The 112496-nt window shown below is 62.9% G+C and carries 113 protein-coding genes (2 of these 113 cut by a window edge); 43 read left to right on the top strand and 70 right to left on the bottom strand.

What is annotated here, in order from left to right; all coding sequences use genetic code 11:
• From NKJ75_RS19495 to NKJ75_RS19440, 12 genes are all read right to left on the bottom strand, one after another.
• Positions 1 to 457, bottom strand: partial view of an ABC transporter ATP-binding protein gene (locus NKJ75_RS19495; RefSeq protein WP_023730147.1) — the start only. 635 nt of this gene lie to the left of the window's left edge; only the first 457 of its 1092 coding nucleotides appear in the window; the start codon lies at positions 455 to 457; its stop codon lies beyond the left edge, outside the window.
• A gap of 11 nt (positions 458 to 468) precedes the next feature.
• Positions 469 to 1548: an ABC transporter ATP-binding protein gene (locus NKJ75_RS19490; protein ID WP_352500054.1), complete on the bottom strand. Its 1080-nt coding sequence runs from the start codon at positions 1546 to 1548 to the stop codon at positions 469 to 471.
• Positions 1549 to 1586: 38 nt separating this feature from the next.
• Positions 1587 to 3107: a glycerol-3-phosphate dehydrogenase gene (gene glpD, locus NKJ75_RS19485; RefSeq protein ID WP_352500053.1), complete on the bottom strand. Its 1521-nt coding sequence runs from the start codon at positions 3105 to 3107 to the stop codon at positions 1587 to 1589.
• Positions 3108 to 3224: 117 nt separating this feature from the next.
• On the bottom strand, positions 3225 to 3992 hold the full coding sequence (locus NKJ75_RS19480; RefSeq protein ID WP_023670971.1) for a DeoR/GlpR family DNA-binding transcription regulator: 768 nt from the start codon (positions 3990 to 3992) through the stop codon (positions 3225 to 3227).
• A 115-nt stretch (positions 3993 to 4107) separates the two neighbouring features.
• Complete coding sequence (locus NKJ75_RS19475) at positions 4108 to 4554, bottom strand: hypothetical protein (RefSeq protein WP_023693406.1); 447 nt, start codon at positions 4552 to 4554, stop codon at positions 4108 to 4110.
• A gap of 14 nt (positions 4555 to 4568) precedes the next feature.
• Positions 4569 to 5984, bottom strand: coding sequence for a pyridoxal phosphate-dependent decarboxylase family protein (locus tag NKJ75_RS19470; RefSeq protein ID WP_023815793.1), 1416 nt, complete (start codon positions 5982 to 5984; stop codon positions 4569 to 4571).
• 89 nt (positions 5985 to 6073) lie between these two features.
• The gene (locus tag NKJ75_RS19465; protein WP_023684646.1) at positions 6074 to 6805 is read right to left on the bottom strand and encodes a proteasome-type protease; all 732 of its coding nucleotides are present in this window, start codon (positions 6803 to 6805) and stop codon (positions 6074 to 6076) included.
• 32 nt (positions 6806 to 6837) lie between these two features.
• Positions 6838 to 7632: a transglutaminase family protein gene (locus tag NKJ75_RS19460; protein WP_023819860.1), complete on the bottom strand. Its 795-nt coding sequence runs from the start codon at positions 7630 to 7632 to the stop codon at positions 6838 to 6840.
• An 85-nt stretch (positions 7633 to 7717) separates the two neighbouring features.
• Positions 7718 to 8659: an alpha-E domain-containing protein gene (locus NKJ75_RS19455; protein WP_023693403.1), complete on the bottom strand. Its 942-nt coding sequence runs from the start codon at positions 8657 to 8659 to the stop codon at positions 7718 to 7720.
• Between the two features lie 166 nt (positions 8660 to 8825).
• Entirely contained in the window at positions 8826 to 10238 is a 1413-nt protein-coding gene (locus tag NKJ75_RS19450; protein ID WP_352500052.1) for a circularly permuted type 2 ATP-grasp protein, read from the bottom strand.
• A gap of 273 nt (positions 10239 to 10511) precedes the next feature.
• A complete protein-coding gene (locus NKJ75_RS19445; RefSeq protein ID WP_023670963.1) occupies positions 10512 to 10748 on the bottom strand; it encodes an Lrp/AsnC family transcriptional regulator in 237 nt (78 codons plus the stop codon).
• Positions 10749 to 10816: 68 nt separating this feature from the next.
• The gene (locus tag NKJ75_RS19440) at positions 10817 to 11428 is read right to left on the bottom strand and encodes a DsbA family protein (RefSeq protein ID WP_023700783.1); all 612 of its coding nucleotides are present in this window, start codon (positions 11426 to 11428) and stop codon (positions 10817 to 10819) included.
• 193 nt (positions 11429 to 11621) lie between these two features.
• On the opposite strand from NKJ75_RS19440, the gene NKJ75_RS19435 reads away from it, so the two are divergent.
• The gene (locus NKJ75_RS19435; RefSeq protein ID WP_023684643.1) at positions 11622 to 12044 is read left to right on the top strand and encodes a DUF4864 domain-containing protein; all 423 of its coding nucleotides are present in this window, start codon (positions 11622 to 11624) and stop codon (positions 12042 to 12044) included.
• 6 nt (positions 12045 to 12050) lie between these two features.
• On the opposite strand, the gene tgt is transcribed toward NKJ75_RS19435, so the two are convergent.
• From tgt to coaD, 7 genes are all read right to left on the bottom strand, one after another.
• The gene (tgt, locus tag NKJ75_RS19430) at positions 12051 to 13181 is read right to left on the bottom strand and encodes a tRNA guanosine(34) transglycosylase Tgt (RefSeq protein ID WP_352500051.1); all 1131 of its coding nucleotides are present in this window, start codon (positions 13179 to 13181) and stop codon (positions 12051 to 12053) included.
• A complete protein-coding gene (locus tag NKJ75_RS19425; RefSeq protein WP_352500050.1) occupies positions 13174 to 13443 on the bottom strand; it encodes a hypothetical protein in 270 nt (89 codons plus the stop codon). Before NKJ75_RS19425 ends, tgt begins: the two co-directional genes overlap by 8 nt.
• Complete coding sequence (gene queA / locus NKJ75_RS19420; protein WP_352500049.1) at positions 13433 to 14521, bottom strand: tRNA preQ1(34) S-adenosylmethionine ribosyltransferase-isomerase QueA; 1089 nt, start codon at positions 14519 to 14521, stop codon at positions 13433 to 13435. Before queA ends, NKJ75_RS19425 begins: the two co-directional genes overlap by 11 nt.
• Positions 14521 to 14970 carry a DMT family transporter gene (locus tag NKJ75_RS19415; RefSeq protein ID WP_023726680.1) on the bottom strand — a complete coding sequence of 150 codons (450 nt, stop codon included), beginning with the start codon at positions 14968 to 14970 and terminating at the stop codon, positions 14521 to 14523. The genes queA and NKJ75_RS19415 overlap by 1 nt, the downstream gene beginning before the upstream one ends.
• Positions 14971 to 14982: 12 nt before the next feature.
• Positions 14983 to 15495 carry a peptidylprolyl isomerase gene (locus NKJ75_RS19410; protein ID WP_023696509.1) on the bottom strand — a complete coding sequence of 171 codons (513 nt, stop codon included), beginning with the start codon at positions 15493 to 15495 and terminating at the stop codon, positions 14983 to 14985.
• Positions 15496 to 15538: 43 nt separating this feature from the next.
• Entirely contained in the window at positions 15539 to 16033 is a 495-nt protein-coding gene (locus NKJ75_RS19405; RefSeq protein ID WP_245260126.1) for a peptidylprolyl isomerase, read from the bottom strand.
• A gap of 169 nt (positions 16034 to 16202) precedes the next feature.
• Positions 16203 to 16703: a pantetheine-phosphate adenylyltransferase gene (gene coaD, locus NKJ75_RS19400; RefSeq protein WP_023670954.1), complete on the bottom strand. Its 501-nt coding sequence runs from the start codon at positions 16701 to 16703 to the stop codon at positions 16203 to 16205.
• 194 nt (positions 16704 to 16897) lie between these two features.
• On the opposite strand from coaD, the gene NKJ75_RS19395 reads away from it, so the two are divergent.
• Positions 16898 to 17044: a hypothetical protein gene (locus tag NKJ75_RS19395; protein ID WP_023670953.1), complete on the top strand. Its 147-nt coding sequence runs from the start codon at positions 16898 to 16900 to the stop codon at positions 17042 to 17044.
• Positions 17045 to 17100: 56 nt separating this feature from the next.
• Here NKJ75_RS19395 and gyrA read toward each other — a convergent pair whose 3' ends face one another.
• Positions 17101 to 19890, bottom strand: coding sequence for a DNA gyrase subunit A (gyrA, locus tag NKJ75_RS19390; RefSeq protein WP_023696506.1), 2790 nt, complete (start codon positions 19888 to 19890; stop codon positions 17101 to 17103).
• A 223-nt stretch (positions 19891 to 20113) separates the two neighbouring features.
• Complete coding sequence (locus NKJ75_RS19385; protein ID WP_352500048.1) at positions 20114 to 20965, bottom strand: helix-turn-helix transcriptional regulator; 852 nt, start codon at positions 20963 to 20965, stop codon at positions 20114 to 20116.
• Positions 20966 to 21052: 87 nt separating this feature from the next.
• On the opposite strand from NKJ75_RS19385, the gene NKJ75_RS19380 reads away from it, so the two are divergent.
• The 3 genes from NKJ75_RS19380 (at position 21053) to NKJ75_RS19370 (ending at position 22736) form a co-directional block, all read left to right on the top strand.
• Positions 21053 to 21589, top strand: coding sequence for a hypothetical protein (locus NKJ75_RS19380; protein WP_352500047.1), 537 nt, complete (start codon positions 21053 to 21055; stop codon positions 21587 to 21589).
• 33 nt (positions 21590 to 21622) lie between these two features.
• The gene (locus tag NKJ75_RS19375) at positions 21623 to 22000 is read left to right on the top strand and encodes a VOC family protein (RefSeq protein ID WP_023700788.1); all 378 of its coding nucleotides are present in this window, start codon (positions 21623 to 21625) and stop codon (positions 21998 to 22000) included.
• A gap of 106 nt (positions 22001 to 22106) precedes the next feature.
• Positions 22107 to 22736 carry a MarC family protein gene (locus NKJ75_RS19370; protein ID WP_023670949.1) on the top strand — a complete coding sequence of 210 codons (630 nt, stop codon included), beginning with the start codon at positions 22107 to 22109 and terminating at the stop codon, positions 22734 to 22736.
• 59 nt (positions 22737 to 22795) lie between these two features.
• Here NKJ75_RS19370 and NKJ75_RS19365 read toward each other — a convergent pair whose 3' ends face one another.
• From NKJ75_RS19365 to NKJ75_RS19350, 4 genes are all read right to left on the bottom strand, one after another.
• Entirely contained in the window at positions 22796 to 23221 is a 426-nt protein-coding gene (locus NKJ75_RS19365; RefSeq protein WP_023693390.1) for an OsmC family protein, read from the bottom strand.
• A 22-nt stretch (positions 23222 to 23243) separates the two neighbouring features.
• Positions 23244 to 23642 carry a DUF2306 domain-containing protein gene (locus NKJ75_RS19360; RefSeq protein ID WP_023752202.1) on the bottom strand — a complete coding sequence of 133 codons (399 nt, stop codon included), beginning with the start codon at positions 23640 to 23642 and terminating at the stop codon, positions 23244 to 23246.
• 37 nt (positions 23643 to 23679) lie between these two features.
• Entirely contained in the window at positions 23680 to 24216 is a 537-nt protein-coding gene (gene ssb / locus NKJ75_RS19355; protein WP_023746156.1) for a single-stranded DNA-binding protein, read from the bottom strand.
• 210 nt (positions 24217 to 24426) lie between these two features.
• On the bottom strand, positions 24427 to 24828 hold the full coding sequence (locus NKJ75_RS19350; protein ID WP_352500046.1) for an ABC transporter ATP-binding protein: 402 nt from the start codon (positions 24826 to 24828) through the stop codon (positions 24427 to 24429).
• 133 nt (positions 24829 to 24961) lie between these two features.
• Here NKJ75_RS19350 and NKJ75_RS19345 point away from each other — a divergent pair, with 133 nt between their 5' ends.
• The 8 genes from NKJ75_RS19345 (at position 24962) to NKJ75_RS19310 (ending at position 33243) form a co-directional block, all read left to right on the top strand.
• Positions 24962 to 25276, top strand: coding sequence for an ArsR/SmtB family transcription factor (locus NKJ75_RS19345; RefSeq protein WP_023670944.1), 315 nt, complete (start codon positions 24962 to 24964; stop codon positions 25274 to 25276).
• A complete protein-coding gene (locus NKJ75_RS19340; protein WP_352500045.1) occupies positions 25273 to 25740 on the top strand; it encodes an SRPBCC family protein in 468 nt (155 codons plus the stop codon). The genes NKJ75_RS19345 and NKJ75_RS19340 overlap by 4 nt, the downstream gene beginning before the upstream one ends.
• A gap of 29 nt (positions 25741 to 25769) precedes the next feature.
• Complete coding sequence (locus tag NKJ75_RS19335; RefSeq protein WP_023693387.1) at positions 25770 to 26378, top strand: ATP-dependent Clp protease proteolytic subunit; 609 nt, start codon at positions 25770 to 25772, stop codon at positions 26376 to 26378.
• A gap of 146 nt (positions 26379 to 26524) precedes the next feature.
• Positions 26525 to 26746, top strand: coding sequence for a hypothetical protein (locus tag NKJ75_RS19330; protein WP_032891865.1), 222 nt, complete (start codon positions 26525 to 26527; stop codon positions 26744 to 26746).
• Positions 26747 to 27529: 783 nt separating this feature from the next.
• Complete coding sequence (uvrA, locus tag NKJ75_RS19325; RefSeq protein WP_352500044.1) at positions 27530 to 30451, top strand: excinuclease ABC subunit UvrA; 2922 nt, start codon at positions 27530 to 27532, stop codon at positions 30449 to 30451.
• A 34-nt stretch (positions 30452 to 30485) separates the two neighbouring features.
• Positions 30486 to 30950: a GNAT family N-acetyltransferase gene (locus NKJ75_RS19320; RefSeq protein ID WP_352500043.1), complete on the top strand. Its 465-nt coding sequence runs from the start codon at positions 30486 to 30488 to the stop codon at positions 30948 to 30950.
• 28 nt (positions 30951 to 30978) lie between these two features.
• The gene (locus NKJ75_RS19315) at positions 30979 to 31782 is read left to right on the top strand and encodes a DUF72 domain-containing protein (RefSeq protein ID WP_023834139.1); all 804 of its coding nucleotides are present in this window, start codon (positions 30979 to 30981) and stop codon (positions 31780 to 31782) included.
• A 315-nt stretch (positions 31783 to 32097) separates the two neighbouring features.
• Complete coding sequence (locus NKJ75_RS19310) at positions 32098 to 33243, top strand: GGDEF domain-containing protein (RefSeq protein WP_023670937.1); 1146 nt, start codon at positions 32098 to 32100, stop codon at positions 33241 to 33243.
• Between the two features lie 92 nt (positions 33244 to 33335).
• Here the strand turns inward: NKJ75_RS19310 and NKJ75_RS19305 are convergent, their stop codons facing one another.
• The 6 genes from NKJ75_RS19305 to urtA all read right to left on the bottom strand — a co-directional run bounded on the left by NKJ75_RS19305 (position 33336) and on the right by urtA (position 39830).
• On the bottom strand, positions 33336 to 33512 hold the full coding sequence (locus NKJ75_RS19305; RefSeq protein ID WP_023670936.1) for a hypothetical protein: 177 nt from the start codon (positions 33510 to 33512) through the stop codon (positions 33336 to 33338).
• A gap of 531 nt (positions 33513 to 34043) precedes the next feature.
• The gene (gene urtE, locus NKJ75_RS19300; protein ID WP_023670935.1) at positions 34044 to 34739 is read right to left on the bottom strand and encodes an urea ABC transporter ATP-binding subunit UrtE; all 696 of its coding nucleotides are present in this window, start codon (positions 34737 to 34739) and stop codon (positions 34044 to 34046) included.
• A gap of 69 nt (positions 34740 to 34808) precedes the next feature.
• Positions 34809 to 35555 carry an urea ABC transporter ATP-binding protein UrtD gene (gene urtD / locus NKJ75_RS19295; protein WP_023684623.1) on the bottom strand — a complete coding sequence of 249 codons (747 nt, stop codon included), beginning with the start codon at positions 35553 to 35555 and terminating at the stop codon, positions 34809 to 34811.
• 4 nt (positions 35556 to 35559) lie between these two features.
• The gene (urtC, locus tag NKJ75_RS19290) at positions 35560 to 36792 is read right to left on the bottom strand and encodes an urea ABC transporter permease subunit UrtC (RefSeq protein WP_023746152.1); all 1233 of its coding nucleotides are present in this window, start codon (positions 36790 to 36792) and stop codon (positions 35560 to 35562) included.
• Entirely contained in the window at positions 36789 to 38405 is a 1617-nt protein-coding gene (gene urtB / locus NKJ75_RS19285) for an urea ABC transporter permease subunit UrtB (RefSeq protein WP_023746151.1), read from the bottom strand. The genes urtC and urtB overlap by 4 nt, the downstream gene beginning before the upstream one ends.
• A 114-nt stretch (positions 38406 to 38519) precedes the next feature.
• Complete coding sequence (urtA, locus tag NKJ75_RS19280) at positions 38520 to 39830, bottom strand: urea ABC transporter substrate-binding protein (RefSeq protein WP_023684621.1); 1311 nt, start codon at positions 39828 to 39830, stop codon at positions 38520 to 38522.
• Between the two features lie 314 nt (positions 39831 to 40144).
• Between urtA and NKJ75_RS19275 the strand changes: the two genes are divergently transcribed.
• A complete protein-coding gene (locus NKJ75_RS19275) occupies positions 40145 to 40540 on the top strand; it encodes a hypothetical protein (protein WP_352500042.1) in 396 nt (131 codons plus the stop codon).
• Between the two features lie 117 nt (positions 40541 to 40657).
• Positions 40658 to 42571 carry a PhoX family protein gene (locus NKJ75_RS19270; RefSeq protein ID WP_023754911.1) on the top strand — a complete coding sequence of 638 codons (1914 nt, stop codon included), beginning with the start codon at positions 40658 to 40660 and terminating at the stop codon, positions 42569 to 42571.
• A 62-nt stretch (positions 42572 to 42633) separates the two neighbouring features.
• Here the strand turns inward: NKJ75_RS19270 and NKJ75_RS19265 are convergent, their stop codons facing one another.
• The 3 genes from NKJ75_RS19265 to NKJ75_RS19255 form a co-directional block, all read right to left on the bottom strand.
• A complete protein-coding gene (locus tag NKJ75_RS19265) occupies positions 42634 to 44205 on the bottom strand; it encodes a GMC family oxidoreductase (protein WP_023688646.1) in 1572 nt (523 codons plus the stop codon).
• Between the two features lie 51 nt (positions 44206 to 44256).
• Entirely contained in the window at positions 44257 to 44781 is a 525-nt protein-coding gene (locus NKJ75_RS19260) for a twin-arginine translocation pathway signal (protein WP_023688647.1), read from the bottom strand.
• Positions 44782 to 44861: 80 nt separating this feature from the next.
• Complete coding sequence (locus NKJ75_RS19255; RefSeq protein ID WP_023684616.1) at positions 44862 to 45257, bottom strand: VOC family protein; 396 nt, start codon at positions 45255 to 45257, stop codon at positions 44862 to 44864.
• 220 nt (positions 45258 to 45477) lie between these two features.
• Between NKJ75_RS19255 and NKJ75_RS19250 the strand changes: the two genes are divergently transcribed.
• Positions 45478 to 45780, top strand: a complete 303-nt coding sequence (locus NKJ75_RS19250; protein WP_023670924.1) for a ribbon-helix-helix domain-containing protein — start codon at positions 45478 to 45480, stop codon at positions 45778 to 45780.
• A 5-nt stretch (positions 45781 to 45785) separates the two neighbouring features.
• On the opposite strand, the gene NKJ75_RS19245 is transcribed toward NKJ75_RS19250, so the two are convergent.
• Both NKJ75_RS19245 and cckA read right to left on the bottom strand, forming a co-directional pair.
• The gene (locus NKJ75_RS19245; protein WP_023712397.1) at positions 45786 to 46496 is read right to left on the bottom strand and encodes a purine-nucleoside phosphorylase; all 711 of its coding nucleotides are present in this window, start codon (positions 46494 to 46496) and stop codon (positions 45786 to 45788) included.
• A gap of 84 nt (positions 46497 to 46580) precedes the next feature.
• Entirely contained in the window at positions 46581 to 49151 is a 2571-nt protein-coding gene (gene cckA, locus NKJ75_RS19240) for a cell cycle histidine kinase CckA (RefSeq protein ID WP_023707485.1), read from the bottom strand.
• Positions 49152 to 49356: 205 nt separating this feature from the next.
• Here cckA and NKJ75_RS19235 point away from each other — a divergent pair, with 205 nt between their 5' ends.
• The gene (locus tag NKJ75_RS19235; RefSeq protein ID WP_023706175.1) at positions 49357 to 50073 is read left to right on the top strand and encodes a flagellar biosynthetic protein FliO; all 717 of its coding nucleotides are present in this window, start codon (positions 49357 to 49359) and stop codon (positions 50071 to 50073) included.
• 174 nt (positions 50074 to 50247) lie between these two features.
• Here the strand turns inward: NKJ75_RS19235 and dksA are convergent, their stop codons facing one another.
• Both dksA and NKJ75_RS19225 read right to left on the bottom strand, forming a co-directional pair.
• Entirely contained in the window at positions 50248 to 50664 is a 417-nt protein-coding gene (dksA, locus tag NKJ75_RS19230; protein ID WP_023673491.1) for an RNA polymerase-binding protein DksA, read from the bottom strand.
• Between the two features lie 5 nt (positions 50665 to 50669).
• Positions 50670 to 50849: a hypothetical protein gene (locus tag NKJ75_RS19225; RefSeq protein WP_023696495.1), complete on the bottom strand. Its 180-nt coding sequence runs from the start codon at positions 50847 to 50849 to the stop codon at positions 50670 to 50672.
• Positions 50850 to 50918: 69 nt separating this feature from the next.
• Between NKJ75_RS19225 and NKJ75_RS19220 the strand changes: the two genes are divergently transcribed.
• The 4 genes from NKJ75_RS19220 to NKJ75_RS19205 all read left to right on the top strand — a co-directional run bounded on the left by NKJ75_RS19220 (position 50919) and on the right by NKJ75_RS19205 (position 54679).
• Positions 50919 to 51422 (top strand): SixA phosphatase family protein, encoded by a 504-nt coding sequence (locus NKJ75_RS19220; protein ID WP_023693370.1) that lies wholly within the window; start codon positions 50919 to 50921, stop codon positions 51420 to 51422.
• Positions 51423 to 51508: 86 nt separating this feature from the next.
• Entirely contained in the window at positions 51509 to 52987 is a 1479-nt protein-coding gene (locus tag NKJ75_RS19215) for a YcjX family GTP-binding protein (protein ID WP_352500041.1), read from the top strand.
• The gene (locus tag NKJ75_RS19210; RefSeq protein ID WP_023700805.1) at positions 52984 to 54048 is read left to right on the top strand and encodes a YcjF family protein; all 1065 of its coding nucleotides are present in this window, start codon (positions 52984 to 52986) and stop codon (positions 54046 to 54048) included. The genes NKJ75_RS19215 and NKJ75_RS19210 overlap by 4 nt, the downstream gene beginning before the upstream one ends.
• Positions 54049 to 54130: 82 nt before the next feature.
• Positions 54131 to 54679: a hypothetical protein gene (locus tag NKJ75_RS19205; protein WP_023673495.1), complete on the top strand. Its 549-nt coding sequence runs from the start codon at positions 54131 to 54133 to the stop codon at positions 54677 to 54679.
• A 344-nt stretch (positions 54680 to 55023) separates the two neighbouring features.
• Here the strand turns inward: NKJ75_RS19205 and NKJ75_RS19200 are convergent, their stop codons facing one another.
• The 3 genes from NKJ75_RS19200 to NKJ75_RS19190 form a co-directional block, all read right to left on the bottom strand.
• Entirely contained in the window at positions 55024 to 55290 is a 267-nt protein-coding gene (locus tag NKJ75_RS19200; RefSeq protein WP_023685989.1) for a hypothetical protein, read from the bottom strand.
• A 183-nt stretch (positions 55291 to 55473) separates the two neighbouring features.
• A complete protein-coding gene (locus NKJ75_RS19195; RefSeq protein WP_023688655.1) occupies positions 55474 to 56682 on the bottom strand; it encodes an MFS transporter in 1209 nt (402 codons plus the stop codon).
• A gap of 59 nt (positions 56683 to 56741) precedes the next feature.
• A complete protein-coding gene (locus NKJ75_RS19190) occupies positions 56742 to 57731 on the bottom strand; it encodes an AraC family transcriptional regulator (RefSeq protein WP_023673498.1) in 990 nt (329 codons plus the stop codon).
• 160 nt (positions 57732 to 57891) lie between these two features.
• Between NKJ75_RS19190 and NKJ75_RS19185 the strand changes: the two genes are divergently transcribed.
• Both NKJ75_RS19185 and NKJ75_RS19180 read left to right on the top strand, forming a co-directional pair.
• A complete protein-coding gene (locus tag NKJ75_RS19185) occupies positions 57892 to 59739 on the top strand; it encodes a monovalent cation:proton antiporter-2 (CPA2) family protein (RefSeq protein WP_352500040.1) in 1848 nt (615 codons plus the stop codon).
• Entirely contained in the window at positions 59739 to 60287 is a 549-nt protein-coding gene (locus tag NKJ75_RS19180; protein WP_031204189.1) for a DUF924 family protein, read from the top strand. The genes NKJ75_RS19185 and NKJ75_RS19180 overlap by 1 nt, the downstream gene beginning before the upstream one ends.
• On the opposite strand, the gene folK is transcribed toward NKJ75_RS19180, so the two are convergent.
• From folK to folP, 3 genes are read right to left on the bottom strand one after another with little or no spacing between them, the layout of a single operon-like run.
• The gene (folK, locus tag NKJ75_RS19175; protein WP_023739998.1) at positions 60284 to 60802 is read right to left on the bottom strand and encodes a 2-amino-4-hydroxy-6-hydroxymethyldihydropteridine diphosphokinase; all 519 of its coding nucleotides are present in this window, start codon (positions 60800 to 60802) and stop codon (positions 60284 to 60286) included. The two genes, NKJ75_RS19180 and folK, sit on opposite strands and share 4 nt — an antisense overlap.
• Complete coding sequence (gene folB / locus NKJ75_RS19170; protein ID WP_023673502.1) at positions 60786 to 61145, bottom strand: dihydroneopterin aldolase; 360 nt, start codon at positions 61143 to 61145, stop codon at positions 60786 to 60788. The genes folK and folB overlap by 17 nt, the downstream gene beginning before the upstream one ends.
• A gap of 17 nt (positions 61146 to 61162) precedes the next feature.
• Positions 61163 to 62008 carry a dihydropteroate synthase gene (folP, locus tag NKJ75_RS19165; protein WP_023739999.1) on the bottom strand — a complete coding sequence of 282 codons (846 nt, stop codon included), beginning with the start codon at positions 62006 to 62008 and terminating at the stop codon, positions 61163 to 61165.
• Between the two features lie 148 nt (positions 62009 to 62156).
• On the opposite strand from folP, the gene NKJ75_RS19160 reads away from it, so the two are divergent.
• Positions 62157 to 62777 carry a DUF922 domain-containing Zn-dependent protease gene (locus NKJ75_RS19160; protein WP_023728091.1) on the top strand — a complete coding sequence of 207 codons (621 nt, stop codon included), beginning with the start codon at positions 62157 to 62159 and terminating at the stop codon, positions 62775 to 62777.
• Between the two features lie 233 nt (positions 62778 to 63010).
• Positions 63011 to 64495, top strand: coding sequence for an MDR family MFS transporter (locus tag NKJ75_RS19155; RefSeq protein WP_023834144.1), 1485 nt, complete (start codon positions 63011 to 63013; stop codon positions 64493 to 64495).
• A 20-nt stretch (positions 64496 to 64515) separates the two neighbouring features.
• Here the strand turns inward: NKJ75_RS19155 and NKJ75_RS19150 are convergent, their stop codons facing one another.
• From NKJ75_RS19150 to NKJ75_RS19140, 3 genes are all read right to left on the bottom strand, one after another.
• Entirely contained in the window at positions 64516 to 65547 is a 1032-nt protein-coding gene (locus NKJ75_RS19150) for an NAD(P)/FAD-dependent oxidoreductase (protein WP_023673506.1), read from the bottom strand.
• Positions 65548 to 65651: 104 nt separating this feature from the next.
• Positions 65652 to 65972 carry a 2Fe-2S iron-sulfur cluster-binding protein gene (locus tag NKJ75_RS19145; RefSeq protein ID WP_023673507.1) on the bottom strand — a complete coding sequence of 107 codons (321 nt, stop codon included), beginning with the start codon at positions 65970 to 65972 and terminating at the stop codon, positions 65652 to 65654.
• Positions 65973 to 66129: 157 nt separating this feature from the next.
• On the bottom strand, positions 66130 to 66468 hold the full coding sequence (locus tag NKJ75_RS19140; protein WP_023688665.1) for an Hpt domain-containing protein: 339 nt from the start codon (positions 66466 to 66468) through the stop codon (positions 66130 to 66132).
• A gap of 313 nt (positions 66469 to 66781) precedes the next feature.
• Here NKJ75_RS19140 and NKJ75_RS19135 point away from each other — a divergent pair, with 313 nt between their 5' ends.
• On the top strand, positions 66782 to 72991 hold the full coding sequence (locus NKJ75_RS19135; RefSeq protein ID WP_352500039.1) for an apolipoprotein A-IV repeat region-like domain-containing protein: 6210 nt from the start codon (positions 66782 to 66784) through the stop codon (positions 72989 to 72991).
• A 6-nt stretch (positions 72992 to 72997) separates the two neighbouring features.
• The gene (locus NKJ75_RS19130; protein WP_245265833.1) at positions 72998 to 73750 is read left to right on the top strand and encodes an RNA ligase family protein; all 753 of its coding nucleotides are present in this window, start codon (positions 72998 to 73000) and stop codon (positions 73748 to 73750) included.
• A 34-nt stretch (positions 73751 to 73784) separates the two neighbouring features.
• Here NKJ75_RS19130 and NKJ75_RS19125 read toward each other — a convergent pair whose 3' ends face one another.
• The 4 genes from NKJ75_RS19125 to NKJ75_RS19110 are packed head-to-tail and all read right to left on the bottom strand — an operon-like array spanning position 73785 to position 77859.
• Positions 73785 to 74426 carry an ABC-type transport auxiliary lipoprotein family protein gene (locus tag NKJ75_RS19125; protein WP_502903884.1) on the bottom strand — a complete coding sequence of 214 codons (642 nt, stop codon included), beginning with the start codon at positions 74424 to 74426 and terminating at the stop codon, positions 73785 to 73787.
• A gap of 37 nt (positions 74427 to 74463) precedes the next feature.
• Positions 74464 to 75837, bottom strand: a complete 1374-nt coding sequence (locus NKJ75_RS19120) for an MlaD family protein (RefSeq protein WP_023834146.1) — start codon at positions 75835 to 75837, stop codon at positions 74464 to 74466.
• 14 nt (positions 75838 to 75851) lie between these two features.
• Complete coding sequence (locus NKJ75_RS19115; RefSeq protein ID WP_023684944.1) at positions 75852 to 76670, bottom strand: ABC transporter ATP-binding protein; 819 nt, start codon at positions 76668 to 76670, stop codon at positions 75852 to 75854.
• A 1-nt stretch (position 76671) separates the two neighbouring features.
• Positions 76672 to 77859 (bottom strand): MlaE family ABC transporter permease, encoded by a 1188-nt coding sequence (locus NKJ75_RS19110; protein WP_023708615.1) that lies wholly within the window; start codon positions 77857 to 77859, stop codon positions 76672 to 76674.
• 77 nt (positions 77860 to 77936) lie between these two features.
• Between NKJ75_RS19110 and dgcA the strand changes: the two genes are divergently transcribed.
• A complete protein-coding gene (gene dgcA, locus NKJ75_RS19105; RefSeq protein WP_352500038.1) occupies positions 77937 to 78920 on the top strand; it encodes an N-acetyl-D-Glu racemase DgcA in 984 nt (327 codons plus the stop codon).
• On the opposite strand, the gene NKJ75_RS19100 is transcribed toward dgcA, so the two are convergent.
• Positions 78891 to 80105, bottom strand: coding sequence for an MFS transporter (locus NKJ75_RS19100; RefSeq protein ID WP_023834149.1), 1215 nt, complete (start codon positions 80103 to 80105; stop codon positions 78891 to 78893). The two genes, dgcA and NKJ75_RS19100, sit on opposite strands and share 30 nt — an antisense overlap.
• Positions 80106 to 80209: 104 nt before the next feature.
• Positions 80210 to 81025: a UDP-2,3-diacylglucosamine diphosphatase gene (locus tag NKJ75_RS19095; RefSeq protein WP_023834150.1), complete on the bottom strand. Its 816-nt coding sequence runs from the start codon at positions 81023 to 81025 to the stop codon at positions 80210 to 80212.
• A 120-nt stretch (positions 81026 to 81145) separates the two neighbouring features.
• On the opposite strand from NKJ75_RS19095, the gene NKJ75_RS19090 reads away from it, so the two are divergent.
• Together NKJ75_RS19090 and NKJ75_RS19085 are read left to right on the top strand one after the other, a co-directional pair.
• Positions 81146 to 81925, top strand: coding sequence for an SDR family oxidoreductase (locus tag NKJ75_RS19090; protein WP_023834151.1), 780 nt, complete (start codon positions 81146 to 81148; stop codon positions 81923 to 81925).
• A gap of 159 nt (positions 81926 to 82084) precedes the next feature.
• Entirely contained in the window at positions 82085 to 84409 is a 2325-nt protein-coding gene (locus tag NKJ75_RS19085) for an NADP-dependent malic enzyme (RefSeq protein ID WP_023745999.1), read from the top strand.
• Positions 84410 to 84414: 5 nt separating this feature from the next.
• Here the strand turns inward: NKJ75_RS19085 and NKJ75_RS19080 are convergent, their stop codons facing one another.
• Positions 84415 to 85035: a DUF1287 domain-containing protein gene (locus tag NKJ75_RS19080; protein ID WP_023745998.1), complete on the bottom strand. Its 621-nt coding sequence runs from the start codon at positions 85033 to 85035 to the stop codon at positions 84415 to 84417.
• Between the two features lie 203 nt (positions 85036 to 85238).
• Between NKJ75_RS19080 and NKJ75_RS19075 the strand changes: the two genes are divergently transcribed.
• The gene (locus NKJ75_RS19075; protein ID WP_023745997.1) at positions 85239 to 86432 is read left to right on the top strand and encodes a DUF2865 domain-containing protein; all 1194 of its coding nucleotides are present in this window, start codon (positions 85239 to 85241) and stop codon (positions 86430 to 86432) included.
• Here NKJ75_RS19075 and gltX read toward each other — a convergent pair.
• Positions 86350 to 87723 carry a glutamate--tRNA ligase gene (gene gltX / locus NKJ75_RS19070; RefSeq protein ID WP_023834153.1) on the bottom strand — a complete coding sequence of 458 codons (1374 nt, stop codon included), beginning with the start codon at positions 87721 to 87723 and terminating at the stop codon, positions 86350 to 86352. The genes NKJ75_RS19075 and gltX overlap by 83 nt on opposite strands.
• A gap of 731 nt (positions 87724 to 88454) precedes the next feature.
• Between gltX and NKJ75_RS19065 the strand changes: the two genes are divergently transcribed.
• The 3 genes from NKJ75_RS19065 to NKJ75_RS19055 are packed head-to-tail and all read left to right on the top strand — an operon-like array spanning position 88455 to position 92637.
• Positions 88455 to 92219, top strand: coding sequence for a vitamin B12-dependent ribonucleotide reductase (locus NKJ75_RS19065; protein ID WP_023745995.1), 3765 nt, complete (start codon positions 88455 to 88457; stop codon positions 92217 to 92219).
• A 6-nt stretch (positions 92220 to 92225) separates the two neighbouring features.
• Positions 92226 to 92426, top strand: a complete 201-nt coding sequence (locus NKJ75_RS19060; protein ID WP_023669047.1) for a type II toxin-antitoxin system HicA family toxin — start codon at positions 92226 to 92228, stop codon at positions 92424 to 92426.
• A 4-nt stretch (positions 92427 to 92430) separates the two neighbouring features.
• Entirely contained in the window at positions 92431 to 92637 is a 207-nt protein-coding gene (locus tag NKJ75_RS19055; protein ID WP_023669048.1) for a type II toxin-antitoxin system HicB family antitoxin, read from the top strand.
• A 23-nt stretch (positions 92638 to 92660) separates the two neighbouring features.
• Here the strand turns inward: NKJ75_RS19055 and NKJ75_RS19050 are convergent, their stop codons facing one another.
• Genes NKJ75_RS19050 through NKJ75_RS19040 form a run of 3 tightly spaced genes read right to left on the bottom strand, consistent with a single transcriptional unit; the run spans position 92661 to position 94793 of the window.
• The gene (locus tag NKJ75_RS19050) at positions 92661 to 93266 is read right to left on the bottom strand and encodes a hypothetical protein (RefSeq protein ID WP_023709748.1); all 606 of its coding nucleotides are present in this window, start codon (positions 93264 to 93266) and stop codon (positions 92661 to 92663) included.
• Between the two features lie 8 nt (positions 93267 to 93274).
• Positions 93275 to 93808 carry a hypothetical protein gene (locus NKJ75_RS19045; RefSeq protein WP_245271257.1) on the bottom strand — a complete coding sequence of 178 codons (534 nt, stop codon included), beginning with the start codon at positions 93806 to 93808 and terminating at the stop codon, positions 93275 to 93277.
• A 13-nt stretch (positions 93809 to 93821) separates the two neighbouring features.
• Positions 93822 to 94793 (bottom strand): DUF3592 domain-containing protein, encoded by a 972-nt coding sequence (locus NKJ75_RS19040; RefSeq protein WP_023750756.1) that lies wholly within the window; start codon positions 94791 to 94793, stop codon positions 93822 to 93824.
• 163 nt (positions 94794 to 94956) lie between these two features.
• Between NKJ75_RS19040 and NKJ75_RS19035 the strand changes: the two genes are divergently transcribed.
• Positions 94957 to 95898 (top strand): phosphoribosylaminoimidazolesuccinocarboxamide synthase, encoded by a 942-nt coding sequence (locus tag NKJ75_RS19035; protein WP_031239324.1) that lies wholly within the window; start codon positions 94957 to 94959, stop codon positions 95896 to 95898.
• A 20-nt stretch (positions 95899 to 95918) separates the two neighbouring features.
• On the opposite strand, the gene NKJ75_RS19030 is transcribed toward NKJ75_RS19035, so the two are convergent.
• The 3 genes from NKJ75_RS19030 to NKJ75_RS19020 are packed head-to-tail and all read right to left on the bottom strand — an operon-like array spanning position 95919 to position 97610.
• Positions 95919 to 96803: a DMT family transporter gene (locus NKJ75_RS19030; RefSeq protein WP_023697600.1), complete on the bottom strand. Its 885-nt coding sequence runs from the start codon at positions 96801 to 96803 to the stop codon at positions 95919 to 95921.
• Positions 96800 to 97408: a class I SAM-dependent DNA methyltransferase gene (locus NKJ75_RS19025; RefSeq protein ID WP_023694158.1), complete on the bottom strand. Its 609-nt coding sequence runs from the start codon at positions 97406 to 97408 to the stop codon at positions 96800 to 96802. Before NKJ75_RS19025 ends, NKJ75_RS19030 begins: the two co-directional genes overlap by 4 nt.
• A 28-nt stretch (positions 97409 to 97436) precedes the next feature.
• Complete coding sequence (locus NKJ75_RS19020) at positions 97437 to 97610, bottom strand: hypothetical protein (RefSeq protein WP_196813891.1); 174 nt, start codon at positions 97608 to 97610, stop codon at positions 97437 to 97439.
• 104 nt (positions 97611 to 97714) lie between these two features.
• Here NKJ75_RS19020 and NKJ75_RS19015 point away from each other — a divergent pair, with 104 nt between their 5' ends.
• The gene (locus tag NKJ75_RS19015; protein WP_023731194.1) at positions 97715 to 98641 is read left to right on the top strand and encodes a LysR family transcriptional regulator; all 927 of its coding nucleotides are present in this window, start codon (positions 97715 to 97717) and stop codon (positions 98639 to 98641) included.
• 21 nt (positions 98642 to 98662) lie between these two features.
• Here NKJ75_RS19015 and NKJ75_RS19010 read toward each other — a convergent pair whose 3' ends face one another.
• Positions 98663 to 99169 carry a DUF2314 domain-containing protein gene (locus NKJ75_RS19010; RefSeq protein WP_023700830.1) on the bottom strand — a complete coding sequence of 169 codons (507 nt, stop codon included), beginning with the start codon at positions 99167 to 99169 and terminating at the stop codon, positions 98663 to 98665.
• Between NKJ75_RS19010 and NKJ75_RS19005 the strand changes: the two genes are divergently transcribed.
• The gene (locus NKJ75_RS19005) at positions 99168 to 99320 is read left to right on the top strand and encodes a hypothetical protein (protein WP_155923882.1); all 153 of its coding nucleotides are present in this window, start codon (positions 99168 to 99170) and stop codon (positions 99318 to 99320) included. The genes NKJ75_RS19010 and NKJ75_RS19005 overlap by 2 nt on opposite strands.
• A 3-nt stretch (positions 99321 to 99323) precedes the next feature.
• Here the strand turns inward: NKJ75_RS19005 and NKJ75_RS19000 are convergent, their stop codons facing one another.
• From NKJ75_RS19000 to NKJ75_RS18980, 5 genes are all read right to left on the bottom strand, one after another.
• Positions 99324 to 100388 (bottom strand): glycoside hydrolase family 25 protein, encoded by a 1065-nt coding sequence (locus NKJ75_RS19000; protein WP_023825095.1) that lies wholly within the window; start codon positions 100386 to 100388, stop codon positions 99324 to 99326.
• 281 nt (positions 100389 to 100669) lie between these two features.
• Positions 100670 to 100861, bottom strand: a complete 192-nt coding sequence (locus NKJ75_RS18995; RefSeq protein ID WP_023669058.1) for a hypothetical protein — start codon at positions 100859 to 100861, stop codon at positions 100670 to 100672.
• A 116-nt stretch (positions 100862 to 100977) separates the two neighbouring features.
• Positions 100978 to 101376 (bottom strand): GFA family protein, encoded by a 399-nt coding sequence (locus NKJ75_RS18990; RefSeq protein ID WP_023684918.1) that lies wholly within the window; start codon positions 101374 to 101376, stop codon positions 100978 to 100980.
• Positions 101377 to 101562: 186 nt separating this feature from the next.
• Positions 101563 to 102519, bottom strand: a complete 957-nt coding sequence (locus NKJ75_RS18985) for an alpha/beta fold hydrolase (protein WP_023756447.1) — start codon at positions 102517 to 102519, stop codon at positions 101563 to 101565.
• Positions 102520 to 102634: 115 nt separating this feature from the next.
• Positions 102635 to 102883 carry a ParB N-terminal domain-containing protein gene (locus tag NKJ75_RS18980; protein ID WP_008875526.1) on the bottom strand — a complete coding sequence of 83 codons (249 nt, stop codon included), beginning with the start codon at positions 102881 to 102883 and terminating at the stop codon, positions 102635 to 102637.
• A 169-nt stretch (positions 102884 to 103052) separates the two neighbouring features.
• On the opposite strand from NKJ75_RS18980, the gene NKJ75_RS18975 reads away from it, so the two are divergent.
• From NKJ75_RS18975 to NKJ75_RS18955, 5 genes are all read left to right on the top strand, one after another.
• Complete coding sequence (locus tag NKJ75_RS18975; protein ID WP_352500037.1) at positions 103053 to 104684, top strand: N,N-dimethylformamidase beta subunit family domain-containing protein; 1632 nt, start codon at positions 103053 to 103055, stop codon at positions 104682 to 104684.
• Position 104685: 1 nt separating this feature from the next.
• Positions 104686 to 106059: an aminotransferase family protein gene (locus NKJ75_RS18970; protein ID WP_023834156.1), complete on the top strand. Its 1374-nt coding sequence runs from the start codon at positions 104686 to 104688 to the stop codon at positions 106057 to 106059.
• A 10-nt stretch (positions 106060 to 106069) separates the two neighbouring features.
• On the top strand, positions 106070 to 106999 hold the full coding sequence (gene kce, locus NKJ75_RS18965; protein ID WP_023739367.1) for a 3,5-dioxohexanoate:acetyl-CoA acetone transferase: 930 nt from the start codon (positions 106070 to 106072) through the stop codon (positions 106997 to 106999).
• A 204-nt stretch (positions 107000 to 107203) separates the two neighbouring features.
• A complete protein-coding gene (locus NKJ75_RS18960) occupies positions 107204 to 107716 on the top strand; it encodes a GNAT family N-acetyltransferase (protein WP_023834157.1) in 513 nt (170 codons plus the stop codon).
• Positions 107713 to 108741 carry a histone deacetylase family protein gene (locus NKJ75_RS18955; protein ID WP_023739369.1) on the top strand — a complete coding sequence of 343 codons (1029 nt, stop codon included), beginning with the start codon at positions 107713 to 107715 and terminating at the stop codon, positions 108739 to 108741. Before NKJ75_RS18960 ends, NKJ75_RS18955 begins: the two co-directional genes overlap by 4 nt.
• A 4-nt stretch (positions 108742 to 108745) precedes the next feature.
• On the opposite strand, the gene NKJ75_RS18950 is transcribed toward NKJ75_RS18955, so the two are convergent.
• From NKJ75_RS18950 to NKJ75_RS18940, 3 genes are all read right to left on the bottom strand, one after another.
• Positions 108746 to 110008: a cysteine desulfurase-like protein gene (locus NKJ75_RS18950; RefSeq protein ID WP_023834158.1), complete on the bottom strand. Its 1263-nt coding sequence runs from the start codon at positions 110006 to 110008 to the stop codon at positions 108746 to 108748.
• Positions 110009 to 110059: 51 nt separating this feature from the next.
• Positions 110060 to 111127 (bottom strand): aldo/keto reductase, encoded by a 1068-nt coding sequence (locus tag NKJ75_RS18945; RefSeq protein WP_023834159.1) that lies wholly within the window; start codon positions 111125 to 111127, stop codon positions 110060 to 110062.
• Between the two features lie 495 nt (positions 111128 to 111622).
• Positions 111623 to 112090, bottom strand: a complete 468-nt coding sequence (locus NKJ75_RS18940; protein WP_023745985.1) for a hypothetical protein — start codon at positions 112088 to 112090, stop codon at positions 111623 to 111625.
• A 400-nt stretch (positions 112091 to 112490) separates the two neighbouring features.
• On the opposite strand from NKJ75_RS18940, the gene NKJ75_RS18935 reads away from it, so the two are divergent.
• Positions 112491 to 112496 carry the 5' portion of a hypothetical protein gene (locus NKJ75_RS18935; RefSeq protein WP_023706483.1) on the top strand. 159 nt of this gene lie beyond the right edge of the window, so 6 of the gene's 165 nt are visible here — the first part of the coding sequence; it begins with the start codon at positions 112491 to 112493; its stop codon lies off the right edge, out of view.

Below are 112496 nucleotides of genomic sequence, written 5' to 3'. Positions count from 1 at the left end.
CGCGGCCGAGCGAGATCTTCTGCTTCTGGTCGGCGGTCAGGCCCCTCGCCTTCTTCTTCGCCCACGACGCCAGGTCGATCATCTCCAGCGTCTCGCGCACCTTGCGGTCGACATCGGCCTCCGGCACGCCGCGGTTGCGCAGCGGGAAGGCAAGATTGTCGTAAACGGTCATGGTGTCGTAGATGACCGGGAACTGGAACACCTGCGCGATGTTGCGCTCCTGCGTCGACAGATTGGTGACGTCCTTGCCGTTGAACAGCAACTCACCGTGCGAGGGGTGCAAAAGTCCCGAAATGATGTTGAGCAGCGTGGTCTTGCCGCAACCCGAAGGCCCAAGCAGCGCGTAGGCGCCGCCATCCTCGAATGTGTGGTGCACTTCCCGCAGCGCAAAATCGGCATCCTTCTGCGGATTGGGCAGGTAGGAGTGCCTGACATGGTTGACGTCGATGCGCGCCATCTCTCCCCCCCTCAGGCCGCAAGCTTCGGCGCGGCGACGGCGCTGCCGTTGCTGTCGAAGACCATGATGTGGCGCGGATCGATAAACACCTCGATCTCGGCGTCGGGCTCGAAATCGCGGATGCCGTGGGTCAGCATGACCCAGCGCGCATCGGCGAAATCGAGATGGATGAAGCTTTCCGAGCCGGTGATCTCGGTGATCGTCACCTTGGCGCGCACCGGCACGGCGGCAGCGTTGGGCCGCTCGAGCGACAGATGATGCGGCTGGAAGCCGATCGTGTAGTTGGCGTCGGAAATGCCGGCGAGTTCGGCCGGTACCGGCAGCTTGACGCCGCCCTCGAGAAGGAAATCGGGACCTTTCTTGGCCAGCAGGATGGTGTTGAGCGGCGGATCGGCAAAGGTTTTCGCCGTCACCAGGTCGATCGGCTTGCGGAAGACGTCGATGGTCGGCCCGAATTGGGTGATCCGCCCCTCGGACAGCGTCGCCGTATTGCCGCCGAGCAGCAAGGCTTCATGCGGCTCGGTCGTGGCGTAGACGAAAATGGTGCCGGCGGCGGCAAATATCTTGGGCAGTTCGGCGCGCAGCTCCTCGCGCAATTTGTAGTCGAGATTGGCGAGCGGCTCGTCGAGCAGCACCAGGCTGGCATTCTTGACGATGGCGCGGGCCAGCGCCGTACGCTGCTGCTGGCCGCCGGACAGGCTGAGCGGCGTGCGGTCGAGATAGGGTGTGAGCTTCAGAAGCCCTGCCGCGTTGCGGACTTCCTTGTCGATCTTGGCCTGGTCGGTGCCGGCGACGCGCAACGGCGAGGCGATGTTCTCGTAGACGGTCATCGCGGGGTAGTTGATGAACTGCTGATAGACCATGGCGATCTTGCGCTGCTGCACCGGCATGCCGGTGACATTCTGGCCGTCGAACCAGACCGAACCGGTGGTCGGCACGTCGAGTCCGGCCATCAGCCGCATCAGACTGGTCTTGCCCGACAGTGTCGGCCCGAGCAAAACGTTGAGCGAGCCGTGCTGAAGCGTCAGCGACACGTCGCGGATATGCTCCACCGCGCCGACCATCTTCGTCACGTTTCTCAGTTCCAGCATGATGCCTCCTCCCAGGCTTTGTGCATCAATCGCCTTCCCTATTCCGCTGCCGCGACATGGCGCCGGCTTATGCCGCGCATGAATTCGTCAAGCGCCGAGGCCTGTTCGCGGCTGAGATGCAGACCGCGCTTGGTGCGACGCCACAATACATCTTCGGCGGTCAGCGCCCATTCGTTTTCGCAGAGGTAGCGTACCTCGGCCTCATAGAGATCGGCGCCGAAATTGCGGCCGAGATCGGCGTTCGACCTGGCGAGGCCGAGCAACACTTGCGCGCGCGTGCCGTAAAGCCTGGTCAACCGACGCGCCAGGCGCTGGTCGAGGAAAGGATAGGCGCTCTTCAGCTTCGCCACCTGGGCGTCGAAACCGGTGGCCGGGAAATCGCCGCCTGGCAAGGGCGCGTTCGCCGTCCACGGCTTGCCGCGCTTGCCGAGAAAACCTTCGATCTTTTCCAGCATCGATTCCGACAGCCGGCGGTAGGTGGTGATCTTGCCGCCGAAAGCGTTGACGATCGGCGCCTTGCCCTCGCCGCCATCGGCTTTCAACACATAGTCGCGGGTCGCTTCCTGCGCCTTCGAAGCGCCGTCGTCGTAGAGCGGGCGCACGGCCGAATAGGTCCAGACGATGTCGGGGCGCGTCACGGCTTCAGCAAAATATTCGCTCGCCGCCGCGCAGAGATAGTCGATCTCGGTGTCGCTGATCTTCACGTCATGCGGATCGCCGGGATAGTCGCGATCGGTGGTGCCGATCAGCGTAAATTCTTCCTCGTAAGGGATGGCGAAGATGATGCGCCCGTCCTTGTTCTGGAAGAAGTAGGCGCGCGGATCATCGAATTTCTTTTTGATGACGATATGACTGCCCTGCACCAGGCGCACATTGTGCACGTCGTTCTGGCCCACGGTGGTCGACAGGACGTGGTCGACCCATGGACCGGCGGCATTGACCAGCAGCCGGGCCTTGACCTCGTCGGCATCTCCCGTCCGCACGTCTTCCACGCGGATCGCCCACAGATCGCCTTCGCGCCGCGCCCCGACGACTTTCGTGCGGGTGCGGATGGTGGCGCCGCGGTCGGCGGCGTCACGCGCGTTCAACACCACCAGCCGGGCATCGTTGACCCAGCCGTCCGAGTACTCGAAGGCCTTGTGAAACAGCGGCTTCAGCGGCTTGCCCGCCGGATCCTTGGACATGTCCAGTGTCCGGGTCGCCGGCAGCAATTTGCGGCCACCAATATGATCGTAGAGGAACAGGCCGAGCCGGATCAGCCAGGCCGGGCGCAGGCCCTTGGCATAGGGCAGCACGAAGCGCATCGGCCAGATGATGTGCGGCGCGTTCTTCCACAGAACCTCGCGCTCCATCAGCGCCTCGCGCACCAGCCGGAACTCGTAGAATTCGAGGTAGCGCAGACCGCCGTGGATCAGCTTGGTCGAGCCGGAGGAGGTTCCGCTGGCAAGATCGTTCATCTCGGCGAGAAATACCGAAAAGCCCCGCCCAACGGCGTCGCGGGCGATGCCGCAGCCATTGATGCCGCCACCGATGACGAAGATGTCACGGACTGCGTCCACAAATCCCTCCCGCGATTTCGCGTTGCAGCATTTTTGAGTTGTTACGAAACCGTATCGGGATTATTTCGAAATAAGAACGAATGTCAAACGAAATGTAACGGGACCGTGATCGATAGCCTAGCCGAGCGACGTTTCGATCAATTGAACCTCCGCTTCCTCGCAGATCTTACGCACCGACGGGATGTCGCAACGGTCGGTGATGAAGGTGTTGACTTGCGAGAGATGGCCGATGCGAACCGGCGCGGTGCGTTCGAACTTGGTCTGGTCGGAGACCAGGATGACATGCCTGGCATTGGCGATGATGGCTTGCGCCACTTTCACTTCGCGAAAGTCGAAATCGAGCAACGCGCCGTCATGGTCGATGGCCGAGGCGCCGATCACCGCATAGTCGACCTTGAACTGCCTGATGAAATCGACCGCGGCCTCGCCGACAACGCCGCCGTCGGAGCCGCGCACGACGCCGCCGGCGATTACCACCTCGATCGAAGGATAGATGCGCATCCTGTTGGCAACATTGATATTATTGGTGATGACCATCAGCCCGGTATGGTCGAGCAGCGCCTTGCTGACCGACTCGGTCGTGGTGCCGATGTTGATGAACAGGGAGGCGTTGTCGGGTATCAGCCTGGCCGCCGCGCGGCCGATGGCCTCCTTCTCGTCGGCGGCAATCTTGCGGCGCGCCTCATACTCCATGTTCTCGATGCCGGACGGGAACAGGGCCCCGCCATGGATGCGCGTCAGCAGCCGCTGGTCGCAGAGATCGTTGAGGTCCTTGCGGATGGTCTGTGGCGTCACGTTGAAATGCGTGGCGAGGTCATCGACCAGCACACGGCCATGGTCCTTCGCCATCTGGATGATCTCGGCATGGCGCGGCGACAAATACACTGAGAACCTCCCGTTTTCGTTTTTCTTGTTTGTAGCTGAAAACGAAAGCAATGAAAAGGGAGACGCCGGCTAATGAAATATCGATGATTGCAAAGGCGAACCGGGCAGATACGGCTCAGACCCGCTCCGCCACCTTGCGGGTGACAGCCGCGACTTTACCTGGCGAGCGGATCATCAGGAAATTGCCGGACCAGTATCCCGGGATCCGCCAAGTGCCTTTGATCTCGGTTGCATCACCGTTGATGATGCCGCTGTAGTGAATCGGGTGCGCCTTCAATTCGGCCTTGTCGTATGTCTTGGTAAAGGAGACGGCGTTGCCCTCTCGCTGCCCCTGCAGGCTTGCGTATCTTGCCGTGCTGGTCGCCGCCGGTTCGTGGGTCATCCCCGTCAAGCTGGTTGCCGTCTCGATCAGCGTTGCAACGAAGGAAACCGGCGGCAGTTCGCGCGGATAGAAATAGCGCCCGCTCCAGACGCCCGTCAGATTCTGGCTAACCCCTTCAGCCCTTCCGGCCATATGCTTGCTCGCAAGTCCTTGCTGGCTTGCCCCGGCGGCGGCAACCACCCGGGCAATCCCTGTCAGTCCTTCGGGGATCTTGCACACTCGCAGATGACAGTGAAGGCGGTATCGACATCGGCCGCGGTTGTCTCGAACTGGCCTGCCTGGAAGCGGATGGCGACCCGCCCATCGACACGCGTCTGCGTCAGGTAGATACGGCCGTCATTGTTGATGGCGTCGACCAGACGCAGATTGTGCTCGTCGCAGTCAGCGCCGGATGTGGCGCGATGCCGGAACGAGAACAGCGACAGCATCGGCTGGCTGGCGAGCTCGAAATCCTCCTCCTCGGCCAGGCGCGCTGCTATGCCTTCGCTCCAGGCGACGTGATTGCGGATCATGGTGCGCAGCGCCTCGAGGCCATGGGCGCGCAGCAGGAACCACAGCTTCAGCGCCCGGAAGCGACGGCCGAGAGGCACCGACCATTCGGAGTAGTTGATGATGCCGTCATGGCCGCGAGTTTTCAGATAGTCCGGCTTGATCGCCAGCGTGCGCACGAGATCCTCCGGCTGGCGGACGAACTGGATCGAGCAGTCGAATTGCGCGCCCAGCCATTTGTGCGGGTTGAAGACGATCGAGTCCGCGCCCTCGACACCGGTCCAGAAATGCCGGTATTCCGGACAGATCATCGCCGATCCGGCCCAGGCGGCGTCGATATGCAGATAGAGCCCCTGGCGTTTGGCCACCGCGGCCACTTCAGCGATGTCGTCGGTGCCGCCGGTGCTGGTGCCGCCGACGCACGCGATGATGCCGGCCGGCAATAGGCCGGCCGCGCGGTCGGCAACAATCGCCGCTTCCAAAGCCGCGGTATCCATGGCGCGGTAGGTGCCGGCGACGGGAATGCGGACGAGGTTTTCCTCGCCAATGCCGGCGACCCAGATGGCGCGGTCGATCGAGGTGTGCACCTGGTCGGAGGAATAGACGCGCAGCCTGCCCTGCCCGGAAAGACCCTTCTTGTTGCCCTGCCAGTCGAGCGTGCGCTCGCGCATGGTCAACACGGCGGCCAGCGTCGCCGATGATGCGGAGTCCTGGATCACGCCGGAAAAGCCTTCGGGCAGGCCGAGCGCCTGGCGCATCCAGTCGACGATGCGCGTCTCAAGCTCTGTCGCCGCCGGCGAAGTCTGCCACAGCATGCACTGCGCGGCCATCGCAGAGACCAGATATTCGGCAACCACCGAGACGGGTGCTGCATTGGCCGGGAAATAAGCAAAGAAACGCGGATGCTGCCAATGCGTCATGCCGGGCACGATCTTGGCTTCGAAATCGGCGAAGATCGTCTCCATCGATTCCGCGGCCTCCGGCGGAGAAGCTTCGATGCTCCTGAAGATCTCGCCCGGCGCTATGGCAGGTCGCACGGGCCGATCGCGAAGGCCGGCGCGGTAATCAGCGCCCCAGTCGGCGGCGCGCCTCGACCAGTCGCGGAATTGCTCGTTGTCCATGGATCCTCCCGACGCGCCGATCAGCCAGCCGTTTGAATTTTGATTAACATGTTAAATAGAGACAGGCAACCGCGACGAAGGTTCCCGCGCTACCCCGGAAAATCCGGCAGGCTGGCAAAGGCCGTCTTCAACGCGTTCGACCAGCCTTCGGAAATAGCACGATAATATCGATCGTCCTGGCCGATGCGCTTTTTCAAACCCACCGTGAACGTGTCCTCCTCCAGGAACAGCAGGTCGAGAGGCAGGCCGACGGACAGGTTCGATTTCAGCGTCGAATCGAACGATACCAGCAAGAGCTTGACCGTTTCAGCCAGGCTCATCGTCCTTTCATAGGCACGGATGATGATCGGCTTGCCGTATTTGGTCTCGCCGATCTGGAAGAACGGCGTGTCGTCGGTCGATTCGATGAAATTGCCCTCGGGATAGATCATGAACAGCCGTGGCGGGCTGCCCTTGATCTGGCCGCCGAGGATGAAGGAGGCGTTGAAATAGGAATCCGCCTTTTCGCCGGCAGGCGACGAGCTGGCGATGACTTCCTTGACGGTGTCGCCGACCAGCCGCACCGTCTGGTACATGGATGGGGTCTCGAGCAGCGTGGCGTGGCGTTCCGCCACCGCCTTGGTGCGCTCGTCGAGCAGGCTGACCACGGCCTGAGTCGTAGCCAGATTGCCGGCCGACATCAGTACGATGACGCGCTCGCCTGGCTCTTCCCAGACATGCATCTTCTTGAAAGTGGAGATCGAATCCATCCCTGCATTGGTGCGCGTGTCCGACATGAACACGAGCCCACGATCGATCTTGAGGCCGACGCAATAAGTCATGGAATCTCTTCAGGCAGCAATCTTGCCGGAGACTACTGCTCTACCGTGACGGTGACTGCAAGCTGTTCCTCCGCCTGTCCCAGTCGAATTCCCGACACCGGCGAGGCGTCGCGATAATCACGGCCGGTGGCTACCCTGACATAGCGTTCATCGGGGGAAATGCCGTTGGCGGCGTCGAAGGCGACCCAGCCGAGACCCTGAACATGGGCTTCGGCCCAGGCATGGCTTGCCGCCTGCTCGATGGCCGCATCCATCATCAGATAGCCACTGACATAGCGGGCCGGAAAACCCATGACGCGGGCTGCGGTGACAAAGATGTGGCTGTGATCCTGGCAAACGCCGGTCTTCAGCGCCAATGCCTCTTCCGCCGGGGTCGTCACGCTGGTGGTGCCCGGCGTGTAGGCGACGCGCTCGACGATCAGCGCCATCAGCCGATGCAGCCTTTCGATGTCGGTACCTTTGCCGACCGCCGCGGCAAGCTCGCTTATGCCCCCGCCGGGGATGGTCAAAGCTGTCTCCTGGCTGAACAGCCACAGCGGCGCAAAGCCGTGATGCGGACCCGAGACGCCCGCTGTGTCGCGCGTGACAACCTCGCCGGAGGCCTCGACGGTGATGAAGTCGCGCTCGCCCTCGACGCTCAACAGCCTGTTATCGTTGCCGAAATGGTCGTTAAAGCGGACTTCCTCGCGCGCGCCCTCGATCTTCAGCGCCCAGGACAGCACGGTCTGCGTCGGGCCACTGACCGGTAACAGGCGTAGCCGCTGCAACAGATAGTGCACCGGCGCGTCGTAGCGGTATTCGGTACGGTGGGTGATCTTGAGCCGCATGCCTATTTTCCGTTTGTAAGCATGATCTTATCCGAAAACCGGGTCCCACTTGTCGCTAGCGCGGCCCTCCGGTTCGCGATCATGCTCAATTGAACCGGTAATCTTGTGCGATCTCTTCGCCAAGCTTGGTGTTGTCTTGAATGAACCTGGCCAGGAATTCGTGCAGGCCGGCGTCGAATATGTCCTTGATCGACCCTGCCTGCAGCATCGCCTGTGTCCTGTCGACGGTGGCGTGGCAGGCATGACGGTCGCCATAGTCGTCGCCCAGGAACTTCAGATGCTCGGCGAGAAAACGATAACAGAAGGTCAGCGAACGCGGCATGCGCACATTGAGGATCAGATAGTCGGCAATATTGGTCGGTTTGTAGTCGGCCTCATAGACCCAGCGATAGGAACGGTGCGCCGACACCGAGCGCAGGATCGATTCCCACTGGTAGTTGTCGAGGCTCGAGCCGACCCAGGAGATCGACGGCAGCAGCACGTAGTATTTCACGTCGAGGATGCGTGCCGTGTTGTCGGCCCGCTCGACATAGGTGCCGAGCTGCGAGAAGTCGAAGATCTCGTTGCGCAGCATCGTGCCGTAGAACGAGCCGCGGATCAGCGCCGTCTCGCGTTTGATGGCGTCGAGCACACTCGGCAGGTCGCGCTCGTCGATCGGCTTTGCCAGCATGCGCTTCAGGGCCATCCAGGCTTCGTTGATGCTCTCCCAGGTCTCGCGCGTCAGCGCGGTGCGCACCATGCGGGCATTGTTGCGAGCGGTCTCGATCGCCGACATCGTGCTCGACGGGTTCGAGGTGTCGCGCAGCAGGAAGTCGGCGACGTTGGCGGCGGTATAGTCCTTGTATTTCTGCGTGAAGGTGACGTCGGAGCCGGCGCTGAGCAGCACCGAATTCCACTCTTCCGACGCGCTCTGGGTGCGGGTCAGAGCCATGCGAAGGCCGGCATCGACCAGACGCGCCATGTTTTCCGCCCGCTCGATATAGCGGTTCATCCAGTAGAGCCCGTTGGCGGTGCGGCCGAGAAGCATGTGAAGTGGCCTTCGGGCTAGTGAGTAGGGAATAGTGAGTAGGGATTAGTAAGCATTTGAATCTCTGTGGAATATGGCATTTCTTGTCCCTCTACTGCCTACTGCCTACTGCCTACTGCCTACTGCCTACTGCCTACTGCCTATTGCCTACTGCCCTATTCCCTACCTAATCGTCCAACACCCACGTATCCTTCGTGCCGCCGCCTTGCGAGGAATTCACGACCAACGACCCCTCCTTCAGCGCCACCCGCGTCAAGCCGCCGGGAACGATCTGGATTCGGTCGGAGACCAGAACATAGGGCCTGAGATCGACATGGCGCGGCGACAGGCCTTTTTCGGTCAGGATCGGGCAAGTCGACAGCGCCAGCGTCGGCTGGGCGATGTAGTTGGAGGGCTTCGCCTGCAGCTTCTTGGCGAAATCCTGGCATTCCTTCTTGGTCGCAGCCGGGCCGACCAGCATGCCGTAGCCGCCGGAGCCGTGCACTTCCTTGATGACCAGCTCATGGATGTGTTCGAGCACGTATTTCAGGCTGTCGGGCTCCGAGCAGCGCCAGGTCGGGATGTTGCCGAGGATGGCCTTGCGGCCGGTGTAGAACTCGACGATGTCGGGCATGTAGGAATAAATCGCCTTGTCGTCGGCGATGCCGGTTCCCGGCGCGTTGGCGATGGTGATGTTGCCGGCGCGGTAGACGTCCATGATGCCGGGCACGCCAAGGGCCGAGTCCGGCCGGAAGGTCAGCGGATCGAGGAAGGAATCGTCGACGCGCCGGTAAAGCACGTCGATCTGCTTGTAGCCTTCGGTCGTGCGCATAGCGACGTGGCCGTCTACAACGCGCAGATCCTGGCCTTCGACCAGTTGCACGCCCATCTGGTCGGCGAGGAAGGCATGTTCGAAATAGGCGGAGTTGAAGCTGCCCGGCGTCAGCACGGCAATGGTCGGTGCGCCCTTGGTGCTTTGCGGCCGCACTGCCGCCAGCGACTTGCGCAGCAATTGCGGATAATTCTCCACCGGCCGCACCTTGATCTGCTGGAACAGCTCGGGAAAGAGCTGCATCATCGTCTCGCGGTTCTCCAGCATGTAGGAGACCCCCGACGGCGTGCGCGCATTGTCCTCCAGCACGTAGAACTCGTTCTCCGAGATCCGGACGATATCGACGCCGATAATGTGGGTGTAGACGCCGGCCGGTGGCCGCACTCCGATCATTTCCGGCAGGAACGCCTCGTTCCTGGCGATCAGCTCCCTCGGCACGCGGCCGGCGCGCAGGATTTCCTGGCGGTGGTAAATGTCGTCGAGGAAAGCGTTCAGCGCCTGCACGCGCTGCTCGATGCCTTGCGTCAGCCTTCGCCATTCATTGCCGGAGATGATGCGCGGCACGATGTCGAAGGGGATCAGCCGCTCGGAGGCTTCCTGCTCGCCATAGACGGCGAAGGTAATGCCGGTCTTGCGGAAGACGCGCTCGGCGTCCTGCATCTTTTCGGTAAGCCTGGCCGGATCCTGCTCCTTCAGCCAGCGGTCGTAAGCCGTATACGGTTGTCTCAGCCCGGAAACTTCCGGAAGCATTTCATCGAACGCTGCCAATCGCATACTCCCCTGTGACGCCATTTCACTGGCGTCGCGGGAGAAAATCAAGCGCAATCGGTGATTTGGAGGATATCGGCGATCAGTATGTTTCGACTGCCCAAAATTCGGGCAGTCGGAACGGGACCTTAATCAGGCTCTGCCTTGTCGCCGGGCAAGTGCCTGATGCGGCCATAGCAGTTCACCGTTTCATGGCAACGGCGACCTGCCATGGCTTTTTGCTTCGACGCAATTCCGGACGGAAAACCGCTTCACACTTTTCCTGGAATTGCTTTAGAAAGCGCGGAAAGTGACGACCGTGAAGGTGTCCTTGATTCCGGGAATAATCTGTACCTTCTCGTTGACGAAGTGACCAACATCTTCCTCGTCGTCGACGTAGAATTTGGCAAGCAGGTCGTAATTGCCGGCGGTCGAGTAGATTTCCGAGGCGATTTCGGCATCGGCGAGCGCGCTGGCGACCTCGTAGGACTTGCCCAGATCGCACTTTATCTGCATGAAAAACGTCTTCATTGCCGGTCCCGATCAAGCTTCAGCACACAAGCGGCCCTTGTGGCAGACTGCCGCCCGGCTTTCAAGCATCAGGCCGAGCGCGCCTTGGCGACGGCTTGTCTCAGTTCGGACACCGGCATGCCGCGCCGATACAAGTTGCCGCCGATGACCAGGGCTGGCGTGCCGCGCAGCTTGAACGCCGTCGCCTGGACTTCGGTGCGGACAAGGGCAGCGTCGATATCGGGTTCACGGATGGCGAGGTCGGCACGCACCATCGCCACATCGACACCGACGGAAGAAAGGATGTCGTTGGTGCGGCGTTCCGAAAGGCCGCGCTGGTTGGTCATCAGCGCATCGACCGCCGCGCCATAGTGTTCGCCGCTCAGCAGCGTCACCCGCGCCGCGTCGCGCGACACGTCGCCGAAGATCGGCCAGTCCTTCATCACAAGCCGAACGCCGCTGTCCTCTTCCATCAACTTCTTCAGTTCGACGAAGACGAGCTTGCAGATCGGGCACTGATAGTCGACGAATTCGGCGATGGTGACGTCGCCATCGGGGTTGCCGAGCGCTGGAATGGCGGGATCAAAGGCGACTTCCGTGACGGTCGGCCCAGTGCTTGCCCAGGCGGGCAAGGGGGCCAAAACTGCGAGGCTTGCCGCGCCCTTCAGCAAAAGGCGCCGGTCGATCGGCTGCTTGAACATGGTCGTCCCCTGGTTGCGCGAACGGGTCCCCACCCGTCCCTACGATGCGCGCCCCGCGTTAAAGGAGGCTTAAGCATGATCATGTGGCACTTGCGTGGCGAATATTGCGGTTGCTGAAACCGTGAGGCTCCGCAAAGCGTATGGTATGATGCGTCCCGGGACAGGTTTTGTTGGGGGACAATGGAGACAGGCCATGCGCCGCACCGCATTCGCAGTTGTTTCATTGCTGTTCGCGTTGTTCGTGTCGGCAGCCCTTGCCGGCGACGCCGAAGTCAAGGCCGGCCAGGCCGTCATCGATGGTCAGTTGAAGGCGCTCATCGCCAATGATGGCGCCAAGGCGTACAGTTTCGCCGCTCCAAATGTGAAGCGCATCTTTCCGACCGTCGACACCTTCATGAACATGGTGACCAACGGCTATCCGCCGGTGCGCCAGCCGCAGAGCTATTCCTTCGGCAAGGTCGAGCAGATGGGGCCAACTTCGCTAATCCAGCAAGTGCTGATCGTTGGGCCCGACGGCAAGGACTATGAGGCGGTCTACACGCTGGAACAGCAGCCCGACGGCAGCTTTCAAATCACCGGCTGCAGCTTGCGCGCAGCGAATTCGCTCAGCACCTAGATGTGCTTATAGCACCGGAATATCGCCCCTCGCCCATCCCTCTGAAATGTCTGATGTGCGCGCCTCAAAGGCCCGGGCCTCGATCGCGGCGCGAATGTCCTGCATCAGCTTCTGATAGTAGGACAGGTTGTTCCAGGTCAGAAGCATCGCCCCCAGCGCCTCTTGCGAGCGCACGAGATGGTGCAGATAGGCGCGTGAGTAGTCGCGCGCGGCTGGGCAGTCGCTCTCCTCATCCAGCGGCCGCGGATCGTCCGCGTGGCGGGCATTCTTGAGATTGACCTTGCCGCGCCTGGTATAAGCCAGGCCATGGCGGCCGGCGCGGGTCGGCATGACGCAGTCGAACATGTCGATGCCGCGCGCCACCGATTTCATGATGTCGTCCGGCGTGCCGACGCCCATGAGATATCGAGGCTTGTCGTCAGGCAATTCCGGACAGGTGATCTCCAGCATATCCAGCATCACCGCTTGCGGTTCGCCGACGGCCAGGCCGCCGACCGCATAGCCCTTCAGCTCCATCGCGCTCAGCGCCTGCGCCGAACGCACCCTGAGAGCTGCGTTGTCGCCACCCTGGACGATGCCGAACATCGCCTTGCCGGGCTGATCGCCGAACGCTGTCTTGCAGCGCTCGGCCCAGCGCAGCGACAGCTCCATCGCGCGCTCGATCTGCTTGAGGTCGGCCGGCAGCGCTGTGCATTCGTCGAGCTGCATCTGGATGTCGGAATCGAGCAGGCCCTGGATCTCGATCGAGCGCTCCGGCGACATCTCGTAGGCAGCGCCGTCAATGTGCGAGCGAAAGGTGACGCCCTTCTCGGTCAATTTTCTGAGCTTCGACAGCGACATGACCTGAAAACCGCCACTGTCGGTCAGGATCGGCTGCGGCCAGCGGGCGAATTCATGCAACCCACCAAGCCGCGCCACGCGCTCGGCGCCGGGGCGCAGCATCAGATGATAGGTATTGCCCAGGATGATGTCGGCGCCGACGCCGCGCACCTGGTCCATATACATGGCCTTGACCGTGCCGCCGGTGCCGACCGGCATGAAGGCCGGCGTGCGGATTTCGCCGCGCGGCATGGTGATGGAACCGCGCCGCGCCTTGCCGTCGGTGGCGAGGATCTTGAAGGTGAATGTCTCAGCCATTGAATTCCCTGTCATGGACAGGCGCGCCCGGCGCCTGTCTGTCGAGCGACTGCCGGTAGTGGATGCAGCCGCGCATGAATCTCGGCCAGGGCGGCACGGCAATCGATGGATCGGTCTTTTCCGGCAACAGATCCCACAGATCGGGGTGATGCCAGCACAAATCGTGGCCGGTGGCATCGCGATGCTGGCGAATGCCGGCACGCAATTTCTTCACTTCGGCGATCAGGCTCTCGCGATCAAAAGCTTGCAGGTCATCGTCCATCGCTCATCTCCGCTCGATAAAGCAGGCTTGCGTCTCCGTAGGAATAGAACCTGTAATCGTTCCCAATGGCATGCGCGTAAGCCGCACGCATCGTATCCAGACCGCTGAAAGCCGAAACCAGCATGAATAGCGTCGAACGCGGCAGGTGGAAATTGGTCATCAGCAGGTCGGCGGTCTTGAACCGATAGCCCGGCGTGATGAAGATGTCGGTCGGGCCGGACCAGGCGGTCAGCGAGCCATCAGGCCGTGCCGCGCTCTCCAGCAGGCGCAGCGAGGTCGTGCCGACAGCGATGATGCGCCCGCCCCGCGCCTTGGCGCCATTCAGAGCGTCGGCTGTTGCTTCGCTGACCGAGCCGGTCTCGGCATGCATCTTGTGGTCAGCGGTGTCGTCCGCCTTGACCGGCAGGAAGGTGCCGGCGCCGACATGCAAGGTGACGAAGCGGCGTTCGATGCCTTTTGCATCCAGCGCGGCAAACAGCTCCGGCGTAAAATGCAGGCCTGCGGTGGGGGCAGCGACTGCGCCCTCCTCCTTGGCATAGATTGTCTGGTAATCCGTCAGGTCGCGTGCGTCGTCGTCGCGCTTGGAGGCGATATAGGGGGGCAGCGGGATGTGGCCGACGGCGCGCAGCGCTTCGTCGAGAAATGGGCCGGAGAGGTCGAAGCCGAGCAACGCCTCGCCGGCGTCGCCCTTCTCGATCACCGTGGCGTCGAGTTGGTCGAGAAAACAGGAATTGCCGTCATGGCCGAAATGGATGCGGTCGCCGGCGGCGACGCGCTTGCCCGGCCGCATGAAGGCCAGCCAGCGGTCAGGCGCCATGCGCATATGCAGCGTGGCGTCGACCTGCGCCTGCGCTTCGCCGCGCCGCCTGATGCCTCTTAACTGGGCAGGAATGACCTTGGTGTCGTTGAAGACCAGAACATCGCCAGCCCTGAGCAAGGACGGCAGGTCGCCAACCGTGCGATCCGAAAGACCCTCGCCCGGCCTGACCACCAGCATTCTGGCGCTGTCGCGCGGCTCGGCCGGGCGAAGCGCGATGCGCTCCTCAGGCAGGTCGAAGTCGAAGAGGTCGACGCGCATCAGTAGAGCCGGACGAGCAGCGCTCCGGCCAACAGCAGCACCGCGCCGGCGATGCGGCCGAGCGAAATCTCGCGCACCGCCACGCCGAGGAAGCCGACGCGGTCGATCAGCATGCCGGCGAAGAGCTGGCCGGCAACCAGGAACGCCATCAACGCGGCTGCACCGATGCGCGGCGTAAGAATGGTCGACAGGGTGACATAGAAACCGCCGAGCATGCCGCCGGCGATGAACAGCCAAGGTGCCGGCGCCTTCCAGTCGAGCGAGATGTCCTGCAGCCGCACAACGGCAATGGAGATGATACCAAGCACGATCGCGCCCGACAGGAACGAGAAGGCAGCAGCCGCGACCGGGAGTCCCAGGCCGCGCGCCAGCTGCGAGTTGATCGGCGCCTGGACGGCGATGAAGGCGCCTGACAGGATGCCGAGCAGCGACCAGACCACGCCCATCATCGTCCTTTGTCCTTACTTGACGTCGGCCGCGACCTTCAGCGACACGATCTTGTCGGGATCGACCACCGGCTCGCCGCGCTTGATCTTGTCGACATTGTCCATGCCTTCGATGACCTGGCCCCAGACCGTGTACTGGCGGTTGAGGAAGGCGGCATCGTCGAAGCAGATGAAGAACTGCGAATTGGCCGAGTTCGGGTTCTGCGAACGGGCCATCGAGCAGGTGCCGCGGCCATGGTTGGCGTTGGAGAACTCAGCCTTCAGGTCCGGCTTTTCCGAGCCGCCCATGCCCGCACGCGACGGCGCGAAGGTCGGCTTCGACGAATTGCCGAACTTCACGTCGCCGGTCTGCGCCATGAAGCCTTCGATGACGCGGTGGAAGACCACGCCGTCATAGGCGCCTTCGCGGGCCAGTTCCTTGATGCGGGCGACGTGGCCGGGAGCCAAATCGGGGAACAGTTCGATGACGACCTTGCCCTTGGTCGTTTCCAGGATGAGCGCGTTCTCGCGGTCCTTGATCTCAGCCATGTCGTATATCCTTTATCTCAGAAAACAGATTGATTTGATTGGTTTACTTGTCGGCGGCGATGCGTACCTTGATCATGCGGTCGGGCTCGCTGACCGTGCCGTTGTCGGCCTCGTCGCCCTTCTTGATCTTGTCCACCAGCTCCATGCCGCTGACGACACTGCCAACGATGGTGTACTGGCCATCGAGGTTCGGCGCCGGCGCGAACATGATGAAGAACTGCGAGTTGGCGGAGTTCGGGTCCTGCGAGCGGGCCATGCCGAGCGTGCCGCGCTTGAAATGTTCGCTCTGCGAGAATTCGGCCGGCAGGTCGGGCAGGTCTGAACCGCCGGTGCCGACGGCCTCGGGGCTGAACCCCTTCTTCATGTTGCCGAACTTGACGTCGCCGGTCTGCGCCATAAAGCCGTTGATGACCCGGTGGAATGCGACATCGTTATAAGCGCCTTCACGCACCAGCTTCTTGATCTGCGCGACATGCTTGGGTGCCAGGTCGGGGCGTAGCGCGATGGTGACGTCGCCGTTCTTCAAGGTGATGACCATGGTGTTTTCCGGTTCGGCGGCGAAGGCCGAAACGGATGCGGTCACGAGACCGGCAAGCACGACGAGGAACGAGGCGAGCTTTTTCAGCTGCATAAGGGATCTCCGAAGGTCTTTGTTAGGGTGCATGTCGTTGCCCCAAAAACCGGCATCCACTTTGGGGCGACATGCACTATTTCGCGAATTTGGCGGTGAGCGCACCGGCAACGGCGGCCGGTACGAAGGGACGGATGTCTCCGCCCATCGAGGCTATCTGGCGCACAAGTGTGGCGGTAATGGTGCGTACCGATGGGCTGGCGGGCAGAAAAACCGTCTGCAGTTCCGGCGCCATGGTCTCGTTCATGCCGGCCATCTGCATCTCGTAATCGAGATCGGTGCCGTCGCGCAGGCCGCGGATCATGATCGAGGCGCCATGCTTGCGGGCCGCGTCGATGACCAGCCCGTCAAAGGCGACGACCTTGATACGGTCGCCGTCGCGGCCGAATTCGGCCTTGGTCGCGGCCTCGATCAGCTTCACCCGTTCGTCGAAGGAAAACAGCGGCGTCTTGCCGGGGTGAGTGCCGATCGCCGCATAAACCGTGTCGGCGACAGCCAGCGATGCCTTCAGGACATCGAGATGGCCGTTGGTCAGCGGGTCGAAGGAGCCGGCATAAAGGGCGATGCGATCGGTCATGGGAGGTGCTTCTAGCGGGGCATTGGGCGGAAGGCAAATGCGATTGGGAACATCTGTGTGAACCTTTTCGCAGACATGAACGACAGATGAATGCCTTGATCACGAAGACTTCACGCCGCGTTCGCTAGTTTGCACTTCGGAAGATGAAACCAAAACCCGATCTAACCGTTGGATAGGCGCAGGAGAACACGCACATGCTGATCTACATGCTCGCCACCGCAATGACCGTCGCCATGCTGATCGCCACCGCATTCGGATTGCATAGCGAGGCAGAGCGCGTCCGTGTCCGCACAAAGCGGTTCGAAGGTTTCGGCGCTCGCTGGCCCCACCGTCGCCCCTGATTTATTGCTAGTTTCTTGTTTGCGCCGGCCCATCGGGCCGGCGTTGTTGCTCAAACCTATTCGGTGCTGTCCGGTACGGCATCTCCGGCGCCGGCCTCAATGACACCCTCTTCGACATCCTCGTCGGCCTGCGGCTCCGAAATCCGTTCGACCGAAACCACCTTCTCGCCTTCGGCGGTGTTGAAGATGGTCACGCCCTTGGTGGCGCGGCTGGCGAAACGGATACCGTTGACCGGCACCCGGATGACCGTGCCGCCATCCGAAACCAGCATGATCTGGTCGTCATTGCCGACCGGGAAAGTCGCCACCAGCTGGCCGATCTCGGCCACCTTCGACACGTCGGTGGCGCGGATGCCTTTGCCGCCGCGTCCGGTCAGGCGGAAATCGTAGGATGACGAGCGCTTGCCGTAGCCATATTCGGTCACCGTCAGCACATACTGCTCATGCGCCTTGAGCTCTTCGTAACGGCTGTCGGAAAGCTCGGTCTCCTCGCCAATCTCCTCATTGGTGAGTGCAATCTCTTCTTCCTCGCCGGTCACCTCGGCGGCAAGCCGCCGCTCCAGTGCTGCCCGCTTGAGGTAGGCGGAGCGTTCCGCCGGTGAAGCATCGACATGCTCGATCACCGACATGGAGATGATGCGGTCGGTCTCGGCCATGCTTATGCCGCGCACGCCGACCGAATTGCGGCTCTGGAAGACGCGCACATCGCCAACGCGGAAGCGGATGCACTGGCCGGAGCTGGCGGTCAAAAGCACATCGTCATTGTCTGTGCAGGTCTCGACGCCGAGAATCTCGTCGCCCTCCTCCTCCAGCTTCATGGCGATCTTGCCATTGCGGTTGACCTGGACGAATTCGGACAGCTTGTTGCGGCGCACGGTGCCGCGCGTGGTGGCGAACATGACGTCGAGTTCGCCCCAGCTGGTCTCGTCCTCGGGCAGCGGCATGATGGTGGTGATGCGCTCGCCCTGCTCCAGCGGCAGCATGTTGATCAGCGCCTTGCCGCGCGACTGCGGATTGCCGATTGGCAGCCGCCAGACCTTTTCCTTGTAGACGATGCCGCGCGAGGAGAAGAACAGCACCGGCGTATGCGTGTTGGCCACAAACAGCCGGGTGACGAAATCCTCTTCCTTGGTCGACATACCGGAGCGGCCCTTGCCGCCGCGGCGTTGCGCCCGGTAGAGCGACAGCGGCACGCGCTTGATGTAGCCGGAATGGCTGACGGTGACGACCATGTCCTCGCGCTGGATCAGGTCCTCGTCTTCCATGTCGGCGCCGCCGTCGGTGAGCTCGGTGCGGCGCGGCGTGCCGAACTCGTCGCGCACGGCGGCAAGCTCGTCCTTGACGATCTGCTGGATGCGGGCGCGGGACGACAGAATGTCGAGGTAATCCTTGATCTCGTCGCCGATCGTGTTCAGCTCGTCGGCGATTTCGTCACGGCCGAGCGCGGTCAGGCGCTGCAGGCGCAGTTCGAGGATTGCGCGCGCCTGTTCCTCGGAGAGGTTGTAGGTGCCATCCTCATTGATGCGATGGCGCGGATCGTCGATAAGCAGAATCAATGACTCCACGTCCCCGGAGGGCCAGCGCCGCTCCATCAACTGCTCGCGCGCCGTCTGCGGATCGGGCGCGGTGCGGATCAGCTTGATCACTTCGTCGATGTTGGCGACGGCGATGGCGAGGCCGACCAGCACGTGGGCGCGGTCGCGCGCCTTGCGCAGCAGGAATTTCGTGCGCCGGCTAATCACCTCTTCGCGGAAGCTGACAAACGCCTTCAGCATGTCGGTCAGGTTCATCACTTCCGGCTTGCCGCCGTTCAGCGCCACCATATTGGCGCCGAAGGAGGTCTGCAGCGGCGTGAACCGGTAAAGCTGGTTGAGAATGACGTCGGCGACAGCGTCGCGCTTCAGCTCGATGACGACGCGGTAGCCCTGGCGGTCGCTTTCGTCGCGAATGTCGGAAATGCCTTCGATGCGCTTGTCGCGCACCAGCTCGGCCATTTTCTCGATCATCGAGGCCTTGTTCACCTGGTACGGGACTTCCGTGATGATGATCGATTCACGGTCGTTTCCGCGCTGTTCGACATTGACCTTGCCGCGCATGACGATGGAGCCACGGCCAGTCGCATAGGCGCTGTAGATGCCGGAACGGCCGAGCACGATGCCGCCGGTCGGGAAATCGGGACCCGGAATGATCTCCATCAGCGCCGGCAAATCGATCGCCGGATTGTCGATGATGGCGATGGCGCCGTTGCAGATCTCGGCCAGATTGTGCGGCGGAATGTTGGTGGCCATGCCGACGGCAATGCCGCCGGAACCGTTGACCAGAAGGTTGGGGAAGCGGGCCGGCAGCACCTTCGGTTCGGTGTCGGATGCGTCATAAGTCTCCTGGAAATCGACGGTTTCCTTGTCGATGTCCTCCAAGAGTTCATGCGCGACCTTGGTCAGCCGGGATTCGGTGTAGCGCATCGCCGCCGGCGGATCGCCGTCGATGGAGCCGAAATTACCCTGCCCGTCGATCAGCGGCACGCGCAGCGACCAGTCCTGCGCCATGCGCACCAAGGCGTCGTAGATCGAGGCGTCGCCATGCGGATGGTATTTACCCATCACGTCGGCGACCGGGCGGGCCGACTTCACATATTTGCGGTTCCAGTGATAGCCGCTCTCATGCGCCGCATAGAGAATGCGGCGGTGCACCGGCTTCAGGCCGTCGCGCACATCGGGCAGCGCACGGCTGACGATGACGCTCATGGCGTAAGAGAGGTAGGAGCTCTGCATCTCCTCGATGATGGAGATGGGCTCGATGCCGGTAGGGCCGCCGTCGGCGCCGCGCGGGGGTTTTTGGTCGGTCAAATCGGATCACAATCTAATCAGGAATCACTGACCGCTTATATAGGAAGCACGGCCGAAACTCCAATATTCGTGGTGCTTTTCCAATGAGGATTTCAGTGGCAAATTCAAATGGATACCTCTGATTGCGACGATTTGGCCATAACGCATTCGCCGCCGCCAGCGGCAAAAGCCTGCGAAGGACAGTTTTCCAAGCCAAGAGCTTATCTGGAGGCAGACAGACGCGTCAGCGGGTAGCCACCCGCCCGGCGCGATAGTGGCCAGGCGTCTCACCCATGACGCGCCGGAAACGGCGGTTGAACGTCGACAAATCGTTGAAACCGGCCCCGAAGGCGATTGCCGAGATGGCATCGCCTGACATGCGTAGCCGCACCGCCGCGCGGTGCAGCCGGGTTCTCAGCAGAAACTGATAGGGCGTCATGCCGGCGACCCGCCGGAATGTGCGCAGGAAATGATACGGGCTGGTCGCCGTCGCGCCGGCAAGCTCGGTGAGCGAGACCGGCCGGTCGGCATTGAGCTCGATCTGCCGCACCGCCTCGGCAACCCGTTTCTGGTCGCGGCGGCTCGGCGGTCGAACGCCAGGCACCGCATCGCTGGCGACGGGCAGTGCTGCGCCGGCAACTGCCAGTACTGCGCCCGCAATTCGCAGGCCAAGCTCCTCGAAGGCGTCGATATCGGCCGTCTCCCGCGCCGCTTCGGCCTCGGCCAGCAGCGATGCGAGCGACGGCAAGGGCGGCAGATGCGGCACGCCGAAGGCGAGCTTGCTCGCGCCGGGCACGTCGCTGGCGATGCGGTCGAGATAGGCCGGAGCGAAGTGGAAGGACAGGCAACGGTCGCCGGCGCCATGCTCATGCCCGCATTCATAGCAGGCGCCGACATTGCCGAGCAGGATCGCGCCCGGCGCCAGCATGGCGGCGCCCTGGCTGGTGCGGTAGCGGAAGGTGCCGCTGGTGACAGCGGCAACGCAGAAGGTGTCGTGCGCCTCCTCGAACGGGCGGTCGCCGGCGCCAGCCGTGCACAGCACGTCGCAGACATGCCAGCCCTGCCCCGATGCCAGCTTTTGTTCGCTCGTCGTCATGGCTTGAAAGATGGCAATTTTTCCCAAGCGCGACACCCGGTCGGGGCCTATCGCTTGCAGCCTCCTGACACAACGAAGGCAGCAAGTATGATCGGTACATCCTCCTTTGCCGAAGCGCTCCACAGCGACGGCCCCAATCCCGGCCTGGCTGAAAAGCTGGATCTCTACGGCCGCTTCGTCGGCGCCTGGACATTCGATGCCACGCGCCATCTCGAGGACGGCACGGTTTTCACCGGACGCGGCGAGGTGCATTTCGGCTGGGTCCTGGAAGGCAGGGCGATCCAGGACGTATGGATCCTGCCCGCACGGGATGCCGGCCCCTCGCCCTCGCTCGGCAAATGGACTTTCCATGGCACAACGCTGCGGGCCTATGATCCCGGCTCGGATGCCTGGCACATCTTCTGGAGCGACCCGCGCAACCAATACTACAGCCGCCAGCTTGGTCGCGCCGAAGGGGACACGATTGTGCAGGTCGGCGCCGACGGCACTGGTTCCTCGGTTCGCTGGAGCTTTTCGCGCATCACCAAGGACGGCTTCCGCTGGCTCGGCGAGCGTTCGCACGACGATGGCAAGACATGGCGTCTCGAAGTCGAGTTCCTGGCGCGCCGCGTCGCCCAGGACTGATGACGCAACATATTGCAAAAAAGGTGAAAAAACATACTTGACCATGTCTCGATCGGTGTCCGCGACACCAACGTTTCGAAGCCCTTCTACGATGCCGCGCTAAAGCCGCTCGGTTATTCTTGCCTCGGCCAGTCGCCAGGCTCACTGGGTTATGGTGCGCAAGCCGTCGCGCTGTGGGTGAACGACGCGGAGCGGCCAGTGCCATCGGACGAGAAGTTCGGTCTGCATTTCTGCTTTAGCGCGCCGACGAGGCAGAGTGTCGTCGCCTTCCATGCCGCCGCCTTGCGTGCAGGCGGCAGCGACAATGGCGCGCCGGGCCTGCGCGCCGACTATGGCGAGGACTATTACGCTGCCTTCATCGTCGATCCCGACGGCTATCGCCTGGAGGCCTATTGCAACGCTGCCGCCTAACATAGCCGGCGTCTCCGGTATCGGCATCTCAGACGGTTCCCACCGGGCAGGCTTTGCTCTACCACTATCGTGGCGCAGGGGTCCGGCCCGGCGGGAGGGGTCAGCGATGCCGAGTTTCGACAGCCTGTTCAACGCCTTCGTCACCATTCTGGTGACCATCGACCCGCCAGGTCTCGCGCCGCTCTTCCTCGCGGTGACACGCGGCATGAACCGCGAGGAACGTCAGCAGGTTTCGGTGCGCGCCTCGATCATCGGCTTCCTGGTGATGGCGCTGTTTGCGGTGGCCGGGGCGTCCATCCTGTCGGTGTTCGGCATCACGCTGCCGGCTTTCCGCGTCGCCGGCGGGTTTTTGCTGTTCTTCATCGCGTTCGAAATGGTGTTTGAGCGCCGCCAGGACCGCAAGGAGAAGATCGGCGACGTTGCCATCACCAAGGACATGATCCACAACATCGCGGCCTTCCCGCTGGCGATCCCGCTGATCGCCGGCCCCGGTGCGATTTCGGCGACCGTGCTACTGTCGGGCTCGTTTCAGGGTTTTGCAGCACAAGCGGCGCTGGTCGGCATCATCTTCGTCTGCCTTGCCATCACCTATCTGGTGTTCGTGCTGTCGGAGCGCATCGACCGCATCCTCGGCCAGACCGGCCGCTCGATCCTCACCCGCCTGCTCGGCGTCATCCTGGCCGCGCTTGCGGTTCAGTTCGTCGCGGATGGGATCAAGGCGCTGATGGCGGGGTGAACGGCAGCCCCTGCTCCCTGCTCCCTGCTCCCTGCTCCCTGCTCCCTGCTCCCTGCTCCCTACTCCACCGCCGTATCGACGACCTCGAAATCGTGGGTGATGACAGCCGTCTTGGCCAGCATGGCCGAGGCCGAGCAGTATTTCTCGATCGACAGGTTGATGGCGCGCTGGACCTTGTCGCGCGACAGCGCGTGGCCCGTGACGATGAAATGCATGTGGATGCGGGTGAAGACTTTGGGGTCGGTTTCGGCCCGGTCGGCGTCGAGTTCGACAACACAGTCCTCGATCGCCTCGCGGCCTTTTTCGAGGATGTGGACGACATCATAGGCCGAGCAGCCGCCGGTGCCGATCAGCACCAGTTCCATCGGGCTCGGACCCGGCGTCTTGCCTTCCGGCCCGGAGGCGGTTCCCAGCACAACCTTGTGGCCGCTGCCGGACTCGCCGACGAAGGTGCGCTCCTCGACCCATTTGATCCGTGCTTTCACGGCAATCTTCCTTCAGAAAGCGTCACTGGCCGAAGACGACCGTGTGCATGATCCGCCCCGGCAGCAGCGTGAACACGCCGGCGCCGATCAGGGCGAAAACATACAGCGATATCATGACCCTGCGATGTTTGGCGACCCGATGCATATGCGCGTGCCAGACCGCCAGCGGCACGGCGATCAACACTAAAATCGACAAGAGATGGATCGGGCTGAACGGACCGACGAGGCGTATCTGCTGGATCCAGAAACTGGAGATGGCGACGACCAGCATCAGCGCCGCCCAGGTATAGCCGACGACACGATGACGCGTCGTGCCTTTCGGCAGCGCCAGTTGCGTAGCGCCAATGGCCAGCGCGGCAAGGGCCGCGAAGGCGTGCCATGGAATGGGAGGGCGCGCCGATAGAAGCGGTCCGAGCGACATCGCGCCCTCTCCTCAGATATCGCTGACTACCGTCAGCTCAGAACGGGATTTCGTCGTCCAGTTCGCGCGACGAGCCGCCGCCACCGCCGCCCTTGGAACCGCCGCCACCGCTGTTGCCGCCGCGGTTGAAGCTCTCATTGGGGCCAGACTGGCCGAAATCCGAGCCACGGCTCGCGCTGCCGCCGCCGGCGGCATAGTTGCCGACCTGACCGCCGCCCTCGCCGCGAGAATCGAGCATCTGCAGCTCGCCGCGGAATTTCTGCAACACGACTTCGGTCGTATACTTGTCGGCGCCGGTCTGATCCTGCCATTTGCGTGTCTGCAGCTGGCCTTCGACGTAAACCTTCATGCCCTTCTTCAGGTACTGCTCGGCGACCTTGGCGATCTGGTCATTGAAAATGACCACGTTGTGCCATTCGGTCTTTTCCTTGCGCTCGCCGGAGTTCTTGTCGCGCCAGCTTTCCGACGTGGCGATGCGGATGTTGACGACCGGGTCACCAGAATTCAGGCGGCGGATTTCAGGGTCCGCGCCGAGGTTGCCGACCAGAATGACCTTGTTGACGCTACCCGCCATGACAATTCTCCGCGCTCATCCGAAACAAATATCAAGTCGTTCACCTTACAGGCCGCGGACAATCCTGGCTTGCCGCGGCTGGCTTTTCCCACAAGGTTTTTGTTCCCTTTTCGTTCCTATACTGTTATCCACGGATTGTCAAGGAATGGCAGCAATCGCCGACGCGGGCGCGTGGATTTAGCTGACACGCAGGGGCGAGAAGCGGTGTCGTCAGCGCCGTTTTTTAACTGGTCGCAACGGACCGAAAAAGCCGCTCCACTCCATGCCCATGCCATGGGCGCGCTGTGCGATCACGGTTGGCGCCGACATCAGCCCGACTGCAGGTTCAGATTTCAGAGCCGGGTCATTCAGCAATTTCCCGATCGCGCGCCCGTGCCACCACACCTGAGCGACGAGCGCCGCTACCACCGCGATCAGGCCCCAGGTCCCCAATCCTTCGCCGAAGATGTAAATCCCGTATGGCGGCGATAGCGCCGTACCCAGCTTGGCCAACAAGGTCACGGCCACGAAACCGATGACGGCGATCGCTCCTATACCGAGTACGAGGCGGCGATAGAGCCTCAGAGCCTCGTTGAGGTTCTCGGCGGACGAAAGATCGACGTTGGAATTCATAAATACTACTCCTGCCTCGCGATGATCGGCCCATCTTGTTCCCCACGGCTTAGAGGCCCGGCAGGATCCAATCAATACGCGGCATTCAAAACACCCCTTGCCAAATCGATAAGTATCGACTTATGCTTTTGCCATGATCGAAGCAGAGATTTTTCGCGCCCTGGCCGACCCGACGCGACGCGCCGTCTACGAGCGGCTGACTTCCGGCGAGATGAGCGTGTCGGAGTTGCGCACCGGCATGAGCGTGTCGCAGCCGGCGGTGTCGCAGCACCTTGCCGTGCTGCGCGGCGCAGGCCTGGTCAGCGAAAGACGCGCCGGCCGCAACGCCTACTATCGCGCCGATCCGCAAGGGCTCGAGCCGCTGCTCGGCTGGATCGAACGCTACCGCGCATTTTGGCCGGAGCGCATCGAAAGACTGAAGGCCGTTTTGAAGGACATGGACCAATGACCGACGAAAAGCAGACGCAGACCGCCAAAGATGCCCTCGCCTTCGAATGCGATCTGCCGGACGCACCGGAAAAAGTGTGGCGGGCACTGACCGTGCCGGACCTCTTGGCGGAATGGATGATGCCGAACGACATCAATCCGGAAACCGGCAGCCGCTTTGCCTTTGCCGGGCCTGAGAAGCCGATCGAGTGCGAAGTGCTCGATGCCGAACCGGGGCGCCTGCTGCGCTATTCCTGGCGCGAGCGTTCCGGCGACGCCGACCGCGAGGAGCTGGAGAGCATCGTCACCTTCACACTCGCCCGCACCGTTTCCGGCGGCACGCATCTGCGCATCGTCCATGACGGGCTTGTCCTGACGCCTGCGGTCGCGATGGCCGGCGCCGGCTGCCGGCTCTGGCTGCGCGCATACAAGCCCAAACCGCCTGTCGCCGCCAACGCGCCACGCCTGTTGCTGCGCGCTGCCTGAACCGGAAAAATCAAAACGGAGACAATGAGATGAGCGGCTTTGCCAATCTGGTGCCGATGGTGATCGAGCAATCGAGCCGCGGCGAACGCGCCTTCGACATTTTCTCGCGGCTGCTGCGCGAGCGCATCATCTTCGTCAATGGCGAGATCAATGACGGCATGTCGGCGCTGGTCTGCGCCCAGCTCCTGTCGCTGGAATCCGAAAACCCCGACAAGGAGATCTCGCTTTACATCAACTCGCCGGGCGGCGTGGTTACCAGCGGCTTCGCCATCTACGACACGATGCAATTTGTCAGTTGCCCGGTATCGACGGTGTGCATGGGCTTTGCCGCCTCGATGGCCTCGTTCCTGCTGATGGCGGGAACGCCGGGCCGGCGCATCGCGCTCCCCAACGCCAGCATCGTGCTGCACCAGCCTCTGGGCGGCTTCCAGGGCCAGGCCTCCGACATCCAGCGCCATGCCGAAGGCATTTTGCGCACCAAACGGCACATGACGGAACTGTATGCGCAACATTGCGGCCGCACCTATGAAGAGGTCGAACGCACGCTCGACCGCGATTTCTTCATGACCGCCAAGGAGGCCAAGGAGTGGGGCCTCGTCGACCATGTGTTCGACACCCGCAAAAAGGAGGCGGCCTGATCGGCGGATTGAATGCAGGCCGGTGTTCCCTCAATTTCAACGCCGCTGGTCTGGCCTCGCCTTGAGCGCGGCACTATAGTCTTGCCATGCGCTACCACCTGAACAGACTGACCATAGCCATTGCCATCACGGCGGCGACATCGAGCATGGCCTTTGCCGGGGGCAGCACCAGCACGTCGCGGAAAGGCGCCCTGCCCGGCGTGACCGGCGACTACCGCATCGCCAAGCCCGCGCCGCAGCCGGAGCCGGACGACGCGCTGCCTGCCGGCGAGAACGGCACGTTCAAGATCGGCGACACCGATGTCAGGATTTCCGGCAGCATCACTGTCGATGTCGGCACGGGTGGGATCAAGCCGCCGCGCCGGTAGCCCCTTCTCCCAGCTACTATACGGGAGAGAAAGCCTGCGCCGACGACTTCCTCGCAAAAGAACAGCCCCGCCGTTGCTTCCGCTAACGGTCGGGGCTTTTTTTGGATTCCAAATCCAAACTGCCGGTAGTGTTATACCGACTTTGATTTCGGATGCTTCGCGGCATTCAGCCGACGATCCGACTAGCCGTCTCTGATTTTTGTGGGATTCGGCAGGTCACGGTTTGTCGGGTGGTTTGTTGGACTGACGCGATGCGTTCGTTTGGACGCATACACTCCAATGCCTTGAAACTACCTGGCACTTATGCCCGCCGCGGCTCCACCAGCAGGTGGAGCCTCAAGGGACTATCCGGTGGCGTCATGCTCCGCTCCTATGTCCGTTGCGACAGGTGTCAATCCGAAGCACAAATCGCAAAAACCTGCGGCGTCTCGCAGGCCGCTATGGGCGGCGAGGCCATCAAAGACGGCCGGCTCCGTTGACTCCGGCAGAGTGCGCCCCCGATTCGACGACGTCAACCTTGAATAGCCGGTTACGGAAAATGTGATCGTCGGGAGCTTACGTCAGGGTCAGTTTCTGAAACACCCTTGTCAGTTTCTGCACAGCTTTGTCAGGAGCGTGTTCGGTCTTTGTTCTTTCCGCTTGCCCCTTCGCGCGAAAGACGGTTAAACGGCTTTGGTCGAGAAGTGTGGCGTCTCTCGACGTGGCGGCAAAAATACCTACATAGGGAATGGCCGGGAAAACCCGCCGATCCCACTGACACCAGACCTGAGGCGGCGACCGGCGATGGCCGACCATAAATACCTTTCCATTCGCGGGGCACGCGAACACAACCTGAAGAATGTCGATCTCGACCTGCCGCGTGACAGCCTGATCGTCATGACCGGCCTGTCGGGCTCCGGCAAATCGTCGCTTGCTTTCGACACCATCTATGCCGAGGGCCAGCGCCGTTACGTCGAGAGCCTGTCGGCTTATGCGCGCCAGTTCCTCGAAATGATGCAGAAGCCGGATGTCGACCAGATCGACGGCCTGTCGCCGGCCATCTCGATCGAGCAGAAGACCACGTCGAAGAACCCGCGTTCGACGGTCGGCACCGTCACCGAGATCTACGACTACATGCGCTTGCTGTTCGCGCGCGTCGGCATCCCCTATTCGCCGGCGACCGGCCTGCCGATCGAGAGCCAGACGGTTTCACAGATGGTCGACCGGGTGCTGTCGGTCGAGGAAGGCACGCGCCTTTTCCTGCTGGCGCCGATCGTGCGCGGCCGCAAGGGTGAGTATCGCAAGGAACTGCTGGAGCTGCAGAAGAAGGGCTTTCAGCGCGTCAAGGTCGACGGCGTCTTCTATGAGATCGCCGATGTGCCGGCGTTGGACAAGAAGTACAAGCACGACATCGATGTCGTCGTCGACCGCATCGTCGTGCGCGGCGACCTGGCGACACGGCTTGCCGATTCCATCGAAACGGCGCTCAAGCTGGCGGAAGGGCTGGCGGTGGCCGAGTTCGCCGACCGGCCGCTCGACGCCAGCCAGACCGGCGAGGACTCGGTCAACAAATCGAAGAACGAGACGCATGAGCGCATCCTGTTCTCGGAAAAATTCGCCTGCCCGGTTTCCGGCTTCACCATTCCGGAGATCGAGCCCAGGCTGTTCTCGTTCAACAACCCGTTCGGCGCCTGCCCGACCTGCGACGGCCTCGGCAACCAGCGCGCCATCGACGCCAGCCTGATCGTGCCGGACGAAAACGTCTCGCTGCGCGACGGCGCCGTCAGCCCGTGGGCGAAGTCGACCTCACCCTATTACGCCCAGACGCTGGAAGCGCTGGGCAAAGCCTATGGCTTCAAGCTCGGCGACAAGTTCAAAGACCTGACCGAAGAGGCAAAGGATGCCGTCCTGCGTGGCACCGGCGAGCGCGAGGTCACCTTCCAATATGATGACGGCCTGCGCTCCTACAAGACCACCAAGACGTTCGAGGGCGTCATTCCCAATCTCGAACGGCGGTGGAAGGAAACCGAATCCGCCTGGATGCGCGAGGAGATCGAGCGCTTCATGTCGGCGACGCCCTGCCCGGTCTGCAAGGGATACCGGCTGAAGCCGGAAGCGCTGGCGGTGAAGATCGCCGGCAAGCATATCGGCGAAGTCACAGAGCTGTCGATCCGCAAGGCCGACCAGTGGTTCACCGAACTGCCGCCACATCTCAACGACCAGCAGAACGAGATCGCGGTGCGCGTTCTCAAGGAAATCCGTGACCGCCTGCGCTTCCTCAACGATGTCGGCCTCGACTATCTGACGCTGTCGCGCAATTCCGGCACGCTGTCGGGCGGCGAGAGCCAGCGCATTCGTCTGGCGTCGCAGATCGGCTCCGGCCTCACTGGCGTGCTCTATGTGCTGGATGAGCCGTCGATCGGCCTGCACCAGCGCGATAATGCCCGCCTGCTCGACACGCTCAAGCATCTGCGCGACATCGGCAACACGGTGATCGTCGTCGAGCATGACGAGGACGCCATCCTGCATGCCGATTACGTCGTCGACATGGGTCCGGCCGCCGGCATTCATGGCGGCGAGATCATCGCCCAGGGCACGCCGCAGCAGGTGATGGCCAATCCCAACTCGATCACCGGTAAATATCTGTCGGGCGCGCTCGAAGTCGCCACGCCCGGTGTCAGGCGCGAGGCCAAGAAAAACCGCCGGCTGAAGATCGTCGGCGCGCGCGGCAACAATCTCAAGAACGTCACTGCCGAAATCCCGCTCGGCACCTTCACCGCCGTCACCGGCGTGTCTGGCGGCGGCAAATCGACCTTCCTGATCGAGACGCTGTTCAAGGCGGCGTCGCGCCGCATCATGGGCTCGCGCGAGCATCCGGCCGATCACGACCGCATCGAGGGCCTCGAATTCCTCGACAAGGTCATCGACATCGACCAGTCGCCGATCGGCCGCACACCGCGTTCGAACCCGGCCACCTACACCGGCGCCTTCACACCGATCCGCGACTGGTTTGCCGGGTTGCCCGAGGCCAAGGCCCGCGGCTATCAGCCGGGCCGCTTCTCCTTCAACGTGAAGGGCGGCCGCTGCGAGGCCTGCCAGGGCGATGGCGTCATCAAGATCGAGATGCACTTCCTGCCCGACGTCTACGTCACGTGCGACGTCTGCCACGGCAAGCGCTACAACCGCGAGACGCTCGACGTCCTGTTCAAGGGCAAGTCGATCGCCGACGTCCTGGACATGACGGTCGAGGAAGGCGTCGATTTCTTTGCCGCCGTGCCCGGGGTGCGCGACAAGTTGGAGACGCTGAAGCAGGTCGGCCTCGGCTACATCCATATCGGCCAGCAGGCGACGACGCTGTCGGGCGGCGAGGCGCAGCGCATCAAGCTCGCCAAGGAATTGTCGCGCAAGGCGACCGGCAAGACGCTCTACATCCTCGACGAGCCGACCACCGGCCTGCACTTCCACGACGTCGCCAAGTTGCTGGAAGTGCTTCACGAACTGGTCGACCAGGGCAACACGGTGGTGGTCATCGAGCACAATCTCGAAGTCATCAAGACCGCCGACTGGGTGCTCGACCTCGGCCCCGAAGGCGGCGATGGCGGTGGCGAACTGGTGGCACAAGGCACACCGGAAGCGATCGTGCGCGAAAAGCGCAGCTACACCGGCCAGTTCCTGAAGGAGCTTTTGGAGCGGCGGCCCGGAGGCAAGCGCGAAGCGGCGGAGTAACTGACAGACCGGTCGGGCGCCTGGAGAGCTTTGAATGACAGTCCGACAGGCGCTTGCCGGTGATCTCGACGGAGTCGTCTCGCTGACGCAGACCGCCTATGAGCACTACACGCCCTTGTTCGGCGCGCCGCCGATCCCAGTCACCGAGGACTATGCGCCACGCATCGAGCGTGGCGAGGTCTGGCTCTTGGAGAGCGGCGCGGAACTCGCCGGGCTGATCGTTATTGAGCGCCACCCCGATCATGCGATGATCTTCAGCGTCGCGGTCTCCCCCCCTTTTCAGGGGAGGAAACTCGGTACCGCGCTGCTCGACTTCGCCCAGGAACAGGCGGGGCTATGGGGTGTGCCGGAGGTGCGGCTCTACACCAATTCGCGCATGGAGCGGAACATCGAGATCTATACGGCCTATGGCTTCCACGAAACGGGCCGCCGAGCCAATCCCCACCGTCCCGGATGGATCGTGGTCGACATGATCAAACCGGTTGGAAAAATAGCCTGACCGCATTTTTAGAACTGGGAGGAAGACGATGATCAGCCAAGGAACGATCCGCGCCGGGATGGGCGGCTGGACTTTCGAACCCTGGGATACGTCCTTCTACCCGGACAAGCTTTCCAAGGCCAAACAGCTGAGTTACGCCACCCGCCAGGTACCGAGCATCGAGGTCAACGGCACCTACTATTCCAGCTTCAAGGAGCCGACCTTCGTCAAATGGGCGAGCGAGGCGCCGGACGGTTTCGTCTATTCGCTGAAGGGCAATCGCTTCGTCACCAACCGCCGCGTGCTTGGCGAAGCCGGCGAGTCCATGACGCGCTTCCTCGGCTCCGGCGTTGCCGCGCTGGGCGACAAGCTGGGCCCGATCCTGTGGCAGTTCGCGCCGACGAAAAAGTTCGACGCCGACGATTTCGAGGCCTTCCTGAAGCTGCTGCCGGAAAAGCAGGATGGCGTGGCGCTGCGCCATGCGCTGGAAGTGCGCAACGACAGTTTCAGCGTGCCGGAATTTGTGGGCCTGGCGCGCAAATACAAGGCGGCAATCGTCTATGCCGACCATGCCAAATATCCTGGTATCGCCGACATCACCGGCGATTTTATCTATGCGCGGCTGCAGACCGGCAGCGACGACAATCCGGATTGCTATACGCCGAATGGCCTGGACGAATGGGCAGCGCGGGTGAAGACCTGGGCGCAAGGCAAGCAGCCGGCCGATCTGCGGCGCGCCGATCCGACTTTCGACGCGCCGGTGAAACCGCGCGATGTGTTCGTCTACTTCATCACCGAGGGCAAGGTGCGCGCGCCGTTCGGCGCCATGGCGCTGATGAAGCGGGTGAGCTGATCGGTTAAAGCGCGTCGCGCTGAAACGGATTCATACGACGCGATTTAAGTCTTTGTCTTGATGCATGCCGTTGTCCCAGAACCGCGGCACACTTCTGGGCGACATGCATTAGGAGCAATTCCAGGAAAAGTGTGGAACGGTTTTCCCGGGAAAGCGGTCAGCGCTTTCCCTTGAAAACGGTTTCAACCCAGAATTGCTACGATGAACCGAAGCGTGATAGCTTATGCGCATCGTAACCTTATCGATACCTCCATCCTGCATAAATCCGGTGCGGGTCCTTTCTAGAGGCCGGCCGCCGCGCGCAAGGACGAGGGCATGTCGCTCGACTACAGTTCCCTTCTGTTGGCTGTCGGGTTTTCCGCCGCTTGCCTCGGCCTGACGCTGTTCGGCATTTGGCTTACCGCGCGCTCGGAAAAATTCCTGCTGACCTGGGCGGTCAGCGTGCTTCTGATCGTCGCCGACGTCTTCGCCTACCAGGCCTATATCGACGCGCCCGGACGCCTGCTCGGCCTCGCCAGCTTCACGTTCCTGCTGCTCGGCTTCGCGACCATGCTGGGCGCGGCCCATCAGTTCACGACCGGCCGCTCGCCATTGCCGCGCATCGCTGTCGGCGCCGGCGTCTCGCTGGCAGTCGCCTTGCCGCCGATGGCGCTTGGCTATGACGGGCTGGGCTTCATGCTGGAGAATGCCTTCGCCGCGCTGCTTTTGTTTGCGACGGCCTATGAATACTGGAAGGGTCGTACGGAATTCCCGGCCCCGATCCTCGGCATTGCAGGGCTCTACACCGCCACCGCAATTTCCTTCGTGCTGTGCTCCGGTGCACTTGTCTGGGATGGCAGGCTGGTGCTTGGCCATGCGCCGAGCAACTGGGCCGAGGATTTCAGCCTCATCGTCGTCATCGCCTGCATGACCGGCATCGGCGCGCTCTCGCTGGCGCTCAACCAGGGACGCCTGGCGCAGCATCATCGCCGCGAAGCGCTGACCGATCCGCTGACCGGACTGCTCAACCGGCGCGCTTTGTTCGACCTGCACGGCAAAACACCGGTCCGGTCCTTCACCGCCGTGATCGTGTTCGATCTCGACGGCTTCAAGGCCATAAATGACGAGTTCGGCCATGCCACCGGCGACGAGGTGCTGAAACTATTCGCCAAGGATTTGACCGCCAATCTCCAGCCAGGCGATGTCGCCGCGCGCATGGGCGGAGAGGAATTTGCATTGGTGCTCGATCGCACCTTGCCTGAAAAGGTGGAATTCATAGCCGAGCGCATCCGGGCCAGTTTTGCCATGCGCCGGATCGATACCGAGACCCGCCTGCTCTCCTGCACGGTCAGCGCCGGCTACGCCTTCGGCAGCGAGGGCGGCACCAAATTCGACAAGGTGCTCAGCGCCGCCGACAAGGCGCTTTACGGCGCCAAGCGCGGCGGCCGCAACCGTGTGCTCGCCTTCCGGCGCGCCGGGTAGGCTGGGCTGATATTCAGCCGGCCTGAACCTCACCACACGTAAAACAACACTCCAAAGCGCGTCGCATGAGGCCGTTCAGGCGCGACGCGCTTTTAGGCCGCTATGACGATCTCGTTGTAAGTGTCGAGGTCGACGTAGAAAACCTTGGTGATTTCGCCGATCAGCTCATCCTGCTGGTAGCCTTGCGAGCGCAGAATGTTGATGGCGGTGATGATGTCGACACGCTCTGTCAGCCGTCGTTTCTGGTGGTCCTCGACGAACCGTTCCATAGCCCTATTCTCCTGGCAAGATTATCTGAACGCATTGACCGACAATCAGAACTGCGAGGGAAGCTAGGGTGGCTTGCTTGCGTGGAACTTGCAGGCTGAGCCAGCATATTCCCTCGATCTGCTACAGAACCAGACTGATACGGAAGCGGCCGACTCACCGAGGCCTAGGAAAGACTAGCATGCAGTATTCGGCGTGCCAGAGGTGGCGACCTCGGACGAAAGTCCGACGCAACGGGCGCGGACCTTCGCGACTTCATCATCCTTGGGCGTAGCGACGCGAAGCGGAGCGAAGACCCAGGGATCCATGCCGGGACGAAGAAGCGTCATTAACGGTGCAGAATGTGGAATGGCCAATGTGCCGCAGAAGCGATCTTGTTCTGCATCGCGGCACTCTTTGGCTGATGTCGCGGCATGGATTCTGGGGTCTGCGCGCGTCGCTCCGCTCCTTGGCTCCGCCCTAGAATGACGAAGTGATTGTGGGCATTTCAGCCAATCTTCGACGTGTACGATCCGTGCAGCCGTCGACCTGCGTTAAACCGTCAGAAACTTCCTGACGTCCGCCCGGTCGAGATCTTCGGCCGGGCCGGTGTGGACGATCTGGCCGCGGTCCATGATGTTGACCTCGTCAGCGAGCTCGCGGCAGAAATCCAGATATTGCTCGACCAGCAGAACGGCGATACCGGCCTGGTCGCGCAGATAGCGGATGGCGCGGCCGATGTCCTTGATGATCGAGGGCTGGATGCCTTCGGTCGGCTCGTCGAGCACCAGCAGTTTCGGCCGCATGACGAGCGCCCGGCCGATGGCGAGCTGCTGCTGCTGGCCGCCTGAGAGATCGCCGCCGCGGCGCCCCACCATCTGCTTCAGCACCGGAAACAGTTCGAAGACATGCGCCGGCACGTTGCGGTCGGCGCGCTTCAAGGGCGCAAAGCCGGACTCCAGGTTTTCGCGCACCGTCAGCAGCGGAAAGATCTCCCTGCCCTGCGGTACGAATGCGATGCCCGACCGGGCGCGATCATACGCCGCGCTCCGGTCGAGCGCCTTCCCCTCGAAGGCAACGCTTCCGCTCGTCAGCCGGTGGTGGCCGACGATCGATCTCATCAAACTGGTCTTGCCGACGCCGTTGCGGCCGAGCACGCAGGTGATCTTGCCGGCACCCGCCGTCAGCGACACACCGCGCAACGCCTGAGCAGCGCCGTAATGGAGCGTGGCGTTGGAAACTTCGAGCATGTCAGCGCCTTCTCCAGAAGCGGAGGAACGAAAAGTCGAAGCGATGGAATTGCACCCGCCAGACCATGCTCATCTCCCGAGATAAACTTCGACGACCCGCTCGTCGGCCGAGACGAAATCGAGCGAGCCTTCCGACAGCACCGAGCCCTCATGCAGGCAGGTGACCTTGACGCCGAGTTCGCGCACGAAATGCATGTCGTGCTCGACGACGATGACCGAATGCTCGCGCGCTATGTCCTTGAGCAGCCGCGCGGTTTCCTCGGTCTCGGCATCGGTCATCCCTGCGACCGGCTCGTCAACCAAAAGCAGCTTCGGGTCCTGCGCCAGCAGCATGCCGATCTCCAGCCACTGTTTCTGGCCATGGCTGAGATTGGCTGCCAGATCGTGGCGCTTGTCGCCCAGCCGGATGATGCCGAGGATGTCGTCGATCTGTCTGGCTTCGCCGGCCGAGCGGCGATGGAACAGCGCCGGAAAGATCGAGCGCGGGCCCTTCAGCGCCAGCATCAGATTGTCTTCGACGCTGTGGCTTTCGAAGACGGTCGGCTTCTGGAATTTGCGGCCGATGCCCATCATGGCGATCTCCGCCTCGTCGTGCCGGGTCAGATCGACCTGGCCGTCGAAGAACACTTCGCCCTCGTCGGGCCGGGTCTTGCCGGTGACGATGTCCATCATCGTCGTCTTGCCGGCGCCGTTGGGACCGATGACGGCGCGCATCTCGCCCTTGTCGAGCACCAGCGACAGATTGTTGATGGCGCGGAAACCGTCGAAGGAGACCGAGACGCCGTCGAGATAGAGGATGGTGTTGGACTTCGACATCGCTCTATTCCGCCGGCTGCGGTTCGGGCCCGGACGCGGACCAGGCACCGGGCGTTGTTGCTGCGCTGCGCACGATCTTCGATGGCGGCGGGGCATCAGGGTCTGTGCCCGCTTCCTCTGCAATCGCTGCAGCCCGCATCGCCCGAGCGTTACCGCGCCAGGAATCCCACATGCCGACGATGCCCTTGGGCAGGAACAGGGTTACGGCGACGAACAGGCCGCCGAGCGCAAACAGCCAGAACTCCGGCAGCAGGCCGGTGAACCAGGATTTGCCGGCGTTGACCAGCAGCGCGCCGACGATCGGGCCGACAATGGTGCCGCGCCCACCGACGGCTGCCCAGATCACGACTTCGATGGAATTGGACGGCTCGAATTCGCCGGGATTGATGATACCGACCTGCGGCACATAGAGCGCGCCGGCGATGCCGGCCATGACAGCCGAGACGCTGAAGGCAAACAGCTTCACGTTCTCCGCCCGCCAGCCGAGGAAGCGGGTGCGGCTCTCGGCGTCGCGCACCGCCATCAGCAGCTTGCCGTATTTGGAGCCGACGATCGCCCAGGTGATGAAGACGGCGAGCGCGAGTATGATGGCGCTGGCGGCAAACAGGGCCGAGCGGGTGGCGTCGGCCTGCACGTTGAAGCCCAGAATATCCTTGAAATCGGTCAAGCCGTTGTTGCCGCCGAAACCCATGTCGTTGCGGAAGAAGGCGAGCAGCAGCGCGTAGGTCATCGCCTGGGTGATGATGGAGAGATAGACGCCGGTGACGCGGCTGCGGAAGGCGAACCAGCCGAAGACGAAGGCGAGCAGGCCGGGCACCGCCAGCACCATGATGGCGGCGAACCAGAAGTGGTCGAAACCGGTCCAGAACCAGGGCAATTCCTTGTAGTTCAGGAACACCATGAAATCGGGCAGGATCGGATTGCCGTAAACGCCGCGCGAGCCGATCTGGCGCATGAGGTACATGCCCATCGCATAGCCGCCGAGGGCGAAGAAGGCGCCATGGCCGAGCGAGAGGATGCCGCAATAGCCCCAGACGAGATCGAGCGCCAAGGCAAGCAATGCATAGCAGAGGTACTTGCCCGTCAACGCGACGATGTAGGACGGAATATAGAACGCGCTTTGCGGCGACACTGCGAGGTTGAGCAGCGGCACGATAATGGCGGCCGTCAGCAGGATGAAAATAGTGATGGCGATGCGACGGTCGGCACCCGCGGCGAAGAAGCGTCCCGTGATCATGTTTCCACCGCCCTGCCCTTGAGCGCGAACAGGCCGCGCGGGCGCTTCTGGATGAACAGGATGATCAGCACCAGTACGACGATCTTGCCGAGCACCGCGCCAGCATAGGGTTCGAGAACCTTGTTGACGATGCCGAGCGAGAAGGCGCCGACCAGCGTGCCCCAGAGATTGCCGACGCCGCCGAAGACCACGACCATGAAGCTGTCGATGATGTAGCCGCGGCCGAGATTGGGCGAGACATTGTCGATCTGGCTGAGCGCGACGCCGGCAATGCCGGCAATGCCGGAGCCGAGCGCAAAGGTCAGCGCATCGACCCAAGGCGTCCTGATGCCCATCGAGGCGGCCATGCGGCGGTTGGCGGTGACGGCGCGCATCTGCAGGCCCCAGGGCGTGCGCTTCATAACAAAGAGCAGCACGCCGAAGACGGTGAGCGCGAAGACCAGGATCCAGAGGCGGTTCCAGGTGACGGCGAGTTGGCCGACATCGAACGATCCCGACATCCAGGAGGGGTTGCCGACCTCCTGGTTGGTCGGTCCGAAGATCGAGCGCACCGCCTGCTGCATGACAAGCGAGACGCCCCAGGTTGCGAGCAGCGTTTCCAGCGGCCGGCCGTAGAGGAAACGGATGACGCCGCGCTCGATGATCAGGCCGACGGAAGCGGCAACCAGGAAGGCGAGCGGCAGCGCGATCACCAGCGACCAGTCGAACAGGCCGGGGAATGAGGTTCGGATCACCTGCTGGACGACGAAGGTGGTGTAGGCGCCGAGCATCACCATCTCGCCATGCGCCATGTTGATGACGCCCATGACGCCGAAGGTGATGGCGAGGCCGATGGCGGCCAGCAGCAGCACCGAGCCAAGCGAGATGCCGTACCATATGTTCTGGCCGGCATCCCACAGCGCCAGGCTCGAATTGATGCTGGCGATTGCCGCCGTCGCGGCATCCTTGACCGCGCCTTGCGCATTGGCCTCGACCGCGGTGAGCAGCGAGACCGCGTCGCGGTCGCCGCGCGCGCCGATCAGGGCAATGGCGGCAAGCTTGTCGGCCTCCGGCTTGTCGGAGACCAGCACCGATGCCGCGCGCGCCTGTTCGAACAATGCCTTGACCTTGGCGTCGGTCTCGGCGGCAATGGCTGCATCGAGCGGCTCGATATTGGCGGCATCGGGGGTCTTGAACATGGTGTCGGCGGCGGCGATGCGAACAGAAGGATCTTTCGCGCGCAACGTCAGCGTTCCCAGCGCATCGCGGATGACGCGGCGCAGCGTGTTGTTGACCTTGATCTTCGTGATGTCGGCCTTGGCGGCATCGCCGGCTTTCTCGCCGCTCAGCGGGTCGAGCAGGGTGACGCTGTCGCCGGCCTCAGCGCCGACGAAAACCATGGAATCGGCTTTGCGGATGTAGAGGTTGCCCTCGGCAAGCGCGGCAAGCGGTCGTTCGACCAGCGGATCGCCGGTGGCGGCAAGCTCGCGCACCACGGCCTCCGTGGCGGAAAAGCCGGTGCCGGTGGCGAATTTGGCGACGATGGCGCGCAGATCGGCTTCGGCTGCGTTCGACGGCAAAAGACTTGCCACCAGGAACACCAGCATGAGGCCGAGAGTGCGCGACAGGATCATCCGTTCAGATACTTTCCGAGAGGGTGGAATTTGGCGTCCGGGCGGGCTGAAGCGCCCGGACGCTTGGCGGTACCGATCGTGGACGCGTCCACGATCGGTCAGTCCCGGGAGGGATCAGTTCGTGCCCTTGCCGCCGCATTTGCCGGTGGCAACGTTGAAGTTGCCGCAGGACAGAGGCGCGCGCCAATCCGAAATCAGGTCCTTGGAATCGGGCAGATAGTCGGACCATTCGTCGCCCATCACGAGGCCGGGCGTCTGCGACACGGTCTCGAACTGGCCGTCGGCCTGGATCTCGCCGATCAGCACCGGCTTGGTGATGTGATGGTTCGGCATCATGGTCGAATAGCCGCCGGTGAGGTTCGGCACGGACACGCCGACCATGGCGTCGATGACCTTGTCGGGATCGGTAGTGCCAGCCTTTTCGACCGCCTTCACCCACATGTTGAAGCCGATATAGTGAGCTTCCATCGGGTCGTTGGTGGTGCGCTTGTCATTCTTGATGAACTTGTGCCAGTCGGCGATGAACTTCTTGTTTTCGGGTGTGTCGACGCTCTCGAAATAGTTCCAGGCAGCGAGATGGCCGACCAGCGGCGCGGTATCGAGACCGGCCAGTTCTTCCTCACCGACCGAAAAGGCCATGACCGGGATGTCCTCGGCCTTGATGCCCTGGTTGCCGAGTTCCTTGTAGAACGGAACGTTGGCGTCGCCATTGACGGTCGAGACGACGGCGGTCTTCTTGCCGGCCGAGCCGAATTTCTTGATTGCGGAGACTTCGGTCTGCCAGTCGGAGAAGCCGAACGGCGTGTAGTTGACCATGATGTCTTCGGCGGCGACGCCCTTGGCCTTCAGATAGGCCTCGAGGATTTTGTTGGTGGTTCGGGGATAGACGTAGTCGGTGCCTTCCAGCACCCAGCGCTTCACCGAGCCACCGTCCTCGCTCATGAGATAATCGACGGCAGGAATCGCCTGCTGGTTCGGGGCGGCGCCGGTGTAGAACACGTTGCGCTCGCTTTCCTCGCCCTCATACTGGACGGGGTAGAACAGGATGTTGTCGAGTTCCGAGAACACCGGCAACACCGATTTGCGCGACACCGAGGTCCAGCAGCCGAACACGGCGGCGACCTTGTCCTTCGAGATCAGCTCGCGCGCCTTTTCGGCGAAGAGCGGCCAGTTGGAGGCCGGATCGACAACGACCGCCTCGAGCTTCTTGCCGAGCAGACCGCCCTTGGCATTCTGCTCTTCGATGAGCATCAGCATGGCGTCTTTCAGCGTCGTCTCCGAAATCGCCATGGTCCCCGACAGCGAATGCAGAATGCCGACCTTGATCGTGTCTTCGGCGGCCTTGGCCGGAGACGACATCGACAGGCCGGCGGCGATCACGCCCGCCGAAAACATTTTTGTTATTGTGGAGAAATTACCCCTCATACCGAAGACTCCCAAGCTGTTTGATTGCACCGCGACAATGCAAAGCAACTGCCGTGCCAAACGCGAAGGCGCCGCTCATAAAGATGGAATAGCCGAGCGTTATCAGCCGGTTGGTATATTAGCCTGGAGAAACAACAAAGGCAGCCGGTAAAAATTGATTGAGGCAAATTTGCGCAGCGCACACGACTTTTGCCTAATTTTCGCCCAATTGAGACAAATGCCTAGTTTTTGATCTCCGGCCGTGGTTTCCGGGCGAACAATGTTGCGGCACCGCGCAAAAATAGGGCAAGCTCGCCCTTCAAAAGAGAGACGTCATGACATCTCGCATCTCACGCATTTCCTGCATCCTGCTGCTGATGGCAACGAGCGGCGCCGCGCGCGCCGATTTCAGCGAGGGCAAGCTTCCGGACGGCACCTATCATTGCGAGGTCTACCTGCTCGGCGCCTTCCTCAACCTCGGCGACATCACTATCAAGGGCAATGTCTATAGTGGTCCGGTGACATTCGGCACCGCGACGCAAGGCTACAACTATCAGATGAATGCCAATGGCGAGATCACCTGGCTCGGGCCGCTGGGCGGCTATACCACCGGTGGCAACTCCGTCTCCATGACACAGGCAACACTGGACGGCGAGACCGCCCCGTCATTCGACATCATTCTGAAGCAGCCCGACGGCGCCTTCACCGCCTCGACCTGCACCAAGGGCTGAGCGATGCGTAGTGCCGCGCCCAGTTGCGGCAAAACCTTCCTCTTATGTCATGTGAATGTTGCCTAGGCAGACTAGGGCAACGGTGCGCCGTAACATCCACCCTGAGAGGCAGACACCATGGCCAATGCACCGTCTTCATCCTCCCCCGTCATCCGCGAAATCATTGCCGAGCGCGTCTCGCGCCGGTCTCTTTTGAAAGGCAGCCTCGCCTCCGGCGCGCTGATTGCCGGCGGCAGCTTTGTCGGCTCCTTGTTTGCCGGCGAAACGCATGCCGCCACAGCGCAGTCGACGCTCGGCTTTCCCGAGCTGAAACGGGTCTACGGCAAGACCCATGCCGCCGCCGAAGGCTATGAGACGACCATCGTCGCGCGCTGGGGCGACCCGCTTGCAGCCGGCCTCGCCGAATTCGACGGCAACAAGGTCGCGGCGGAGGAACAGGAAAAGCGCTTCGGCTACAATTGCGACTACATCGCCTTCATGCCGCTGCCCAAGGGCACGGTGAATTCCGATCATGGCCTGCTCTGCGTCAACAACGAATACATCTCGCCCAATGTGATGTTTCCGGGGATGACCGAGGGCGATGCCGGCAAGACGATGACCAGGGAACAGGTCGATCTCGGCATGGCCGCGATGGGCCATTCGATCGTCGAGGTGCAATTGAAGGACGGCAAGTGGGCAAGCGTGGCGGACAGCCCGCTCAACCGCCGCATCACCGCCAACACCGAAATGACCGTTTCCGGACCGGTTGCCGGCCATGCGCTGATGAAAACTTCGGCCGACCCGACTGGCACGAAAGTGCTCGGCACCAGCTATAATTGCAGCGGCGGTTTCACCCCCTGGGGTACGGTGCTGACCTGCGAGGAAGGCGTGTCCGACATTTTCGGCGGCGACCCGAAAAAGGCGCCGACTGCCGACCTGCTCGACCGTTACGGCTTCGACGGCTCCGACATCTATGGCCGCGGCCGCTTCCATGACCGCTTCAACCTCGACAAGGAACCGAACGAGGCCAACCGCTTCGACTGGGTGGTCGAGATCGACCCTTACGATCCTCAGTCCAGGCCGGTGAAGCGCACGGCACTTGGCCGCATGTCGCATGAGGCCTCGACCGTGGTCCTCAACAAGGACGGCCGCGTTGTCGTCTATATGGGTGACGACGACTATTTCGAATATATGTACCGCTTCGTCTCGGCCAAGGCCTATGACAAGGCCAACCCGGCCTCCGGCGCCGATCTGCTCGACGATGGCGTGCTGTCGGTCGCCCGCTTCGATGCCGATGGCTCGATGACGTGGCTGCCGTTGGTGCACGGCCAGGGCAAGCTTACCGTCGAGAACGGTTTTGCCGACCAGGCCGAGGTGCTGTTGAAGACGCGGTTTGCGGCAGATGCGCTCGGCGCCACGCCGATGGACCGGCCCGAGGACATCGAGACCAATCCGGTGACCGGCCGCGTCTATGCGGTGATGACCAAGAACAAGAAGCGCGACCAGTCAAAGGTCAATCCGGCCAACACGCGGCCGGAAAATCTCTGGGGCCATATTGTCGAACTGATCCCGCCCGGCGGCCGCGGCGCGGACGCCGACCACACGGCCGAAAACTATGCCTGGGACCTGTTCGTGCTCTGCGGCAATCCCAGGGATGCCAAGGTCGGCGCCACCTTCCATCCGGATACGTCGGACAATGGCTGGTTCGTCTGCCCCGACAACATCACCTTCGATCCGGCCGGGCGGCTGTGGGTGGCGACGGACGGCGCCAATGATTTCGACCTGCCGGACGGCGTCTATGGCGTCGACACCGAAGGTGCGGCGCGCGGCCTGCCGAAGCTGCTGTTCACCTGCCCGCACGGCGCCGAAGCGACCGGCCCGTGCTTCACGCCGGACGGCTCGACTTTGTTCCTGTCGGTGCAGCACCCTGCGGAAGATGCAGAGACGCTCGACAAGGCGCAGACGCTGTGGCCCGACTTCAGGGATGGCCAATTGCCGCGGCCGTCCGTCGTCGCCATCCGCCGCAAGGACGGACAGCCGGTCGGCGCATAGTGTCCTAGGGAAAAGGGCGGAACGCGCCATGCGCGTTCCGCGTAGCGATCCGGGAGGACGGCTCAGATCGTCTTGGCCGACATTTGCGAAGCGATGTATTCGGCCTGGCGGATAGCCAGCGACACGATCGTCAGCGTCGGATTTTCAGCCGCACCGGTGGTGAACTGGCTGCCGTCCGACACGAACAGGTTTTTGATGTCGTGCGCCTGGCCGTGCTTGTTGACGACGCCGTCTTCCGCCTTTTCACTCATCCGGTTGGTGCCGAGATTGTGGGTTGAGGGATAGGGCGGCGTCGGGAAGGAGCGCGTCGCGCCGACCGCATCATAAAGCGCTGTGGCCTGCTTGTAGGCATGGTTGCGCATCGCCGTGTCGTTGGGATGATCATCGAAATGCACGTCGGCGATCGGCATGCCGTGCGCGTCCTTCTCGTCCTTGTGCAGCGTGACGCGGTTTTCCGCGCGCGGCATGTCCTCGCCGACGATCCACAGGCCAGCCATGTGATCATAGTGGTCGAGCGCGGTGGTGAAGGAACGGCCCCAGCCGCCGGGATTGAGGAAGGCGGCCATGAAGGGCAAGCCGAGCGACAGCGTCTCGAATTCATAGCCGCCGACAAAGCCGCGTGAGGGATCGTGCCGCGCCTCGTCGCGGATAATGCCGGCCATGGTGGTGCCGCGATACATATGCACCGGTTGGTCGAAGATGGCGTAGACCGAACCGGTGGTGTGGCGCATGTAGTTCTTGCCGACCTGCCCCGACGAATTGGCAAGCCCTTGCGGAAACTTCGCTGACTCGGAGTTTAGCAGCAGGCGCGGGCTTTCGATCGAGTTGCCGGCGACGGCGACAATGCGGGCCTTCTGTTCCTGCAGCTTGCCGTCCTTGTCGGCATAGACGACGCCGGTCACCTTGCCTGAGGCGTCGTGGTTGATCTTGATCGCCATGGCATTCGGCCGGACTTCGAGATGGCCGGAGGCCTCGCCCTTGGGGATCTCGGTATAGAGCGTCGACCATTTGGCGCCCCATTTGCAGCCCTGGAAGCAGAAGCCGGTCTGTTGGCAGGAGTTCCGGTCATCACGCTCGACCGAATTGATTGCCATGTTGCCGGTATGACATTCCTTGTAGCCGAGCTTGTCGGCGCCGGCCTTGAGCACCTTGAAATTGTTGTTGCCGGGCAGCCGCGGCCAGCCATTGGTGCCGGTGACGCCCATCTTGGCTTCCGCCTTGGCGTAGTACGGCTCCATCTCGGCCAATGTGACCGGCCAGTCCAGCAGGTTGGCGCCTTCCAGCTTGCCGTAGGTCGAGAGCGTCTTGAACTCATGCTCCTGGAAGCGCAGCGAGGCGCCGGCCCAGTGCGTGGTCGAGCCGCCGACCGATTTGACTATCCAGGCCGGCAAATTGGGGAAATCCTTCGACACCCGCCAGTCGCCGGACGTCGTGCGCTTGTCCGTCCAGGCGAGTTGGCTGAAGGAACCCCACTCATCATTGATGAAATCCTCGTATTCGTGGCGCGCGCCGGCCTCGAGGATGACGACATCGACGCCTTTCTGGGCGAGTTCGTTGCCGAGCGTGCCGCCGCCGGCGCCGGAGCCGATGATCACGACCACGCCATCGTTGTTGAGATCAAATGAAGCTGCCATGGTTTCCTCCCATGAATTCCTGTTTGCCGGGTTTCAGAACGACGGAAGGGCTCAGAGCCACTCTATGTCGTCGAAACCGCGCGCGATGTAGCCGCCCTTGGAGTAGGATTCGCCCTCGTAGCCGAAGATCGGCCACACCTCCTGCTGGTTGTAGAGGCTGACGACGAGGCCGCCGCGGATGGACTGGAAGAACGGCGTCGCGTCGATCTGCTGCAGCACGGCGACGCGCTGCTCCTCCCAGCCGAGGCCGCGATAGCCGCCCTCGCCCGACTTCTTGTCGAGGTCGGCGATGCCGTCTTCGATCATCGTCTTGTAGGCAGCGTCCTTGCCGGCCTGCTCGTCATGGCCTTTTACGGCGATGGCGTAGTATTTGTCGGGCACCTGATCGTGCGGATAGATGTCGCGCGCCATCTGGATCAGCGTCGCCATGGTTTCGGGCTTGAGCGCTGATGTCTCGAGCCCCCAGGCATTTTCAGGGCTGATGACGGCGCTGCCGGAAATGACGAGCAACGCGCCGATGCCGCCGCGTTTGAGAAGTTCACGACGTGAGAGCCTCGCGTCATAGATCGTGACCATTTGTTCCTCCCTGCTTGCTGTTTGCGCCCTTGAACAGCGCCGTTGCTGGCGCCGCGCGGCTGAATGCGGCTGATAATCCCCTACTGGAAGCGCCCTCCACGCTGCAGAACCTCGATCTTGTAGCCGTCGGGGTCCTCGATGAAGAAAAAGCGGGCGATCAGCGATCCGTCGCGGTTGAATTCGACGATCTTCTTGGGGTTGAGGCCGAGCGCGCCGATCCGGTCGTGTTCGCTGTCGAGATCGGACACCGAGACCGCCAGATGGCCGTAACCGTCGCCAAGCCCATAAGGCTCGGTGCGGCCCTTGTTCACGGTGAGTTCGAGCTCGAACCCCGTTTCGGCGTTGGCAAGGTAAATCAGCGTGAATGTCTCGAAATCCAGCCTGTCGGCGACGTCGAGCCCGAAAGCGTTTCTGTAGAAATCGACGGATCTGGCCTCTTGGAGAACCCGGATCATGGAATGGATTGCCTTCGCCAAATCAGTCTCCGCCGCTGCATGTTGGAGGCGATTATGGGCGGCACGCGCGAAAGGTGGTGGCAGCCGGTTACCACGGTTAAATTTGCAATCGCTGCTATGCCAGCGCCTAAAGACGAAAGTCCGATTGCCGATTCGGCCCACAAGGCCGAACATGCAGGGACAACCACAACTTGAAGGCGCGACACGCTGCGCCCAAAACCAACAATATCGGGAGGTAAGGATGTGCAGGGTTTTTGCCGGGCAGGATCCGGAAGGCTATCGACAGATCAACCGGTCGATCCGCATCGACGGTCACTCTACGAGTATCCAGCTTGAAGGAACGTTCTGGGCGCTGCTTGACGAAATTGCCGACAGCCAGGGCCTGACGACGCCGAAGTTCATCTCAAAACTCTATGACGAGGCGATCGAGATCAACGGCGCCATTCCCAACTTCGCGTCGATGCTGCGTACCACCTGCGCGCTCTATCTGCGCGGTCACCGGCCAGACATGGATGAGCTGACGCCGAAGCGCGAAGCGGCCTGAGGAAGCTAGCCTTCCGCCGCAACGTCGAGCCCGAGCCGCGCCATATCGGTGAACAGCGCCTGACGTTCGGAATAGGCAGTCTGTTCGCCGGTCACGATGTTGTCGACGACGGTCAGCAGCGACAGCGCGCGGGCGCCGAAATGCGCCGCGATTCGGTAGAGTGCGCTGGTTTCCATATCGACAGCGAGAGCGCCAAGCGCCTGCGCTTCGGCAAAGCGGTCGCGCCCTACAGGGTGGTAGAAGACGTCGCTGCAGATGGTCAGCCCGGCCTGGTGGTCGATGCCGAGCTGGGCGGCGCAGGCCAAAGCGTGGGCGAACAGGCCGGGATCGGGCCCGGCGGCAGCATCGTAGAGGCCGAAGACCTGGCCGCTTTGGTCGCTTTCGGCGCGCACCGACTGCGAGATCACCAAGGAGCGCAGCGGCACGCGGGGTGTCAGGCCGCCGCAGGTACCTGTGCGGATCAGCGTTTTGACGCCGTGAACATCCAGGAGTTCATGCACATAGACCAGGAAGGACGGGACACCGATGCCGGTGGCCTGGATGCTGATGGGACGGCCGCGATAGAGACCAGTGAAGCCGAGTGCGCCCCGGCGGCGGTTGACGCAGCGCGGTGCCTCAAGAAATGTCTTTGCCATCCACTCGGCGCGTTGCGGATCGCCCGGTAACAGCACCGTTGCGGCATAGTCGCCCCTGGCAGCCTCGTTGTGCGGCGTCACGACATGCTCCCCAATACCCGCCGCCCGTTTCGCCTGCAATCATGGCAGCGTCACGTCATTGCGCAAGCTTTGAATTAGGGCGCCCTAAGACTCCAACACATCCTTGACCACGGTGGCCAGCTGCTTGAGGGAGAACGGCTTCGGCAGGAAGCCGAATTGCGCGTCCGGCGGCAGGTTTCTGGCGAAAGCGTCTTCGGCATAGCCGGACACGAAGACGAACTTGATGTCGGGCTGGCGCTTGCGCAGTTCGCCGAGCAGCGTCGGTCCGTCCATTTCCGGCATCACCACGTCGGACACGACGATATCGACCTTGCCGCCGAGCGCTTCGAAGACTTCCAGCGCCTCGACGCCCGAGGAGGCCTCATGGACGGTATAGCCGCGCGAGGTCAGCGCCCGCGAGCCGCCCATGCGCACGGCGTCTTCGTCCTCGACGAGGAGCACAGTGGCCGAGCCCGACAGGTCCTTGGCGCTGTCGGCGGCTTTCACCGGCGCAGCCGGCGCCTCGCTGACGTCGCCGGGCTTCTTCGCCTCCACGATATGGCGCGGCAAGAAGATGCGGAAGGTCGAGCCCTTGCCGACTTCGGAATCGCAGAAGATGAAACCGCCGGTCTGCTTGATGATGCCATAGACCATCGACAGGCCAAGGCCGGTGCCTTTGCCGACTTCCTTGGTGGTGAAGAACGGCTCAAAAATCTTCTTCAGCACGTCCGGGGCAATGCCCGAGCCGCTATCCTCGACCTCGACCACGACATAGTCGGCAGGCGTGAGCTCGCGGTAGGAGAAGCTCTTGCATTGTTCGGCGGTGACGTTGCGGGTGCGCACGGTGAGGTCGCCGCCGGCCGGCATGGCGTCGCGCGCGTTGACGGCGAGGTTGACCACCACCTGCTCGAACTGGCCGATATCGACCTTGACCGGCCACAAATCGCGGCCGTGGTCGACCTTCAGCTTGATCTCGTTGCCGACCAGGCGGGCAAGCAGCATCCGGAGATCGGCAAGCACGTCGGTCAGGTTCAGCACTTCCGGCCGCAAAGTCTGCTTGCGCGAGAAGGCGAGCAACTGCCGCACCAGCGAGGCCGCCCGGTTGGCATTCTGCTTGATGTTCATGATGTCGGGGAAGGATGGGTCCGACGGACGGTGATTGGTCAGCAAAAGATCCGACGCCATGATGATGGCGGTCAGCACATTGTTGAAGTCGTGGGCGATGCCGCCGGCAAGCTGTCCGACAGCCTGCATCTTCTGGCTCTGCGCCATCTGGCCCTCGAGCGCCTTCTGCTCGGTGGTCTCGACGGCATAGACGATGGCCGATTCGTCGGCGCCCTCGCCGGTGCCGTCGGCGACGGCGTTGACGTAGAAGCGGATGTGACGCTCCTCATTGCCGGGCAGCAGCGTGTCGATCGGCTCGATGTCGGCCTGCCTCAGCCGCGCCTTCTCGAAGGCGGCGGCAAAGGCCGGCCGGTCGCGCTCATGGATCACGGTGTCCAGCCGCACGCGGCGGTCAACCGCGTCGCCGTCGACGACGGAGGAAAACAGCGACAGGAACGGCGCGTTGGTGCGCAGGATGCGGCCGCCATTGTCGACGGCAGCAATGGCCATCGGCGTCGAATTGAAGAAACGGGTGAAGCGCACTTCCGAAGCACGAAGGTCGGCCGATGCGTCCTCGCCCTGGGTGCGGTTGAGCACAATGGTGCGGGTCGGACCGTTGGTCCCCTCTCGGCTGGCCGAGACCCGATGCATGAAGCGCACCGGCACCGCCTCGCCGGTTGTCGTCGTCAGATCGAGATCGATGACGGCGTTGCGGGTGGTGCCGGGATCGGCCTTGACCGAGCGCACCAGCGCCATGCCGTCGCCGGCGACGATTTCCGGGAGTGTCACGGCGCCAGGGGTGAAGCTCGCCAGATCGATGCCCAGCCATTCGGCGAGCGTGGCGTTGATGTAGGTGACACGGCCTTCCTGGTCGGCCGAGAAGAAACCGGCCGGCGCATGGTCGAGATGGTCGATGGCCTTCTGCAAGTCGAGGAAGAAACGCTCCTGCTCGGCCCGTTCCTGCGAGATATCGGCAAGCTGCCAGGCAAGCATCGGCAGGCGCTGACCGGGAACGCTGAAGGTCCGGGCCCGCGCCCGGTACCAGCGCGCGCCGGGTTCGGCGCCCGGCCGGATCGACTGTGCTAGCCGGAACTCACCGTCGCCGGCCTGGCCATCGCGCAAGCCCGAGGCCAGCCGGTATATGGTCACCGAAGCTTCGGGGACATCGGAAAGCAGGCCTTCGACCGTCTTCAGATCGGCGGCCGACGCGGCACCGGTCATCTCGGCGTAGGCCCGGTTGGCGTAGACGACGCGGCCCTTGGTGTCGGTGACGATCAGGCCCTGCGACATCGAATCGACGAAGGCCTTCGACAGTTCGTCCCCGGTCGAACGCGGCGCGATCTGCACGAAGCCGATGGCCGTGGCGAACAGGAAGCCGACGCCGATCATGGCAAGCACGCCCAGCATGCCGAGCAGGAACGGATCGCCAAGACGCTCGCGGAAAATGCCGAAAACGATCGCGGCCCCAGTCAGGACGATGATGAACACGATGAGCCGGGTAACCGCGCCTGGCCGCGTGTTCTGATCGACGATCGGTACCGGATAGAAATCGCCGCGCGTTTCCCTGGCCATATGCCCCCTGCTCGTGAGTTGTCCGACACCGCCCCCGGCCGGTTGAATCACATTCTCCTAATCCGGAAAAGGCCTTGGCGGCAAATGTCGGATAAAAATGACGCGTCGGTGTTTTCAAGCTGTTCACGAAGCGTGAAGGCAACTTGCGGTGGCTGGCCGCAACGGTCTAGTGTCCCTCCACTTCAAAAGCCGATTGGGGGCACCGATGCAGTGGCTGGATAATGTGGCGGGTCCCGGATATGCCGCAGCGCTGCTGTGGACGTTTGCTGCCCTTGTCCTGCTGGTCATCGTGCTCATCATCATCAGGCTGATCCGCAACCTGACCTTCGGCACCTTCGTTGCCGGCGGCAGGAACCGCAAGACACGGCTGGCGGTCATGGACGCCACGGCAGTCGACAGCCACCGCCGGCTGGTGCTCATCCGTCGCGACGACATCGAACACCTGCTTTTGATCGGCGGCCCAACCGACGTTGTCGTCGAGCGCGATATCAGGCTTGCAGCGCCACGCCGTCCGGCATTGACCGGCGATGGCGGTGTTGGCCAGCAGCAACAGGCGCCGCGTCCGCGCGCAGCACAACCCGCTCCGGCCACGCCCGCAAGGCAGGCGCCGCCGCCGCAACCGGTAAGGGCTGCTCCGGCCGCCGTTCCGCCGCGCCAGGCCGCGCCGGCGCCGAAACCGGCTCAAATCTACCAGGCGAGCAATGTGACACCGCTGCCGGCCTATGGCTCCGCCGCCAATACTGCCCGGCAGGCCCCGCCACCGAAGCATGAGTCCATCGACGATACCCTGATGCGGGAGCTCGAGGTCTCGCTCGACGATTCGCACCCCAAACCGGCAAGCAAGCCGGCTGCGAAGGCACCGCAGTCTCTCGACGACGAGATGACCAAGCTGCTCGGCGAACTCGCCAGCCAGAAACGATAAAGCCCGGCGAACCGTCACATCTTGCCGATTCCCGATCGAACGCCGCTTAAGCGTGTCGTCCGTTTCAGCGCGACGCGCTTTAACTTGGGGGCGGACTAAACCCTTCGGCCAAAAACAGAAATGGCCGGGAAACCCGGCCATTCTGATGAAACAGTCCTGCCTGACGGCAGCGGCTCAATCGTCGCGATAGACCTTCTCGCGGCGTTCGTGGCGCTCCTGCGCTTCGATCGACAAGGTCGCGATCGGACGCGCATCCAGCCGCTTCAGCGCGATCGGCTCGCCGGTTTCCTCGCAATAGCCGTATGTGCCTTCATCGATGCGCTGCAGCGCCGAATCGATCTTTGAAATGAGCTTGCGCTGGCGGTCGCGGGCCCGAAGCTCGATGGCGCGGTCGGTTTCCGAGGAAGCGCGATCGGCGAGATCGGGATGGTTGGCGTTTTCCTGCTGCAGGATTTCGAGGGTTTCGCGCGCTTCGCGCAGTATGTCGGTCTTCCAGGTGACGAGCTTCAGGCGAAAGTAGGATTTCTGCCGTTCGTTCATGAACGGCTCGTCTTCAGAGGGTACGTAATTGGCTGTAACGATATCGTTCATTCGACTCACCCAACAACCCCAAATTTGGCGCCTATATATTCGCGCAGAGAAGGCTGCACAAGCGTAATCCGCGCGCGTTTCACGCAATTGTTAATGCCGCGCGGGCGATCCTCAGCAAAGCCTTCCATAGCAAGGGCGCGGGCGAATTCGCACATGATTCGCTGCGCTTGGGCGTCGCCGCCCATTGTGCCTCAGGCCTTTCTCGTGGCTAATCCAGTTGTGTCATTGGTGGGCAGCACACCATTGGGGGTCCGGTGAGCAGACTGTATCTGTTGAGGCATGCGAAGGCTGGCTGGGCCCTTCCCGGCGTGCGCGACTTCGATCGCCCGCTCGACGCATCCGGCATTGCCGATGCCGAAATGATGGGGACTGCGATGCGTGCCCGCAACTACATCCCCGATATCACGCTCTGCTCCAACGCCAAGCGGGCGCGCCAGACGCTGGAAGGCATCGCCGGCCACACCGATACCGGCCGGGTGCTGTTCTTCGACACGCTCTACAGCGAGGATGCCGCCGGCTACCTCGCCATCATCCGCAGCAATGGCGGCCCCGGCTCGCTGCTGGTCATCGGCCACAATCCGATGACGGAAGACCTTGCCATGGCGGTCTCGGGCGACGGCGACGAGGCTGCTCGGGCCATCATGAACCATGGTTTCCCGACCTCCGGCCTTGCGGTCGTGCGCTTCGACGGCACCCTCACCGAGGCTGCGCAAGGCGCGGGCTACCTCGAAGCCTTCCTGACGCCCGTCGATCTCTGAGCCGAGCCGGCCGAGGCCGGGCGCCATTTCAAACTTGAACCGCAAAGCCTATATCGGGCGCAAGAGCACGCCTGAGAGAACAGATTTTGGCATCATCGCTGACCACTTTCACCGACGAAGCGAGAATTGCCCTGGATACGCTGTCGGGGCGTGCGAGCGGGCTTTTTTCGCCGTCGCTTCGGCTGGGCGTCACCGGACTGTCCCGGGCCGGCAAGACGGTGTTCATCTCGGCTCTCGTCCACAATCTCATCCATGGCGGGCGCCTGCCGCTGTTCGAGGCGCAGAAGTCGGGACGGATCGCTCGCGCCTTCCTCGAGGAACAGCCGGACGATGCCGTGCCGCGTTTTCAGTACGAGGACCATATCTCCGCCCTGGTCAACGACCGTGTCTGGCCGGACTCGACGCGCGCCATTTCGGAACTCAGGCTCACCATCGAATATGAGTCTGCCTCCGGTTGGAACCGGATGTTTTCCAGCGGCCGATTGTCGGTCGACATCGTCGACTACCCCGGCGAATGGCTGCTCGACCTGCCGCTGCTCGGCAAATCCTTCGCCGATTTTTCGCATGAAGCTTTTGAGATGGCTATGCTGCCGGTGCGGGCCGACCTGTCGCAGGACTGGCGGGCGCTGTCGGCGAGGATCGACCCCAATGCCGACGCCGACGAGATGACGGCGCGGCGCCTCGCCGAGAGTTTTGCCGCCTACCTCAAGGCCTGCAAGCTCGACGAGCGGGCGTTTTCGACCTTGCCGCCCGGCCGTTTCCTGATGCCTGGTGACCTCGAGGGATCGCCGGCGCTGACCTTCGCGCCCTTGCTGCTCAAGGGTGAGAAACGGCCGCGCTCCGGCTCGCTGCAAGCGATGATGGAGCGCCGCTACGAGGCCTACAAGACGCATGTGGTGAAACCGTTCTTCCGCGAACACATCACCCGCCTCGACCGCCAGATCGTGGTGATCGACGCCATGCAGGCGTTGAACGCCGGCCCCGGCGCGATGGCCGACCTGGAACGCGCGGTGACCGAAATCCTCTCCTGTTTCCGTCCTGGCCGAGGCAATTTCCTCACCGACCTGTTTTCACGCCGCATCGACCGCATCCTGGTTGCCGCGACCAAGGCCGACCATTTGCATCACGAAAGCCATGACCGGCTGCAGGCAATCGTGCGGCGGCTTGCCGACCGCGCCGTGGCGCGGGCAAATTTCACCGGCGCCGATGTCGACGTGGTCGCCATGGCGGCGGTGCGCGCGACGCGCGAAGGCACGGTCAAGCAAGGCCGCGAAACCCTGCCGGTGATCATCGGCACGCCGCTGAAGGGCGAGAAGATCAACGGCGAAACCTTTGATGGTAAAGCCGAAACCGCCATATTTCCCGGGGACTTGCCGGAGAAAATTGACGCGGTTTTCGACGTTTCGGAAGCCGACCACCGGCAGAGCAGCGACGATCCGGCGATCCGTTTCGTGCGCTTTCGCCCGCCAAAGCTCGAACGCACCGCTGAAGGCGTCACGCTGTCGCTGCCGCATATCAGGCTAGACCGCGCCTTGCAGTTCCTGATCGGAGACCATCTGGCATGACCGCGCCCCGCAGACCGGCAGCTTTCCGCATCGAGCCGGAGGCCGAACCGAAGCAGGAAACGCGCCGCCCCCATGCCGAGCCGCCGCGCAAGCCGCGCACCGTCGTCGTGCCGGCCGAGATCGATGTCTTCGATGAGCCGGACATTGTCGCCGCCGAACCGCCGCCGGCGACCGCGCCGCGCAGGCGCTCGCTGTTTGCCAGCCTGTTTTTCGGCGCGGTCGGCGTGCTGGTTTCGCTCGCCGTCGGCCTGTGGACCGACCAGCTCATCCGCGACCTGTTCGAGCGCGCAGAGTGGCTGGGGTGGCTGGCAGCGGGAATGGCCGCAATTGCCGTGTTGGCCCTCGCAGTCGTGCTGGTGCGCGAATTCCTGGCTATCGCCCGGCTGGCCGAGGTCGAAAAACTGCAAAAGCGGGCGCTCGATGCCGTGGCGCGCGACGATCCGAAGGCTGCAAGGGCCGTCGTCGAAGAGCTTTCGGCCTTTGTCGCTGCGAAACCCGAAACCGCGGCCGGCAGGCGCTCCCTGGCCGAATTGCGCGGCGAGATCATTGATGGCGGCAATCTGGTGCGACTGGCCGAAGCCGAGATTCTCGGGCCGCTCGATGCGAGAGCCAAGGTGATGATCCTCGAAGCAGCCAAACGCGTGTCGCTGGTCACCGCCGTCAGCCCCCGCGCACTCGTAGACGTTGCCTATGTCGTGTTCGAGGCCGGGCGCCTGATCCGCCGCTTGTCCGAACTCTACGGCGGCAGGCCGGGCACGCTGGGCTTTTTCCGGCTGGCGCGCAGCGTTCTTGCCCATCTGGCGGTAACCGGCTCGATCGCCGTCGGCGACAGCTTCGTCCAGCAGATCGTCGGCCATGGCCTTGCCGCCCGGCTGTCGGCGAAACTCGGCGAAGGCGTGGTAAACGGCATGATGACGGCGCGTATCGGCATTGCTGCCATGGAGACGGCGCGGCCCCTGCCCTTCATTGCCGGCAGGCGGCCGGGTATGGGCGATTTCCTGTCGGCGCTGACCTCGTTTGCGGCCAAAAAAGAGAATGAAGCACCCGCCTCAAGCAAGTGAACGCCCTCTCGCGGTCACCAAGCATTAACCAATCTTGTTCATGGTCGTCCAACAACAGCCTCCTTGTTGCCGGGTGTCGTCTATGAAAAGCGTAATCTTGTCCTGCGTCCTGCCCCTGGTCGCGCTTGCAGCACCTCTGGGCCCGACCGGGAAAGCCTTTGCAGCCGAGCCCGACAAGCAGTTCTTCCGCACCGTCGAAGGCAAATGGGTCGGCCCGGGCGAAATCATCGCCGGCAAATACAAGGGCACGAAGTTCACCTGCAGCTTCGACGGCTCGACGCCGGACAACAAGACCGGCATGACGCTCGATGGCGACTGCCGCGTCGGTGTCTTCACCCAGAAAATGTCGGCGACCGTCGAGCGCAAGGGCCGCGACTACAAGGGCAATTTCATGGGCGGCGCCGCGGGGTCGGGCCTGGACATCATCGGCGGCAACGTGGTCGATGCCCGCAAAGTCGTCTTCACCATCAACCGCAACCAATTGCGCGGCGTCATGCAGGCCCGCATTCCCGACGACAATTCGATGACGGTGACTATCGCCGTGCGCGTCGACCAGCAACTGGTGCCGGTCATCGGCATGAGCCTCAAGCGCGTCGACGCCGTCGAAGTCGGCTCCATCGCCAAAAACTGACTCTCAAGCGGTTCCCCGAAAAAAGCGCGGAACGGGGTTGCACTGCGCGATAGCTGAGCTGTTCCGCTCAGCTCGATGTCGGGAAGTGACACGCCACCTTGCGGCCAGGTTGGCGCTCCTCGAGCACGGGCCGCTCGGGGCGGCACCTTTCTGTCGCGACCGGACATGTGGCGCGCAACCGATGATGTCAGCGTCTCCGATGGCCCAAGCCACAGCAAGGCCAACGTGTCATGGTCCTGTGCGTGCCGGCGGTCCTCCGTGTCAGCGCGATGCGCTTTAAGAACACCAGCAAAAAAGGCGGCGGCTACTCGAGCCACCGCCTTCCTCAATTTCCGAACGAAGAATCAGCCCTTGATGGCGGCCGTCAGATCGTCATAGGCCTTGCAGGCGTCGGCCGGCGTGGTGGCGCCCTGATATTTGGTCGTCACAGCCTGCACCTTGGCGGTCAGGTCGGCGGCCTTGGTCGGATCCTTGGTGATCGCTTCCTGCAGCGCGGCGGTCATTTCCTGCGCCTTCTTGGCCGCGATTTCCTGCGTGCATTCAGGCGCCTTCGAACAGGCCGATGCGGCAAGCATGGCGACACCCACGCCGACGAGCAAAAACTTCTTCATGTCAGTCATTCTCCTCACGAAGGCAGAACTTGATCGTCGCTGCCTTCCAACGGCCGAAGCCTGGCGTCCCATAGCCGCCGATTGCGGCAAAACGCAACGTGTGCGGCGCATAAACCTGTGCAGCGCTGCTGCAACGGCGCGGACGGCCTGATTGAGGCCGCCCGTGTCAGACGAAGCGAGGTTTCAGCCACGAGGCTGCAGCAGCGCCAGTGCGGCCGTCGCCGCGGCAAGGACGGCGGTTAGGGTCAAAGGTCCCGTAGCGCCATAGGTGTCCACGACATAGCCGCCGACAACCGCACCGACGGTGATGGCAACCTGGAAGGAAGTGACCATCAGGCTGCCTGCTGCTTCCAGCGCATCAGGTGCCGCGCGAGACATATTGGTCGGCAGCACCACCGGCGCCATGCCGAAGGCGAAGCCCCACAGCGTAACAAAGCCGAAGGCAACGCCGGTTTGCGCGCCCCAAAGCACCAAAGCGAGTGCCGCAAACGCCATCAACGCGGCGGTAACTGCGAGGGCCATGTGGATGTTGGTGTCGGCCAGGCGGCCACCGGCAATATTGCCGATCACAGCGGCGATGCCGAACCCGAGCAGCGCCAGGGCAATCGGCCCGGTTGTGAGGAGCGTCACCTGTTCGAGGAACGGGCGCACATAGACCGAGCCGGCAAAATGCCCGGTCATCAGCAGAACAATGGCAAGCATGCCGAGTTGGATGCCACGCCGCCGTGTCAGCCGAAAGACGTCTGCAAGGCTGTTGCTTGCCGCCGCAGGCAAGGTCGGCAGGCTGAGAAGCTGCAGCAGCATGGCAAGCGCGGCCAGCCCCGCCGTCATGGCCATCGCGCTGCGCCATCCCAGCCAGTCACTGATCAACGCACCCATCGACGGCGCGGCAATGGTCGCGAGCGAGACGCCGAGGGTCACGATCGCCATGCCGCGACCTGTCGCATTGGCGCCGACCAGCCGCGCCACGACGGCAACGGAAAGTGCCCAGAAAGCGCTAAGAGCGATCCCCAACCCGGCCCGGCCCAGCAACAGCAGCCAGAAATTGGGCGCCAGCGCCGCAAGAATATTGGAACCGACCGCCAGGGCCATGAGGCCAACCAGCACCGCCTTGCGGTTCAATCGGCCGATGAGAACATTGCTCAACATGGCCGTCACGGCGCCAACGGAAGCGGTGGCGGTGACGACCTGTCCGGCAGTTCCCTCGCTGATGCCGAGATCGCGCGCCATCGGCGTCAACAGACCTGCCGGCAAGAACTCGGCTGACACCAGGGCAAAGCTGGTGGCCGCCAATGATAGGACCGCAAACCATGTGGCCGCGCTCCACGCGGCTGGTGCATCGGCATCAAGGCCGATTGCGGCGTCTTCAAGCTGTAATGTTGTGTCCGTCACGGAAAGATCTCCACAGTTGGAGATCTTAGATAGGCGAGTCCGCCCGGATGTTATGTACCTTAAAATCCGAAATTCATATCCATTCGTCCGGGAATTGTGCGACGCACAACGCCTGGCGAGACATTGGTGATGCGCTTGAACGCGCGGGCGAAGGACGCCTCGGAATCATAGCCCAAACGGGTAGCGACTTCGGCAACCGACAAGCCGTTTTGGCCCAGCAATTCGCGGGCAAGCTGCATTCGCAGGCGGGCGAGATAATGTGCGGCACCCTCCCCCAATACCGCGCTGAAGCGCTCGGCGAAAATCGAACGCGATTGGCCTGCCACGCCGGCGAGGCTTCCCAGCGTCCAGTTGTGGCCGGGGTCGCGGTGCATGGCCGCCAGAGCGCGGCCTATATGGGGGTCGCGGATGGCTGCGAGCCAACCGGTGGTCGATGCGCCGTTGCAATTGACCCAGCACCGGATGAGCCTGGCTGTCAGCAAATCCGCCATACGCGACAGGATGGTGGCGCTGCCCATCTGCGGTTGCGCGGCCTCCACCGTCATGGCCGCCAGCAAAGGGCCGACCATCGGGTCATTGCCGGCCACGTCGCAACCCTTGATGAGAGGCGGCATCAACGTGATCAACGGATTGAGCGCATAGGAGCCGAGAGACATGGAGCCGCAGAAAAGGGTGCTTGTCGCGCCCGTTCCCTGCCGTATCACTTCGCAAACGTTGCCGCCCAACTTGATCACCTGGCAGCCCTCGAGCGAATCGCCCACCACGTCCGGCGCACTCGCCAGCCGATGGGCGATGCCTTGCGGCAGCAGCACCAGATCGCCATCGCGCAACTCCTGCCAGCCTTGCGCTTCGGTGTGAATCCAGCATGGACCCTGGCCGACAAAGTGAAAACGAAGCAGTTGTTGTTGCGGAAAGTCTATGCTCCATGGGTGCCGGAGTTCGCAGCGGCCATAGTTGACGCCACTCAAGCGAAAGTCTTGCAGAACTTCGCTGAGCGCATCCATCGGGATATGTGGCAGCGGCGACGGCCGGGACGAATAATCAGGCATTTGTCAGATATAGATACCGGCCGTCCGACAGGCAAGCGCAGACTGTTGTTCCACCGGGGAATCGCTGCCACGGCACCCTACCCATCCTGGCAGGCTTCCCGCCCTTGCCTCCCGCTCCCAGTGCATGCAAGGAGTGCTGTCGGACACAGGGACAAGAGGCATGGCAGCGGAAGCATCGGGCAGCGATCTCATTCAGGTGGTGGCGCTGCTTGCCGCAGGCGTCGTCGCCGTTCCGATCTTCAAACGCATGGGGCTGGGCTCGATCCTAGGCTATCTCGCCGCGGGCGTGGTCATCGGCCCGTTCGGTATTGGCATTTTTTCCGAATCGGAAGCCATCCTGCATGTCGCCGAACTCGGCGTGGTCATGTTCCTGTTCATCATCGGGCTGGAGATGCAGCCGTCGCGGCTATGGGGCCTGCGCCGCGAGATTTTCGGCCTCGGCGCGCTGCAGGTCGGCGTCTGCGCCTTGCTGCTCACCGGTGTTGGTCTCGCCGGCGGCTTTCCGATCGCGCAATCCTTCGTTGCCGGCGCCGGCTTTGTCCTGACCTCGACGGCGATCGTCATGCAGCTTCTGGAAGAGCGTGGCGAGATGGCCAGCCCCAAGGGCCAGCGCATCGTGTCCATCCTGCTGCTCGAGGATCTGGCAATCGTGCCGCTTCTGGCGCTGGTCGCCTTCCTGGCGCCGGGCGGCAGCGAGATGACCCTGCAGCAAAGGCTGACCGAAATCGGCATCGGTCTTGGCGCCATCGTCGGGCTGGTGGTGGCCGGCCGCTATCTGCTCAACCCGTTCTTCCGCATCCTGGCCGACGCCAAGGCGCGCGAAGTCATGACGGCGGCAGCCCTTCTGGTCGTGCTGGGGTCGGCGCTGGTCATGCAGCTTTCCGGCCTCTCGATGGCGATGGGCGCCTTCCTCGCCGGCGTGCTGTTGTCGGAATCGACCTTCCGCCACCAGCTGGAGGCCGACGTCGAGCCATTCCGCGGCATCCTGCTTGGCCTTTTCTTCCTCGCCGTCGGCATGTCGCTCGACCTGCATGTGGTGGCCGACAACTGGCGGCTGATCGCCGTCTATGTCGTCGCCTACATGGCGATGAATGCGCTCGGCATCTACCTCGTCGCCCGCTTGCTGAAGAGCGGTCATCGTGAAGCGCTGGAACGCGCCGTGATCATGGCGCAAGGCGGCGAATTCGCCTTCGTCCTCTATTCGGCCGCAGCGGCGGTTGGCATCATCGACAGCCGGGCCAACGCAACGCTGACCGCGATCATCATCATCTCCATGGTGCTGACGCCGCTGGCCATCATTGCGCTCAAATATGTGACGCCGCGCGAAGAGCAGTCGCTTGAAGGCGTCGACATCGCCGACGGCCTTACCGGCAGTGTGCTGGTCATCGGCTTCGGCCGTTTCGGCCAGATCGCCAGCCAGCCGCTTTTGTTGCGCGGCATCGATGTGTCGATCATCGACAATGATGTCGAAATGATCCAGGCGGCCGCCGATTTCGGCTTCAAGGTCTATTATGGCGACGGCACGCGGCTCGACATTCTGCGCGCCGCAGGTGCAGGCCGCGCGCGCGCCGTGCTGATCTGCGTCGACAAGCCGGACGCCGCCGTGCGCATGGCGGAACTGATCAAGGCGGAGTTCCCGCTGCTGACCGTCCTGGCACGCGCGTACGATCGCGGCACCGCGCTCTCGCTCATCCGCGCCGGCGTCGACTTCCAACTGCGCGAGACCTTCGAATCGGCCCTCGTCTTCAGCGGTTCCGCGCTCGAGGTTTTGGGCGTCGAGCCGGAAGATGTCGCCGATGTCATCGAGGATGTGCGACGGCGCGACAATGCCCGACTGGAGACGCAGCTGGCCGAAGGCGTCCGCGCCGGGCAACGTTTCCTCAGGGGCAATACCGGCACGCCGATCCCGACGCCGCTGACGCAACCGCGCCGGCCCGGCCAGGCGCTGAACGAAGAGACGGCCGGCGTGCTGCACAAGCCGGAGCCCGCCGATCAGGGGGAAAGCTGATGACCGCATTGGATGAGCGCGCGCTCGCCGTCACAAAATTCTGGCGCGAGGCCGGCGAAGACGCGTGGTTCGAGAAGAACGACGCCTTCGACGCGAATTTCCGCAGCAGGTTTCTCGACCTGCACTTTGCCGCCGCCCGGCGCGAGTGCGACGCATGGTCGGAGCATGCCGAGGGTTCGCTGGCGCTGATGATCCTGCTCGACCAGTTTCCGCGCAACTGCTTTCGCGGCTCAGGCCATATGTACGCCACCGATCCGCTGGCGCGGTATTTTGCCGCCAAGGCGATCGCTGCCGGCCACGACCTTGCGCTGGAAGAAAACCTGCGCGTCTTCCTGTACCTGCCCTACGAACATTCGGAACTGCCCGCCGACCAGGACAGATCGGTCGAGCTCACCACCGCCAGGGCGCCGGAGTATGTGAAATACGCCATCGAGCATCGCGACATCATCGAGCGTTTCGGCCGCTTTCCGCACAGGAACAAGATGCTTGGCCGCGAGACGACGGCGGACGAACAGGCATTTCTCGATGGCGGCGGCTTCTCCGGTTAACCCAGCCACCAATCACGGCCGGATGCCAGTCGCTCTATGCCTGATGTATCGACGGCGCTGAGCCGCGCGCTCACGCTCCTGCCGCCCACCGCCAGATCCGGCGCGATCTCGGCCAGGGGCGCCAGCACGAAGGCGCGCTCCAGCATCCTGGGATGCGGCACTTCCAACCCGGTTTCGTGGATTGTGCGGTCGCCGAACACCAATATGTCGATGTCGATCAGGCGCGGACCCCAGCGCTCCTCGCGCACCCGCTTCAGCTTGCGCTCGGCCTCGAGGCAGAGGTCGAGCAGCGCCCTTGGCGCCAGCGAGGTCGAGATTTCGGCAGCGGCGTTGAGGAAATCCGGCTGGTCGAGCTTGCCCCAGGGCGGCGTGCGATAGAGCGAGGAGACGGCGATTACACGCGTGTTCTCGTCGGCGTCCAGCAGGCGCAGCGCCGTGGCCATCGAGGCCGAGGGATCGCCGAGATTGCCGCCAAGGCTGAGATAGACCGTGTTATTGCTACTCTGGCCAGACAACGGTCACCTCGACGTAATCGAGCACGCCGGGCACCGGTGCGTTGGGCTTGCGCACGGTGATCTCGGCCTTCCTGATCTGCGGAAACCGTGAAGTCAGCGCCTTCGCTACTTCGAGCGCCAGCGCCTCGATCAGGAAACGGCGATGTCCAGTGACGATCTTTTCAATCACCGTGAAGGCGATGCCGTAATTGACGGTATCCTCGATGGAATCATCCTCCAGCGGGCGGCTGGGCTCGACCGTCAACTCGGCATCGACATAAAAACGCTGGCCAAGCGCCTCTTCCTCATCCAGCACGCCGTGCCGGGCAAAGAAGGCGCAGTTCTTCATGCGGATGACGTACATTTCTTAGTGTCCTGGGCTCAGCGTCCTGGCTTTTCGCGCGCCAGCATAGCATCGGCGACGGCCAGTGCGTCCATGTTGATTGCGACATCGTGAACGCGAAACAGATCGGCGCCCTTCAGCCTCAGGATGACACTGGTGGCTGCCGTCCCGGCGGCGCGCGCGCCGGCTTCGCGGCCGGTGACGGTGCCGATGAAGCGTTTTCTGGAGGTGCCGGCCATCAAGGGAAAACCGAGCTCCTTAAGCTCGAAAAACCGCGCCATCAGGTCGAGGTTTTCCTCAGCCGTCTCCTTGGCGAAGCCGAAGCCGGCATCGAGTACGATATGATCGTCCGCAACGCCGCTGCGCCGGGCGATTTCCAGCGAAGCCTTGAGGAACAAAAACTGGTCGGCGATGACGTCGGGCAGTTTTTGCCGCTCGCGCCCGGTATGCATGATGACCAGTCCGGCGCCGGTCTCGGCGGCGACGCGGGCGATGCCGGGTTCACGCTGCAAGCCCCAGACATCGTTGACGATATGCGCGCCGGCGGCGACGGCGAGGCGCGCGGTTTCCTCGCGATAGGTGTCGACCGAAATCAGGGCTTCGCCTGAACCGGCGAGTGCTGCGATCACCGGCAGGATGCGGGTCTGCTCTTCTTCAGGCGTCACGGGCGAGGCGCCGGGGCGCGTCGATTCCCCGCCGATATCGACGACGGCGGCGCCTTCTTCCACCATGCGGTGCGCCTGCGCCACCGCCTGGTCAGGCGTGATGAACAGTCCGCCATCCGAAAAACTGTCCGGCGTGACGTTGAGAATGCCGACCACAATGGCTTTCTCGCCAAGGTCGAGATGGCACTTATGCGCCAGTTGCCATCGCCTTGTCGTCATTGTCCTTCAACCATGTGTCTCATTGGCATGTGGCTCATTGGCATGTGGCTCATCGAGCGCTTGCAATCCATCAACGATGCGTGATCGGTGGAAGATCAATTCCGTTGCGCCGGCAACGGCCGTAAAGCAAGGTGAGTGAAGAGGCAACATGATGAAACGACCCCTGCTCTGCGCCCTGATGCTGGCTTTGACCGTCCTGCCGGCGAATGCTGCCAATCTGGTGAAGACTTACAGCTATTTTGCCATCGGCGGCAGCACGCTCGATGACATCGAGACGCAATTGTCGAAGCATGGACCCGAGGTGAAAAGCACCGGGATGCGGCATCCAGGCGCCACCCAGATGGCGTTCACCACCCGCATCAGCTACGCGCAAACCGCTGACACCTGCCGCATCGCCAAGGCTGCCGTCACCGTCAAGGTCAAGGTCATCCTTCCGGAGTGGCGCAGGCCGCGCAAGGCCGATCCCGATGTCAGGCTGTTCTGGGACACGCTGTCGGCCGACATCAAGCGCCATGAGGAGCGTCATGTCGAGATCGCCAAGAACCACGGCCGTCTGCTCGAAGACGCGCTGAACGCGAGCTTTGCGCAAAAGACCTGCGCCGGGGCAAAGGCGAAGGCGGCGCAGATCACCGCGGCCGAACTCGCCAGGCATGACCAGGACCAATTGCGCTTCGACCGCGTGGAAGGCGTGAATTTCGAAAGCCGCATCCTGCGGCTGCTGCGCTACCGCATGCAGCGCGTCGAGAACGGCCAGCTTCCGCCCGGCTGAAACACGGACTGATACCAAGCCAATTCTGCCGAAACATGAGGCCAGCCCCAGAAAATTTTCGGGCATAGGTCGAAATCGGCCTATACGGGACGACATATGTCAGGCTCGCAAGATATGTCAGGCTGGCAAGGCGCGACCTTCGAAACACCAGATCAAGACCAATTGAGGCGGCGCGTAGCGGAGCGGCCATTTGGCGCCGCGCAATCGCTCTCAAACTTTATGGATGAACTGACATGGACCAAGCTGTCGACAAGCCGGCTAGGCTGCCTCCCGCCGCGCCGCTGACGGAAAGCGAGAAGAACGTCATCATCGCCGGCATCCTTTTGTCGATGCTGCTGGCGGCGCTCGACCAGACAATCGTCGCGCCGGCCATGCCGACCATCGGCCGTTCGCTCGGCCATGCCGACTACCTGCCGTGGATCGTGACCGGCTATCTCCTGACGGCGACCGCCATGGCGCCGCTCTACGGCAAGATTTCCGACGTCTATGGCCGCCGGCCGACCGTCTATGCGGCGATCCTGATCTTCCTTCTGGGATCGCTGGTCAGCGCCATGGCCCCCAACATGTTCGTGCTGGTCATCGGCCGGGCGATCCAGGGTGCGGGCGGCGGCGGCCTGTTCGCCCTGGCGCAGATCGTCATCGGCGACCTGGTGCCGCCGCGCGAACGCGCGCGTTATGCAGCCTGGATTTCGGGCACCTGGGCGGTCGCCAGCATCGCCGGGCCTTTGCTCGGCGGCGGATTTGCCGAACATCTGCATTGGTCGCTGATCTTCTGGATCAATATCCCGCTCGGCATCTTGGCCATGGCCATCATCAACAAGCCGCTGCGCAAACTGCCGGTCGCCGCAAAGCGGCATCGCATCGACGCGCCGGGCGCGCTGCTTCTGGTGGTGGCGACGGCATTGCTGCTTTTGGCCCTCAACTGGGGCGGCAGCGCCTATCCATGGGCCTCGCGCGAGATCGTCGGCCTGCTCGCCTGTTCGGCGGTCTTCTGGGGTGCGTTCGCGCTCAGGCTGATGCGTGCGGCCGAGCCGCTGATTTCGCTTGAAGTGCTGAGCAATCCGATCGTGCTTGCCGGCACGGCGTCGATGTTCCTGCTGCAGGCCGCCAATATCGGCCTGTCGGTGTACCTGCCGGTCTATCTGCAGTCGATCATCGGCCTGTCGGTCAGCCAGTCGGGCCTTGCCATGCTCGGCCTGCTGCTCGGAACGGTCGCCGGCGCGACCTTCAGCGGCCGCACGATACCGCGCTTCTTCCACTACAAGCGTATAGCCATGGTCGGCGTTCTCTTCGCCATTATCTGCCTTGGCGTGCTCAGCCTGGTCGCCGGCCGCGCCTCGCTGCTGGTGGTCGAGCTCTTGACCATCTGCATCGGCCTTGGAAGCGGCACCACCTTCCCGGTCGCCACCGTATCGGTGCAGAACGCCGTCGACCGCGCGCATCTCGGTGTTGCCACCGGCGTGCTGACCTTCCTGCGTTCGCTGGGCAGCGCGCTCGGCGTCGCCATGCTCGGCGCCGTCGCGCTCGGCTATGGCCTGCCGCTTGCCGGCGAAGGCGCGCCGGCTGCCGGACAGATCGTCTCGGCGACGCCCTTCATGATGATCTTCCTTGCCGCGGCCGTCACGCTCGTGCTGGCGCTGATGACGCTGGCGCTGATGCCGGAGAAGTCACTGCGCGGCCGCGACGAGGCCGAGGCGCCGGTCGTTCTGGTGGAGTGATCCGGAAAGCGCTGTAGGACCTACTCCACGACGCCGAGCTTCTTCTGCAGGCTGGTCGACGACGTCGTGTACTGGAAGACGATGCGCTCACCGGGGCTGATGATGCGCTTGGCGGCCTGCGCCATCAGCGCCACCTCGTGAAAACCCGACAGGATCAGCTTCAGCTTGCCTGGGTACCAGTTGATGTCGCCGACGGCAAAGATGCCTGGCACCGAAGTCTGGAATTTCTCGGTATCGACCGGGATGAGGTTCTCATGAAGGTTGAGCCCCCATTCGGCGATCGGGCCGAGCTTCATGGTCAGGCCGAAGAACGGCAGCATGCGCGTGCACGGCACCTCGATGTCGCCGTCAGGCCCGCCCTTGATGGTAGCAGAGGCCAGCTCGCCGTCGGCGCCGGTCAGGCCGCTCACCTGGCCGACCCGGAACTCCAGCTGCTTCATCTCCTGCATGGCATACATCTTGTTGACGCTGTCGGGCGCCGCCCTGAATTCCGCGCGCCGGTGGACCAGTGTCACGCTTTTTGCCACCGGCTGCAGGTTCAGCGTCCAGTCGAGTGCGGAATCGCCGCCGCCGACGATGACGAGGTCGTGGCCGCGGAATTCCTCCATACGGCGCACCGAATAGAAGACGCTCCTGCCCTCATAGGCCTCGATGCCGGGAATGGGCGGCCGTTTGGGCTGGAACGAGCCGCCACCGGCGGCGATCACCACCACCTTGGCTTCGAACACCTCGTTCTCGTCGGTGGTGACCCGAAATGAGCCGTCGTCAAGCTTTTCCAGGCTGGAGACCATGCGGTTGAAGGTAAAATCCGGCTTGAACGGGTGAATCTGCTCGAGCAGTCTGTCGACCAGGCCTTGCGCCGAGATCGATGGCCAGCCTGGAATGTCGTAGATCGGCTTTTCCGGATAGAGTTCGGCGCATTGGCCGCCCGGTCGGTCGAGGATGTCGATCAGATGGCACTTCATGTCGAAGAGGCCAAGTTCGAACACGGCGAACAGGCCGACCGGACCCGCCCCGACGATGAGTGCGTCCGTCTTGATTACATCGGTCATGCCAGGCGAGCCTCATTGTCAGACTGGGGCGAAACTGGCGCGAGACTGCATGAGCATTGGCCCGCTGCCAAGCGGCGGCGGGAAAAATCAGATGGTACGGGAGATCAACCCTGGCGAGCCGGCACGCGCACGACCAGGCCGTCAAGCGCGTCGCGCACCTTGATCTGGCAGGACAGCCGCGAGTTCGGCTGGACGTCATAGGCGAAGTCCAGCATGTCCTCTTCCATCGCCTCCGGCTCGCCGACCTCGGCCGTCCAGGCTTCGTCGACATAGACATGGCAGGTCGCGCAGGCGCAGGCGCCGCCGCATTCTGCCTCGATGCCCGGCACCGCGCTACGGATCGCATTCTCCATGACGGTCGAGCCGTTTTCGGCCTCGACATCGAAAGGAGTGCCGTCATGGGCAATGAAGGTCAGCTTGGTCATTTATCACCTGAAGGGAGTCCCAGCCGAGATAATCACTCCACCGGACAAGTCAACTGCGGCGCGAAAGCGCCGCTTTGTGACGTTTTTTCGGAAAGCTGGCCAAAGCACGCCCTGGCCCCGTCGATTCATCCCGGTGGCCGCTGCCGAGCGGCAGCCATTACCGGCTGATGGCGGCGATGAAATCGCGCACTTCCTCGATCAGGGTGCCGAGGCGCTTGAGGATGCGCGCATCTTCCGGCTGCTGTTCGATCGAGGTGGCGCAGTCGGCGATGGCAAAGGCGCCGACCCCGCGCGCCGAACCTTTCAGCCCATGCGCCAGAAGCAGTCGCTCCCTGACGTCGGCATCGACAATTCTGTCGCGGACGGAAAGCGCCTGCTGTACGAACAGTGCCAATACCTCCTGTTCGAGGGCGCGATCGCCCATTGTCTGACGGGCCAGATGGGCCAGATCCACTGGGCGCGAACGGGCCGGTCCCGACGCATCGCCGCCCGGCATTGAGAAGGCAATGCCGCTTTCACCGCGTACCAATTTGAAACTCCTTGTGCCGATCGCCGAAAAAACTAGGCGATTTCCGTCGCCAACGCGTTAATGACTGGGCTGGAAAATTGTTGCCGTTGAGACGGTTAGATCACGTTGTCGTTAACCTTATATTTAAAGTTTTACGTATCTCGCGGAATGCATGTTTTCTTTACCCCTGTGTGTCATTACGATACGAAGGTCCATTTTCAGCCTCCTGCGTGGGATAAGAGGAGCCAGAATCAGGCAAAAATAAGAAGTCCCTCGGCAGCTAGTACAGGGTAGCGAAGGCATGGCGAAGAAACCAACGACGACCAGAACTCTCGACAGCGACGTAGCCAGGGAACTCGAAAAGGCACTAGACCTCGATCTCAGCGGAGACGGCAGCGGCGATCTCGATATTGCGGCGTCGATGGAAGATCTGGAAGCGCAGATATCGCAGGCCGCGGACGAACTGGCGCGCGAAGGCCGCCCCCAGAAGCCCGCCCCCGCTCAAAACGCGCCCGTCCAACAAAACCAGAGTGCGAAGCCGGCAGCCAAGCCCGCCGAGCTGCGGCCGGTCGAATCGCGCAACAGCGCTCAGCCAGCCGGCTTCAAGCCGGCAAACGATGACCGCCAAAAAGATTACAAGACGCTGCTGCACAGCCTCAACCGGCGCGCGTCGAGCACGATCTATTGGGTCGTGGCGTTCGTGTCGCTGGCCTGGATCGCCGGCGCCGGCGGCCTCGCCAATCTGCTGTTTGGCCCCAGCATCTGGAAAATTCGTACGTTCGATCAAATCCTGGCCCGCCCTGAACTGATCGGCCTGGCGATCGCGGCAATCATACCGGTCGTCCTGTTTTGGGCCTTCGCGGCGATGATCCGCCGCGCGCAGGAAATGCGCATTGCCGCGCAGTCGATGACGGAGGTGGCCTTCCGCTTGGCGGAGCCGGAAAACCTCGCCCAGGATCGCGTGATGATGATCGGCCAGGCCGTTCGCCGTGAAGTGGCGGCGATGGGCGAAGGCATTGAGCGCACGCTGGCGCGCGCCGTCGAGCTCGAAACGCTGGTCCACAGCGAGGTCAACCAGATCGAACGCTCCTATTCGGAGAATGAATCGCGCATCCGGTCGCTGGTCGACGGGCTGGGCAGCGAGCGCGAAGCCGTCGTCACTCATGCCGAGCGCGTGCGCGCCTCGATCACCGGCGCGCATGAAACGCTGAAGGACGAGATCGGCGCCGCCTCCGACATTATTCGCGACTCTATCCTCAACGCGTCGACCAAGCTGTCGATGACGATCACGAATTCCGGCGACACGCTGATCGACCGCATCAATGAAAGCTCGATGTCGATCTTCGATTCCGTCGAAACCCGGCTGGATTCAATCACCGACAGGCTGTCGACATCGGGCGAAGCCTTTGCTTCGCTGCTCGACACCCGCATCGCCAAGCTGACGGACACCACAGACGGCCTGACCCGGTCGCTGACCGACCTGCTCGACGACCGCACCACCGGTATGGTGTCGCTGCTCGGCGGCGCCGCCCGCACCCTGAGCTCGGAATTCGAGTCCAGCCTGAACGGCATCGAGCGGACGCTGGCCGAGCGCGGCCAGGCGCTGATCAGCGAATTCCAGACCCGCGCCGAAGCACTCGATACCGGCACGCAGAAGCTCAACGCCGCGCTCGAGGCGCGCGCCCGCCAGATCAACGAAACGCTGGTCGAGCGCGCCCGCGAGATCGCCCACACCTTTGCCGAGAGCAAGGATCATTTGACTGCGATGATCGATCAGGGCAAGACCCAGATCGGCGCCGACATGGCCGACATCGTCTCGTCGACCTCGTCGATGCTCGAAGCCCGCGCCAGCGATTTCGCCGGCCGCATGGAAGCCGCCCGCCATGTCGTGTCGCGCTCCTTCGACACCGACATCCAGCGTCTTGCCGATGCCCGTGTCGGCATCGAGGACGCCGTCGAAAACCACAGCCGCAAGCTGTCCGAAAGCCGCGAACGCATGGCGGCTGCCATGCAGGCGGACCTGGCGAAGTTCGCCGAGGGCCGTGCCGGCATCGATGCGGCCGTAACCAACCAGGTGCAGAAGCTGGCCGAAGGCCGCAACCTGATCTCGCGCGCCCTGGAAGAGGATCTGCGCAAGGTCAACGAGTCGCGCGCCGCCATTGACGCGTCGCTGGGCAGCCATCTCGAGCGGCTTGAAGAAGGCCGCAACCGGCTCAACCAGGCTTTGCATGAAGACTCCGGAAAACTTGTGCAAGCCCGTACGATCATTGACGAAATGGTCGCCGGACATGTCGGTAAACTGGCCGAAGGCCGCAACATTCTGTCGCGCGCCCTGGAAGCCGATCTCGGCAAGCTCGCCGACAGCCGCGCCTCGATTGACGGGCTGGTCGCCGGCCAGGTTGAAAAGATCGCCGAAGGCCGCGCCATCCTGACCAAGGCGCTCGAAAACGACATTATCGGCATCAAGGGCGTGATCGAGAACCACTCGGCGAAACTGGCCGAGGACCGCACCGAACTCAGCAAGGCGCTGGAGAACGACCTATCCGGCATCAGGGGCCTGCTCTCCGACCATTCGAGCCGGCTTGCCGACGATCGTGGCCTGTTGTCACAGACGCTCGAGGCCGACCTCGCCAAGCTCGCCGAGAGCCGGTCGAGCATCGACGGGCTGGTCGCCGGCCAGGTCGAAAAGCTGGCCGAGGGGCGCGATATCCTTAAGCGCGCGCTCGAAGCCGACCTCAACACCATCAAGGGCGCCATCGCGGGTCATTCCGACAAGGTGGCGGAAGAGCGCGGTCAGCTTTCCAGGGCACTGGAGGCCGATCTGCAGAATGTGAACAGCCTGATCGCCGACCACTCGAACCGGCTTGTTCAGGATCGTTCGACGCTATCCCAGGCGCTTAAGGATGACCTTCAGAATGTGAACAGCCTGATCACCGACCACTCGAGCCGGCTTGTCCAGGATCGTTCGACGCTATCTCAGGCGCTTCAGGACGATTTGCACAATGTCAGCGGCATCATGGCCGATCATCAAAACAGGCTCGTCCAGGACCGTTCGGCGCTCTCAAAGGCATTGGAAGACGACATCGCCAAGCTGGCGGAGAGCCGCTCCAACATCGATGGGCTGGTCGCCGGACAGGTCGAGAAGCTCGCCGAGGGCCGCGACATCCTCACACGGGCGCTCGAAGCCGATCTCAATGCGATTAGGAGCGCCATTGCCGACCAGTCGCAGAAGCTGAGCGAAAACCGTGGCGAGTTCGCGCGGGTGCTGGAAGCGGATTTGGAAAATGTCAACAGCCTGATCGAGGGTCACAGCGACAAGCTCGTCCGGGATCGCGCGACGCTGTCGAAGGCTCTCGAGGACGACCTCGCCAAGCTGGCCGAGAGCCGGTCGAGCATCGACGGACTGGTCGCAGGCCAGGTCGAGAAGCTGGCCGAGGGCCGAGACATCTTGAAGCGTGCGCTGGAAGCCGACCTGCAGAAGCTGTCGGCAAGCCGCGGTGAGGTTGACGACATCATCGCCGGCCATGTCGGCAAGCTGGCCGAAGGCCGCAACATGTTGACCCAGGCGCTGGAAGACGATCTGGCAAAGCTCGCCGACATACGTAAGGATGTCGACCGCTCGCTGTCGGGCCATATCGACCAGATTGCCGGCAGAAGCACCGATATCTCGGCGGCAATCGCTGCCGATGTCGAGAAGATCGAGCAGGCCTTCAGCAAGCAGACCGGCATCATCGAAGAGCGCGCCGGAACCATGGAGCGCGCGTTGTCGGTGGGTGTCGACAATGTCCGCAGCGTGCTCGAAAAGAGCGCCGTCTTCGTTGCCGGCGCGCTGCGCGAGAAGGTGATGGAAGTCACCAGCGCGCTGCACGAACAGGCCGGTGCTGCCTTCAGTGACGCCGACCGCAAGATCGCCGAGCGTGCCGAGCAGACTTCGGCCGCCCTTTTGGCCCGGGCCGAGGACATCGCCCGCACCTTCGAGGACGCGGATCGCCGTCTGCACGCCCGTGCCGAGGACACATCGAGCGCCCTGATTGCTCGCGCCGAGGATACGACGAATGCCTTGCTTGCTCGCGCCGAAGACACAACGAGCGTGCTGCTTGCCCGGCATGACGAGACGTCGAACTCGCTGCTCGCCCGCGCCGAAGAAACGGCCGGACGGCTGGCTGCCCGCGCCGGCGAGATCGCCGGCACGTTCGACGCCGCCGACCAGAAGCTGGTCGCCCGCGCGGTCGAGACGGCGCAGTCGCTGGCCGACCGCGCCGGCGACATCCTGCGTAACTTCGAGGGCGCCGACCAGCGGCTGAGCATGCGCATCGGCGAATCCGCCGAAGCGCTGGCCGCCCGCGCCTCCGACCTTGGCCGCATCTTCGACGCCGCCGACCAGCAGCTGATCTCGCGCATCGCCGAGGGTTCGGACGCGCTGTCAGCCCGCGCCACCGAGATCAGCCGCATCTTCGACGAGGCCGATCACCGCCTGGTGTCGCGCATCGCCGACTCCACTTCGACGATCGGCGAGCATGCCGACAACATCGTTGGCGCCTTCGCCAGCACCGAGCAGCGTGTTGCCGAACGTGCACGCCAGACCGGCCAGGAACTTGCCGTCCACGCCCGCGAGATGGAGCAGGCTCTTGCCGGGGCCGACGAGCGGCTGGCCGCGAGCGTTGCGTCCGCAGCTTCGCGCGTCGAGGAACAGGTCGCCAGCGTCGAGAACCGCCTTCTTTATACGACGGAGACAATGGGCCAGAAGCTCAACGAGCAGGTTTCCAGCGCAGAAGCTCAGCTGATCTCGCGCGCCAACACGATTGCGGAGACTTTTACCGCGGTCGGCCAGCACATCGGCCAGAGCACCAACGACGCTGCCAAGACCATCGGCACCAATACCCGCGAGCTCAACACGATGCTGGCGGCGCGTTCGGCCGAGATGGCGAAGATCCTGGACGAAACCGCGCGGCCGCTGGTCGAGCGCTTCGCCCAGGGCGGCTCGGAACTGCAAAAGAGCATGGAAGAGGTCACCGAACGCGCGACCGAGAAGCTGCGCAGCGAAAATGCCGCCCTCGTCAACGCGCTCGCCAGCCGCACCGCCGAAACGCTGTCGGCCGTCGAAGGCGCGCGCTCGTCGCTCGCCGATAGCGTCGCCGACCTCATCGGCCGCATGAGCGTCTCCAGCTCGCAGCTTGGTGAGCTGATCGAACAGGCGGCGATCAACCTCGGCCAGGTTGACGAACGTCTGAGCGGCAGCACGCAAAGCTTCGCGGCAACCACCGAAAAGGCCGCGCAGACCTTCGCCAGCTCGGCACGCCTGGTCGATTCGAACACGACGCGGCTTACCGAACTGTCGTCGTCGACCCTGCGCGAAGTGGCCTCGATCGCCACCAAGTTCGACGAGCACAGCCGCTTGCTGTCCTCGGCTTCGGATCTGTTGAGCTCGGCGCAGAGCAATCTGGAGCACACGCTTGAGCGGCAATCGTCGCTCGAAGATCTCGCCGTCGGCCTTGTCAAGAAGTCGGAAGACCTCGAGAAGGTGATGCGTTCGTTCGAAAACCTTGTCGGCCAGACGATGCAGAATGCCGAAGGCAAGACGCTGGCATCAGCCGACAAGATCCGCATCGCCATAACGGAAGTGGTCGATTCGGCAACCAGCCGGTTCGCCGATGCGACCGAGGAGATGCGGCGCACCGCAAGCTCGATCAAGAGCGAGCTCGACCTCACCCGCGCCGAGCTCAAGAAGGGCGTCATCGAGATGCCGGAAGAGGCCAAGGAATCGACCTCGGCGATCCGCCGTGCCGTTGCCGAGCAGATCAACGCGCTCAAGGAACTTTCGGATATCGTTGCGAAATCGGGACGCGGCGGCGACAATGCCGAACCGCGCGCCCTGCGCCCGGCGCCGCAGGCGCCAGTGCAGCGCCCGGCCGAGCCGGTACGCCGCCCGCCGCCGGCGCCACAGCCGGAACGCCCTGCTCCGCAGGCGCCGCTCGGCGGCCTGCGTGGCACGCTCGATATCGAACGCCCCGCCGAAGCACCGCGCCAGCGCGACGCCAACGCCCGCACGCCGCAAGGCGGCTGGGTGCGCGATCTCCTGACCGGGGCATCGCGCGAGGAGGAAGTCGCCAGGCCGGCTGCGCCCGCGGAAGCACCGCGCGCAACTCCCGCCCAGCGTTCGCCGCTGCATGTCATGGAGTCGCTCAACTCGCTCTCGGTCGATATTGCCCGGGCGATCGACCACGACGCCTCGATCGAGCTGTGGAACCGCTACCGGCGCGGCGAGCGTGACGTGTTCACGCGCCGCCTCTACACGCTCAAGGGCCAGCAGACCTTTGACGAAATCCGCCGCAAATATCAGGCCGAGGCGGAGTTCCGCGCCGCCGTCGACCGCTACTGCGACGATTTCGAGAAGCTGCTCAAGGACGTCTCGCGCAACGACCGCGACAACATCATGGCGCAGACCTACCTGACGTCGGACACCGGCAAGGTCTACACCATGCTGGCCCATGCGAGCGGCCGTTTGCACTAGCTACGATTGCTGCATCAAAATGAAAAAGGCGGGAAATTTCCCGCCTTTTTCGTTTGTCATGGATCGAACAATGACGAGCGCAAAGAACTCAGGCTGCCCTTGCTGGCGCGATGGGCTGCAAGCTATGCCTCCAGCATGAGGAAATACGGTCGCACCTTTCATCTGCCGATATCGGTCGGAGCCACCAGCGACGACAAGGTCATGGCGTCGCTTGAAGGACTAAGGGTGGCTGATCTTGTGGTCACCGAGAAGATGGATCGAGAGAACACAACCCTTCATCGCGATGGCTCTCACGCGCGCAGTCCCGATAGCCGTTATCATCCATCCCGAGACTGGCTGAAGGCATTTGCAGCAAATGTTTCACCGCAACTTGCTGACGATGAACGGATTGTCGGCGAGAACCTCTATGCCCGACATTCGGTTGCGTATGATGCGCTGCCGTCATTTTTTCTTGGCTTTGCATGGATCATCGGGACCGAGATTCAACCGTGGGATTTGACCCTGGCCCGGTTTGAGGAACTGGGCATCACTCCTGTTCCCACGCTCTATCGTGGGCCTTTCAGCCCCAACCTCTTCGACAATCTGGCTGCGTCCCTGGATAAGGCCAAGCAAGAAGGCTTTGTGGCTAGGGTTGCCGAAGCATTTGCTGAGGCAGACATGCCCATTCGCATGGGCAAATATGTACGGGCAGGACATGTCCAGAGTGAAACCCACTGGATGAAGGCAGAACTGGTCACCAACCGTCTGGCAGGCGGCTAAGGTTCCTGGGTCTCAAGCGCCTCGCCGGGTTCGCTCAGATCACCGAATCCGTCCAGCCCACGATATCCTTCGCCGCCTCGCCGAAGGCGCTGTCGAGCGCGCTGACATAGGCCGGATTGCCGCTGCCCGAGACGGGAGCGGATGCGGTGAAGCTCTTCGAGGCGCGCACCTCGCCGTTGCGGTCGTTCAGGATGCGCACGAAGAGATTGACCTCGGCATGCTCGCCACCATTGACGCGGACTTCGAAGGAGCGGATCTCGACGATCACCTGGTAGTCGATCGCCAGCCCCTCGCCCGGCTTGCCGACGCCGGCAAAGCTTCCGGAGCGCTGGAAGGTTTCGGCGAGCCTCGCCTGCACGATCAGCGGCAGCCGGTCGGCCCATTGCGCGCCCTTGAGATACTGGATCGAGCGATCTGACGGCTTGATGACGATGTTCTGGCTGTCCAGCGCCTTGAGCGCGGAGGGCTGGGCGATCAGGATCTGGCGGCGGCTGTGGCCACGGGCGTCGATCGACGGGGCGGACAGCTCGAACGTATCGAGCGGCGCCGGCTTGCCTCCCAATGCCGCGCAACCAGCCAGCGTCAAGCCAAGCAAAACGACTGCCGATCTATACCCACCCAATCCGAACGTCACGCGTGATCCCCACTGTCCCCGGATCGTATGATGAATCCGCATCCGCGGTCCATGTAATTGCTGCGGGCAGGCACGGAAGTCAACGCCGTGCCCTGCCATCGAACTGCCGGACCTCGCCGTCGCCGCCCGACAGGATGCGCTGCGGGTTGCGGCTGAGATCGGTCACCGCCTCTTCGATGCGGCTGATCGAACGCCGGCTGTCCTGGACCAGCGCCTCGACATTCGATAGGCCCTGGCCCGAGAAGCGCGCAATATTGTCGGTGATCGTGCCAAGCCGGGCGTTCAGCGTGTCGGCGACCTGCTTGAACGACTTCAGCGTGTCCCTGGCATCGGCCATGACGCCGTCGGCCTGGCCCGAACCGAGCAGCGTATCGACCCTTTTCAGGATGCCGTCGACGCGCACCGAGGCATCGTTGAGGCGCGACGCAAGCTGTTTGGCGTCCTTGATCGTCTCGTCGATGTCGTCGGCCCGGTCGGCGAACTTGTCGGTCACCTGGGCGATGTCGGCGGCGGCCTTGTTGGCATTTTCGCTGGCCTTCTGAATGTTGGCGAGCGCCACGCGCACTTGTGCCGGATCGATGCCGTCGAGCACATTGTCGACCTTTGCCAGCGTGCCTTGCGTGCGCTTGGCGAAATCGTTGACCGAGCCGACCGCGGTATCGACGTTCTTGATCACGCCGTCGAGCTGTCCGCTGGTCTCCTTCAGATTGGCGGTGACGGCGTCCACATTGGCGACGATGCTCTTGATCTTGTCCTTGTCGACGGCATTGAGCAGGCCTTCGGCAGCCTTCAGTGTGCCGTCGAGCTTGCCGGAAACACCCTTCAACTCGTCCGACAGCGCGCTGACGGCGGTCAGGAACTTGTCGATGCCGTCGGCATTCCTGGCCAGCGCATCGGAAAATGTCTGGGCGTTCTTGACGGTCTGAGTCAGCGGCCCGCGCACATCCCTGGTGAACCCTTCTAGGTCGGAAAGCACCTTGTCGGCGCGGGTGAAGATGTTCTGCGCCGTCTGCAGCAGGTTGGTGACCGCTGACGGATTGGCGATGATCTCGGCCGTCCTGCCTTCCTTTGCCGCCTCATCCAGCAGGTTCGGTTCCTTGGGATCGGCGCCCTTCAATTCGATGTTGACCTGGCCGGCAAGGCTGGCGATGCCGATATCGGCCTGCGTCGATTTGGTGAGCGGCGTTGTCTGGTCGATCTCGGTCGTAGCAATGGCGGCATTCGGGTCATTGCGGTCGAAATAGACGCGCTTGACCACCCCGACCTTGACGCCGTTGAACAGCACCAGACTGCCGGGGCCGAGGCCGGAGGCCGAACCCTGAATGCGCACGCGCAGCTCCGCCGTCTCGCCGCGATCACCGATCTGGGCGGTCCAATAGACGAACCCGAACGCCGCCAGGATCGCAGCCAGGGTGAAAATGCCGACAATTACGTAGTTGGCTCTGGTTTCCATTGCCCCACTTATGTCTATGCGCGCGCGGCAAGATCAAGTTGCCGAGCGCGTTTTCCGCGGAAATAGGATTTGACCCACGGTTCTTCGCTTTTCAGCATGTCGTCGATCGTGCCTTCGACCAGGATTTTCTTGTTGCCGAGCACCGCCACGCGGTCGCAAGCGGTAAACAGCGTGTCGAGATCGTGCGTCACCATATAGACCGTCAGATCCATCGTATCGCGCAGCTTGACCACCAGTTCGTCGAATTCGGACGCGCTGATCGGGTCGAGGCCGGAAGTCGGCTCGTCGAGGAAGACGATGTCGGGGTCGAGCGCCAGCGCCCGTGCCAGGGCGGCGCGCTTGATCATGCCGCCCGAAAGCTCCGAGGGAAATTTTTGCGCGGCGTCCGGCGGCAGGCCGACCAGTTCGATCTTGAGCAAGGCCAGCTCGTCCATCAGTTTCTTCGGCAGATCGAGATATTCGCGCATCGGCACCTGCACGTTTTCCTGCACGGTCAACGCCGAAAACAGGGCGCCGTGCTGGAAAAGCACGCCAAGGCGCATGTCGATGCGCAACCGCTCGATGTCGCTGGCCTTTTCGAGGTCGAGACCAAACAGCTTGATCGTGCCGGACTGCTTGTGCAGCAGGCCGAGAATCGTGCGCAGCAGCACCGATTTGCCGGCGCCCGAGGCGCCGACGAAACCGAGGATTTCGCCGCGCTTGATGTCGAGCGCCAGTTTGTCGAGGATCAGCTTGTCATCCAGGGCAACGGTGATATCGCGCACCGACAGCACGATATCGTCTTCTTCCATTCCCTGCACAGCCTTGGTCGCCTTTGAGTTTCTGCGCATCATGTCAAAACTCGATCGATGCGTAGAAGATGGCAAAAAGGCCATCGAGGATGATGACAACGAAGATCGATTTCACAACCGAGGCGGTGACGTGCAGACCCAGCGATTCGGCGCTGCCGCCGACCTTCATGCCTTCTACGGAAGCAATGGTGCCGATGATCATGGCCATGAACGGCGCCTTGATCAGCCCGGCGAAGATGGTGCTGATATCGATTGCCCCGCGCAGCCGGTCGATGAAGGCCGTCGGCGCAATACCGGAATAAAGCCAGGCGGCTAGGATGCCGCCGCCAAGAGCGGCAAAATTGGCGACGATGGTGAGACAGGGCAGCGCGATCACCAGCGCCACCAGGCGCGGAAACACCAGCACGCCGATCGGGTTGAGGCCGATGACCTTCAGCGCGTCGACCTCCTCGCGCATCTTCATCGAGCCGATCTCGGCGGTGATGGCGCTGCCGGAACGGCCGGCGATCATGATGGCGGTCATCAGCACGCCGAGCTCGCGCAGGATCAGCACGCCGACCAGATCGACAACGAAAATGTTGGCGCCGAAATAATTGAGCTGGTAGGCGCCCTGCTGGGCGACGATGGCGCCGACGATCGCCGACATCAGCACCACCACGGGGATGGCGCCGACCCCCATGCGATCGATCTGGTTGAAGATCGCCGCCGGATTGATGGCATGGCCGCGCCCGAGCTTCATCTGGGCGCCGCCGATGGTGGCGCCGAGGATGTTCATCGAGGCGAGGAAATCGTCGCGCATCTCATAGATGCGGCGGCCGACCGCCTCCAGCCCGCGGAGGATGATGTTGGGGCGCCGGACGCCGCGCGATTCGGGCTCGCGCCGGACAGCTTCGCCAACGGCGCCGAGCAGGATCGAGGCGACATCGCTTTGCCCCTGCATCTTGATCTCGACACCCTTCTTTTCGAAGACACTGACCAGGCGATCGATCAGCCAGGCTCCGGCGGTGTCCATCTTCTCGATGTGGGAAAGATCCAAAGCGAGCGTCTGGAAGCCTTTGCGCTGCTCGATCTTGCGCATCTCGGCGTCGATCAGCGCCACTGTCGTCGTCGTCCAGATGCCGGAGAAAGCGCAGCCGAGGACGCCGCCCTCCTCGCCGACCGCAACGCGGGGCTGGTGGTCGGCCTCCTTGGCGGCGTTGCCGCTTGCGTCGCGTTTGCCGATGGTCAACATGGCGTCCTGTTTAGCCTGACGGGTCGTACCTGTCGATTTGCCGACGACGCGTTGTCGCATAGCCGGAGCAGAAAATTATGGCGCGTGTCATTTCGGTTGAGGCCGAGCGTTTTCCTATTGCCGGCACCTTCACCATCTCGCGCGGGTCGAAGACCGAAGCCGAAGTCATTACCTGCACGATCAGCGATGGGGACAATCGAGGTTGGGGCGAATGCGTCCCCTACAAGCGCTATGGCGAGACCATGGAGGGGGTGCGCGACGCCGTCGAGGCCATGCGCCGGCAGATAGAAGGCGGCATCAGCCGCAAGGACCTGCTCGATGCGATGCTGGCGGGTGCTGCCCGCAACGCCATCGATTGCGCGTTGTGGGACCTGGAGGCCAAGATCAGCGGCGTTGCGGTCGCGGACGCCATCCATGCTGTGCCCTTGTCGGCGCTGGAGACGGCCTACACGCTGTCGCTAGGCGAGCCGGAGGCAATGGCGGCGCAAGCCCGCGCCAATGCCGGGCGGCCGCTGCTCAAGGTCAAGATTGGCGGCGACAACGACATGGCCCGCATCCGCGCCGTGACCGAAGCGGCGCCCGACAGCCGCATCATCCTCGACGCCAATGAAGGCTGGACCGATGCCAACATCATCGAGAATCTCGCTTTCGCCGCCGAACATGGCATAGCCCTGATCGAACAGCCGCTTCCCGCCGGCCATGATGCCATCCTGCGCCACATCGCGCATCCGGTGCCGATCTGCGCAGACGAAAGCGTCCACGAGGCGAAGGACCTCGAAGCGCTTGTCGGCCTCTATGACGCCGTCAACATCAAGCTCGACAAATCCGGCGGCCTGACCGCCGCCCTTACCCTTCGCAACCGCGCCCGGGAGCTGGGATTCGGCGTGATGGTCGGCTGCATGGTCGGCACGTCGCTGGCGATGGCGCCGGCAGTGCTTTTGGCGCAAGGCGCCGACTTCGTCGACCTTGACGGTCCGCTGCTGCTTGCCCGCGACCGCCAGCCCGGCCTCGTGTACCAGGGGTCGCTGGTGTCACCGCCTGACAGGATGCTGTGGGGCTGAACGCGCGGCGAGCCCGATCAGCGCCAGGCCGACGATGGCGATCGGGATCATCGCCAGGAAGCCGTCGACGCCGTAGCGCTCGTAAAGCGGGCCGGACGCCAGCGTCACCGCCGCCATGAAGAAGCCGTTGAAGAAATAGGCAATGCCTTGCGCCGCACCCGTGCGTTCTTCCGAAACCGTTTCGCCGATCATCTTCTGCAGGCCGATCAACACCATCGCCACCGACACCGAATGCAGGGTCTGGACGCCGAAGAAACCGGCGACGCCAAGCCCGAGTGGCCAGATCAGCGGAAAGGCGATCCAGCGCACGATGGAGCCGATGCCGGCGATCAGCATCACCTTGACGACCGAGACCGAGGCAAAAATACCGTTGAAAAACAAGAACATGCAGACCTCGGCCACCACGCCCCAGGCCCACAGCAGGCCAACGACGGAATCGCTGATGCCGACCGATTTCCAGTAGATGGAGACAAAGCCGTAGAGGAAGGCATGGCTGGCGGTGATGATGCCGACGCCGAGGGTGAAATACAGGAAATACGGATTGAGAAGGCTCGGCGCCTGATGCTGGATGTCGGCGGCCGAAAGCGGCGAAGCCCGGCGCGGGCGGCCAAGCCGCGGCGCCAGCAATCCGGCGACGAGCGCGGCAGACAATGCCGCAAAGATGATTACCGGCACGGCCTGCGGGCTCGTCCAGGCCAGGATAAAGCCGCCTGCGACGTTGGCGCAGAGATAGGAAATCGAGCCCCATTTGCGCATCGCGGTGTAGTTCGAGCCGAAGCGGCGCACGCCCGACAGCGCGAGCGAATCGGCGATCGGCGAATGCGGCGTCCACACCACCGTCAGCGCCAGCGATACGGCAAGCACCGCCGCATAGGTGGGAGTGAGGAAATAGCCGGCGGAAAGCACCATCGTCGTGGCCACCAGCGCAATATAGACATCGGCCCTGTCCTTCGCCCGGTCCGCCAGCGCGGTCAGCAGCGGCGTCGTCACCACGCGCAGGAACATCGGCGCGGCCAGGATGATGGCGATCTGCTCGGCGTGGAAACCCTGGGCATGCAGCCACAGCGGGAAATAAGGCACATGCGTTCCCAGCGACACGAACAATGTCGCGAAGATCAGGCTCATGCGCAGTTCGAAATGGCGCGGCTTGACGAGTTGTTCAGGCGAGAGCGGCGGCAGCGACATGAATCGATCCAATTACGCTGCACAAAGGGCTGCAACGCAGATCGATCCCTTAACATGCGCGAAAGCGGTCCGAAACTGCCTGGACCAGTCGATTAACAGGAGGGTTATGCCGCTTCGACGACCCTGTCTTCGATCAGCAAGGGGATGAACGGCTCGTCCGGTGCTTCGGGCAGCACCAGCGCCCAGTGGATGATCTCCATCTTGCCGTCGAAATGTTCGACCACCGCCGTGCAGCTCTCCACCCAGTCGCCGGTGTTGATGTACTGCACATCCTCATAAGTCTCGATCGCGGCGTGATGGATGTGGCCGCAGATGACGCCGTCGACATGCGAGCGGCGGGCCTCCTCGGTCAGCACCGTCTGGAACGAGCCGATGAAGTTGACCGCCTTCTTGACCTTGACCTTGGCCCAGGACGAGAACGACCAGTAGGGAAGCCCAAGCAGGTGGCGCAGCCTCGTCACCGCGCGGTTGACCAGCATCGCCGCGTCATAGGCGTAATCGCCGAGATAGGCCAGCCAGCGTGCATTGTGGACGACGGTGTCGAACTGGTCGCCGTGGATGACCAGCAGGCGCCTGCCATCGGCGGTTTCGTGGATGGCGCGGTCGGCAACGACGATGCCGCCGAAATGCACGCCTTGGAACTGGCGCGCGAATTCGTCGTGATTGCCGGCGATATAGGTGATCGAGGTGCCCTTGCGCGCCTTGCGCAGCAGTTTCTGGACGACGTCATTGTGGCTCTGCGGCCAATGCCAGCTGCGCCGCAGACGCCAGCCGTCGACGACGTCTCCGACGAGATAGATGATATCGGCGTCGTGATACCGCAGGAAATCGATCAGGAACTCGGCCTTGGCCGCCTTCGATCCGAGATGCAGGTCGGATATGAACATGCTGCGGAAAGTGCGGGTTTCTGTACCGGACATCAGATCGTCACCGTTGCTTTCGCGCAGGCTATGCCCCGATTCATGCAACAACCGTATGACGGTTGCGATTGGGCCAGCCAAAGGGCTAGCGTGCCGCGCCATTCACAGGAGAAAATCGTCATGGATCTCGGCATCAAGGGCAAGAAAGCCATCGTCTGCGCATCGAGCAAAGGGCTGGGCCGCGGCTGCGCCATGGCGCTGGCCGAGGCCGGCTGCGATCTCGTTGTCAACGGCCGCAATGCCGAGCTGCTGGCAAAAACCGCAGCCGAACTGCGCGAACGCTACGGCGTGAAGGTGACCGAGATCGTCGGCGACGTCTCGAAACCCGAGGTGCAGAAGGCAATCCTGACCGCCTGCCCCGACCCGGATATCCTGGTCAACAACAATGGCGGCCCGCCCTTGCGCGATCTCCGCGAACTCGACCGCGCAAAGATCCTCGAAGGCGTGACGCAGAACATGGTGACGCCGATCGAACTGGTGCAGGCCGTCATCGACGGCATGGCCAAGCGCGGCTTCGGCCGCATCGTCAACATCACCTCGCTGTCGGTCTACGTCCCGATTCCCGGCCTCGATCTGTCGTCCGGCGCGCGCGCCGGCCTGACCTCGTTCCTGGCCGGCGTGGCGCGCACGGTGATCGACCGCAACGTCACCATCAACAGTCTGCTGCCGGGCAAGCTCGACACCGACCGGCTGCGCGGCCCGCATGAGGCCGGCACGATGGAAGACCCGGCAGCGGCCGCAGCGCGCAAGACCCGCATCAGCGCCGACGTTCCGGCCAAGCGACTCGGCACGCCGGAAGAGTTCGGCCAGATCTGCGCCTTTCTGTGCTCGGTCCATGCCGGTTATCTCACCGGCCAGAACATCCCCGTCGATGGCGGCCTCTATGTCAGCGCGTTCTGAAGGGCTCGATGGATAATCGGTAGGATTTCCCCGCAACCAACTGAAATAATTCGATCTTTCCGGACCGGGTTGTTTTAGCAGCTCTTGCGTCATTTGGCGTCGCGAAAAACCATTCTTGCGTGCTAAAAGGCTGCAAAGCAGGTTTGAGGGAGCGGCCGCATGGAAGGCGAGAACAAGAAAACGGCACGTTCGGACCTCGACGAAGCCGCCCTCTACTTCCACAAGCATCCAAGGCCGGGAAAGCTCGAGATCCAGGCGACCAAGCCACTCGGCAACCAGCGCGATCTGGCGCTGGCCTATTCGCCTGGTGTTGCCGCCCCCTGCCTCGAAATCCGCGACAATCCGGCGACCGCCGCCGACTACACGGCGCGCGCCAATCTTGTCGGCGTCGTCTCCAACGGCTCGGCCGTTCTCGGCCTCGGCAATATCGGCCCGCTCGCCTCCAAGCCGGTGATGGAAGGCAAGGCGGTGCTGTTCAAGAAATTCGCCGGCATCGACGTCTTCGACATCGAGATCGACGCGCCGGGCATAGAGCGCATGGTCGAGACGATCTCGGCGCTGGAACCGACATTCGGCGGCATCAATCTCGAGGACATCAAGGCGCCCGAATGCTTCGAGGTCGAGGCGCAGTTGAAGGCCCGCATGGGCATTCCCGTCTTCCATGACGACCAGCATGGCACCGCCATCATCGTCGCCGCCGCGGTGCTCAACGGGCTGGAATTCGCCGGCAAGACCATTTCCGACATCAAGATCGTCACCTCAGGCGCCGGTGCGGCAGCGCTCGCCTGCCTCAACCTGTTGGTCTCGCTTGGCGCCAAGGTAGAGAATATCTGGGTCACCGACCGCTTCGGCGTCGCCTACAAGGGCCGCACCGACGAGATGGATCGCTGGAAAGACCCATATGTGAAGGACACCGAGGCGCGCACGCTGGCCGATGTGATCCTTGGCGCCGACGTTTTTCTCGGCCTGTCGGCCGCCGGCGTGCTGAAGCCGGAATTGCTTGATCATATGGCGCCTAAGCCGTTGATCCTGGCGCTGGCCAACCCCAATCCCGAGATCATGCCGGAGGTCGCGCGCGCCGCCCGTCCCGACGCGATGATCTGCACCGGCCGTTCCGATTTTCCCAATCAGGTCAACAACGTGCTTTGTTTTCCTTACATCTTCCGCGGTGCGCTGGACTGCGGCGCCAGCGCCATCAACGAGGAGATGAAGATGGCCGCGGTCAGGGCAATTGCTGCCCTTGCCCGCGAGGAACCATCCGACGTCGCCGCCCGCGCCTATTCCGGCGAGACGCCGATCTTCGGACCCGACTTCCTGATCCCCTCGCCCTTCGATCCCCGCCTGATCCTGCGCATCGCGCCGGCGGTGGCCAAGGCTGCCTGCGACACCGGCGTCGCGACAAGGCCGATCACCGACTTCGCCGCCTATATCGACCAGCTCAACCGCTTCGTCTTCCGCTCCGGCCTGGTGATGAAGCCGGTGTTTTCGTCGGCCAAGGCGTCGACCGCCAAGCGCGTCATCTATGCCGACGGCGAGGATGAGCGCGTGTTGCGCGCAGCCCAGGTGGTGCTGGAGGAAGGCATTGCCGAGCCGATCCTGATCGGCCGCCCGCACGTCATCGAGGTCAGGCTGAAGCGCTACGGCCTGCGTATCAAGCCGGGCGTCGATTTCGGCCTGATCAACCCGGAAGACGATCCGCGCTACCGCCATTATGTCGACCTGTTGATCGAGCTTGCCGGCCGGCGCGGCGTGACGACGGAGGCCGCGCGCACCATGGTGCGCACCGACAATACGGTGATTGCGGCACTGGCCCTCAAACGCGGCGACGCCGACGCCATGATCTGCGGCCTCGAGGGCCGTTTCGAGCGGCATCTGCGCAATGTGACGCTGGTCATCGGACCACGCGCGGGCGTCAAGGACCGCGACCTGTCGACGCTGTCGATGCTAATCTCGCAGCGCGGCATCATCTTCCTCACCGACACCCATGTCTCGGTCGACCCGACGGCCGAGGAAATCGCCGAAATGACCATATTGGCGGCGGAGGAAATCCAGCGCTTCGGCATCGAGCCGAAGGCGGCGCTGCTGTCGCATTCGGATTTCGGCTCGCGCGATTCTCCCAGCGCGCTGAAGATGCGGCAGGCAGCGGCGATCCTGGCGCGCGTTGCGCCCGACCTGCAATGCGACGGCGAGATGCATGCCGATTCAGCCCTGTCGGAGCATCTGCGCCAGCGCGTCTATCCGCATTCGCGGCTGAAGGGCGAAGCCAATCTCCTGGTGTTCCCCAACCTCGACTCCGCCAACATCACGCTGACCGCGCTGCGCACGATGATGGATGCGCTGCATGTCGGTCCGATCCTGCTTGGCACCGACAAGCCGGCGCATATTTTGACGCCGTCGGTGACGTCGCGCGGCGTCGTCAATATGACGGCGCTGGCGGTGGTCGAGGCGGCGCACAAGGCGCAGGCGGTGGTTCATTTCGGCTGAGTTTCTCACGCAGGCGCGAAGCGGTAATGCCCGGTCTGCTTGAAGGCGAACAGCGTGTCCTCCTCGCGGGCGCCCGACCCGATATTGTGGATGACCAGCGCTCGTTCCGGCACGTCCGCCGTGCGTTCGGATGAGACGATGACGATGTGCGGCAGGTTGCCGGGCAGCATCTGGGTGACGATATCGCCCGGCTGAAAGTCGGGAGGATACTCGCTGGCGGGCAAGGAAACTCCCTTGCGCCCGAAAAATGCGGCAAGATTCCCGACCCGTCGGTGGTCGATGTTTCGATCGGTCGCTTTCAGACCCCAGGTCTTGGGATAGGCGGCGAAATTGGCGGCCATATCCTCATGCACCAGTTTCTGCAGGTCGAGATTGAAGGCGCGGCGATAGGCGCGCACGATGACATCCGTGCACACGCCCCTATCCGGCGCGACGTCGCCACCGGGATAGCCGAGGCGGACATAGGCCGGGTCGTAGAAGGTGGTGACGCCGATCTGCTCACGCGCGGCTTCGACCAATTTGCTGCGCCAGTCCGGAGCGGCTGGATTTTCCTGCGCCCGGGCGGCGGGCGCCGCCAGGCACAGGAGGCCGAACTGCAGTGCGGTTCGACGGGTAATCGCGGTCATGCCAGGTCCCCGGGGCATTGCTGGATCGTGGGATAATTCCGGGGCGATTGCGCCTTTTTCATGCAGCGGTGAGATCGCACAGTTGCCGCCCTATCCAAACGCCTCCTGCAACGCCTCTATGGGCTAAGACCATCTTTGGTTGTAGATTGAGGGAACGGTTAACCGCGAATCCGGTAGACAGGCAGGCAAGCGGGGTTCGGGCAATGACGGGCGGACGATGGAGGCTGAAGCACCTGGCTGCGCTGCTCGGCGCGCTTGTGCTTTCGGCCGTCGCCACCACTGAAACGCAGGCCGCCTCCCGCGTTTGCCGTCAACTGGAAGCCGAGCTTGCTTCTTCATCGAATGGCGGCGGCAATTCCAGCATGGTGCGGAAGTATGACAAGGCCATCTCCCGCCAGTTCGAACAGCTATCAAAGGTGCGCGGTCGTGCGAGCGATGCGAATTGCGGGTTTTCGCTGTTTTCGCGCAATGTCAGCCAATGTGCTGCGCTGAACAGCAGCATCGATCGCATGAACGCCAATCTCGATGCGTTGCAAGCCAAGCGCGCGCAGCTTGCCGGCGGCTCGCGGGGCGACCGCGGCCGCATCCTGGCCGCGCTCGACGCCAATGGCTGCCGCGACGAGCCCGCGCCGCGCCGGGAGCCGCTGCAGGAAGCCAGCCGCGAACCCGACGACGGCAATCTGTTCGACCAGCTTTTCGGCGGCAACCGGCAGATCGACACGCTCGATCAGCCCGATGATCCCGGCGAGGAGCGCAATGTGCGCCGGGTGCTCAATCAGCCCGGCGTGCCGGATTTCCCGACGGTCGGCGGCGAGTTCCATACGAGCTGCGTGCGCACCTGCGACGGCTATTTCTTCCCGATGTCGAACTCGGCTTCGCTCGGCGATTTCGAGCGCGACCAGAAGAATTGCGAATCGAGCTGCCCCGGCACCGAAATGCAGGTGTTCTATTCGCGCGGCATGGAAGACGATTCGGCCAACATGACGTCGTCGGTGACCGGCAGGCCCTACAGCGAGTTGCCGACCGCCTATCTCTACAAACAGCCCAACATGTCGCGGCCGCTGGCTTGTGGCTGCAATGCGCAGGCCGGAAATTTCGAGATCATCGGCGGCAACCCGCCACCGCCCGAGCAATCGCAGCCTGATACCGAGACAACGCCATTCATTCCGGTGCCGGCGGCCAAACCCGATCCGGGCGCGGATCCGGAGACGCTGGCGAACGTACAAGGCGGGCTCGACCGCGCTGCCATCAAGCGCCTTGCCGTCAAACCGGTGGTGTCGCCGGTGTCGCTGATCCCGCCGGACCAGCGCAAGGTCAGGGTCGTCGGGCCAACGTTCCTTCCCGACCCAGCAGCGGCAATAGATCTGCAAGCTCCGGCCCGGAAGCAAGTCCGGTAAGCGCCAGTCTCAGCGGCATGAACAGCGCCTTGCCCTTGCGGCCGCTGGCTTCCCTGATCCTGGCCGTCCAGTCCTTCCACACCGTTCCGGTCCACGGCTCTTCCGGCAACAGGTCGAAGGCCTGCTGCAGGAAGTCGCGATCCTCGTCGGAAAATTCCGGCGCGGGCTGCGGGCCGTCGGCAAGGATACGCCACCAGCCGACCGCGTCGCTCAGCCGGTCGAGATTGCCACGCACCGCCAGCCATAACGGCTCGGCCTTGTCGCCGGAGATGCCGAGCACGATCAGCCGATCCCGCGCCTCGGAAAACGGCATGTGGTGCATGAGCGCACGATTGAGCACGAACAGCTCGTCCGGGTCGAATTTGGCCGCCGATTTCGACGTAGCGGCGGGATCGAAGCGCGCGGCCAGTGCCGGCATGTCATGCACCGCCGCGACATTTTCCGAGGTGCCGACAAGGACGGCCAGCGAAGCCACAGCCATCGGTTCGATGCCCTCCTCGCGCAGGCTTTCGATCGACAGCGCACCGCTGCGCTTCGACAGGCCCTCGCCCGAGGCCGTGGTCAAGAGATTGTGGTGGCCGAAGACAGGCGGCTCGGCGCCCAATGCCTTGAACAGCGCGATCTGCACGCCGGTGTTGGTGACGTGGTCGTCGCCGCGGATAACATGACTGACCCCCATCTCGATGTCGTCGACGACCGAAGGCAGCGTGTAGAGATAAGTGCCGTCCTCGCGCCGCAGCACCGGATCGGACAGTGAGGCCAGATCGACGGTTTCCTCGCCGCGCACCAGATCGTTCCAGTGCACTTCGGTGCGTTCGGGCTGCAGCGGATCGCTGGTGAAATTCGGCAGCAGAAAGCGCCAGTGCGGCCGGCGCCCGTCCGACCGGTATTCGGCGATCTGCTGCTGCGAAAGCGCCAGCGCCTCGCGACCATAGACCGGCGGCAGGCCGCGCGTGCGGCGCACCTTGCGGCGCAGGTCGAGTTCTTCGGGGGTCTCGTAGCAGGGATAGACAACGCCGGCTCTCTGCAGCCGCTCCACCGCCGCGTCGTAAGTTTCGAAGCGCCGCGACTGGTATTCGGTGGCGTCGGGAAAAATCCCCAGCCAGTGCAGGTCGTAGAGGATGGCGTCGGAAAATTCCTGCCTCGAGCGGGCAATGTCTGTGTCGTCGAAGCGCTGGATGAAACGGCCCTTGTTGTTCATGGCAAACAGCCAGTTGAACAAGGCGGTGCGGGCATTGCCGATATGAATGCGGCCGGTTGGTGAGGGGGCAAAACGGACGGTAACTGTCATGGGCGGGGCGTAACGGATGCTCTTGGAATTGACAAGACGCGCCCCCGCGCGACGCCAAAGACATAATGCACGCCAGCTAAAATGAAAAGGCTGTGAGCCAGAATCCGGCCGGGCCTGTCTCGGGTGAACCGCTCACCAGCGGTCCACGCCGGCAGAATCGGGCTTTCCTCAGCCGCTTTTTGTCCCCGTTATCCACATATGTGACACACAAGATGTTGGGGTCACAAAAGCTACGCAAACGAATCCTTGACGACGCAAACCGAGTCGCCTTTTATGTGCCATGTGCTCTTGTTGAGGGCGCGACCGGAGAGTTTCGAGCCCGGTCATTTTCCCGGATTTTGTGCGTTTTGGCCATGATTTCCGCCTGTTTACGAGGCTGGCGGAAGCGTTGGATCGTGGGGGCTTCGGGAGCGAAAAGGGAGATTTGTCGGACTGGAATAAATTGTCTGTTAACACTATATTTAGTGTTTGCAGGCAGGTTCGACGCTAGATAGTGTGAATTTCCCTCGGTCGAGGGAATCGAGGAAAAATTCAGTTTTGAGGGACCCGCAGGGTTCGGCGCAGAGTTGGAACAGCGGCTTCGTAAGAAGCTCGACCAGCAAGGCGACGAAGACTGCCACAAGGAGAGCCGGTGTTTTCGAACGCCGGCAGACGGCGGACATGCGCGTTTCGCATTGGGGGCAGAAATCCCCGGGGAAAAGCGCTATATATAGACAAAAGGGACCGGACCAATGCGCATCGAGCGTCGTTTCACCAAGCCAGGCCAATCAGCTTACGCGGAGATCGAATTCCGCAAGGCGCTTTCGGAGATCAAGAATCCGGACGGCTCGGTGGTGTTCCGCTTGGACAATATCGATGTGCCGGCGCAGTTCTCGCAGGTTGCCGCCGACATCCTGGCGCAGAAGTATTTCCGCAAGGCCGGCGTGCCCGCGCGCCTGAAGAAGGTCGAGGAGAACGACGTCCCCTCCTTCCTGTGGCGCTCCGTCGCCGACGAGGCCGAGCTTGCCAAGCTGCCGGAAGCCGAGCGCTACGGTTCCGAAATCGACGCCCGCCAGGTCTTCGACCGGCTGGCCGGCACCTGGACCTATTGGGGCTACAAGGGCGGCTACTTCAAGTCGGAAGAAGACGCCAGCGCCTTCCGCGACGAACTCGCCTACATGCTCGCCACCCAGCGCGTTGCGCCGAACTCGCCGCAATGGTTCAATACCGGCCTGCACTGGGCCTACGGCATCGATGGCCCGAGCCAGGGCCACTATTATGTCGACCCGTTCACCGGCAAGCTGACCAAGTCGAAGTCCTCCTACGAGCATCCGCAGCCGCATGCCTGCTTCATCCAGGGCGTGCAGGACGATCTCGTCAACGAAGGCGGCATCATGGACCTGTGGGTGCGTGAAGCGCGTCTGTTCAAATATGGCTCGGGCACCGGCTCCAATTTCTCCATGCTGCGCGGCGAAGGCGAAAAGCTGTCGGGCGGCGGCCGTTCGTCCGGCCTGATGAGCTTCCTCAAGATCGGCGACCGCGCGGCGGGCGCAATCAAGTCGGGCGGCACCACGCGTCGTGCGGCCAAGATGGTCATTGTCGACGCCGACCATCCCGATATCGAGGAATTCATCGACTGGAAGGTCAATGAAGAGCAGAAGGTGGCGTCGCTGGTCACCGGCTCCAAGATCGTCAAAAAACATCTCGAAGCGATCATGAAGGCCTGCATCAATTGCGAAGGCCATGATGACGATTGCTTCGACCCGTCGATCAACACCGCGCTGAAGCGCGAGATCAAGGCGGCCAAGAAGTCGGCCGTGCCGGAGAACTACATCTACCGCGTCATCCAGTTCGCCAAGCAGGGCTACACCGCGATGTCGTTCAAGACCTACGACACCGACTGGGATTCCGACGCCTACCTCACCGTTTCCGGCCAGAACTCCAACAATTCGGTGTCGCTGAAGGACAACTTCCTGCGCGCCGTCGAGGACGACGCCGACTGGCATCTGACCGCCCGCAAGGACGGCAAGGTGCTGAAGACGCTGAAGGCACGCGACCTCTGGGAAAAGATCGGCTACGCCGCCTGGGCTTCGGCCGATCCGGGCCTGCATTTCAACACGACGATGAACGACTGGCACACCTGCGCTTCGGCCGGTGCGATCCGGGCCTCCAATCCGTGCTCGGAATACATGTTCCTCGACGACACGGCCTGCAACCTGGCCTCGATCAACCTGCTGCCCTACCGCAATGCCGACGGCACGATCGACATCGCCGCCTACGAGCACACGGTGCGGCTGTGGACCGTCGTCCTCGAAATCTCGGTGATGATGGCGCAGTTCCCGTCGAAGGAGATCGCCAAGCAGTCCTACGAATACCGCACGCTCGGCCTCGGCTATGCCAACATTGGCGGCCTGCTGATGACGTCCGGCATTCCCTATGACTCCGACGAGGGCCGCGCCATCTGCGCAGCGCTCACCGCCATCATGACCGGCACTGCCTATGCCACCTCGGCCGAGATGGCTGGCGAGCTCGGCGCCTTCGCCGATTACGACCGCAATGCGCAGAACATGCTGCGCGTCATGCGCAACCATCGCCGTGCCGCCTATGGCGAGAAACAGGGCTACGAGAAACTCGCCGTCAATCCGGTGCCGCTGGTCGCGTCCGACCTGAAGCAGCAGGAATTGGCCACGCACGCCAAGGCTGCCTGGGACCGCGCCATCGAACTCGGCGAAGAGCATGGCTACCGCAACGCGCAGGCGACCGTGATTGCGCCGACCGGCACGATCGGCCTGGTCATGGATTGCGATACCACCGGCATCGAGCCCGACTTCGCGCTGGTGAAGTTCAAGAAGCTCGCTGGCGGCGGCTACTTCAAGATCATCAACCGCGCCGTGCCGGAAGCGCTGCGCACGCTGGGCTATTCCGAGAGCCAGCTCGCCGAGATCGAGGCTTACGCTGTCGGCCACGGCAACATGAACCAGGCGCCGGCGGTCAACCCCGGCTCGCTCAAGGCGAAGGGTTTTACTGACGACAAGATCGCGGCGCTCAATGCGGCGCTGAAGTCGGCCTTCGACATCAAGTTCGTCTTCAACCAGTGGACGCTGGGCGCCGACTGGGTGAAGGAGACGTTCGGCTTCACCGACGAGCAGCTCAACGACTTCTCGTTCGAGATGCTGCCGGCGCTCGGGTTCTCCAGGAAGGACATCGAAGCCGCCAACATCCATGTCTGCGGTGCGATGACCCTGGAAGGCGCGCCCTTCCTCAAGGCCGAGCATCTCGCGGTGTTCGACTGCGCCAGCCCGTGCGGCAAGATCGGCAAGCGCTCGCTGTCCATCAACAGCCACATCCAGATGATGGCGGCGGCACAGCCTTTCATCTCCGGCGCCATCTCCAAGACCATCAACATGCCCAACGATGCGACGGTGGAAGACGCCAAGGGCGCCTACATGCTGTCGTGGAAGCTGGCGCTGAAGGCCAACGCGCTCTATCGCGACGGCTCGAAGCTGTCGCAGCCGCTCAATTCGTCGCTGCTCGCCGACAGCGAGGACGACGAGGACGACGCGGTCGAGCAGTTGATCGCGGCGCCCGCTTCACAGCGCGCCGTGCAAGTGACCGAGAAGATCGTCGAACGCGTCATCGAACGTCTCTATCGCGATCGTGAAAAACTGCCGAACCGCCGCAAGGGATACACCCAGAAAGCGGTGGTCGGCGGCCATAAGGTCTACCTGCGCACGGGCGAATTCGATGACGGCCGCATCGGCGAGATCTTCATCGACATGCACAAGGAAGGCGCGGCTTTCCGGGCGATGATGAACAACTTCGCCATCGCCATCTCGCTTGGCTTGCAATATGGCGTGCCGCTCGAGGAATTCGTCGAGGCCTTCACCTTCACCAAGTTCGAGCCGGCCGGAATGGTGCAGGGCAACGACGCGATCAAGAATGCGACGTCGATCCTCGACTACGTGTTCCGCGAACTCGCCGTGTCCTACCTCGGCCGCCACGACCTCGCCCATGTCGACCAGTCGGATTTCGACAAGACGGCGCTCGGACGCGGCATCAACGAAGGCAAGGCGACGCCGTTCTCGAAGGGCCTTACCCGCGGCGCCTCGCCGGTCAAGTTGGTGTCTGGCCTAGGTGGCGAACCCAAGGGTTTTGCCGGATCACCTGCCGCGGCCCCTGCCCGGGTCACCCCAACTGCGTTCTCAGGCTCCAATGTGCTGGCGCTTAAACCAGCAAGCGACGAAGCCATCGCCTACAAGCGCGACTATGAGGAGCGAGCCAAGGAATTGGTCGAAGATATTGTTTCCGAGGAGGCTGCCGACCCCACCGGGTTGTTCACCGACGAAGCAGCGAAAGAAGCGGCCGAGGCAAAGGCGCTTGCCTCCACGCGCCGTCAGCAATCCTTGATGCAAGGCTACACCGGCAACGAATGCTCGGAATGCCACAACTTCACCATGGTGCGGAACGGCACCTGCGAGAAGTGCGATACCTGCGGCTCGACGAGCGGGTGCAGCTGAGAACTCATGCCGCCTCGGCTTACAGTCCGCGAAGTCATTCGCCTGCTGGAGACCGACGGTTGGTATCTGGTTGCAACCAAGGGCAGCCATCGCCAATATAAGCACAAAACCAAAGCCGGCCGCGTCACCGTGGCCGGCAAACCGTCTGAAGAGGTTGCGCCAGGAACACTGAACAGCATCCTCAAGCAGTCCGGTTTGAAGGAGTGATTGTATGCGTTACGCGGTGGTGATTGAAAAAGCAGGCAACAATTTCTCTGCCTATGTGCCGGACCTACCCGGCTGCATCGCAACTGGTGCTACCGTGCCAGAAGTAGAAATCGAAATTCGCGACGCTATACGCTTTCACATCGAGGGCTTGCGCGCCGATGGGCTGGAGGTACCCAAAGGAATCAGTCTCGCGGAATATGTAGAGGCATAAGCGGTAGCCTTCAGGACAACATCCTATCCCGGCACCCGCAGCGTCTGCTCGTCAAACAACGGCTCGTCCTGCCCCGCACGCACAAACAGCAGCTTGTGCCCCTCGCCCGCCGGCACCTCGAAGTACTGGATGCCGTCGGGCATTTCGCCCCAGTCGCCGCAGGGTGGTTCGGGAACGTCATCACTCACCACCGCTTTCAGCTCTTTGGCATAGGCAGCATCAGGGCTGAATGTGTAGCGTTTGACGCCGGCGGGCACGGTGCCCTCGGTGTAGGGCGCCAGCACGCAGCGGGCGCTGACTGATTTGTCGGTCTTTTCCAGCAACAGGCGCAGCACCGCGGCCTCGGCGGTTTCGCCCGATTTGATGTCGAACACCTCGACCAGCGGATCGGGCGCGCCGCCATCGCTGTATTTGATGGCGAGTGCGCCGCCGACGAATTCGAAATGGATCTGGCGGAAGCCGAAATCGCATCGCTGCACCCAGGCGGCGAGGCCGACCGTCTTGTCGGTCAGTTTTTCCCAGACGCATTTGTCGATCGGCGGGCGCGACGGCGACGGCTCGTCCGCATATGCAGCGGCTGATATCGCCGCGGCGGCAAACAGCACGCAAATCCAGACAATTGATCTCATGGCGCTATTCATCGCTGCATCCTGTCAATGTGAAGGCGTCCCACGCCGAGCCGTCCGGATTTGGCATTGGCGAAATCGGCAAATTCGGTGAAGCCCGCGCCGAAATCGGGCAGCAACAGCCCTTTCGGCGCCGGTGTCGCTTCGCGCGAATTCAGCTGCTCGGCGCCGCCTCCGGTCAAGGCATAGACCTGGCCCATCCATATCCGGCAGAGACCGCTGCCATCCTCCAGCCCCGCTTCGCGGTCGTCGTCGGTGCAGGCGTGGTGGATGGTGCCGAGCGGAAGCGAATTTTTGCCATTGGTCCAGGTGATGTCGGCCGGCAAGCGCGTGCCGGTGTTGGGCACAGTCACCGAAAACACTTCGGCCGTCAGTGCCGCCGGCTCATTGTTCAGCGGCCGGAATTGCATCACCGCGCCCGAACGCGGCTCGCGGTAGGTGGCATGGCTGAGCAGACATTCTTTTGCGCTCGCTGCCTGCACGGCGCCGAGCAGAGCCAGGGAAACGACAGCCAGCCTGCGGACGATCATTGGATGTCTTGTCATGAAAGTGGGCGCCTCAGATAAAACCGACCAGCCACGCCGCGCCGCCCAGCAACGCGGCCGAACAGACCCACAGCAGCCAAAGCCCGCGCACCCTGCATTCGAGCACTGCCGAGGCGGGGTTGGCTGGGTCGTAATGCACGTCGACCTTGCCGCCCTCGGCATAGCTGCGCCCTTGGCCGCTGACGAGGCCGGGCATTGAAGCGGTGACCGTGGCGCCGAAGGTTACGCGATCGGAGGTGTAGCGCTGGCCGGCGACGCCGTAGCTGTAAACGATGCGGGATTTGAAGACGGTGCTCCAGCGTCGATGGCCGCTGTAGTTTCGTAGCGCCTGCAGACCGGAGGAATCGATGCGGCCGGGCGCGACCGGCCATTTTGCCGCCTGCTCGGCAAGCGACTTCTGGACGAAGGCCATGCGCAGGATCATCAGGCCCATGAACAGCAGCAGCGCTCCGGCGCCGAGGTTCTGCGGCTTGGGCAGGTGCGGCCGGATCGCCTCCAGCACGCCACCGAGCGAAAACACCAACACCACCGTGCCGATCACCAGCCAGGCCGAGAGCTTGACCATGAACTTGAAGGCGCCGTCCGGCAGGGTGCGTTCGATCACGGCCTTGCCCGGATCGGCCGGATTGTAGAAGACGGTCACTTCAGCGCCGGTGGGAAACTGCGCCAGGGTTTCGGTGACTTCGAAATTCCCCAGATTCTCCTTCACGCTGTAGCGCGAGCTTTGATATTTCTTTTTACCGACCTTGTATTCGAAGGTGATCGCCGGAAAATTGCGCATCTCGGTGGTGTCGCTGCTGTCCGAGCCGACGCCCGACCTTCTGACTTCACGCGCCTCGACGCGCGACGAGATGATCTTGCCCGGCGCCGGCAGCCAGTGGCTCATCGCCTGCACCTCGCGCCATTTGACGAAGGTGATGAACGACAGACCACCCGCGATCGCGCAGGCAAATCCGACAATCAGAAATTTGAGCTCTACGTCCACCGCGTCCCCCAGGAGTGCAGGAAGCTGCAAATAGATAGCACGGCGAAGGCAATGTCTTGATTATTCGCAAAGGACGAACCGCCCTTCCTCGGGTATCGAAGCCCCGCCAACTTTGTTAAGAGTCGCCCAAACTGTTAGGAGCCATGAGACCAGGATGACAGCACTGCGCGTTCTCTCGGATGCCTTCATTCCGGAACTCCCGAACCACTACAAAGGCAAGGTCCGCGAGAATTACGATCTGCCGGATGGCCGCCGCATCATCATCGCCACCGACCGGCTGAGCGCCTTCGATGTGATCCTGACCGCTGTCCCGCTCAAGGGCGAACTGCTGACCCAGACGGCGCGCTACTGGTTCGAGGAAACGGCGGACATCTGCCCCAACCATGTGCTCGATTATCCCGACCCCAATGTCGTCGTCGGCACCAGGCTCGACATTCTGCCGGTGGAAATCGTCGTTCGCGACTACCTCGCCGGCACCACCAGCACTTCGGTGCTGACGAAATACAAGAACGGCGAACGCGATATGTACGGCATCCGCCTGCCGGACGGACTGCGCGACAATGAGAAGCTGCCGCAGGCCATCATCACGCCGACCAGCAAGGCGCTCGATGGCGGCCATGACGAGCCCTTGACGCGTGACGAGATCCTGACGCGCGGCCTGTTGTCGGAAGAGCAATGGGACACCGTCTCGCGCTATGCGCTGGCGCTGTTTGCGCGCGGCAAAGCGTTGGCCGCCAAGCGCGGCCTGATCCTAGTCGACACCAAATACGAGTTCGGCACGGACAAGGATGGCGCCATCATCCTTGCCGATGAAATCCATACGCCCGACTCAAGCCGCTACTGGCTTGCGGCAAGCTATGAAGAGCGTTTCAAGGCAGGCGAGCGGCCGCAAAGTTTCGACAAGGACTTTATTCGCGCCTGGGTAACCGCGCGCTGCGATCCCTACAAGGACCGTATTCCGAAAATCCCCGCCGAACTCATCGAGCAGACGTCGCGTGTCTATACGCAGGCCTTTGAGACCATCACAGGCAAGACCTTCACCGCCGATATCTCGGGAAAGACGGTGCTGGACCGCATTCGCGAGAACCTGCGACCTTATTTCTGACGGCGGCTGGCGGCCGCCGGTCAACTTGCCGAGGTCGCGGACACGGACGGTTCTGGCGGAGCGCGCCACGTGCCGAGATATGATCCGCACAGGATGAGCGCGAAGGCCGCGACAATGCCGATATCGAGCGGCTCCGAAAGCACGAGCACGCCGGCTGCCACGGAGACGGCGGGCGCCACATAGGTTATGACGACCGCCCGTTCGGGGCCGATCTCCCGCACCAGCAAGAAGTAGGTGGCGAAGGCAATCGCCGTGCAAAACACGCCAAGACCGAGGATTGCGCCAACCACCGTTGTCGACGGCATGGCCGCCGGCCAGGCCAACGCCGCCGGCACAGCGTAGATCAGCGCGGCCCCTGCCAGACAGACTGCCGTCAGCGAGGTTGCCGGCACATCGTTCAGCCAGCGCGACGCGATGATCGAACCCGAGGCATAGCAGGCCGCGGCCATGAGAATCTCGACGACCGCGAGAAATCCGCCACCCAAGGTCGGCAGCGCCAGCACGAAAACACCGGCAAAACCGAGGAAAAGGCCGGTCCAGCGGCGTATCCCCAGCCGCTCATCCGAGCCCATCAGCTTGGAGAGCGCGACGGTTACGGCCGGCGTCATGGCAATCAGCAGTCCGGCGGTGGAACTGTCGATGCTGACTTCGCCATGGGTGATCAGCCCCCATGGCAGGATCATCTCGACCAGACAGAATGCGGCGACCGCCCGCCAATGTGTCTTCAGCCATCCGAAACTGCGCTGGACAAGGACGAAGGGCAGCAGCGCCAGGGCGCCGACGGCTGTTCGGGCAAAGACCAGGAAGGGCACCGACACCTCGGCAACCGCCAGCTTGATCAACAAATAGGGAATGCCCCACAGGAGGCTGAGCAGCACGAACAAAAACAGTCCGCGGCGCGTCATGACGGCCTCACAGCCAGAAAGGTGGTCCACTCTTCGCGATCGCGGCCGACGTTGAATTCGTCTCCGACAAGAACCAGCCCGGCGTTTTCGAGGCGGGCCGCGAAGTCGTCCCTGCGCCAGTAGACCGTATGATATTCGCCGCTCTTCTCGCCGTCGCCAATGCGCATCGAGACGAGGAAGGCGCCGCCCGGCCGCAGCGACCCGGCAATCTTGGCAAGCACCTGGTCGGCCTGCTCGCGCGGCACGTGGATCAGGACGCACAATGCGAGCACCGCGTCGTAGGGGCCGCCGAGATCGTCGGTGATGAGATCGAGAAACTCACCATGCTTGCCGCGTGCGGCCTGCAACTCGAGAAACCGCTTCGTTGCGTCTGTGCGCCGAACCTGGACACCGAGCCCTTCGACGAAGTCCGCATCGTATCCGGGTCCCGAACCGACTTCAAGAATCCGGCCACCTTTGCCGGCGATCTTCACCAGGCGCTTCAGCCATTTCTGTTCTCTTTGGTTCGGAACGTGCCGCACCAGAGCGTCGTAGCGTTCGGCATAGTCCTCATAGGCGTTGATCGTTTGTCGGCTCTTCGCCAGATCCTCGGATAACACAGTCATCTTTCCCTCCCCTGGTCAAAGAGCTTGCTTAGCCAATGGTGCCGGGAGGCACGCGTCCGTCAAGCATGCCGATATCCCTGAGGAAATGATCCGACAGCGAGCGGCGGTCGAGCAGGCCGTGCTTGCGAGGTCTGAACGGCGCGGTGAAGAGGTCGAGCATCGGCCGGCGAAGCGTGTTGTAGAGAGCGATGGTGGTGGTCATTGCCGTATCCTCCAGGGTTTGATCCGATGAATGCAGCATGCCGTTTTCCGGGCTTGGTTTCCAATCGAACGTCGCGTAGTATGCATCAGCAGGATTGATGCGTCATGAGCTGGGAACTGCCACCATTAGGAGCCATCAGGGTCTTTGAAGCCGCGGCCCGGCTGGGCAGTTTCACCAAGGCAGCCGAAGAACTCGGCATGACCCAATCAGCTGCCAGCTATCAGATAAAGGTGCTGGAAGAACGTGCCGGAACGCCGCTTTTCGTAAGAAAAACAAGGCAGATCGCGCTGACCGAGGCCGGACAGCAGCTGGCGCCGCACGCAACAGGCGCGTTCTCGACCCTGGCCGACGCATGGGTCGCCACCAAGGGTGGAGCGACCGGCGTGCTGTCGGTGACGACGATGGAAACCTTCGCATCGAACTGGCTGGCCGTATGGCTTGGAACATTCCAGCTGATGCATCCCGACCTTGCCGTGAAGGTGAATACATCGCACGGGCTGGTCGATTTCACGCGCGGCGACATGGATGTCGGCATTCGCACCGGCAGTGGAAATTGGCCGGGACTGACGGCTCACTATCTGTTCAAGGCGGACTATACGCCGATGCTCAGCCCGAGACTCGCCGAAAGCGTCGGCGGCATCCACCGCCCCGAGGATCTCTACCAACTGCCGCTATGCTGTGCCGACGATCCCTGGTGGGAAATCTGGTTCAAGGCTGCCGGCGTGCCGTTCGAGCCCGATCGCGTCATCGCTGGCCCGAAACTGGGTACGCAGGCCTATGATGCGATGGCGGCGCTAACCGACAAGGGCGCCGCGATCCTGACCAAAAACCTTTACAGCGCCCTGTTGGAAAAGGGCCAGTTGATACAGCCATTCGGCGTGCTTGGATCGGACGGCGACGGCTATTGGCTGGTGCATCTGGAGAGCCGCCGCAACGCGCCCAAAATCAAGGTGTTTCGCGACTGGGTGCTGGCGCAGACGGCAGAGATACGCGAACGCGAAAAGCGCGACAGCCCTCTAGGCCCGCGATAAAACTCGCCCGCGCCTCAACCCTCAGTCCTTGAAGGTCAACCCGTACTTTGCAACCTGCTCCTTCGGCATATCCGCAAGCGCCTGGCGCGTGGTGTAGCCGCCGTAGATCACCTTGCCGTTCTTGATCATCCAGTCCTCGACGTCGGCCTCGGTTACCGTCATCCTGTCGCCCATCTTGTACTTGTTGCCATTGACCGGCACGTCAGCAAGCAGGCCGATATAGGAGCCTTCGCTGTAGCCCACCAGCTGCAGCCAAATATGCTCGGTGGCGCCGTTCTGGGTCAGCGGGAATTTTACCGTGTAGGTGCCCGGCGTGCCGGCGTCCATCAGTTCGTGGAAGCGCTTGAGGGTCGAGCGGCCGCTGTCCTTGGCGGCCTGCATCGCCTTGTCCTCGGTGGAATAGGACACGACGTTCTGCTTCGACTCCGCCAGCGAAGCGCCACTTCCGCCCGGCATGTGGCCGAGCGAACTGAAAAACCCGTAGCCGACGGCGGCGGCAAGTGCGACAGCCACAACTGGATTGCGCATGGATCCCTCCGAAAACCCGATCACGGGCACGTTACCGGAAGGCTGTTGCGATACCGCTAAAGGACACAGTGAGCGGATCGTTAGCGAGACGCTGAAAATTCAACCCAAGGCGCAGCGGCAGGCAGCGCAGGCGCACCGGCACCGGGCCTGACGTTCAATCGGCGTCGGCGACGGTCGTCTGCCCGCCTGCCCATGCCCGCCAGGCGCGCTCGTCGCCATGGAAGACGTTGAGGTCGATGCGGCCGGTCACGCCGTGCGACAGGCCGGAGCCGGAGTACTGCCAGAATAGCCATTTGCGGCCGGGATAGACTTTTGAGGGATGCCGCGCCACGGCGCGCAGCCAGAACGGATAATCGAGAAACGCACCCTTGAGATTGTCGCGATAGAAATCCGGTGCGGTGTAGATGATGGGCCGCTGGCCGTAATGGCGCTCCAGCTTGTCCATGAACACCTTCATCTTTTCCAGCACGGTGGCCCGCGACGGCCGCCGCTTGCAGGAAGATTCGCCGTTCCACTCGACATCGATTACCGGTGGCAGCGCGCCTTCGACCCTCGGCACATTGCGGATGAACCAGTCGGCCTGCTCGCCCGCAGTGCGGCACCAGTAGAAGAAATGATAGGCGCCGCGCTTCAGCCCGGCGGCGTCGGCATTGCGCCAGTTCTTCATGAACATCGGGTCGAGATGGTCGCCGCCATCGGTCGCCTTGATATAGGCGAAGTTGGCGCCCTGGGTACGCAGCTTGCCCCAGTTGACATTGCCCTGCCAGCGCGAGACGTCGACGCCGTGGACGGCAAGGTAGCGTGGCGAAGCCTTGCCGAAATTGATCGGCTTGGCGTCGCGGAAACCGTAGCGGGTGACCGGCGAGGCCAGCATGGCCGGCGCCGCGCGCGTCAACCGCTTCGGCGCAGACATCAGAGCGGCGGGCTCGAGCTGTGGTCTGGTGCTCCCCTGCGGCGTGCCCGCGACGATGGCCTCTTCTTCCTCGACCATGGAAAAGGGCGGCGCATTGTCGGCCACAGCGTTGTCGGCCACCATGTCGGACCGCATCGGCGCGAGGTCGGCGGTCTCCGCCGGAGCCGCTGCGACCGGCGCGCTCGGACGCACGACCGAACTGGTCGTCTCGTTCGACGGTTGCAAGCCATCGACGCCCGCTGTGGACGAACAGCCGGCAAGCCACAGCGATGCCAACATGAAACTGACGACGGCTGAAATCCGCATCTGGACCTGTACGCAAAACACAACAGACCGAAGGCAAACAGACGCCGCCGGACAAACCGGCCTCGATTACTAACGAGAAATTACCAACAAAGTTTGAATCAAGTTGTTAGGAATTGGCCCTCTTGTCTTCTCCCCCTGTGGGAGAAGGTGGATCGGCGCGTAGCGCCGAGACGGATGAGGGGTGTTCCAGCGGAGTGAGGCGTTGGCGTTCCCTGGAACACCCCTCATCCGACCGAGCTTCGCTCGGCCACCTTCTCCCACAAGGGGAGAAGGGGAAGCCCTTACCTTCCCAGCCATTGCTGCATGCAGCTTTTCGCCACCACATGCGCCGGTGGCACGGCGTCGGCCGCCGGGCGGCGGGCACGTTCGAGCAGCAGGCGAACCTGTTCGGGGCGCACGCGGTCACGCTCCATGACGAGGAGGACCATCGGATCGCTCAAAAGCTCGTCCAGGGTGCTGATTCTGTCGCTCATCGGTCGTCTCCTCGATACCGGCCCGCAGACGATAGATAGGCAGCCAATCATGGCCCGCCAATGACGCTTTGCCGGCTATGTCGTGGTTTCGGGATTAATTTCCGGTAAGGCCGGCGTCAGTTCGGAGGCGGCGCGCCTTCATGGTGCGGCAGGCCGTCATCGAGCTGCAGCCAGGGCTGCTTCGAGGCGGTCCACATATGCATCTCCGGCTTGAACAGCGAGGGATCGTCGAGCGAGCCGGTGGTGATGCCGACGATGCCGGCGGAGTCGCGTCGGGAAAACAGCGTGGTGCCGCAAGCGGCGCAAAAGCCGCGCTTGAGGTCCGGAGAGGTGTTGACCGTCGCCACCTCTCCCTCGACGGTGACATCGTCGATGCGAAACAAAAGGCGGGCGTTGAAGGCCGCGCCGATCACCTTCTGGCAGCGCCGGCAATGGCAGACGCGCTGATTGAGCGGCGCCGCCTCGGTGCCGTAGCGCACTGCCCCGCAATGGCATCCGCCCTGGTATTTCGTCATCATTCGAACCCATCACACTGAAGGTCTCTTGATGATATCGACAGGTACCTTTCGGTCAATTGAAAAGCCCTGATGGCGCCATCGATTGCGCCGATAGGACTAATGGCTGCGCCAGGGCTTCGTGGTTTCGCAGGCACAAAAAAGCCGGCCGCCTCTTCGAGACGGCCGGCATGTATCTCAGGCAAGCTATTTCGTTTCGCTGAGGACTTCGTCCCAGGTCTTCACCTTGGTTTCGCCATTGAGGAAGGGCAGTGCCGCGGCCGTCAGCTCCGGTGCGAAGAAGACGTCGTAGTGGGTGCGATTGGGAATGATGGCCAGCCGGTTCTGCGACAGGTTCTCACGCATCCAGCCGGCATCCTTCAGCCCGCCGCCGATCATCTGGTAGAACCTGATCTCGTGCTCGGGCTTGTACATGTCGCTGTCGCCATAGGCCAGCATAACTGGCATCTTCAGCTTCGCCACATCGGCGGAATAGTCGTAATCCTTGCGCATGAAATTGCCCAGCGCGTCGAGCAGTTTGGGGAAATCGTCGGGACGTGGGGCGACGGCGACGTAGGATTTGTACATCGGCGTGTCCTTCATGAAATCGGCGGCGGCCGCGCTCACCTGCGCCTGCTGGCCGCGCATCTCGTCATAGAAGCCATTGGCGGCGAAGCCGGTCGAGACCAGGACCAGACGTCTCACCGTCTCGGGATGCTGAACGGCCATACGGAAGGCGACGCCGCCGCCCAGCGAATAGCCAAGCACGTCGACCTTGTCATAGCCGAGCGCCTTGACGATACCAGCCATGTCGTCGCCCATCCCCTCCAGGCTGAAGGGTCGCTCGCCGAGCGCGGTGCGGCCATGGCCCTGCAGGTCGACGGCAATGATGGTGCGGTTTTCCGCCAGCTTCGGCAGCAGCGGCGCGAACATGTCCGACGTGCCAAGGCCGCCATGCAGCAGAAGCAGCGGTTCTCCCTTGCCATAGACGGCATAGTAGTAATTCAGGCCGTCGATCGGCAGCAAGCCGGACTTTTCCGGCTTCGGCATGGCTGTTGCTTCGGTGGTCATGGCGGGCTTGGTCTCCTCTGCATTGGCTGGGCCGGGCGCTGCAAACAAGGCAGCGACCGAGGCAAGAATGGCGAAATAGATTCGTCTGGACATGTCGGTCTCCTCAGGTTCCCCCCAAGGACGAGCGAGCACGCCGCGTGCCGACATGCCCTGCGAAAAAATCCGCGGAAGAATGATCGGTTTGGCTGTTGTCGATCGGTCGCGCGCCTCAGTGGCGCTTGGCTTGCACCAGATAGGCGTCGATCTCGGTCTCGCCGAGCCATTTGGCGGCTTCCAGCCGGTGCAGGCCCTCGACCAGGATGTGGCGCTTGCCGTCATGGCGAACCTGGATCGGCGTCTTCATGCCGTTTTCCAGTATGTCTTCGGCCAGGTGCCGGACCGTTTCGGGATGAAGCGTCTTCTTGCGCGCCGTCGGCACGTAGATGTCATCGACCTTGACCTTCTGCACTCTCAGCATACCGGCTCCCGAGGCGGAAAATGCCGCCTCGCCTGAGATAGTCGGTTTGCCAGGTGCGGCCAAGAGCGGCCAAGCAATTGTGTCGTATGCAATTGCTGGCCCGATCGTTTCCATTTGACGCTTGGCCGGCAGATGGCCGAAATGGCGGCCTGTCACTTTTCCGGTGTTCATGACCCAACTGCCGACCGAATTTCCCGATTTCGGACTGACGCCCGACCAGCGCCGCGAGGCAGTGCGCGGCCATTACTATGAATGGCCGGGAATGGACGGCGAGCGCGGCGAGATCTGGTGTTATTCCAACCGCTTTTCCTACCGCGCCGGCGAGACCGTGACGCTGCATGTCAGTTCGACAGTGCCGCGCTTCAGCATTGTCATTGTCCGCGACGGCGGCAGCGAGACAAAAGTCTTCGAGCAAACGGGGCTTTCGGCGCGCTGGCAGGATACGCCCGACCAGTGCTCGGTCGAAGGCTGCGGCTGGGAGGCGTCTTTCGAATTTCGCATCGGCAACGATTGGCCATCCGGCGCCTATCGGCTGACGCTGACGGCGGACGGGCGCGAGCCCATCCATTGCCATCACCTCATCATCGTCGCGCCCCTGCCCGGCAAAAAGCCCGGTCGCGTGCTGCAGGTGGCGGCGACGGGCACCTGGCTGTCCTACAACACCTGGGGCGGCTCCAACGCCTATCAGGGTATCACCGGACCTGGCCGCGACCAATATGCGCGCATGGTGTCGACGCAGCGGCCGTGGTGCCGCGGCTTTGTCGTGCTGCCCAAGGACGCGCCGCGCGTGCCCTTGGAGGTCGCGGTGCCGCCGAAAACCGTGCCGCGCTATCCGCACATGGAATGGGCGTACGCCACCGGACATTCGAAGAAATACACCTCCTCCGGCTGGGCGGGCTATGACTGCCACTTCTTCCGCTTTGCCGAGCGCGCCGGCTACGGCGTCGATCTCGCCAGCCAGCACGATTTGCACTTCTCGCCCGAAATCCTCGATGGCTATGACTGCGTGGTCTTCGTCGGCCATGACGAGTACTGGACCTGGGAAATGCGGGACGCCGTCGACAGCTACGTCGAGCGCGGCGGTCATGCGGCTCGCTTTGCCGGCAATTTCATGTGGCAGACAAGGCTCGAGGACGAAGGCCGCCGGCAGGTCTGCTACAAATACCGGGCGCGGGCCGAAGACCCGGCCTATAGCGGCGACGTCACCCGCGCCACCAATTCCTGGGAAGCGCCTGAGATCGGTCGTCCCGGTGCAATGACCTTCGGCCTCAACGCCACGCGCGGCGTCTATGCCGGTTGGGGCGGGTGCGCACCGCGCGGCGTGCGCGGCTTTCCGGTCTATCGGCCCGAGCATTGGGCCTTTGCCGGCACCGGCATCTATTATGGCGACCTGCTTGGCGCCGACAGCCATGTCTATGGCTATGAGGTCGACGGGCTCGATTTCGAGATCCGCGGCGGCCTGCCCTATCCGACACCGGACAGCGGTGCGCCTGACGGGCTGCAGGTGCTGGCCGTCGGCATGGCGAGCCAGGTCGAGGAAAGCGCCGACATCCCGATCGAGGACCAGTTTCTCACCGACGAGGATGGCCGCTTTACGGCCGAAACGCTGTTTGGCGAGGCGACCGACGCCAATCTGGAAAAGGTCAAACGCGGCAACGGCATGATCGTCAATTTCCCGCGCGGCAAGGGCGAGGTTTTCCACGCCGGAAGCTGCGAATGGGTGGCCGGCCTGCTCAGGCAGGATCCGATGGTCGAGCGCGTGACCAGGAATGTAATCGATCGCTACCTCGGAAAGTCCTGACATGCAGAAGCCCTCATCAACTGGTTCAGAAACGCGCGCGCCATCGCACCTGTTCTACCTCTCCAGCCTGCGCCGGCCGCTGATCGACCGCGCCGAAGGCATCTATATGTGGACGCAGGACGGCCGCCGCTTCATCGACGGATCGAGCGGGCCGATGGTCGCCAATATCGGCCATTCCAACCGCAACGTGCTCGACGCCATGAAGCGGCAGATGGACCGCGCCACCTTCGCCTACCGGCTGCATTTCGAGAACGAACCGGCGGAAGAACTGGCGCGGGAACTCGCCGGCAAACTGCCGGAGGGCATGGACCGAATCTTCTTCGTCTCCGGCGGTTCGGAGGCGACGGAATCCTGCATCAAGCTGGCGCGGCAATGGGCGGTCGCGACCGGCCAGCCGAAGCGCTGGAAGGTTATCACGCGTTTTCCCTCCTATCATGGCGGCACGCTGGGTTCGCTTTCGATAACCGGCGACGATGCGCTGGCCGAAACGTTCACACCGATGATGCGGGTGATGCCGACCGTGCCGGCGCCGACGGCATGGCGCGACCGCGACAATCTTTCGATGGAGCAGCGCGGCGTCCGCTATGCCGACATGCTGGAGGAGAAGATCCAGGCCGAGGGTCCGGACAGCGTGCTCGCCTTCATCATGGAGCCGATCGGCGGTGCGGCGACTTCGGCCCTCGTCGCACCGGACAGCTATTATCCGCGTATAGGCGAGATCTGCGACCGCTACGGCATCCTGCTCATCCATGATGAAGTGATGAGCGGCGCCGGCCGCACCGGAAAATTCCTTGGCGGCGACCATTGGAACTGCAAGCCCGACATCGTCGCGCTGTCGAAGGGGCTTGGCTCCGGCTATGCGCCGCTCGGCGCGCTGGCCGCCCCGATGCGGCTGGTCGAGCCGCTGCTGGCGTCGGGCGGCTTCCAGCATGGCCACACCTATGCTGGCAATCCGCTCGCCTGCGCGGCCGGGCTCGCCGTGCTCGGCGAGATGGACCGCCTCGACCTGATCGCCAATGCCGCCGCGATGGGCGACGTGCTGATGGACGGGCTGAAAGGGCTGGCGAAGCGTTTTCCGTTCATCGCCGATGTCCGAGGCAAAGGCCTGCTCACCGGCGCCGAGATGGTTGCCGATCCCGAAACTCTACGGCCGATCGAACAGGGCAAGAAAGCCACGCAGCGCCTGCTCGACCTCGCCTACGAGCGCGGGCTGATCATCTACGGCCGCAGGGTCAAGGGCGGTGTCGACGGCGACAATTTCATGGTGGCGCCGCCGATGATCGTCACGGCTGAAGAGGTCGGCGAGATCATTTCCATCATCGGCGATTCGCTGGAAGTTCTGGCCGCCGAACTCGACCTGCCGGTCGAAGGCTGAGGGCTAAAGAATGGCGCCGAGGAAAGTCATCATCACCTGCGCGGTCACTGGCTCGGTGCACACCCCGTCCATGTCGCCCTATCTGCCGGTGACGCCGGACCAGATCGCGACCGACGCCATCGCGGCGGCCGAGGCTGGCGCCTCAATCCTGCATCTCCACGCCCGCGATCCCAAAGACGGCCGGCCGACCGCCGATCCTGAGGTGTTCATGCAGTTCCTGCCGCGCATCAAGCAAGCGACCGATGCGGTGATCAACATCACCACCGGCGGTTCGTCGCTGATGACGCTCGACCAGCGGCTGGCGGCACCACTGCGGGCCGAGCCGGAAATGTGCTCGCTCAACATGGGCTCGATGAATTTCGCGCTGTTCCCGATGCTCGACAAGCCAAGGGAGTGGCAGCACGAGTGGGAACCAAAGCTGCTCGAAGCCACGCGCGACACCATCTTCAAGAACACCTTTGCCGATATGGAAGGCGTGCTCGAAAAGCTCGGCAAGGGCTGCGGCACGCGCTTTGAGTTCGAATGCTACGATGTCGGCCATCTCTATTCGCTGGCGCATTTTCGCGACCGCGGGCTGGTGTCGGGGCCGCTGTTCATCCAGTTCGTGATCGGCATTCTCGGCGGCATCGGCGCCGATCCCGACAATCTCATCCATATGAAGCGCATCGCCGACAAGCTGTTCGGCGACAGCTACCAGTTCTCGGTCCTGGCAGCAGGCCGCAACCAGATGCCATTGATCTCGATCGCGGCGGCGATGGGCGGCAATGTCCGCGTCGGGCTGGAGGACAGTCTCTATGATGGCCGCCAGCTGGCGAAATCCAATGCCGATCAGGTGCGCAGGATACGTGGCATTCTCGATGGCCTGTCGCTGGAGGTGGCCACACCGGCGGAGGCGCGGGAGATGCTGGCGCTGAAGGGTGGGGACCGGGTGGCGTTTTGAGATGATTGAGATGGCGGCGCCCAGTCGCACCCCCCTCTGTCCTGCCGGACATCTCCCCCTCAAGGGGGGAGATTGGATGTCGCCACGGCCTTCGCAAACTTCCAAAGTTGCAGGATGGACGGCAGCGCAGAAACTGCTGATCTCCCCCCTTGAGGGGGAGATGGCCGGCAGGCCGGAGGGGGGTGCCTTGGCATCATACCTCCAGTGACTGCCTCGCCTAAAGTCACCCTCCGCTCCGGCACCATCGACGACGTCGACACCATCCACGCCGCGTTGCTCAAGCTTGGCACCCATATCGGCGCGCATCAGGAGATCACGTCCACCGCAGGCGATCTCCGCCGCTACGGCTTTGGCGACAAACCCGCCTTCTCCACCCTGATCGCCGAGATCGGCGGCGATTTTGCGGGGCTCTGCCTGCATTTCCCGATCTTCTCGACATGGATGGGGCGGCCCGGCGTCTATATCCAGGACCTCTATGTCGAGGACCGGTTTCGCGGCCGCAAGATCGGCGAAAGACTGCTGCGCCGGGTCGCGCGCGACTGCCGCCGGGATGGCGGCGCCTATCTCAGGCTGTCCGTCGACACCGACAATGACGGCGCCAAGGCTTTTTATGAGCGGCTGGGCATCGCCTGGTCGAGCTACGAGCAGACGCAGAAGATTGTTGGCGATGCCTTTTTCGCCTTTGCCGATGCAGCGCAGGATGGGGACGCGGAATGAAAGCCTTCTTTGCCGAGGAGCAGAAACGCCACGACCCGAAGGCCTTTCTGTCCAGCGGTGCGCCGCAGCCCAATCCCGAACAGCCGGAGCGGGTAGAGCGATTGTTAGCCGGCGCGAAATCCGCCGGATTGATGATCGAGCGGCCCAGGGAACATGGCCTAGGCCCGGTGGCGGCCGTGCATACGCCGGAGTATCTCGCCTTCCTCGAACACATTTTTGCGCGCTGGCAGCGCATCGAGGGCGCATCCGCGGAAGTCATGCCCAACATCCATCCACTGGCCCGCACAGGGTCCTATCCGGCCTCGGCGGTCGGCCAGGCCGGCTACCACATGGCCGACACCGCTTGCCCGATCTCCGCCGAAACCTGGCAAAGCGCGCTGTGGAGCGCCTGGAGTGCAGTCGAGGCAGCCGAAGCGGTGATATCGGGCGCGCCTGCCGCTTATGCGCTCTGCCGGCCGCCCGGCCACCACGCCTTTGCCGATGTCGCCGGTGGCTTCTGCTTCATCAACAATTCGGCGGTCGCAGCCCAGGTGTTGCGCAAGCAGGCGGCGCGGGTGGCGATCCTCGATGTCGACCTGCATCACGGCAACGGCACGCAAGGCATCTTTTATACGCGTTCCGACGTCCTGACGGTGTCGCTGCACGCCGATCCGGTGCGCTTCTATCCGTTCTTCTGGGGCCATGCCGATGAGCGCGGCGAAGGTCCGGGCCTCGGCTATAATTTCAACCTGCCATTGCCGCGCAAATCAGCCGACGCGGCGTTTCTGGAGGCCCTCGAAGTGGCGTTCCAGCGTATCCGCGCCTTTTCGCCGGACGCGCTGGTCGTGGCGCTCGGTCTCGATCCGTTCGAGGGCGATCCGTTCGGCGGGCTTTCGGTGACCACGCCCGGTTTCTCGCGGATCGGCGAGGCAATTGCCAAGCTTGGCCTGCCGACGGTTATCGTCCAGGAAGGCGGCTATCTCTGCGACGCGCTCGGCGACAATCTCACGGCGTTCCTCACCGGTTTCGGCGGCAAACAGCGATAGCTGACTAGCGCTGCTGCCTCAGCATGGCGATCACCCGGTGCACGCTTTCCAACGTCTCGTCGATCTCTGCCGCCGTGTTGTAGTGCGCAATACCGATGCGCACGACTCCCTGCTCGGCCGGAATGCCGAGATGGTGGACGATCTCCCAGGCGTAGTTGTGACCCGACCATAGAAAAATGTTCTCGGCATTCATCTGCCGCACGATCGTCTCTGGCACGATGCCGTCGACGGTGAAGGACACGGTCGGCACGCGCTCAATGACACGCTTCTGATCTGTGATGCCGCGGATGGTCAGGCCCTCAATGGCGGACAGCCCATCGATCAGCCTCAGCGCCAGCGGGTTTTCGTAGGCGATCGACACTTCGTATGCCTTTGCGATCTTTTGCCTTCGCGAACCGCCCTCGCCGGCCGCAGCACCGAGTTCGGCGAAGTAATCGACCGCTGCGGTAAGTCCGGCCATCAGTTCGATCTGCGGCGTGCCGAGTTCGAAGCGCTCCGGCAGGCCATTGGAAGAGCAACGGCATTTGTAGGGTTGCAGCGCATCGATGATGTCGCGGCGTCCCCACAATATGCCCATATGCGGGCCGAAAAATTTGTAGGCCGAGCAGATCAGGAAGTCGCAGCCGAGATCCTGCACGTCGACCAGCCCGTGCGGCGCGAACTGGACGGCATCGACATAGACCAGCGCCCCGGCCTGTTTGGCAATTCGCGTCAGCGCCTTGACCCGGTTGATCGAGCCGGTGAGGTTCGAGGCATAGTTCAGCGCCACGAGCCGAGTCTTGTCGGTGAGCAGAGCGCTGAGCGCCGCCTCCTCGACCTGCCAGCTCTTTTCGTCGAAGGGCAGGAAGCGCACGACGAGGCCAAGATCTTCGGCCAGCTGCAGCCAGGGCGAGACGTTGCCCTCATGATCCATGCGGGTGACGATGATCTCGTCGCCCGGCTTGAAGCCGCGGCCGAGCGTGCGCGACATGTGATAGGTCAGCGTCGTCATGTTGGCGCCGATGATTATTTCCTCCGCGCTCGCTGCACCCAGGAAATCGGCCATCGCCGCATGGGCGTCGTCGAACACCTTTTGCGCGGCAAGCGTGGTTTCGAAATAGCCGCCGAGATTGGCGTTGGTGGTGAGGAGACAGCGCGCCACCGCGTCGGCAACCGCTTGCGGCACCTGCGTGCCGGCCGGATTGTCGAGATAGATGCGCCGGCGGCCCTTGTCGGTCAGGTCCAGCGCCGGAAATTTTCCCCTGACGGTCTCGATCGGAAAATCCATGGCTGTCCCTTCCCCTTGTCTTTGCTCGGCAATTCCGGCCAAATGGTCTGCTTATGGGCACGGATTGCCGACGCGCTGGTGGATCGCATCCACGCCCTTCTGCATCTCGTCGGTCCAGGTCACGTCGGCTGACGACAGCGCCATCTCAAGCTGGGCAATCGTCGTCGCGCCGATGATGCTGGAAGTGACGAAAGGCCGGCTGGCGACATAGGCGTTGGCAAACAGCGCCGGTTCAAGGCCGAAGGAACGCGCCAGTTTATTGTATGCGAGCTGCGCCTCCGCCGCATTTGGCGTCTCGTAGCGCTGGCCGCGGTTGAACAGCTGCGAGCGCGAACCCTGCGGCCGTGCGCCATGGTCGTATTTGCCGGTGAGATAGCCCTGCGCCAGCGGCGAATACGCGAGAAAGCCGACATCCTCGCGTTCGCAGGCCTCGGCGAGGTTCACCTCGAACGTGCGGTTGACCAGATTGTAGGCGTTCTGCAGCGAAACGACGCGCGGGCCGACGCCCTTGTCGGCCTCGGCGATGAAGCGCATGACGCCCCAGGAGCTTTCGTTCGACAGGCCGAGATGGCGGATCTTTCCCGCCTTCACGAGCTCCTCGAAGACGGCGAGTGTCTCGGCGATCGGCGTCTCGCCGGGCGGCGCGCCAACGGCATCGGCACGGCGCGGCACAGCACCCACGCGGGTCGGGTTGGCGCCCCAGGGGATGTCGCGCTCCGGCCAGTGGATCTGGTAGAGGTCGAGATAGTCGGTGCCGAGCTTGGCCAGCGATTTGTCGATGGCGTCAAAGATGTCGGCGCGCACCAGTTTTGACGGCCGGTCGCCACGAAACCAGCGGTTGGCGGTGCGGCCGACCACTTTCGAGGCCAGGATGACCTTGTCGCGATTGCCCTTGGCCTTCATCCAGCTGCCGATGAACTTCTCCGTCCGCCCCTGCGTCTCCTCCTTGGGCGGTATCGGGTAGAGCTCGGCCGTGTCGATGAAATTGACCCCGCGCTCAAAGGCCAGATCCATCTGCGCATGGCCTTCGGCCTCGGTGTTCTGCTCGCCCCAGGTCATCGACCCCAGGCAGATCTGGGTAACAAGAAGATCGGTCCGACCGAGACGGCGTTTGTGCATGGGGTTTCTCCGGCGGGAGGTTTGCGCGGACGGCGCGGGGAGGAGATTCCAGCATAAAGCAAAGGCTGCGGCTTCTCCAACCCCCTGCCGGCTCCGGGTGGTGCCTCAGTTTGAATTCCTGAGCCACGGGATAGTCGCACGGCATTCACTCTCAGCCGCCTCAGCGGTCTCGTAAAATCCTCCTCCGAAGCTGTTTTCGGAGGGTGCCCAGTAAGCATATCTCTCGTCGAGACCGTGTTCGCCTTCGTACCAAGCGTCCTCACGGAACGTGTAATAAGAAGCTTCACCTACTTCAAATCTGACGATATTGGCCCGTGCAAGCCGATCATCTCGATAGATCGTTTTGAGTACAGTGCTCATCCCAGTCGCTTTTTTTGCAAGGTCCGCGCTTTTCCGGCTTTGGCGCAACGCGCGTCCATCTTCTCGCAACGCTCTTTCATCGACCAGGCTGATACACTACTCGGCTCCAACCTTTGCGTGAATTGTGAGAGTGCTCTAACGGCGTGCCCCAGCCAAAGCCCGCCGCTTGGCTTCGTCGATCAACATGTTGGCCACCTGCATGCGGATCATGGCGCGCTGGCGCAGATGCGGCGCGACACGGTCGGGATGGTTGGCGAAAGCGAAGCTGCGGCGCATGCGGCCGAGATCGGCGTTCTTGACGGGATGATCGAGGCCGAGTTCGACCGCGATTGCGTCAGGATCGATCGGTGGCAGCTTCTCCTCGGGCTTTGCTTCCTCGCCGGCCAGTGCCAGCTTGGCCTGGTCGAGAAGGGCTGCGAATTCGGCGGCAAGATCGGACCCCGCTTCGCGATACTCGGCCGTGAAGGTTTCGCCGGAGACCTTGATGCGGCCGGAATGAAGCTCGTCGGCCACGGAGAGATAGTCGAACGGGATCGACGGCCGCGCGCCTGTCTCCCCGCCAGCCTCGTCCTTGTCGGAGGCGACGAACAGATCGTCGAGCAAGGAAGCGAAATCCCGCTTGGCGCCGATGTCAGCCTCCCCCTCGTTTTGCGCATGCGAACAGAGCCGGTCGCACCATAGAACCGGCTCGTTAAAAATGAATGCCACTGATCTTAACCAGTTTAGGCGTTCGCCGGGCTTGCGCGACCGGTTGATGGTGCAGCTCAACAAAAAGCCGGACTGCATTTGCATGCAGTCCGGAAATTCGCCAGGAGTGGCGAGGAAAAGCCGGCCATGTGCCAGCGTCTATGCATACGGTGGGGATGCGCCACAAGTTTCAGCGCACGCGGCAATTGTGCCGAAAAAAATTCGCTTGGAATGGCTGCCATGCAAATGCTGCACTGCACAATCTTCACAATTTTCCTATACTCGGCGCCGTGGAGGATCAACAAGGGGCCGAATCATGGGG

The sequence above is a fragment of the Mesorhizobium sp. M0058 genome (assembly GCF_040323095.1).
Lineage (GTDB): Bacteria > Pseudomonadota > Alphaproteobacteria > Rhizobiales > Rhizobiaceae > Mesorhizobium.
The sequence above is the reverse complement of the archived record's forward strand: the minus strand, read 5'-3'. Positions and strand labels throughout refer to the sequence as shown.

Coding starts and splice junctions, on each gene's coding strand:
- NKJ75_RS19085 (WP_023745999.1), top strand. CDS start 82,085: ATGGAAGGCGAGAACAAGAAAACGGCACGTTCGGACCTCGACGAAGCC.
- NKJ75_RS19435 (WP_023684643.1), top strand. CDS start 11,622: ATGCGCCGCACCGCATTCGCAGTTGTTTCATTGCTGTTCGCGTTGTTC.
- NKJ75_RS19065 (WP_023745995.1), top strand. CDS start 88,455: ATGCGCATCGAGCGTCGTTTCACCAAGCCAGGCCAATCAGCTTACGCG.
- NKJ75_RS19315 (WP_023834139.1), top strand. CDS start 30,979: ATGATCAGCCAAGGAACGATCCGCGCCGGGATGGGCGGCTGGACTTTC.
- tgt (WP_352500051.1), bottom strand. CDS start 13,181: ATGGCTGAGACATTCACCTTCAAGATCCTCGCCACCGACGGCAAGGCG.
- NKJ75_RS19460 (WP_023819860.1), bottom strand. CDS start 7,632: ATGCGGCTCAAGATCACCCACCGTACCGAATACCGCTACGACGCGCCG.
- urtB (WP_023746151.1), bottom strand. CDS start 38,405: ATGATCCTGTCGCGCACTCTCGGCCTCATGCTGGTGTTCCTGGTGGCA.
- NKJ75_RS18975 (WP_352500037.1), top strand. CDS start 103,053: ATGACCCAACTGCCGACCGAATTTCCCGATTTCGGACTGACGCCCGAC.
- NKJ75_RS19005 (WP_155923882.1), top strand. CDS start 99,168: ATGGATCCCTCCGAAAACCCGATCACGGGCACGTTACCGGAAGGCTGT.
- NKJ75_RS19415 (WP_023726680.1), bottom strand. CDS start 14,970: ATGATGGGCGTGGTCTGGTCGCTGCTCGGCATCCTGTCAGGCGCCTTC.
- NKJ75_RS19275 (WP_352500042.1), top strand. CDS start 40,145: ATGACATCTCGCATCTCACGCATTTCCTGCATCCTGCTGCTGATGGCA.
- NKJ75_RS19380 (WP_352500047.1), top strand. CDS start 21,053: ATGATCGGTACATCCTCCTTTGCCGAAGCGCTCCACAGCGACGGCCCC.
- NKJ75_RS19010 (WP_023700830.1), bottom strand. CDS start 99,169: ATGCGCAATCCAGTTGTGGCTGTCGCACTTGCCGCCGCCGTCGGCTAC.
- NKJ75_RS19120 (WP_023834146.1), bottom strand. CDS start 75,837: ATGGAAACCAGAGCCAACTACGTAATTGTCGGCATTTTCACCCTGGCT.
- NKJ75_RS19465 (WP_023684646.1), bottom strand. CDS start 6,805: ATGACTTATTGCGTCGGCCTCAAGATCGATCGTGGGCTCGTGTTCATG.
- NKJ75_RS19335 (WP_023693387.1), top strand. CDS start 25,770: ATGAGCGGCTTTGCCAATCTGGTGCCGATGGTGATCGAGCAATCGAGC.
- NKJ75_RS19340 (WP_352500045.1), top strand. CDS start 25,273: ATGACCGACGAAAAGCAGACGCAGACCGCCAAAGATGCCCTCGCCTTC.
- urtD (WP_023684623.1), bottom strand. CDS start 35,555: ATGTCGAAGTCCAACACCATCCTCTATCTCGACGGCGTCTCGGTCTCC.
- NKJ75_RS19020 (WP_196813891.1), bottom strand. CDS start 97,610: ATGACCACCACCATCGCTCTCTACAACACGCTTCGCCGGCCGATGCTC.
- NKJ75_RS19045 (WP_245271257.1), bottom strand. CDS start 93,808: ATGACAAGACATCCAATGATCGTCCGCAGGCTGGCTGTCGTTTCCCTG.
- urtC (WP_023746152.1), bottom strand. CDS start 36,792: ATGATCACGGGACGCTTCTTCGCCGCGGGTGCCGACCGTCGCATCGCC.
- NKJ75_RS19305 (WP_023670936.1), bottom strand. CDS start 33,512: ATGGAACGGTTCGTCGAGGACCACCAGAAACGACGGCTGACAGAGCGT.
- NKJ75_RS18990 (WP_023684918.1), bottom strand. CDS start 101,376: ATGACGAAATACCAGGGCGGATGCCATTGCGGGGCAGTGCGCTACGGC.
- NKJ75_RS19080 (WP_023745998.1), bottom strand. CDS start 85,035: ATGACCGCGATTACCCGTCGAACCGCACTGCAGTTCGGCCTCCTGTGC.
- NKJ75_RS19405 (WP_245260126.1), bottom strand. CDS start 16,033: ATGGTCATCACCTTGAAGAACGGCGACGTCACCATCGCGCTACGCCCC.
- NKJ75_RS19235 (WP_023706175.1), top strand. CDS start 49,357: ATGCAGTGGCTGGATAATGTGGCGGGTCCCGGATATGCCGCAGCGCTG.
- NKJ75_RS18970 (WP_023834156.1), top strand. CDS start 104,686: ATGCAGAAGCCCTCATCAACTGGTTCAGAAACGCGCGCGCCATCGCAC.
- NKJ75_RS19050 (WP_023709748.1), bottom strand. CDS start 93,266: ATGAGATCAATTGTCTGGATTTGCGTGCTGTTTGCCGCCGCGGCGATA.
- NKJ75_RS18955 (WP_023739369.1), top strand. CDS start 107,713: ATGAAAGCCTTCTTTGCCGAGGAGCAGAAACGCCACGACCCGAAGGCC.
- NKJ75_RS19155 (WP_023834144.1), top strand. CDS start 63,011: ATGGACCAAGCTGTCGACAAGCCGGCTAGGCTGCCTCCCGCCGCGCCG.
- folP (WP_023739999.1), bottom strand. CDS start 62,008: ATGACGACAAGGCGATGGCAACTGGCGCATAAGTGCCATCTCGACCTT.
- NKJ75_RS19440 (WP_023700783.1), bottom strand. CDS start 11,428: ATGTTCAAGCAGCCGATCGACCGGCGCCTTTTGCTGAAGGGCGCGGCA.
- NKJ75_RS19360 (WP_023752202.1), bottom strand. CDS start 23,642: ATGTCGCTCGGACCGCTTCTATCGGCGCGCCCTCCCATTCCATGGCAC.
- NKJ75_RS19190 (WP_023673498.1), bottom strand. CDS start 57,731: ATGCCTGATTATTCGTCCCGGCCGTCGCCGCTGCCACATATCCCGATG.
- NKJ75_RS19100 (WP_023834149.1), bottom strand. CDS start 80,105: ATGTCGCTGCCGCCGCTCTCGCCTGAACAACTCGTCAAGCCGCGCCAT.
- NKJ75_RS19015 (WP_023731194.1), top strand. CDS start 97,715: ATGAGCTGGGAACTGCCACCATTAGGAGCCATCAGGGTCTTTGAAGCC.
- NKJ75_RS19455 (WP_023693403.1), bottom strand. CDS start 8,659: ATGCTTCTCGGCCGCACCGCCAACGGGCTCTACTGGATGAACCGCTAT.
- NKJ75_RS19090 (WP_023834151.1), top strand. CDS start 81,146: ATGGATCTCGGCATCAAGGGCAAGAAAGCCATCGTCTGCGCATCGAGC.
- gltX (WP_023834153.1), bottom strand. CDS start 87,723: ATGACAGTTACCGTCCGTTTTGCCCCCTCACCAACCGGCCGCATTCAT.
- NKJ75_RS19320 (WP_352500043.1), top strand. CDS start 30,486: ATGACAGTCCGACAGGCGCTTGCCGGTGATCTCGACGGAGTCGTCTCG.
- NKJ75_RS19250 (WP_023670924.1), top strand. CDS start 45,478: ATGTGCAGGGTTTTTGCCGGGCAGGATCCGGAAGGCTATCGACAGATC.
- NKJ75_RS19490 (WP_352500054.1), bottom strand. CDS start 1,548: ATGCTGGAACTGAGAAACGTGACGAAGATGGTCGGCGCGGTGGAGCAT.
- NKJ75_RS19055 (WP_023669048.1), top strand. CDS start 92,431: ATGCGTTACGCGGTGGTGATTGAAAAAGCAGGCAACAATTTCTCTGCC.
- cckA (WP_023707485.1), bottom strand. CDS start 49,151: ATGGCCAGGGAAACGCGCGGCGATTTCTATCCGGTACCGATCGTCGAT.
- NKJ75_RS18985 (WP_023756447.1), bottom strand. CDS start 102,519: ATGTCCAGACGAATCTATTTCGCCATTCTTGCCTCGGTCGCTGCCTTG.
- folB (WP_023673502.1), bottom strand. CDS start 61,145: ATGTACGTCATCCGCATGAAGAACTGCGCCTTCTTTGCCCGGCACGGC.
- NKJ75_RS19095 (WP_023834150.1), bottom strand. CDS start 81,025: ATGTCCGGTACAGAAACCCGCACTTTCCGCAGCATGTTCATATCCGAC.
- NKJ75_RS19205 (WP_023673495.1), top strand. CDS start 54,131: ATGAAAAGCGTAATCTTGTCCTGCGTCCTGCCCCTGGTCGCGCTTGCA.
- NKJ75_RS19270 (WP_023754911.1), top strand. CDS start 40,658: ATGGCCAATGCACCGTCTTCATCCTCCCCCGTCATCCGCGAAATCATT.
- NKJ75_RS19110 (WP_023708615.1), bottom strand. CDS start 77,859: ATGTTGACCATCGGCAAACGCGACGCAAGCGGCAACGCCGCCAAGGAG.
- NKJ75_RS19260 (WP_023688647.1), bottom strand. CDS start 44,781: ATGGTCACGATCTATGACGCGAGGCTCTCACGTCGTGAACTTCTCAAA.
- NKJ75_RS19060 (WP_023669047.1), top strand. CDS start 92,226: ATGCCGCCTCGGCTTACAGTCCGCGAAGTCATTCGCCTGCTGGAGACC.
- NKJ75_RS19125 (WP_502903884.1), bottom strand. CDS start 74,426: ATGCGGATTCATCATACGATCCGGGGACAGTGGGGATCACGCGTGACG.
- NKJ75_RS19395 (WP_023670953.1), top strand. CDS start 16,898: ATGCTGATCTACATGCTCGCCACCGCAATGACCGTCGCCATGCTGATC.
- dgcA (WP_352500038.1), top strand. CDS start 77,937: ATGGCGCGTGTCATTTCGGTTGAGGCCGAGCGTTTTCCTATTGCCGGC.
- NKJ75_RS18945 (WP_023834159.1), bottom strand. CDS start 111,127: ATGCACAAACGCCGTCTCGGTCGGACCGATCTTCTTGTTACCCAGATC.
- NKJ75_RS19140 (WP_023688665.1), bottom strand. CDS start 66,468: ATGCCGGGCGGCGATGCGTCGGGACCGGCCCGTTCGCGCCCAGTGGAT.
- NKJ75_RS19225 (WP_023696495.1), bottom strand. CDS start 50,849: ATGGGCGGCGACGCCCAAGCGCAGCGAATCATGTGCGAATTCGCCCGC.
- queA (WP_352500049.1), bottom strand. CDS start 14,521: ATGCGCGTCGACCTCTTCGACTTCGACCTGCCTGAGGAGCGCATCGCG.
- ssb (WP_023746156.1), bottom strand. CDS start 24,216: ATGGCGGGTAGCGTCAACAAGGTCATTCTGGTCGGCAACCTCGGCGCG.
- NKJ75_RS19350 (WP_352500046.1), bottom strand. CDS start 24,828: ATGAATTCCAACGTCGATCTTTCGTCCGCCGAGAACCTCAACGAGGCT.
- NKJ75_RS19145 (WP_023673507.1), bottom strand. CDS start 65,972: ATGACCAAGCTGACCTTCATTGCCCATGACGGCACTCCTTTCGATGTC.
- NKJ75_RS18995 (WP_023669058.1), bottom strand. CDS start 100,861: ATGAGCGACAGAATCAGCACCCTGGACGAGCTTTTGAGCGATCCGATG.
- kce (WP_023739367.1), top strand. CDS start 106,070: ATGGCGCCGAGGAAAGTCATCATCACCTGCGCGGTCACTGGCTCGGTG.
- NKJ75_RS19425 (WP_352500050.1), bottom strand. CDS start 13,443: ATGGACGATGACCTGCAAGCTTTTGATCGCGAGAGCCTGATCGCCGAA.
- NKJ75_RS19200 (WP_023685989.1), bottom strand. CDS start 55,290: ATGAAGAAGTTTTTGCTCGTCGGCGTGGGTGTCGCCATGCTTGCCGCA.
- NKJ75_RS19410 (WP_023696509.1), bottom strand. CDS start 15,495: ATGGCTGAGATCAAGGACCGCGAGAACGCGCTCATCCTGGAAACGACC.
- NKJ75_RS19025 (WP_023694158.1), bottom strand. CDS start 97,408: ATGACTGTGTTATCCGAGGATCTGGCGAAGAGCCGACAAACGATCAAC.
- NKJ75_RS19210 (WP_023700805.1), top strand. CDS start 52,984: ATGACCGCGCCCCGCAGACCGGCAGCTTTCCGCATCGAGCCGGAGGCC.
- NKJ75_RS19265 (WP_023688646.1), bottom strand. CDS start 44,205: ATGGCAGCTTCATTTGATCTCAACAACGATGGCGTGGTCGTGATCATC.
- NKJ75_RS19185 (WP_352500040.1), top strand. CDS start 57,892: ATGGCAGCGGAAGCATCGGGCAGCGATCTCATTCAGGTGGTGGCGCTG.
- NKJ75_RS19330 (WP_032891865.1), top strand. CDS start 26,525: ATGGCCTTTGCCGGGGGCAGCACCAGCACGTCGCGGAAAGGCGCCCTG.
- dksA (WP_023673491.1), bottom strand. CDS start 50,664: ATGAACGATATCGTTACAGCCAATTACGTACCCTCTGAAGACGAGCCG.
- NKJ75_RS18950 (WP_023834158.1), bottom strand. CDS start 110,008: ATGGATTTTCCGATCGAGACCGTCAGGGGAAAATTTCCGGCGCTGGAC.
- NKJ75_RS19370 (WP_023670949.1), top strand. CDS start 22,107: ATGCCGAGTTTCGACAGCCTGTTCAACGCCTTCGTCACCATTCTGGTG.
- NKJ75_RS19180 (WP_031204189.1), top strand. CDS start 59,739: ATGACCGCATTGGATGAGCGCGCGCTCGCCGTCACAAAATTCTGGCGC.
- NKJ75_RS19385 (WP_352500048.1), bottom strand. CDS start 20,965: ATGACGACGAGCGAACAAAAGCTGGCATCGGGGCAGGGCTGGCATGTC.
- NKJ75_RS18980 (WP_008875526.1), bottom strand. CDS start 102,883: ATGCTGAGAGTGCAGAAGGTCAAGGTCGATGACATCTACGTGCCGACG.
- NKJ75_RS19000 (WP_023825095.1), bottom strand. CDS start 100,388: ATGCGGATTTCAGCCGTCGTCAGTTTCATGTTGGCATCGCTGTGGCTT.
- uvrA (WP_352500044.1), top strand. CDS start 27,530: ATGGCCGACCATAAATACCTTTCCATTCGCGGGGCACGCGAACACAAC.
- NKJ75_RS19310 (WP_023670937.1), top strand. CDS start 32,098: ATGTCGCTCGACTACAGTTCCCTTCTGTTGGCTGTCGGGTTTTCCGCC.
- NKJ75_RS19075 (WP_023745997.1), top strand. CDS start 85,239: ATGACGGGCGGACGATGGAGGCTGAAGCACCTGGCTGCGCTGCTCGGC.
- coaD (WP_023670954.1), bottom strand. CDS start 16,703: ATGACCGATCGCATCGCCCTTTATGCCGGCTCCTTCGACCCGCTGACC.
- NKJ75_RS19470 (WP_023815793.1), bottom strand. CDS start 5,984: ATGGACAACGAGCAATTCCGCGACTGGTCGAGGCGCGCCGCCGACTGG.
- NKJ75_RS19445 (WP_023670963.1), bottom strand. CDS start 10,748: ATGAAGACGTTTTTCATGCAGATAAAGTGCGATCTGGGCAAGTCCTAC.
- NKJ75_RS19345 (WP_023670944.1), top strand. CDS start 24,962: ATGATCGAAGCAGAGATTTTTCGCGCCCTGGCCGACCCGACGCGACGC.
- urtE (WP_023670935.1), bottom strand. CDS start 34,739: ATGCTCGAAGTTTCCAACGCCACGCTCCATTACGGCGCTGCTCAGGCG.
- NKJ75_RS19160 (WP_023728091.1), top strand. CDS start 62,157: ATGATGAAACGACCCCTGCTCTGCGCCCTGATGCTGGCTTTGACCGTC.
- NKJ75_RS19135 (WP_352500039.1), top strand. CDS start 66,782: ATGGCGAAGAAACCAACGACGACCAGAACTCTCGACAGCGACGTAGCC.
- NKJ75_RS19150 (WP_023673506.1), bottom strand. CDS start 65,547: ATGACCGATGTAATCAAGACGGACGCACTCATCGTCGGGGCGGGTCCG.
- NKJ75_RS19115 (WP_023684944.1), bottom strand. CDS start 76,670: ATGATGCGCAGAAACTCAAAGGCGACCAAGGCTGTGCAGGGAATGGAA.
- NKJ75_RS19030 (WP_023697600.1), bottom strand. CDS start 96,803: ATGACGCGCCGCGGACTGTTTTTGTTCGTGCTGCTCAGCCTCCTGTGG.
- urtA (WP_023684621.1), bottom strand. CDS start 39,830: ATGAGGGGTAATTTCTCCACAATAACAAAAATGTTTTCGGCGGGCGTG.